The sequence below is a fragment of the Paenibacillus roseus genome, assembly GCF_016424485.1.
GTDB classification, from domain to species: Bacteria; Bacillota; Bacilli; order Paenibacillales; family Paenibacillaceae; genus Paenibacillus_D; species Paenibacillus_D roseus.
The window spans coordinates 115343-228618 of sequence record NZ_JAELUP010000117.1 but is presented as its reverse complement, the minus strand read 5'-3'; the positions used below and the strand labels follow the sequence as shown (position 1 = coordinate 228618).

Sequence of the window (113276 nt, the reverse complement as noted above, 5' to 3'; positions counted from 1 at the left end):
TGGGGAATCGCTGAACAGCAGATAGACATCAGGATATTCACTACCAATATTAGGAGGATTTTGGATATGGGAGCGTTGAAAATCGGCCTGCAGCTGTATACCGTGCGCGACAGTGCAGAGAAGGATTTTGAAGGAACTTTAAGAGCCGTAGCAGCAATGAACTATGAAGGTGTCGAATTCGCCGGATATGGCGGGAAGAGCGCAGAAGAATTGAAAGCGCTGTTAACGGAGCTTGGTCTGACTGCAATCGGAAGTCATATCAGCCTGGAGCAGCTTGAAAATAATCTGGAAGGCGAAATTGAATATTTGAAAACGATCGGCGCCCGCTATGGCGTTCTGCCTTACTTGCAGGAGAATGACCGGGGAAGCGATGAGAAGTGGCTTGCGTTGATTGAGAAGCTGGAGCGATTCGGCGAGGCGTTCCGCAAAGAAGGTCTGATTTTCGGGTACCACAATCATGATTTTGAATTCACAGAAAAACTGGACGGCAATTATGTATTCGATACGATTTATGAGAAAGTATCGCCAGAACGTCTTCAGGTGGAGATGGATATTGGCTGGGTTCAATATTCAGGACTTGATCCGCTGGCGTATATTGCCAAGTATAAAGGCAGACTTCCGCTTCTCCATCTGAAGGATTACCGCAAAGGTGAGCCTGGAGAGCAGATAGATACCGTTGAATTGGGACAAGGGGATCTGGATCTCCCAAGCATTATTGCGTCTGCCGAGGAAGCGGATGTGGAATGGATTATTGTGGAGCAGGACCGTTGTGCCAACCCTCCGCTGGAGGCTGTCAAGACAAGCAGGGAATGGCTGAGCGAAAACTATAAATCATAAAGAGGAGCTAAATGGTATGAGCAAAATCAGAGTTGCGGTAATTGGATGCGGGGCAATCGCGCAAAGACGTCATATCCCGGAGTATAAAGACAATGAGCATGTAGAACTGGTGGCGTTTTGCGACCCGAACGTCGCCCGTGCCGAGCAGTGTGCAGCGCCGTTTGGCGCCAAAGTTTACGCGGATTACAAGGTGTTGCTCGACGAAATCAAGCCGGATGCAGTAAGTGTCTGTACGCCGAATGCGACCCATGCCTCCATCTCCATCGATGCGGCCAAGGCCGGGGCGCATGTGCTTGTAGAAAAGCCGATGGCATCTACCGACGAGGAAGCTGCACAAATGATCGAGGTTGCAAAGGAGAACGGCGTCTACCTGATGGTTGGACATAATCAGCGTTTTATGCCTCCCCATGTCAAAGCGAAGGAATTGCTGAAGACAGGCAGGCTCGGGCGCGTGTTGTCTTTCCGCACCTCCTTTGGACATCCGGGGCCTGAGGGCTGGAGTGTAGACGGGCGTTCGAGCTGGTTTTTCCGCAAGGAAGAAGCAACTATGGGAGCTATGGGCGACCTGGGTGTTCACAAGGCCGACCTGATCCGCTGGCTGCTTGACGATGAAGTAGCTGTTGTCGGCGGCCTGATTGCAACCATCGACAAGGAAACGGATGTGGACGACAATGCGGTTTGCATTCTGCAAATGAAGAGCGGGGCAATCGGATCGCTCGTCGCCAGCTGGACGTACTACAAGGGCGAGGATAACAGCACGGTGCTATGGTGCGAGAACGGCGTCCTGAAAATCGGGACCGACCCGGTCGATCAGGTCATCGTGGAGCTGCGTAACGGCTCGGTTGAGCGCCATCAGGTAGGGGCCATCGCCACGAATGAAAAGCAGACGACAAGCGGTGTCATCAACGCTTTCGTGGACAGCATTGTAACGAAAACTCCCCCGTCCGTTTCCGGCGAAGAAGGCCGCCGCTCTTTGGAAGTGATTCTCGCTGCTTTTGAATCCAGAGCAACCGGGAAATTGATTTCGCTGTAAGCCGAACATCAACGTCTTTGCCGTCCTTTGGCGGCAGAAGCTCGTTTCACGGTGAAATATAATTCAATACAAACAGAGTGCAAATGGGGCTGTCCCAAAAGTTAATTTGTGATTTTTTTAGCCCCGCTTAGAACCGAATTTCATCGATAAAAAGGACCTCAAATTCCACTTTGCAGTGGAATTTGAGGTCCTTTTCGCTTGAAAATTGGGATGTTCCCTGCCGTGCGTACACTTTTGGGACAGCCCCGATTTTACCACTTGGAGCCGCCGGATGAATTTTTGCCGCCGCCCCATGAGCTTCCCCCTGAGGAGTTTCCGCCTTTGCCGCCCCATGAACTTCCGCCGGAAGAACCTCCTGATCCACCCGATCCGCCGGAGCCCCAAGAGCCTCCGCCCCCTGAACGTGCCCTTCTTCGTTGTTCAGCCGCCATTCTTTCCATTGCAATAGCAGTCTGATAATCGCTTTCCATGCCTTGAATGATTGCTCTGACTGCCGCGATTCGCTCCATCGCTTCTTTGTAGCTGCCCTCATTGTACAAGTGCTCGCTTGCTGTTCGCAGCTCTGTATATCGCTTGTTGTAATGCGACAAGTTGATGCGGTTGCCTGAGCGGCGACTGACGGCTTCATATTTGGCGTGGGCGTCGGCAAAGCTGTCTTCTGTCTGTGCCTTCCAATAGGCGGCCTGGTTTACTGCTTCGACAAAGCCCTCCACTTTTTGGCTTTGCTGCTGGACGGCTTGCTCCAGTTTGTCCAGGTTGATTTTGCCGGCTGCTGACATTCGCTGGCACTGATCATACAAATTATGAATGTCTCCGCTGATTGTTGTCCATTCAGGATGATAAGGGATATTTTCCTGTCGGATTCGTGCTTCGCTGCGCTGGAATTGCTCCCAAGCGGAGGCACTCATTCTTTTGGCCGAATCCGTTCTCGCATCCAGTTCGGACAGTGTTGAGACGCATCGGGCCGTCAATTCGTCTGCATTGCGCACATCGGTGAGCAGTTGCTCCAGCCTCTCATGGGCCGCATCATATTGCTGCTCATCGTCTTCACAAAGTCTTGCTGCCGAGGTTACGCGCTGTGGAATCTCCTTCACGATTACGATCATGCGTTGGTATTGCTCTTCCAACTCCTGCCAATGATTAACGCTATATTTAAGCTTGGCCGCGCTGAACAGCTCCAAAATATGATACATGTCCTGTTCATAGGCTTTCTGCTTGGACTGGATGTATCCGATATTTTCTTTTGTCAGACGTTTGAGTTCACCTTGTCTCACTGTTATTTCCAGTGCCTTGTTCAGCAGAGTTTGGCGCTGTTCCCCTAAAAGGGCAGTCTTCTGGATCTCGCCCTCTCTGAGGTGGATCATTAATTCTTCATTTAGTTGTCCAGCCTGATCAATCAGTTTGTCGGGACGGAGCCGTGACAGAGCAAGATGAACGCCGTGTTCATGCGCCAAAGCGTCCAACTTCTGTCTCAAGGCCGCGGCTTCCTCCGGGAACTTCCGGTATCCTTCCTCATAGGGACGAATGTTGCGGATATCTTCCAGCAGCTTGCCGGAGTCGCTTTTGGAGTCCGCTACTTCCTCACAAGCGGCAATCGGGTCGAATACTCTCAGCTTGTCAAGTTCGTTGCGCTCAGCTTCAAGCTCCTTGAGCGACTTGCGCAGCGCCCCCAGCTCAAAGCCTGTGTCAGAAACAGCCTGATCGAGACGGCTGCGACATTCCTCAAGCAGCTCCGTTAGTCTCCCAATCCGCTGCTTGATGGTGCTGTCCGCTTCCTGAAGCCGCCCGATTTCCTGACGGGATTGATCGATCCGTGCTTCAATATCATCCACAGCTTGTTTGAGCTGCTGCTCGGCTGTCCGCAACTCCTTAACTTTATAAAGAGCAATTTGCTTGCCGGCTGCTTCCTTGTTCAGTTGATCGAGCCGGACCAACTGCTCGCCTAACTGCCGCTCGGCTGCAGCAGCAAGTTTCTCGCTCTCTCCCTGTAAAAACCCGATGAACGGCTTAAGCTCGTCGCTCTCCCGGGGAATCCGCGCCATCAGCCGTTCAGCCCGGGCAAGCTGGTCTGCAAGGCGGCGCCTTGCATTCCTTCCGCGCATCAACGCCTGAGCCGCAATGATGGCGCCGATGATGGCAACAGAAGCCGCTCCGGCTATTGCGATCGTTGTGGCCGACGGGCCGCTTGCAGCGGTTCCGCTCTGGCTGCCCGAAACCTTCAGCTTGCGCACAGCTTCCATGGTCGACAAGACGCCGCGCGCAAAGTCGCCTTCCTTGGCAGAAGGGATGAAATGCCGATTCAGAAATTCGGTAATCGGTGCTTCCTGTTGGCCGTTGCGATCATAATCGGCAGGTAAAGCCGCCAATGCCTGGTCCAAAGTCTGGTTGAGGTAATTCATCTCCACCGATCGCTCCTCCTTGGCAATCAGCAGCAGCACATCGTTTGAAGACAGCTTCCAGTCCCTGTAGACCTGTGTCGCATATTCATTGGGCTCATTGCCCTCAAGGCTGTCCAGGGTAAGAATATAAAAGGCATAGGGGCCTTTGTCCGCCTGCTGGCCAAGCTTCTCAACTGCGTTGGCAGGAAACATGCCCGCCAAGTCTGCAACACGCCCGGATTTCCCCGGCACTGCCGCGGCGGCAAGCTGAGGCCATGTTAAAATAAACAGCATCAGCATAATGACAATCTTTTTCAATGATGAAGCCTCCTCCTGCTAAGCGCATGATCAATAAGCCAAACTTCTTACTAGATACGTTTACGTCTAACATACCTGCTGCGTTCCCAAAAATCAATGCGGGATACACCGCAATTTGCAGGAAATAAATAAGGCGTTCACGAACTTTACGTAATACATTATGAAGAAATGGGGAGGATGACATGGACAAAATAGCTGTTATATCGGATGTTCACGGCAATATGCCTGCTTTGGAAGCAGTAGCGAAGGATCTGGAGCAACGCGGAATCCGGGAAGTTATTTGCCTCGGTGATCTGGTAGGCAAGGGGCCTGACTCGGATAAATCCGTGGATCGTATCCGTTTGCTTTGCCAAACAGTCATCCGCGGCAACTGGGATGACTTTATACCGAATCCAACCGATAATGATACGCTCGAATGGCATAGGCGCAAATTGGGGGTAGAGCGAATGGATTATTTGAAGTCGTTGCCCTTCTCCGTGGAATTTCACATGAGTGGAAGGCTGATTCGGCTGTTTCACGCCTCTCCCCGCAGTGTCTATGAACGCATCCAGCCGTGGGACAGTATGGAGGCCCGCTTGTCGCTATTTGATTCGTCACCGCTGACTAGCAGCGGACATCCGGCTGATGTAGCGGGATACGGAGATATTCATAATGCTTATCTGCAGCATGTTGGCGGCAAAACGCTGTTCAATACTGGAAGTGTGGGCAATCCGCTTGAGATCCCGCAGGCTTCGTACGCCATTCTGGAAGGGATGCATGGGTCGGATTCGCCTGCTCCGTTCAACATTCAGCTTATCCGTGTCCCTTATGATAACGAGAGGGCTGTGCAGGATGCCGTGGACGCGAATATGCCGGACTTGGACAACTATATCCGGGAAATTCGCACAGCCAGGTATCGTGGTTTGAAGGATTGATATCCCGAGTAGAAAAATGCAATGATTCTTAACTACTTGTTAACTTTGTGTTAATAAAATTTACATTAATTTAAACTTGCCATGATAAATGTGGATGTAAAGTTCCGCGATTCATAGTATAATTAAGGAAACATCTCTAATATCCTGACTGAATCTTACACCAACCTCACAAATCCGACATCAAGATCCAAAGTCTGCTTTTACATTTCAGGCGGGCTTTGGATCTACACCTCACCACATGCTTTTCCTACTTTACAATTGTTTGATTTTTATTCTGCTCCCGGGGGGTGCCGCCTGGATGATAGATGCGCCGTTGGCCGGATTGTCTATCACGGATTTATATCTTTTTAATGAAGGAAGATTGTACCACAGCTATCATGCGTTCGGGGCGCATATCATGGAATCAGGAGGCAAAAAAGGGGTGCGTTTCGCTGTATGGGCGCCGCAAGCCAGTTCAGTTTCTGTTGTCGGCAGCTTTAACGGGTGGAATGGACGGTCTCATCTGATGGAACCGATCGGCACTACGGGCGTATGGTGGACCTTTGTTGCGGATATCGGCGAGGGTGAGTTGTATAAATACGAGATTGAGACCGCTTCTGGAACTCGTCTGCTCAAGGCGGACCCGTTCGCGTTCTATGCCGAGCGCAGACCGGGAACGGCCTCCATTACAGCCTCCCTCAAGCATCATCAGTGGCAGGATGAAGCCTGGATGCAAGCCAGACAGCAGTATTCGAGCTATAACCAGCCGCTGCTTATCTATGAGGTTCATCCCGGCTCCTGGAGAATCAAGGGGACAGAAGACTTTTATACGTATGATGAGCTGGCAGTCGAACTGGTGGCTTATGCGCAGCATATGGGCTATACCCATATCGAGCTCATGCCGCTTACGGAGCATCCTCTAGACGCTTCATGGGGATATCAGGCTACTGGATATTTTGCGGCGACGAGCCGTTACGGCGAGCCTGCAGGGCTGATGCGGCTGGTGGACCGATGCCATCAGGCCGGATTGGGTGTCATTCTGGATTGGGTGCCGGGGCACTTCTGCAAGGACGCTCACGGCCTGAGAGACTTTGATGGCACTCCGCTGTATGAGGGAGCGGACTGGAGACGGGCCGAGAAGCCGCTTTGGGGAACGCTGGCATTCGACTTTGGCAAGTCGGAAGTGCAAAGCTTCCTGATTTCCAGCGCCATCTTCTGGATGGAGGTGTTTCATCTGGATGGTCTGCGCGTCGATGCGGTAGCGAGCATGATCGACCTTCACTTTGACAAGCCGGAATCGATGCGCACCTTTAACGAACATGGCGGGAAGGATAATATGGCGGCGCTGCAATTTCTAAAAAAGCTCAATGAAGCGGTTTTTCATTATTACCCGACCGCTCTAATGATTGCCGAGGACTCCTCCTCCTGGCCAGCTGTGACTGGACCCTCTTATCTCGGAGGGTTGGGCTTTAATTTCAAATGGAATATGGGCTGGATGAACGATATGCTGCGCTACATGGCGCTGGACCCGGCGGAACGTTGCCATCATCACCAGTTGATTACCTTTTCTTTGATGTACGCCTTCAATGAAAATTTTGTGCTGCCGCTTTCTCATGATGAGGTTGTCCACGGGAAGCGCTCGCTGCTGAACAAAATGTCCGGCGGCTATGAGGAAAGATTTGCCCAGCTCCGGCTGTTTTTCGGTTATTGGATGACGCATCCCGGCAAGAAACTGCTGTTTATGGGCAGCGAATGGGGGCAGTATGACGAATGGAAGGATCGGGAGCAACTGGACTGGATGCTGCTTGATTATGAGTTGCACCGCAGCTTGCATTTGTACTCGCAAGCCTTGAATCGTTTCTACGCCAGTGAGCCTGCATTATGGGAGCTGGACTGCAAGCCGGAGGGCTTTGAGTGGATTGATGCCCATAATGCCGAGCAGGCCGTCATTGCTTTTATCAGGCGGGCTGGAGGGAGCGGACGGTTTGTTGTCGTCTTGTGCAACTTTTCTGAGCGCGCCGTTGAACCATACCGTGTCGGCGTACCTCAAGGGGGGATATACCGAATTATTTTTCGCAGCGATGAGAGCGATCTTGGCCCGCCGTCAGACGGAGGCTATTGCTGCAAGGCTGTTAAATCAGGCTGTCATGGCCGCGAATTTAGCGTCACCCTGCAACTTCCCCCGTTCAGTTTTCTCGTACTGAAGCCTGAGGCGGGGAGCTTACCTCAATAAGGAGTGGTATCGATGGTGCGGAAAGAGATGATCGCAATGCTGCTGGCCGGCGGCGAAGGTAAGAGACTGGGCGTGCTGACCAAGGATTTGGCGAAGCCGGCTGTTCATTTTGGCGGGAAATACCGGATTATTGATTTTACATTAAGCAATTGCGCTCATTCAGGCATTGATACCGTTGGGGTGCTGACCCAGTACCAGCCGCTTGTGCTGAACCAGTATCTGGGCATCGGAAGTCCATGGGGACTGGACCGCAGAGACGGGGGAATGGCGGTGCTGCCGCCATATGTCAAATCCAGAGGCGGAACCTGGTACAAGGGAACGGCGAATGCGATTTATCAGAATATGGGTTTTATTGATCGATATGACCCGGAGTATGTGCTGATCATTTCTGGCGATCATATTTATAAGATGGATTATGAACTGATGCTTCGGCAGCATAAAGCTCAGGGAGCAGATGTGACGATTGCGGTCTTCGAGGTGCCGTGGAAAGATGCAAGCCGGTTTGGCATCATGAATGTGGATGACCAGGACAGGATCATACAGTTTGAGGAAAAGCCCGACGTTCCATCGAGCAATCTAGCTTCTATGGGGGTGTATATCTTCTCTTGGCCGGTGCTTCAACAATATTTGATCCGCGATGAGGCGAGCAAGCGGTCAAGCAATGACTTCGGCAAAGATATCATCCCTGCCATGCTCGCGGACGACATGAAGCTCTATGCTTACGCATTCAACGGATACTGGAAGGATGTCGGGACAATCGAAAGTCTGTGGGAGGCCAATATGGACCTGCTGGAAGAGCACCCGCAGCTTGATTTGTATAACCGGGACTGGCGAATCTATTCGGTCAATCCGAACCGGCCTGCCCATTACGTATCCCCTGACGCAAAAGTTACGGCCTCCCTTGTCTCCGAGGGATGTTTTATCGAAGGTGTCGTCAACAGATCGGTCCTGTTCTACGGCGTGGAGGTCGCTCCGGAAACGATAATTAGCGAATCGGTAATTATGCCCGGAGCGAAAATCGGCAGAGGTGCGAAAATTTTTCGTGCAATTGTAGGAGAAGGAGCACAGATCGGGGACTGTGTAACCATCGGTTCCCCGGACGGAGGCGAGATTACGGTCGTCGCAAGCGATGAATATGTTTCGTCCAATCAAACGCTGATGGGGGTGGAGTAGATGAAGCATGGCCAAATTCTCGGCGTGATCAATCTGATTCATGAGCCGGATGAGCTAGAGGCGCTAACAGCAAGCAGATGTCCGGCTACGGTACCATTTGGTGCCCGCTACCGCCTGATCGATTTCACATTGTCAAGCATGGTGAACTCCGGCATCTCCAAAGTTGCGGTTTTTGCCCATACCAAATACCGTTCCTTAATGGATCACCTAGGTTCAGGAAGGCATTGGGACCTGCACCATCGTCAAAACGGCTTGTTCGTTCTGCCGCCGATTGCCGACGATATGAGCGATTTACGCAAAGGCGATTTGTACCAGTTTTTTCAACATCGGGATTACTTCATGCGTTCACAAGCTGAGTTTGTCGTTATCACTCGCAGTCATATCATCTGCAATATCGATTTCGACCGCGTAGTTAGAGCGCATATTGCAAGCGGGGCCGACATTACAGCGATATGCAACAGAGCGGAGGAAGGGCTGCCGGGCAAGGCGCGCAAGGTCAAAATGGATGAAGACGGCCGTATTGTCGCCATGCAGGACCATTATGGCAGATTAAAAAGTGATCTGATCTGCATGGAAATGTACGTGATGCGGAAGGAACTGCTGCTCGAACTGGTGGAGACGTCGCTGGCCGAAGGCCAGGACCATCTAGTCCGCCACGGGATAATGTCCAGGCTGGATAAATGGAATGTACGAGGTTACCTGTATGAAGGGTATTTGGGCGTGATCAACACAGTCGCCAGTTATTATGCCAACAGCATGAATCTGCTTAATCCCGCGGTATGGCGGGAATTGTTCTTCACTCCGGGTCCGGTCTACACAAAGGTCAAGGATGAGCCGCCTGCTGCCTACATGGAAGGAGCCAAGAGCGTCAACTCGCTGATTGCCAACGGCTGTGTAATTGAAGGGACGGTAATTAACAGCATCATATTCCGGGGAGTCCATGTCAACAAAGGGGCTGTCATTCGCAACAGCATCATTATGCAGAACGGGGAAATCGGCATTGGCAGCATGGTCGATCACGTCATTCTGGATAAGGAAGTGCATATTGAGGCGGGCCGGGATATTCGCGGTGTCTATGACTCTCCGTTCATCGCGGTCAAGCGGAAGGTGATCTGAGCGGGGATGAACATATTATTCGTCGTATCCGAAGCGGTCCCCCTTGTAAAAAGCGGCGGCTTGGGGGAATACGCGGGTTCTTTACCCAAAACGCTGGCGAGTCTGGGGGTGGATGTGAGAGTCATGCTGCCTGCGCATGAAGAAATTGCAGGCGGCTACCGCTGCAAATTTCGGGAAGCCGTCGCCGGAACACTTAAGATGGGGGGCGAACTGCAGCATTGGCGTCTGCTGGAAGCTGATGTGCAAGGGATTCATTATTATCTGCTGGAGAATGCGCATTATTTTGGCAGGAGAGGACTGTACGGTTATGACGACGAGACAGAGCGGTATGTTTTCTATTGTCTGGCTGCGGCGCTGGCCATTCGGGAGCTTGCTTTTCAACCGGATATCATCCACTGCCATGATTGGCAGACGGCGTTGCTCCCTGCGCTGCTGGAACGCGACGCACAGGTCGGAAACTACGCGCACATCCCTTCCATATTGACGATTCATAATATGCATTACCAAGGCAAGGCAGAGAAAGCTCAATTCAGACGATGGCTGGGGCTGCGACCGGGGGAGGAGAAGGGCCTTTTTCTTCCCTTGCAGGAGAATCAGGCTGGCAGCGACAAGGAATGGGTGAGTTGCCTGGAGCTTGGTCTTACAACTGCCAGCCGGGTGACGACGGTTAGTCCATCCTATGCCGACGAGATTGCGGAGGAGCCTTTGGGAGCCGGCTTGTCCCATATTGTGCGCCAGCGTTGGGGCGGGGTGCGCGGCATCTGCAACGGTATTGATACGGTATCCTATGATCCGACGGGAGACCCGGCAGTTCCATACCCTTATGCATCCTGGCGAGGCAAGAGACTGAATAAGGCCGCTCTGCAACGAAGGCTGGGGTTGCGGGAAGACGCTGGCGCGCCTTTGTTTGCTATAGTTTCCCGTTTAGTGTGGCAGAAAGGGCTTGATCTGGTCATTTCACTGCTTGAGCAGTTGGTTGCCCGAGGGATTCAACTTGCAGTGATCGGCGCGGGGGAAGCCTATTATGAGTCCGTCTTGCACAGTGCGGCGACGCAATATCCCGGTTCTCTGTCTGTACATACGACATTTGAGGACAGCTTGGCCCGGCAATTCTATGCGGGCGCGGATTTTCTCTTGATGCCTTCCCTCTATGAGCCTTGCGGCATCAGTCAACGGATTGCCCTGCAATATCGTACGATTCCAATCGTACGGCTTATCGGAGGGCTCAAGGATACAATTGTGCCTTTCGATCCTCTCACCGGGCAGGGCAGCGGCTTTGCTTTTGAAGAATACCACCCGGAAGAGCTTCTGGCCGCGGTTGATCGGGCGCTTCAAACCTATCATGATCGCAACCGGTGGGACGCTCTGCATACTTCCATCGCTGCTTTGGACCTGAGCTGGCAGAGCTCCGCCTCGGCGTACCTTAGTACCTATCTCGAAACGGTTATTTCCAGCCATACAAGTTGAATGAAAGTAACGGAAGTTGTGTAGCCGGAGTGTGAAAGGATTCTGGAGAAGCGTTCGCTTTTGTTCCCGGAACAACAGTGATCGGAAAAACCTTTCACACGGAGGCCCTGTTCGACCCACACCATTACCGCCTGGAGGTTGATCTTGACCCAACTGTCAGGCGGTTGCAAAGAAAGGGGAAACCACAATCATGGCCCGTCATCTTGTAGTCGGTAACGGAAAACTGCTCGTTAATCTGGATCATAACAGCTATATCCGGGATATTTATTTCCCTTATGTCGGACAGTTGAATCATGTTGGAGGACAGCGCTGCCGGCTGGGCATCTGGGCAGAGGGGAGCTTCTCCTGGCTGGATGAACCGCAGTGGGAGTTCAAGCTGAATTATATTGCGGATTCGCTGGTGACCAATGTAACGGCTGTTCATCGCCAACTGGAACTGGAGCTGCAAATCAACGAAGGCATTCACCAGCGGGAATATATTTTCATCAAGCGGGTTGTTGTCCGCAATTTGGCTGGGCATGATCGTGAAATTCGGCTGTTTTTCCATCAGGATTTGATGATTGATGGTACCGAGGTTGGGGATACGGCTGCTTTTTATCCGCAGAACCATACTATGTTTCACTATAAGCGCTCCTCCTACTTTATGTTCAACGGCTGCTCTGATGAGGGGGGAATTTATCAGTATTCTACCGGAATCAAGAGATTCGGCACTGCCGAGGGAACATGGCGGGACGCGGAGGATGGCGTGCTGATGGGCAACGCGATTGCCCAAGGCTCGGTAGACAGCGTCATCAGCCTCCGGGCTATAGCCGGCGCCGGCAGCGAGCAGACTTTCTATTACTGGATGTCGATCGGCAGCAATCTGTCTGAGGTTAAAGAACGGGATCAATATGTGCAAGAGAGCAACCCGGAGAAGCTGCTCAGCCGTATCGTCATTTACTGGAATCACTGGCTGAAGCGAGCCGGGACCGATTTTGGCGATCTTCCGCAGGAAGTTGTGCGGGCCTATAAACAAAGCCTGCTGCTTGTGCGTACGCAAATTGATGAGCGGGGAGCGATTCTGGCTGCCAATGATACGGATATTCTCCAATACAACCGGGATCACTACAGCTATATGTGGCCGCGCGACGGTGCTCTCATAGCTGATGCCATGTCCATGGCAGGCTATCAGAGTGTGATTGCCCCATTTTTTCATTTTTGCGCCGATGCGTTGTCGCCTGAGGGTTACTTGTATCACAAGTACAATCCAGACGGAACGGTAGGTTCAAGCTGGCATCCCTATATCGTCAACGGGGGCGAGCGCATCCCGCTGCAGGAGGATGAGACGGCGCTTGTTCTGTACGCGCTGTGGAAGGACTACATTCGCCATCAAGTCATCGAGCTGCCCCAATCGCTGCACAGCAATCTGGTCCGCAAGGCGGCCCAGTTCCTTGAGGAGTACATGGAGCCGTCACTGGGGTTGCCCAAGCCGAGCTATGATTTGTGGGAGGAACGGTATGGAATCTGGACGTATACGGTGGCTTCCGTATATGGCGGTCTGATGGCTGCTTCCTTCTTTACCGATTTGTTCGGGGACTATGAGCGAAGCGACCGTTATCGAAGCACTGCCGAGAGCGTAAAAGAAGCTATGCTGACACATCTGTGGGACGAGGAGGCGGGACGATTTGCCCGAGGTTTGATCTGGGAGGATGGAAAGTGGACAAAGGACCTGACGTTGGAGAGCAGCCTGTTCGGCATATGGGAATTCGGTGTGTTGCCAGTCAAGGATAGCAGGATTGTCCGCACAATGGAGGCCATTAAGCAGGGGTTGGCTGTTCGCACCGATGTCGGCGGGTTTGCCAGGTATACCAATGATTATTACTTCCAACAATCGGGAGATATTGAGCGGGTCCCTGGAAATCCATGGATTATATGCACATTATGGGTGGCGGCCTTCGAGATTGATTCTGCCGAATCACTGAAGCAACTGGAGGCGCCGCGAAGTACCCTGCAATGGGTGTTGAAGCATGCGCTTCCCAGTGGAGTGCTGCCTGAGCAGTTGAGTCCGCATGACGGATCTCCCTTGTCTGTTGCTCCACTTACCTGGTCGCACGCTACTTATGTACAATGTGTCTGCAAGTATAACCAGAAATACAAGGAGCTTGCCGGTCATCCGTCATAACCGTTTCTCTGTGTTTTTGTAATAGAAAATTCCAGAAAAGGCTGCCACCATCATTGGTGACAGCCTTTTGGTTTGAAAGCCTTTCTTAGTAGAAGCCGCAGCCTTTCAAGATGATGACCAGCAGGATGAAGAGTACGAGGATTGCGCCTGTACTAGTCCACACTCCGCCGACACCAGGGCCGTATCCTACTCCGCCTACTCCGCCTACTCCGCCAACATTATATCCCATTGTAATACCTCCTGATTGGTAGTTGTGATGCTACGATCACATACCCAATATATGTAGAGGGGAGCAGAATGTTATGGACAGCTGTACCCCAATTCAGAAAAGTGGCTATCTTGGAAAAGTATTCACACCGGGTTGAACGGGTCTTAGGCGGGTAAACGGGCTTGCCCCTGCGAATTGCCGGATATGCTTGATGCGGGACTCGGCAGCCACCCGGCAGCCGTTGCCGATTTGGAGCAGCGAGGAGGCGCCTACGCCAAGAGTAGAGATGCAATCTACAGTAATGTATGGGTTATGATTTACGGTATAGCTTTCCACCTGTGAATCATCTGTCTGACTGTGGAAGAAAGGATAGTCGCATAGATCAGGCAGTTTCCGTGAAAAGATCGGATAAGCTTCAAAGTACACCCTGTCTTTTTTGGCATGGTCTGTCTCCCGCTGAACCGCCAGAGCTCGCAGCACAGGCGTATAATCCGAGTGATCCCCGAACTGGACGATGCCGGACAGGGAGACGTTAGTTACGTCTACTTTGCGTACATAAGAAGATCGGGCTCCTATAGTGTTCACCTGCTTATCCTTCCTCTCCCGTGGTTTCTCCTTCTGCTGTGCTTGCTCCATCAGGAGGAGAGAGCGGGACAAGCGGTCCTACAACAACGGATTCCGGGGGCGTATCGAACATAGAGTAAAGGGTTATGCACTCAGTGTCCCCAATCTGGAGCAGAGAGGAACTGGATACGCCAAGAAGTTTGATGCTGCCTACTGAAAGGCAATGATTCACAATATGAACTTTCATTCGGTAAACCTCCTTAATCTGTTGCCTCGAATGGTTGAACGCCGGAATGTTCTGTGACGATGGTGCCGCCTGTCGGCAACGTACTGGTCTCGGCGCCAGGCGCAGCAGCCGATGAAGGGGGCGATGGCAGTCTGGCAATATACTGCCGGATAGCCATATCCACATCCCGGATCGTTTTTTGCGCAATGCTGCCTGCCTGTTGATCCACTGGCGAAGCCGCCTCCTGTTTGGTTGCCGAATTCATATAAAATTGAATGCGCGGAGCCAACTGTTTCCGCATATCTTCAATGATCAGACTGCGGTGATAAGGGTCAAGAGTGACTCCACTTGCTGCAGCCGCCTGATTAATGACATTCGGTGCTGTATGGTCCAGATAATCACTGACTTGCCGGTAAACTTCCTGATATAGGGGAGATGGCGCAAAGGGATTGGAAGGCAATGCCTCCGGGTTGCTGGAGGCATTGCCTTCTTCCTCTCCCTCGGGAGACACGCCGAGACCCTGAGCGCCGGGAACACTAAGCTGATCGATGCTTTGCTGTAGGCTGCCGCCGCCGGGAGGAGCCATCCCGATATTTAAAGTTCCGTCGAGTCGCTGCACCTTCAATTGGTCAAAATGATATTCCAGGCGCTCAATGTTGTAGGTCGGTTTGTCGGCAGTCTGCTTGATCTGGTTCTGCAACGATTGATATTGCTGCTGAAGCTGTGTGACCTGCTGCTGTAACTGCTGCAGCTGCTTCTGTGTATCCTGAGCCCAATTATACCAGCTCTGCCAGGCAGAAGATTGGGGCTGATTCATAAATCCTCACCTCACATTAGGTTGGATTTGGGAGCGGGACGAAAGAAATCGGCGACTCGGCCCCAAGCTCCGGGGCCGGCTCTGTGTAGCCACCAGTATTATAGAGTTGAGACAAGGCGCGAATTGACCCTGAACTGCCCACTTGCAGGATCGAAGAGTTGGAGACATTATCGACTCTCAACTGGTGAATGGTAATATGCTGATACACAGTAAAGGTCATACTGCGCTCACTCCGCCCTCAACCGTGTTGGTGGTGGAGTCCTGGACATCAGGGTCTATTGTATTTGTGGCGCTGACGGCGTTGTTGGCATTGGCCAGACTACCGGTAAGGAATGACCCCGATCCGGCATAGGTTTTGGAGATGCTGGACGGAGTTAACTGCACAGCGTCGCCAAATTGGACAATACCGCTCGAACCTACGCTGACAACATTGACGAAGCCGACAATGGCTGGCATTTAAACCTCTCCTTTGCAATTCAAACTTTGCTGCTGGCAGCCTGTGGTGACTGACTTATTTCCCGCCGGTACGGCTGCCTATGCGATATTGTATGCGGCATCCGCCTAGAGGTTCCAATGAACATCCCTACGGGAGTGTCGGGACTATAGATAGGCGCATAGACTATGAGAAGGCAGCTATGATGCTGGAAAGGGGGATGAGAGATGGCAGACCGGTCAAACCAGGACGATGGCGCCTTTGATTGGGGCCAGATGGAAAAATGGATGGAAGGTTCCGGCTTGCCTAATGCAATGGATCTCATCCGTGAGCCAAAGCTTATCCAAAACTATGTAAATGATATGATCAGCAATGCGGTCCCTGCCTTTGCTCCGTCCTTTTTGCAAAAAAAATCTCAAATTAAAAGTGCCACAAAAAACAGGCCAAAGGGTAAACCGGCAAGCCCTCTTATTAAAAGTCCAAGGACCAAGAGTTTTGAGACTCATCATTTCGTAATTGTAAAATTTGATTTCGTACAGGAAATCAATCCGGAAGAGCTGAGGCTGTTCATTCGTCCGGATAAAGTGAAACTCGAATTTCCGGACGGTCGCCGTGAGGAAATTGTTCTCCCTTCCATTGTTCTTCCTGACAGTTACCGAGCTTTATATAAAGATGGGATTTTACAAGTTAAAATACGTAAACGGTCTTTAAACCGCAGATATAGGGAAGCTTATATCCGTTGGACCTGATGCAGGGTAAGGATAGAGTACAAACATTATTTTTGCGGGGACTGGCAACCGGCGACATATTCCCTTATAATTGCAGATAGTAATCTTACATAAGGGAGTGTTGTCCCGTGTCTCTGGTTGATATCAGCGGCGTCAGCCTGTCCTTGTTTTTAACAGGGGTTGTGTTTATTTTACTTGTGTTCGGGCTGTTAAGCTTTGGTATTCTACGTATGTTTCAATTGCGCTTCAAGGCCGGGTGGTTTTCATTTGCCGGCGCCGTGTTGAGCGGAGTCGCTTTTGCAATTGTACTGAATACCTGGTTTGTGTGAACGTGAAAGACGGTGCGACCTGTTAGCGGGACGCACCGTCTTTTTACAAAATCTGTTATGAAATAGATTATGATGCTTGCAAGCCGATTGAAAACGGTGCGAAAGCGGAGTAAAGTGGTTTATAATAAGCGTAGTCTGACAAACTGGCCAAGTCTAGTATGCGAAGGCTGCGGATTTGAACAAAAAAAGGAGTTTGGCCCATGCAGTTGGTATGGTTTATGATCAATATTTTTTTTGTAGGCTCTTTGATCGTCATGCTGTTTGTCCAGCGTTCCTTCACAGATGCGCGACAGCAGGGAGGCGCGCCCGAACGCATACAGCGGCTAAACATGCTGCGAAAGACCATGTTTGCGTTAACCATTTTGTTATTCGTTGCGATGTCCGCCAGCTTTTTGGCAAATATGAGATTGAACGGGTGATCGGATATGCGCAGATTAATCCAGCTTCCTATACATGCCTATCGCAAGTATGTATCGCCTCTTAAGCCTCCGTCCTGCCGTTTCTACCCGAGTTGCTCGGCATATGCGCTTGAAGCGCTTGAAAAGCATGGATCGCTCAAAGGCACCTGGCTGGCCACCCGCAGAATCTGCAAATGCCATCCGTTTCATCCCGGGGGATTTGATCCGGTGCCGGAGCCAGGAGGCGGGGAGCGGGCTTGACATCGAGGGGGATAATCCGGTATATTTTGACTATTATCACATAACTGCATATTCGTCCAATGAACGGATGAGTACAAAATTACGACGCATTTCAGAGAGCCGGGGCAGCTGGGAACCGGTATGCGGACATTTTGGAAGATGGTCCCGGAGGACCCGGGTTTGAGCCGTATGATTGATGCGGTGAGGGCTTGGCGCGTGGTCGGCGATAGTGACTTTGCCGTGTTGCAGCGGCATCAAGAGCCTTTGCTCTGCCATAAAGCGGGCGGCAGGAAGGAATTTGGGTGGTACCGCGTGAGCTACAAGCTTTCGTCCCATGGGGACGGGGGCTTTTTTTATTTGCAGGTGTTAGCATGCAGGGAAATGAAAAGATTCAGGAGGGATCAGACATGTCAGAGAAAGAGAAGACGTTTTATATCACGACGCCGATTTATTATCCGAGCGACAAGTTGCATATTGGACACGCCTATACAACGGTAGCCGGGGATGCTATGGCCCGCTACAAGCGTTTGCGCGGTTATCATGTATGGTACTTGACGGGTACGGACGAGCACGGTCAAAAGATCGAGCGCAAGGCTCAGGAAAAAAATCAGACTCCGCAGCAGTTCGTTGACCAGATTGTCGTAGGTATTCAGGAGCTGTGGAAGAAGCTTGATATCTCCAATGACGACTTCATTCGCACGACTGAGCCGCGCCATAAGCTGGGCGTTGAAAAAATCTTCAAGCGGCTGCTGGATCAAGGCGATATTTACAAAGGAGAATATGAAGGCTGGTATTGCACGCCTTGTGAATCATTCTTCCTTGAGCGGCAACTGGTGGACGGTCACTGCCCGGATTGCGGGCGGCAGGTAGAATTAGTCAAGGAAGAGAGCTATTTCTTCAGAATGAGCAAATATGCGGACCGTCTTATTGCCCATTATGAGGAAAATGCCGATTTCATACAGCCGGAGTCCCGGAAGAATGAAATGATCAACAATTTCATTAAGCCAGGCCTGGAGGATTTGGCGGTGTCCCGTACGACATTCGACTGGGGAGTTAAGGTGCCTGGAGATCCGAAGCATGTCGTCTATGTATGGATCGATGCGCTGTCCAACTACATTACGGCGCTTGGTTACGGTTCTGACGATGAATCCCAATACCAAACCTTCTGGCCAGCGGATGTTCACCTGGTCGGAAAAGAAATCGTGCGTTTCCATACCATCTACTGGCCAATCATGCTGATGGCGCTTGATCTGCCATTGCCGAAAAAAGTATTTGCTCATGGCTGGCTGTTGATGAAGGACGGCAAAATGTCCAAGTCCAAGGGCAATGTAGTAGATCCAGTATTTCTGATTGACCGTTACGGACTTGACTCGCTTCGCTATTACCTGCTGCGCGAGGTGCCGTTTGGCGCTGACGGTACTTTCACGCCGGAAAACTTTGTTGAGCGGATCAATTTCGATCTCGCCAATGACCTTGGAAATCTGCTGAATCGTACCGTTGCCATGATTGACAAGTATTTCGACGGTGTCATTCCGGTCTATGCCGGGCAGGTAACGCCGTTTGATGAGGCTCTGGAAAATCTGGCAGAGGCGACGGTTCAGGCTGTTGAGGACACAATGGAGAAAATGGAATTCTCCGTTGCGCTCAGTTCGATCTGGCAGCTCGTCAGCCGCACCAATAAATATATTGATGAGACCCAGCCATGGGTGCTTGCCAAGTCTGAGGACAAGCAAAGGGAACTGGCGTCCGCCATGTATCATCTGGCAGAATCATTGCGTATTGTCGCTATCCTGCTTCAACCGTTCCTGACCAATGCTCCGCATGCGATCTGGACGCAGCTTGGCATCCAACAGGGCGACTTGACCAGCTGGGATAGCACCAAAAACTTCGGGCAGCTCCTGGAAGGAACACGAGTAGTCAAAGGCGATCCGATCTTCCCGCGCCTTGAGGTAGCCGACGAGGTAACCTTTATCGCTGCCTCGATGGCGGCAACCGCTCCGGTTGCAACTCCATCGGGAGAAGCGGCGCCTGCCGAAGGAGAACAGACGATTGCGGAGGTAGAGCGTCTGCCGGAGATCGGCATCGATGAGTTCGCCAAGGTGGAACTGAGAGTTGCGCAAGTCTTGTCCGCCGAGCCAGTGAAGAAGGCGGATAAGTTGCTCAAGTTGCAACTCGATCTGGGCTTTGAGCAACGTCAAGTTGTTTCGGGTATCGCCAAGCATTACAAGCCGGAAGAACTCGTTGGACGCAAGCTGATCTGTGTGACGAATCTTAAGCCGGTCAAGCTGCGTGGCGAACTATCCCAGGGCATGATTCTTGCTGCCTCCCATGGCGACCAGTTGACACTCGCTTCTGTTCCCGACCATATGCCGAACGGCGCTATTGTTAAATAAGGCCAGTTTCCAAAGGCGAAAGCTGCCTCTTTACAATTGTTCTTGAGCCACGAATTCCAACCGTTCTTTGATAAAAATGGAAGTGTCAGCTCCCATCTAATCAAGGAACGGTTTCTTTTATTCAAAAACGGCTCCAAATTGCTTAAAATCCCCATCGAACATGCCAGTAGCTGCATAACGGTCTGGTTGAATAGATGCGCTTCATTTCGGGCAATAAAGCCGCATCCCGTTTGACACAGCCGCTGCTTGCCTATATAATTTTCACGTAATAGTTACGATTATGTTTGCAATAGATAGGAGCATTACAATGACACGAAGCTTTGGAAAATTTAAACGAATACTTGAAAAACGTCATTTTACGATTATCATAACCGTGTTTTTCCTGCTGCTTCTTTCTGCATGTGAAAATACCGCTTCTCGGGCTGCGGAGGACGGCAAAGCGGCGAATGGCAGAATCAGCGTTGTGACAAGTTTTTATCCGATATATTATTTGGCCGGAGAAATTGGCGGCGAGCATGCCAACGTGATTAATCTCATTCCTGCCGGCGTTGAGCCTCATGATTGGAGCCCGAAGAGCAGGGAATTGAATGAAGCGTCGAAAGCCAGCCTGTTTTTGTACAATGGCGCCGGGTTGGAAGGCTGGGTTGACGGTTTTCTGAAAGGACTTGGCAAGGATAAGAGTGTAAAGGCCGTACAGGTCAGTACGGGTATCTCACTGATTGAAGCAGACGGCAGCGAACATGAGCACGTTGATGATCAAGCAGAGGCGGGAGAGCATCTTGATCATGATGCTCCAACGGTTGACCCGCATACATGGGTAAGTCCCAAATCAGCGCTGGTGATGGCAGACAATATTAAAAATGCGCTTATTGAGGCTGCTCCGTCTTATACAACCGACTATGAGGCAAACTATGAACGGCTGAAAAAGAAGCTTGTCGAGCTGGATAACAAATTTCAAACAGAGCTTGGAAAAACGTCCCTTAAGGACATTGTCGTGTCCCATCAGGCCTTCGGGTATTTGGTTCGGGACTATAGCTTAAATCAAGTTGCTATTATGGGCTTGTCTCCAGATGCCGAGCCGCGGGCCCAGGATCTGCTGCGGATATCCAAATTCGTGAAGGATAATGGAGTACGCTATATTTTCTTTGAAGAACTGGTCACCAGCACGCTTGCAGATACACTGGCCAGAGAAGCGAACGTTGAGACACTTGTGCTGAACCCGATTGAAGGGCTGACACCGAAGCAAGAGCAGGCGGGGGAAAATTTTATTACCCTGATGGAGGCGAATTTGCAAAACCTTGTGAAGGCTTTGCAATAGGTATGGAATTTCTACTGCTCAGACGAAAATAGACTAATTACATGAAACAAAGAAAGGAGAGAACACTGTGACCGTTTTGCTGCAAGGTGGATCCTGCCACAGGGATATTATAACAATCGAAGATGTATCTTTCTCCTATGAGCAGAAGCAGGTTATCAGCGGCTTGAATGTTTCCGTCAAAGAAAGAGATTTCGTCGGGCTGATCGGATCGAATGGTGCGGGGAAGACAACACTGTTAAAAATGATTGTCGGTCTCTTGAAGCCTGATCAAGGGAAAATTTCACTGTTCGGGGAACCGGTATCCCGCTTTAAGCACTGGGAGCGTATCGGCTATGTTCCGCAAAAAAACGCCTTTAACCCGCTGTTTCCGGCTACTGTGCGCGAGGTCGTGTTGTCCGGGCTCTATGGACGCAGCAAGCTTTTCTCCAGGGTCACCAAAGCGGAAGCAAGCAAGGCGGAAGACGCCATGCTTGCCATGAGCATTGAGGACTTGGCTGATAAGCGGATCGGTCAGCTGTCGGGCGGTCAGCAGCAGCGCGTATTTTTGGCTAAAGCGCTCATCAATAATCCGGCGCTGCTGATTTTGGATGAACCTACGGTAGGCATTGATGCAGAGACGCAGGAAAACTTTTTTCATATGATCCGGCATATGCATCAGCGTCATAACATTACGTTCTTGATGGTATCGCATGACATGGAGTGGGTTCGCTCCTACCTCGGGCAGGAGCCAATCCAAATGAATGGCAAGCTCCGGTTTTATGTGAAACATTCTCATGAGCTGGAAAATTGCGTGGAGAATGATTTGACGCATTCCTTGAAAGATTTGCGCAAGTCGATGGATCGCCGCGCTTCATTTGTATTCTGATTGGCTGTAATTAGGAAAGGAAGGGTACCGGGCTTGGAAATTATCGCAAGTGAATTTTTTCAAAGAGCGCTGCTTGGCGGATTCTTGATTGGCATTACGGCTCCGGTTATGGGGCTGTTTCTTGTATTGCGCAGACTCTCCATGATCGGAGATACGTTGGCTCATGTCTCCATTGCAGGGGTAGCGCTTGGTTTTCTGATTAATGTATTTCCGATTGGCGTCGGCTTGTTGTTTGCCATCGCGGCTTCCTTTGCCATAGAGAAGCTCCGCAAGGCCTACAAATCCTACGCGGAGCTGTCGATAGCTATTATTATGTCAGGCGGTGTGGCGCTGGCTTCTCTGTTTTTCACCATGGGGCGCGGCTTTAACGTTAACGTGTCCAGCTATCTGTTCGGCAGCATTTATACACTAGGCAACGAGGACTTGCTTGTGATTGGCATAGTGACTATTATTGTACTGGCAGCAGTGAAAATTCATTTTAAAGAACTGTTTTTGCTTACATTTGATGAGGATGCAGCTGCTGTAAACGGTTTGCCTGTGAAGTATTTTAATATTATGATTAGTATATTGACCGCGCTTGTCATCAGCGCCTCCATCAAAATTGTCGGAGCGCTGCTTGTTTCTGCGCTTCTGACTATTCCTGCCGCCTGCAGTCTGATTATAGCCCGCAGCTTCAAACAAACGATCATTACAGTTGTACTCATTGCAGAGCTTGCTGTCATGGCCGGATTAATGATTGCCGGTGTATGGAATTTGGCGCCGGGCGGAACAATTGTGATGCTCTTGATTTTCATGCTGATCCTGCTTCTGCTTGCCAAACGCGGCTTCAAAATATGACTTGGAGGCTTGATCTATGGACATTAACATTTGGCTGGCTTTCGCCGGGGGTGTCGCTTCCTTTGTCTCCCCATGCTGCCTGCCGCTATACCCATCTTATTTGTCATACATAACAGGAATTTCGGTCAAGGACTTGAAGGCGGACCATCCCGCTTCGGAAGTACGTATCCGCACGATGACACATACCTTCTTTTTTATGCTGGGATTTTCATTCGTGTTCTTTTCTTTAGGCTACGGAACGAATCTGTTTGCTGACTTCTTTCGGGATTACCAGGAATTGATCCGTCAGATTTCAGCGATTTTGATTGTGATGCTCGGCTTGTTTTTACTTGGAATTTTCAAACCGCATTTGTTGATGAAGGAACGCAAATTTAATTTTAAAATGAAAAAATCCGGCTATGCGGCTTCCTTTGTCTTCGGCGTTGGTTTCTCGGCAGGGTGGTCCCCGTGTATAGGTCCAATACTGGCTGCTATTCTGCTGCTTGGCACTTCCAATCCTGGAACATGGTTTCAATTAACTGCTGCGTATTCGCTAGGTTTTGCGATTCCGTTCTTCATTTTGGCATTTTTTATCGGCTCCACCAGATGGATGCTGAAATATTCCAATATGATTATGAAAATTGGCGGCGCCCTCATGATTGTAATGGGAATTTTGCTGTTTACAGATCAAATGACCAAAATTACAATCTGGCTCAACCAGTTCGCCCCAGCGAATTTGGGTTAATTGGATTTCAAGTAAAATAGTCAATCGTCGCACTGGGAAAATGCTCAAAGATGCGCTCCGACAAAAACAGACGGAGCGCATCCGCTTTTTCATCGGGATAGACATATTTGCCTTGTCCCCAGCGGCCCCATTTGTATTTCCGCTTCTCAATATCCATCTCAAGCTTGGTACGGGGGTAACGCCTTTCAATAATATTTTTGGCTGTTTTAGTGAATCGATGTTGAATAAGCTCAAATGTTAATTGCTGTGAAGCTTCAGGAGGCAAGGTTTTAGCCAGTGATTCAATCAGTTCGCCATATCCCTGTTCCCAATCGTCATGCCATATGATAGGGGCAATAATAAAGCCAAGCGGGTATCCTGCACGGGCAACCTTGGCAGCGGCCTCGATCCTTTCTTCGAATCGGGATGTGCCCGGCTCAAAGTGCTTGATCACGTATTTGCTGTTGACGCTGAAGCGAATTCGGGTATGTCCATTGTGTTGAAGCCCCAGCAGGGAATCGACATGATGGAATTTGGTTACAAACCTCAGGCGGCCGTACTCCTGGTCAGCCATAAACGTGATCAGCTCCGCCAGACTGCCGGTAATTGGTTCAAGTCCTACGGGATCGGATGTACAAGCAGCTTCGAAACGTGTAATCTCAGGCTTGCGTTCGTCAATATAGCCTTGAGCAGCTTCCATAATTTCTTTGGTATTGACGTAAACGCGAATATAGGGCTTCGCCCCCAGCGTTGTTTGCAGATAACAATAATGGCAATGTCCCATACAGCCAGTCGCGATCGGAATCGCATATTCTGCTGAAGGCTTGGATGTGTCAAACTTAAGGGTTTTACGCACACCAACCACCAGTGTTCGTTTGGCAATTTTGTATTGCTCCAGTTCGCTGTCCCCAGGGAGGTTGGTAATCCGGTTATGCGAAGTTGTCATCCGCAGCGGGATGCCTTGCTCTTGCACCCATTTGTAAATGCGCTGGCCTTTCTCATAATCAAGTGCGCCCGGTTCAAAATAGACGAGTTCGGGCACAAAGGAGGGACGTGAAGGCAGCTTGCGTTTGACAAGGGAATGCGAGGTAATAGTTTCCATAATGATGCCTCCTTGAACAAAATAAGCAAGCATCAATTAGTGTGTCCAAAAAAACGGTCTGTATAAAACTTTGGCAATCCGACTTCCGTTTCTATAATTCAACATAGTTAAGAACAAGGCAAGTTGCAGTAAAGGTACAAGTCAGTGTATGATAGCTAAGAAGAATTTGCCTATAGCAGGAAGAATGAAGCAGGTTAGGGGGAGCTTTCATTGCCTACGCCGAGCATGGAAGATTATTTGGAGAGAATTTACAAACTTATTGACGAGAAAGGGTACGCCCGTGTCTCAGATATCGCCGAAGGCTTGGAGGTACATCCCTCATCCGTGACGAAAATGATTCAGAAGCTGGACAAGGATAATTATCTCATTTACGAAAAATATCGCGGTCTTATGCTTACCAATAAAGGGAAGAAAATGGGTAAACGGCTCGTTGACCGCCATCACCTGCTCGAACAATTTCTAACTATTATTGGCGTTCAGGATGAGAATATTTATCAAGACGTAGAAGGAATTGAGCACCATTTGAGCTGGGATTCGATTACTTGTATCGAGACGCTTGTCGAGTATTTCCGCAGGGATGAGAATCGGCTTAAGGAGCTGGCCCAGGTTCGCTCCGAGCTTGAAAGTGAATAAGAGTGATTGCAAATTCAATATCGTGCAGCACGAATCTCAAAAGACAGCACTTCCGTAGGTAGGAATGGCTGTTTTTTGCATTTCTTCGCAAAATTCCTGACCGTCAAAGGACAGCAGAACTATTTTAAACCTGGCTGTTATGGGGCATCTGCGGCAATCCTTAACGTGCTTAATAACAAAAATGCTGCATATAGTGAGGAATATACCGGAAACCCGAATGGGAGGGAATTCCTCATGAAAATCAATGCTGTGTTTGAAGGTGGCGGAATGAAGGGGATTTCGCTGGTGGGTGCGGTCTATGTCATGCAGCAGCGGGGATTCGACTTCCATCACGTTGCCGGGACCTCTTCCGGCGGGATTGTAGCCTCACTGCTGGCGGCTGGCTATACGGCAGAACAGATGAAACCCATCATTCAATCTACCTCGTTTGCTTCATTAATGAAGCGCTCGGCTATTTTTAACGTTAAATTCATTGGATCGGCAGTACGGCTTCTGCTGCGCAAGGGGTTATACTCGGGAGATGCGCTGGAAGAGTGGATTTGGAATCTGCTTCGCAGCAGGGGAGTGTATACTTTTGCAGACTTGCCTCCCAATAAGCTGAAATTGATTGCTTCAGATATTACCAACGGCAAGTTACTGGTACTTCCTGACGATATTGCTTATTACGGGATACAACCTTCCAGATTGGAGGTTGCCAAAGCGGTCAGGATGAGCGCCAGCATCCCTTATTTTTTCGATCCTGTTACGATTAAAGACAAGGAGTTCAACAGCCGAATCAAGGGATTGCGGCTGCATCGCAGAAGCGCGTACATCGTTGATGGAGGACTGCTGAGTAATTTCCCGCTGTGGTTGTTTGATGAGAAGAATGAACCGCACAAGGCTGCGAGGCTTCCGGTTGTCGGATTTCAGATGGTTGGAAAAAACGACACCGAGCCGCGGACAATCCGCGGCCCGGTGTCTATGTTCCAGGCTATGATGGAGACGATGATGCTGGCGCACGACCAGCGATATATTGAGAAGGATGATTGGGAACGGACGATCAAAATTCCGACGCTTGGCATCCGGACGACGCAATTTCATTTATCGCCGGATATGAGCGAGAAGTTGTTTGCATCCGGTGTTGCCGCCGCTGAGAAGTTTTTAAAAACTTCTCGCTAAATTAAACCGGTTAATGATATTTAGGCATATCATCTTGATCTTGGTCATCCTTGCCGCCCTCAATAACCCGGAAAGGAATGGTTTTGCGGGAAGATTTGGACTTGGATTTGGCGGAATGCTGCGATGTTCGGGATTTGACGGCTGTCTTTTTTGTGTTGTATCTGCTCGGATTTTTGCGATAGACTCCCACGTAATACAGCAGGAAGATCAGGCCCAGCACAAGGACCGGAATTAAATAGTTTTGCACATTCGCGGCGATACCGATGACGGCCAGAGCGATAATCACAATTAAAGCAGGACTCATCTTTCTTCTCACAGCAAATTTCCTCCTTTAGCTTGCCGAGCGTTTGCTCACTACTTGAGCGGCAATCTGGCTGTCAAGCTCCCTCATCCTGTTGAAGGAAGCGATAGACACTTCCACTTGCTCATCCGTCGGTTCTTTCGTAGTCAGCTTTTGCAGCCATAGACCCGGATAGCCGAGTACTCGAAGTACAGGCGTATCTCTGAGCAAATTTGTGAAGCGCAGCGCTTCATAGGATGCTCCGAGTACAACCGGCAGAAGCAGAATACGGATGTATACCCGCTCCCATAAGCTGTCCCATTGAAAGAACGAATAGATGATAACGCCGATAATGACGGACAGCACGATAAAGCTGCTGCCGCATCTGTAGTGCAGCGTGTTGAATTTCTGCACATTTTTAACTGTAAGCTCAAGCCCCGACTCGTACGCGCTAATGACTTTGTGCTCTGCGCCATGATACTGGAACAGCCGTTTGATGATCGGGGTCATCGATATCACATACAGGTAGATCAGCAAAAACAAGATTTTAATAATTCCTTCGATCAGATTATGCAGAACTACATTGTCAAATGCATTCTGAAAGAGGAACTCCTCAACGATTGCCGGTGTCAGCGTAAATACAAGCTTGCCGAATATAAACGAGATAATCCCGGCGATTGCCACTCCGAAAATCATCGAGAGGCTCAGTCCCGATTTTTCCTTTTCTTTGGGCTGTTTTGCTTTTTCGGGATTATTTTTCGCTTCTTCTTCCGTCTCGTCTTCCGCATAGGCTTCAAACGAAAAATTCAAATGCTGCGAGCCTTTGGCGCTTGATTCTATGATTCCAACCACGCCTCTGAGCAGCGGAATTTTCTTCAGCTTCTGCACCCACGGTTTGGTTGTTCTGGGCACCTCATAGTAGACAATTTCATTGTTCTTGCGTCGTACTGCGGTTACATTGACATGTTGCCCGGCAAACATGACGCCTTCAATTACGGCTTGTCCCCCGTAAATATTATTATTCTGCGACAAGGGTGCCTCACCTTCCTTATATTTTTGCGTTTGCCGCTATAAACGGCTTTCCTACTATTGTACTTGATTCTCCGGCGCATTGCTAGGTTACCTCTATCTTGCCCTCTGGATACGGGCAGGTAAGCATAGGACTGCAAACGGAATCGCATAATAATAACATCTGTAAATAATTCTGGAGGGGTTGACAGCTTTGGCAAAATCAAATGATTCCTTGTACCATGGCCATCAGACAAACCGCTGGCTTTACGGCCTGAATACCGGTTTTTTTGCAGGCCTGATTTGGGGCCTTTTTCATTGGCTGCTTTATGCGCTTAATTTTACAAAGGTGCTTCCAGGTTTTTTGCTCGATTCGTTTATGCGGCGAAGTTTTTTGTTGTCTTACTGGGGGATTGCAGTCGGAATCGGAACCTTTATCATATTTTCCATCCTTGCTACCTATCTATATATGCTCACGCTTGGGCAATACCGCGGCCCATGGCCGGGGCTCTTTTATGGCTTGTTCTGGTGGGCGGTTATTTTTCTAGGCATTGGTCCATTTTGGGGAATGGTTCTGCCTTTTAACAAGCTTGGCTGGGATTCCATAACAACAGAGTTTTGCCTTTTTTTAATCTGGGGCCTTTTTATCGGCTATACGATTGCTTTTGAATTCCATGATGAAGCCTCTCGGGAGCCAGCGAACGCAGGGTAAGGAGACACTTCTCAAATGTCTTTGCTTTGTGGTAAAATGTCTAGTGACTTTGCATGCTTTTGAGAAGGTTGTCTGAATGAAAGAGGGAGTTCACTATGGCGAAAATCATTGTCATCAATGGTCCGAATCTCAATATGCTTGGCACTCGGGAACCTCAGGTGTATGGCTCGGTAACGCTTCAGGATATTGAGCAATCCTTGAGGAAGTCCGCAGAGAATTGGGACGTGGAGCTGGATTTTTTCCAATCCAATCATGAGGGCGCACTGATCGACCGGATTCATGCAGCCTTCAATCAGGCGGATGGGATTCTGATTAATCCCGGTGCATATACGCATTACAGCTACGCGCTGCGCGATGCGCTAAGCGCGGTCGATCTTCCGGTCGTGGAGGTTCATCTGTCGAATATACATAAGCGGGAAGCATTCCGTCATGTCTCTGTTATCGCGCCAATTGCAATCGGACAAATTGCCGGATTTGGCTATGCAGGCTACGAACTGGGGCTCCGCGCCCTGCTCAATCATATTCGTAACTGAGTAATAACAACGTTTAAGGAGATGGTAGGGATGGAGCAACGCATTCTAAAGCTGCGGGAACATATGGAACGGAGCGGCCTTGAGGCTTTATTGATCAGTCATCCTGTCAATCGTCGTTATGTCAGCGGATTTACCGGTTCTTCCGGTTATCTGCTTGTTACCGGCAACCAAAGCTGGCTGCTTACGGATTTTCGCTACATGTCGCAGGCTCCGCAGCAGGCGCCAGCCTTTACAGTAGTGGAGCATGCTCCACGGTTTATTGACACAGTCAAGGAACTTCTGGAGGGCGATGGCATTTCCAAGGTGGGTTTTGAACAGCATCAGGTCGTGTTTGCCGATTATAAAGAGTGGTCCGACTCGCTGGGTTGGATTGAGCTTGTTCCGGTTGCTTCCATTGTTGAGCAGCTTCGTATCATTAAAGATGATTCCGAGATTGCCGTTATGCAGGAGGCAGCCAAGCTGGCCGACGACACGTTCAGCCACATTCTAGGCCTATTGAAGCCTGGCATCAAAGAATCCGATGTTGCGCTGGAGATGGAAGTATTCATGCGGAGCAGAGGAGCAACTTCTTCCTCCTTTGATACGATAGTAGCCTCAGGTGAGCGTTCTGCCCTCCCTCATGGCGTAGCAAGCGACCGGATTGTTCAGCAAAATGAGCTGGTCAAGCTGGATTTCGGCGCTTATTACCATGGCTATTGTTCTGATCTGACGCGTACCGTATTTGTCGGGAATGAACCGATAGCCAAGCACAAGGAAATTTACGACATTGTGCTTGAAGCCCAGCTTCATGCGCTTGAGCATATCAAGCCGGGAATGACCGGGCGAGAGGCTGATGCCTTGACGAGAGATATCATTACAAGGTATGGTTATGGAGACTATTTCGGACATGGAACGGGGCATGGACTGGGAATGGAGATTCATGAATCTCCACGGCTGTCCAAGCTTAGTGACGCTGTTTTAACACCCGGCATGACGGTGACGGTTGAGCCCGGCATTTATCTCCCTGGTTTTGGGGGAGTACGTATCGAGGACGATATTGTCATAACGGATAACGGGATTAAAATATTAACGGCTTCCCCCAAGCATTTTATGGTGCTGGCATAATAGCGGAAGACAAGTAAATGGAGGGCTTACCCAGTGATTTCAGTTAACGATTTTAAGACAGGCTTGACCGTCGAGGTAGACGGAGATATCTTCACCGTATTGGATTTCCAGCACGTTAAGCCAGGTAAAGGCGCTGCGTTCGTACGTTCCAAGCTGAAAAACCTGCGCAATGGCAATACGGTTGAGAGAACTTTCCGTGCAGGCGAGACGATCGGCCGCGCCATCATTGAAAATCGTGAGGTACAATATCTGTACAACTCCGGTAATGAATACACATTCATGGATAATGAAACTTATGACCAGTTCAATCTGGAAAAAAAACAGCTTGAATGGGAAATTAACTTCCTGAAAGAAAACATGAATGTTAACATTGCCAGCTACCAAGGCGAAATCATCGGTATTACAATGCCAAACAGCGTTGAACTGAAAGTTGTAGAAACTGAGCCGGGTATTAAAGGAAACACGGCTACAGGAGCTACTAAAAACGCTAAAGTGGAAACAGGCCTGAACGTTCAGGTTCCGTTGTTCATCAATGAAGACGATGTGCTTTTGATTGATACTCGCGAAGGTAAATACATCTCCCGCGCATAGCAGGGAATAGATTTTGGCCAGCCAGATTTCCATCTGATTTGGCCGAGGACGGACACCGTCCCTAATGAAATGACTTCAATTGTAGGTTAGACATGTTCTAACCATGAAGTTTCAGTTCATTAGGGCGGTGTTTTTTATTTTTTTGAGGGGCTAAAGTCAAGCGCTGATTTCCATTTTGAGTTATAATTAGGAGAAGAAGATTGTCAAAGGAGAAGCGAATGAAAAGCAGCAAAAACGCCGTTCACCAGCCCCATGACAAAGGATATAAGTATCTCCTGTCCAGCAAGGATATATTTTTGGAGCTTCTCCGTTCTTTTATCAAGCGGGGGTGGGTAGACCAGATTGACGAAGCGGGTATAATAAAAGTAGATAAATCATTTATTCTGCCAGACTTCAGTGGCAAGGAATCAGATTTGGTATACCGTGTAAAAATTAAAGATAAAGAAGTTATATTTTATATTCTGATTGAGTTACAATCCACTGTTGATTCTTTGATGCCGTGGCGTCTGCTTCAATATCAGGTTGAAATTTGGAGGCAGGTCATTAAAGACACAAGAAAGAATGTTAGAGAGCGAAATGATTTTCGATTGCCGGTAATTGTGCCTATTGTTTTGTATAACGGCGCCGATCCCTGGACTGCTTCATTGGAGTTTCGGGGGGTGCTTGCTGAAGAAGGATTGTTTGAAGATGAACAGTTATTGAACTTTTCCTATTTTCTATTGGATATTAAGCGGTATACTTCAGAGGATTTGGAAAAGTTGTCTAATCTGGTTGGTTCCGTATTTTTGATTGAGCAGCATTCTGATCTCCAAGTTGGTGAATTAATCGAATTGTTTCAAAGATTGGCCCCTGCAATAGACCGAACGCCTCCTGAGCAAAGAGAGCAGTTTGCAGTATGGTTTGAGCATATCATGATGCGGCTTGTCAAAGCTGGCGTACAGGAAGAAAAAATAAAACAATTAGTGTCCCAAATTCAAAAGGAAGGGATGGTTACCATGATTTCTAACCTGGAACGTAATTTAGAGTGGATTCAGGAACAAAGTATTGAAAAAGGCATTAAGCAGGGAATTGAGAAAGGAATCGAGCAAGGAATTGAGCAAGGAATTGAGCAAGGAATTGAGCAAGGAATCGAGCAAGGAATTGAGCAAGGAATCATAAAGGGAAAAGATCAGGCCATGCAGCAAGTTGCAACTAATATGATGAAGGAAGGGCTGGACATAGCCCTGATAACGAAAGTCACAGGCCTTTCCGCGCATCATCTTGAAGCTTTAAGGAAGCAACTTAAGTAGAATCTGCTCCAGAAATCAAAGGATACTCCTTGAATACACATCAACCGATGACTTCCTGCCCAAGGAAGTCATCTTTTTAATGCCTGCCAAAGCCAGTTATGATATAATGTATCATTGTATGTTAAAGTAAAGGTTAGGAGTGAACTGCGTTGTCGTTAATAGTGATGAAATTCGGGGGAAGCTCCGTTGGCACGCCGGAGAGGATGCAGCGGGTTGCAAAGCGAATTATTGAAAGACAACAAGAAGGACATCGGATTGTCGTTGTTGTTTCCGCAATGGGAGACACTACGGATGATTTGATCGATCAATCCAAGCTGCTTAATCCGAACCCGCCGGCACGCGAAATGGATATGCTTCTGACGACCGGAGAACAGATTTCTATTGCCTTGTTATCGATGACCATTCATCAGCTTGGGGGAAAGGCGACTTCCTATACGGGCTGGCAGGCCGGTTTTATTACAGATGACAATCATGGCAAGGCGCGCATTCAGGATATCCGGCCGGAACGTATTTTCAAAGCGCTGGCTCAAGACCAAATTGTTGTTGTTGCGGGCTTCCAGGCCATGTCAGCCGATGGAGAAATTACAACGCTTGGGCGCGGCGGCTCCGATACAACAGCCGTAGCTCTTGCAGCTGCGATCAAGGCTGACTTGTGTGAAATTTATACCGATGTGGATGGCATCTATTCGACGGATCCTCGCGTCGTTAAATGCGCACGCAAAATCAATGAAATTTCTTATGATGAGATGCTTGAACTTGCTCATTTGGGCGCGGCGGTTCTTCACCCGAGAGCGGTGGAGTATGCCAAGCATAATAATGTGTGCCTGGTTGTTCGTTCAAGCTTTACGTATAATGAAGGTACGTTCGTGAAGGAGGAAGCGGTAATGGAGCAGGGCGTAGTTGTACGCGGCATCGCATTTGACAAAAACGTGGCACGAATCAGCATTCTGGGAGTAGAGGATGTGCCGGGCGTTCTGGCGAATGTGTTCGGTGCATTGGCTCAAAACGGTATTGATGTGGATATTATTGTACAGAGCGGTGTTTCCGTCGGCAAGGCGGATTTCTCCTTTACAGTGTCAGCAAGCGATAAGGACAAAGCGATTCAGGTCATTGAAAGCGTCCGTGATGCTGTGCCATACCGCGAAACCAGCTCTGAGGACGGACTGGTCAAAATATCGATCGTTGGCGCGGGCATGGTGAGCAACCCTGGAGTAGCTGCAACTATGTTCCAGGCTATCTCCGAATTGGGTGTCAGCATCAAGATGGTAAGTACTTCAGAAATCAAAGTATCCTGTGTCATTGCGGCTGAACCGCTTCAAGACGTTGTAAGAGCGCTGCATACCGCTTATGGCCTGGATACGGAAGAACAAGTATTTGTTGGCGGACCGCAGGACCGCCGGGAATAGGTTGAATATCAAGACAAGAAATTCATATATTCTATATAGTTAAGGCAACCACAAGCTGGCAGGGATTAAATCCTTGCCGGTTTTTTTGTTTATTCAGGGATGGCAAGCTGCCCTGCCTAAGTGGTATGCCTAAAAGCAGACAAGCCTGCATAGGATGGAATTAGAGATGCACGGATAGGAGGGAAAACAGGTGCTGAATAAAATTGTGCTCAGCATGGCAACGCTGCGCTTGGTTTCAGGCAGTCTGGAGATTATCGCCGCTATTATTATGCTGAGGTTGAACCAAATTGACAAGGCACTGGTCGTCAATTCATCGCTTGCTTTGGTAGGTCCCATTATACTGATCTCCACGACGACAATCGGTTTGGTAGGGCTCTCTGACAAGCTGTCACTGGACAAGTTCATATGGGTACTGGCAGGCATCACTTGCCTGATGGTAGGCATATTGAAGAAATAAGGCCCCCCAAAAGCCTGTCATATTCTATGAGGAAATTTCATAGAATTGAGATAAGCAAGGACAAACATCCGGGAGGGGCTAATGATGATGACTCGCATAATTCATCTGCTGCCACAGGAGCTGCAGCAGGTGCTTGCAAGGCTGCCCGAGCAGGTGCGGCAGGGGCTTGAGGAGATTCGTATTCGGGAAGCGCGGCCGCTGGAAGTCAGCTTCGGCGGGGTTTTTCGCTTTGTGGCGCCTGACGGGACATTGGAAAGCTTGCCTGATTCAGCCTATAAGCCAGATCATGCAGCCTGCCGCAAACTTCTGGAACGGATTACGAACCATTCCTTGTATGCGATGGAGGAGGAACTCAAGAGAGGATATATAACCGTAGCAGGGGGACACCGGATAGGTTTGACAGGGAGGACGGTACTGGAGAATGGATCAGTCAAAGCGATTCGGGATATAGGCGGTTTTAATATTCGGGTTGCCAGAGAGATACAAGGCTCCGCCAATACATTACTGCCGGGGTTGCTTGACTGGCAGCGCCTGACGCTGCTTCCTTCTCTGATTATCGGGGCGCCGCAGAGCGGGAAGACAACAGTCATTCGAGAAATTGCCCGCTGTGTCAGCTATGGCGATTGGCGGCATCCGGCGGCATCAAGCTGGCCGGGGCGCAAGGTAGGGATTGTGGACGAACGATCCGAGATTGCCGCCAGTGTCAGAGGCATACCTTCCTTTGACATTGGCCCGCGGACAGATGTGATGGACGCCTGTCCGAAGGCGGAAGGGATGATGATGCTGCTGCGTTCTATGTCCCCGGAAATACTTATCGTAGATGAAATTGGGAGGCAGGAAGATGCGGACGCTATCCGGGAAGCCGCTCATGCAGGCGTGGCAGTTATCGCAACGGCCCATGCCTATGATCTGGCAGATGCCAGAGGTCGTCCGGTGCTTCGTACATTGCTTGATGAAGGTGTGTTTGGGGCAGTGGCGGCTATACGGCGAACGCCATCCGGGGCGGTTGCCCATACGATTACGATGCAGAGGGCGCCTGCTCCCGCTGCACGGGAGCCGACAGCAGCGGGGCAGCAAGCAAGCATGCCAATCGCCCGAGGGCAACCGCAATGATCAAGATTATCGGGGCGCTGCTGGTGCTGTTTGCCGGGACAATGATTGGCTTCTACCAGGCGGGACAGTTTGCGGCTAGACCGCGTCAGATTCGACAGCTGGCCCATGGGCTGCAAAGACTCGAAACCGAAATCAGCTACGGGTTTACACCTTTGCCCGAGGCGCTGGTGCGTTCTGCGGGAGCTTCGGCAGAGCCGATTGCAGGCTTGCTGCACAGGGCCGCCGGACAGCTTGGGGAGCGGCCGGATGATCCGTTTCGCGAGAGCTGGGAACTTGCTGTCACTGAGCATTGGCCCTATACGGCCATGCGTGACAATGAGAGAAACATCTTGATCCGCCTCGGCTCTGTGCTTGGGATCAGTGACCGGGAGGACCAAATAAAGCATTTGCGACTGGCGCTGCTGCAACTCAAATCGGAGGAAGATGCGGCGCGGGAAGACCAGGCGAAGTACGAAAAAATGAGCAAAAGTCTGGGTCTGCTCTCTGCTGCGCTGATCGTCATTCTGATGATGTAATGGGGTGCCGGATTATATGAACATGGATATCAGCGCGATTTTTCAAATTGCAGGGATCGGAATCATTATTGCAATGATTCATACGGTGCTCAAGCAGATGGGCAAAGAGGATATGGCGCATTGGGTTACACTAATCGGCTTTGTAGTCGTGCTGTTTATGGTGGTGCGGCTGCTCAACGACTTGTTCCAGGAGATTAAGACGATTTTTCTGTTTCAGTAGACGGTATGAAGGTCGGGCCGTGAAATGCACTGGGGTGAGCCAGCATGGAAATCATTCAAATTGTCGGCATAGGTCTAATCGCAACCATACTTACTCTTGTCATCCGCGAGCAGAAGCCGATATTCGCTTTTGTGCTGGCTGCCTTTACCGGGATTTATCTGTTTTTGTTCCTGATCGGCAAGATTGATGCGGTTATGAAGGTACTGGAGAACCTTGCCAATCGTTCGGGAATTCCGAGCGTGTATATGTCCACGATTTTAAAAATCATTGGCATCGCTTATATCGCAGAGTTTGGAGCTCAGATTGTCCGTGATGCCGGTCAGGACAGCATTGCCTCGAAAATTGAATTTGCGGGGAAGGTTCTCATTTTGGTAATGGCTGTACCGATCATCAGCATAATTGTCGAAACGGTTCTTAATCTTCTCCCGGCGGGAGGTTAGACGAATGAACCGCTACGTGATATGGAGAATGGCTGCACTGCTGCTGCTTCTCCTTGCACTGTCGGGGAGCTGTGCCGCTGTTGTATCCGCCAAGGAAAGTCCAGAAAGCGCGATTGAGCAATCTGCCGACAGGCTTGTGCAAGAGCAATTGCGCATGATTGAGACCGGTTCGGTCGAGACATACTGGACGGAGCTGATGAATGAGTACGGGGGGTATTTTCCAGGAGGAAAGCTGCCGGGGTTTGCCGATATGTTGAAGTCAGGCGGCAGCGGGCTGCAGTTGATGGGCATCCTGACAGGGCTGATCCGATACATTTTGCACGAGGTGTTCTATAACGGCAGGTTGCTAGTCACGATTGTGATGCTAACCGTATTCAGTATGATTCTGGAAACACTGCAAAATGCGTTTGAACGCAAGGTGGTAAGCAAGGTCGCCTACGCTATTTCGTATATGGTTCTTATCATATTGGCCGTCAACAGCTTCTATGTCGCGATCGGTTACGCCAAAGATGCGATCGGCGGAATGATCCAGTTCATGATGGCTATGATTCCGCTGCTTTTGACTCTATTGGCTTCTATGGGCAGCATCGTCACCGTATCGGTCATGCATCCGCTGATCATCTTCATGATCAATACTGTAGGCGCTCTGATTTACTCCGTCGTCTTTCCGCTCCTGTTTTTCTCGGCGGTTCTGCACATCGCCAGCGCCATCAGCGATCGGTTCAAAGTGACGCAACTGGCCGACCTGATCCGCAAATGTGCGGTTGGATTGCTGGGCGTATTGCTTACGATTTTTCTGGGCGTTATCTCCGTACAGGGAGCGACGGGAGGAGTCACGGACGGCGTGACGATGAAGACGGCGAAGTTTATAACGGGCAATTTCGTTCCGGTAGTCGGACGGGCATTCTCAGATGCGGCCGATACCGTCATGTCCGCTTCGCTGCTTGTGAAAAATGCAGTAGGAATCGCCGGCGTCGTCATTCTGATTTTCCTTTGTGTCTTCCCTGCGGTGAAAATTCTGGCGCTGGCCTTGATTTATAACGTCTGTGCCGCCGTGCTGCAGCCGCTTGGAGAAAGTCCGATTATCACCTGTCTGGAGACGATTGGAAAAACAATGGTGTACGTATTTGCCGCACTCGCAGCCGTAGGGCTCATGTTCTTCCTGGCAGTGACAATTATATTAACTGCCGGGAATGCCGCCATTATGGTGCGCTAGGCCAGGACTGGGGAGGTGCAATTGCTCTGGAATGGCTATCGGATTGGCTCAGACAAATTATCGCCGTCATTCTGCTTGCAGGGATTATCGATCTCCTTCTTCCGAGCTCGGCCTATCAGCGCTACGTCAGACTGGTCATCGGCTTGCTGATTCTCCTGACGCTGCTAACCCCGGTATTGCGGCTGCTTCAGGGAGATTTCGAGGCGCGTCTTGCCGACTCCCTGCACGGCTGGGGCGTTGCCAAGCATTCGGCCGCACCAGGCATAGCGGGGTTGGAACAGATCAAGGAGCAGGCGAAAGAACTGCAAAAAGAGAGGCTGGCCCAAGCAGAACGTCTTGCTGGCAGAAGCCTGGGTTCGGCTATGCAGGCAGAACTGGAGCGAAGGACAGGGCTGACTCTGGCTGAAGTAACAGTAAAGCTCGAAGTGCAAGGCAAAGTCGGGGGAGACAAGCGAATTGCCAAGGTGGAGGTGCGATTGGCCGCGTCAGAACATGAAGAAGCAGCAGAGGGAGAGAACGATATAGCTGAATTGGAACCGGTCAAACCCGTAACGGTCCAGGTTAGCATTGCGGACATTATCCCCTCGGAAGTGAACCCGCAGCAGGACAGCACAGCTGATGAGAGCGAAGAGGCGGCAGCGACAGAGCAAAGCAGCCGACTTTCGCCGGATGACGGTCGGTTTAAGCAAATTGCGTTCATTTTGTCCGAGAGTTTTCAGGTGGAAACAAGGGTAATCTCCGTATACGCTCCGGCCGTCGACTGATCGAAAAACAGCGAAGTTTAAGCTAAAGCTTCAAAGGAGGGAATGAGTCATTGGCTAAATGGCTGGGCTTGATTGAATCTGCGCTCGGGCAAGGCCCATCGGGACCTAAAAGAGTCCGTACAGTACGCTGGCTGTTGATCATCGGCGCAGCAGGAATTGGACTGATGATCATGAATTCCTTCCTGTCCTTGAGACAGGTAGAGCCAACAGCTCAGTCTCATGACGAGCCCCCTGCAGTCCAGGAAACATTGCTTGGGCACAGGGATGATTCGGACTCTGTCTTTGAAGCTTTAGAGCGCCCGCTGGAGAACCGGCTGAAGGAAATACTGGAGAAAATTGTAGGGGTGGGCACGGTCGATGTACTCATTACAATCGACTCCACGGAGGAGTCGGTCATCGAAAAAAATGAAAAGCAATCCCAGCAGTTGACGGAAGAGACGGATAAAAATGGCGGCAAGCGCCATGTGACCTCCACGACGAAGGATGGTCAGGTTGTTCTTTACGAAGTGTCGGGAGAACAGACGCCCCTCGTCACTAAAAAAATCAAGCCTCATATCCGGGGAATTCTGATTGTGGCCAGAGGGGCTGAGAACCAGAGCGTGCGGCAATTGATTATGGACGCAGTCAAAAAAGGCTACAGCGTGCCTGCGCACCGCATATCTGTTGTTCCGAGCAAGCAGCCTTAAAATCATGTAAAACAAGTCCCGAGCGGACTAAACGAAGAGAGGATGAATTATTCCATGAATACGAAAAGACAAACGGTGTGGCTCGTTTCAATGTTAAGCCTGATGGTCATTTTATCCGCGTATTATCTCTTCACGGAAGACAGCAGCGCCTCCAAAACAACAACAGCCAACGGTAACGGAATAACAGCGGAGGCAACTGGTGAAGGGAACGGTGCGAACACGGAGAAAATTGTGGTTAACGATGTGGAGTACGGCGATGGCAGCGTATTGTCCGAAGCGGATAAGCAAATTATCGACAAATTTGAGGAAGAGAGCAAAGCAGCCTCTTCGAGCGATTATTTTACCCAGCAGCAATTCAAGCGAGAAGAAACAGTACAACAGGAATATGACCGCTTGATGGGACTTATCAACGATACCCAGACAGAAGAGGTAAAAAGTGTCATGACGCAAGTGGAACAATTGGAGCAGCATGAGGAGAAAATTAATGATCTGGAAGCCAGTCTGCGCGATGAGTTCAAAAATGTGGTTGTTGCCCAGGAAAAGGACAGCTATAAAGTAGTAGTGGAAGGCGACAAGCTGGAAAGAAGCCAGGCTGACAGCATTATTCAGCTTGTAATAAATACGCTTGAGGTGTCGGCGGACCGGGTCTCCGTACAGCTCTATCATTAAGCTCCTCCATCGCCTGCCAGCAGCCGGAGCATTGGCCGCTGGCAGGTGTTTTTTCGCTTTAAGGCTATCCGCAACCTGTATTTTGCAAGGATATTGTAAAATAGCGTTAGGCTAAACTTTTCGATTATGATATAATATGAATGTTATCCAAACCGAGAATGGGACAAGGTTTACCAATGCTAAGGAGTGAATATTATCCATGTTCAAATTGAGCGAGATTAAAGAGCTGATTAAACTTGTTGATCAGACCTCTGTACAAGAGCTCGAAATTGAAAATGAAGGGGCTCGTCTGCTTATCCGCAAACCGGGCAAGACTGAAGTGGTGAATGTACAGACAGCCTCGATTCCTCATACATATTCGCCTGTTGCTGTTACTCAGGCGCCACCAACAACGGAAGTGTCAGCGCATGTGCAATCTGCTGCCGAACCTGACGCCGCCCCGTCAAGAGCCGGTCTGCATCAGATCGTATCCCCAATGGTAGGCACTTTCTACCGCGCTTCTTCCCCGGACGCAGCGCCTTTCGTGAATACCGGAGATCGTGTCAGCGAGAAGACCGTTGTATGTATCCTTGAAGCAATGAAATTGATGAACGAGCTCGAGGCTGATGTGCGCGGCGAAATTGTCGAGGTTCTGGTCGAGAATGGACAGCTTGTTGAGTTCGGACAACCATTGTTCCTCGTCAGACCGGAATAAGGGCTTCGCGAAAGGGGTTCGGAGTGTGAAATTTCAGAAAATATTGATTGCCAACCGCGGAGAGATTGCGGTTCGTATTATTCGTGCGTGCAGTGAACTGGGCATTCAGACCGTGGCGGTGTATTCCGAGGCAGATCGTGATTCCCTGCATGTCAAGCTGGCCGATGAAGCCTATTGCATCGGTCCAATCCTGTCCAAGGACAGCTATTTGAATTTGACCAATATTATGAGTGTGGCTACGCTTACCGGGTGTGACGCTATTCATCCGGGTTATGGTTTCCTCGCGGAAAATGCCGATTTTGCAGAGATTTGCGAATCCTGCAATATTACATTCATCGGTCCATCCCCGTCTGCAATCAGCAGGATGGGAGACAAAGCCGTTGCGAAATTGACGATGAAACATGCGAACGTGCCAGTTATTCCAGGCTCTGACGGTCTGATTGAGGATCTGGATGATGCGGTTGTCATCGCGCGTGAGATTGGCTATCCTGTCATTATTAAGGCAACTGCCGGCGGCGGCGGCAAGGGCATCCGGATCGCCGAGGACGAGGCCTCTCTAATTCAGCAAATTACAACCGCGCAGCAGGAAGCTCAAAAGGCTTTCGGCAATGCAGGTGTTTACTTAGAAAAATTCCTCACGGGCATGAAGCACGTGGAAATTCAAATAATGGCCGACAAGCACGGGAATGCCGTTCATTTATTTGAGCGTGACTGTTCTGTGCAGCGCCGCCGCCAGAAGCTGGTAGAAGAAGCGCCTTGTCCGATTCTGACGCAGCAGCAGCGGGAGAAGATGGGAGAGGCAGCAGTCAGAGCAGCTTTGGCAGTCGAGTATGCCGGTGCGGGAACACTCGAGTTTCTGCTTGGGCCAGACGGCCAGTTCTATTTCATGGAGATGAACACCCGGATTCAGGTGGAGCACCCGGTTACCGAGATGATTACAGGCGTTGACCTGATCAAGGAAATGATTTCGGTTGCAGAAGGCAATCCGCTGTCCTTCCGACAGGACGATTTGCAGATTAACGGCTGGTCCATTGAATGCCGGATCAATGCGGAGGACCCGGATCGCAACTTTATGCCTTCCCCGGGACTTATCAATTTCTACCTTGCTCCTGGAGGATTGGGGGTTCGTGTGGATAGCGCGGCCTATCCGGGCTATACGATTTCTCCGCATTATGATTCGATGATTGCGAAGCTGATCGTGTGGGGGGCAACGAGGGAAGAAGCTATTGCAAAAATGAAACGCGCCCTGTCTGAGTTTGCCATTGACGGCATCAAAACGACAATTCCATTTCATATGAAACTGCTTAACCACCACCGGTTCTTGAATGGGAATTTTGACATTAAATTCCTGGAAGAACATGATGTGAATGATCCTGAATCCTAGACTGAATGCGCCAAATCTGACAATTGTCCAAGTTTGTCATAAATCACGGCAAATGTTATAGTATAGAAATAAGATTGCGGATAAGCATTCAGTCAGGCAGCGCGGATAATTTCGCAACTTTACGGAGGTGAAAGTTTAATATGAGCACGATTGCAGCGGATTATGAAAAAACGGACATGGGGACGATTCAGATCGCTCCTGAGGTAATCGAGGTCATCGCAGGCCTGGCTACGATCGAGGTGCAGGGAGTTGCCGGGATGAGCGGAGGCTTGGCTGGCGGTATCGCTGAGTTGCTCGGCCGCAAGAACCTCTCCAAAGGAGTAAAGGTTGAGGTCGGCCAGCGGGAAGCGGCTGTTGATGTATCGATTATTGTTGAGTATGGCAACCGCATACCGGAAGTTGCGGCTGAGATTCAGCGCAATGTAAAGCGTTCTATCGAGATGATGACTGGGTTGCACGTGGTAGAAGTGAATGTACACATTCATGATGTTCACTTTAAATCCAGTGAAAAAACGGGTGAAGATGAAGAATTGCAGTCCAATCGCGTGAAGTAAATTGGCAGTAGCCCAATAGATGCTCCCCCTTTTGCGGGCTTTGCGTTCGCGCCCCGAAGGGGGGCTTTTTACCGATTGACAGGAAATTGCGTTTGGAGACCGGGAAAGGAGACCTAACAGTGGTTAAAATTGTGGACAGGCTTCTGTTATTCTGTTTTAGTCTTGTTATCGGCATCATATCTGTTACAGTGCTAGGGGTTGGAGCCGGCTGGATTCCCGAAAAAATTACGGATCGGTGGATCGAGGGTGTGTACAGTGAAACCTGGCTGCAAATTACAGTCATTGTTGTTTCGGTGATCGTATTCCTGATAAGCTTCCGGTTTTTCTATGTTTCAATTCGACGGGGAAATGCCGCAAGCCCTTCTATCGACCAGCGCACGGACTTTGGCGATATCCGAATTTCTGTGGAAACGGTGGAGAATCTCGCATTGAAGGCAGCCGGCAAGCAGCGGGGAGTACGCGAACTGAAGTCACGTATCCGCATTCAGGACTCCGGTCTTGAAATCGTCATCCGGACTGTGGTGGACGGCGAAACTTCTATTCCGGTTCTGACCGAGGAGATTCAGCGTGCAGTCAAGGAGCATGTAGAGGAGATTACAGGCATTCCAGTCGCTTCCGTGACGGTCTTTGTAGCGAACATTATCCAGACCCAAACTTTCAAGAGTCGAGTGGAATAGAGGTGAATTGAACCGATGTGGAGGGAGCTTTGGACCACGTACGGCGGTCGTGTAACAGGTGTCGTCACCGCTCTTTTTTTAGGTTTTATTTATCTGTTTTCCGGATTTTGGGATATGCTGTTTTTTGCCTTGCTGCTGTGGATCGGTTATTTTTTTGGCAAGCAGCGGGATATTTCCGCTCCCCCGTTTATCCCGTGGCAGCAAATCCTCGCCTGGCTCCAAAGCCGTTGGCGCATTTTTAAATAACCCTGTGATTTCCTCCGTTCGCCGGACATCGGCAGGCCGCTGTTCGGGGCAGGGAGGAAATCATAGGTTTTTTTCTGAACGAACTAACGGATTATCGCCGTATGGTTGTTCTGGGTTTTTCGCACGGACGGAAGCTGCTCAGATCAGGAACAGCAAGGCTTAAGGGCGAAATAGAATATCGATTGACTAGGAGGATTCATGAAACGTAGACTGGCACGAGAAATTGCAATACAGAGCCTTTACCAAATGGAAATGAATGAGGTATCTGCTGAAGAGGCGGTTAATATGCTGCTTGAGGAAGCCAAGGAGGACAATGAAATTGATGCCGCCGAGGATGATATTAAAGGAATCGAGTCCTTCGTCAGAAAATTGACCCTTGGGGTAGCTGAGCATCGTCAAGCGATTGACGATATGCTTCAGCAATATTTGACCGGTTGGCAGGTGGACCGCTTGTCACGGGTCGACCGTCAAGTCCTCAGATTAGCTTGCTATGAGTTGGTGTATACAAGTGATGTGCCGCCTAAAGCGATTATTAACGAGGCAATTGAGTTGGCCAAGCATTTTGGAACAGAGGAATCCGGCAAGTTCGTCAATGGCGTGCTCGGACGGCTGCTTAAAGCTTTAAATGAACTTAACAATAAGGTTTAGACACGGATAGGAGAGGGTTCTCGATGACAGCACAGCGTATAGACGGCAAGCATATTTCAGAGGTAATTCGTCAAGAGGTAAGCGAACAGACAAGAAAGCTTAAAGAGAAGGGGATCGTTCCCGGGCTGGCGGTTGTTCTGGTCGGTGAAGACCCGGCATCTAAGGTATACGTAGGCAGCAAGGAAAAGGCGTGTCAGCAGATGGGCTTCTATTCCGAGGTGCATCGTTTGCCGGAGAATACGACGGAAGAGCAATTGCTGGACTTGATCGACCGTTTGAACAAGCAGGGCAGCATTCATGGCATTCTTGTTCAGCTGCCGCTGCCGGCTCATATCCAGGAGAAGGCTGTTATTGATGCGATCAGTGTGGACAAAGATGTTGACGGTTTCCACCCTGTAAGCACGGGTAATCTGGTAATTGGCGATGATAGTCTTCTGCCATGCACGCCTGCCGGTTGCATTGAATTAATTAAGAGAACGGGAACTGAAATTTCCGGCAAGCATGCCGTTGTTATCGGCCGCAGCAATATTGTAGGCAAGCCGGTGGCCATGCTGCTTCTCAGAGAGAATGCCACAGTGACCATCTGCCACTCCAGAACAGCCAATATGAAGGAGTTGACCAAGCAGGCGGATATTCTCGTTGTCGCAATTGGCAAAGCGAATGCGATCGACAGCAGCTATGTAAAACCGGGCGCAGTTGTTATTGATGTAGGCATTAACAGGCTGGATACCGGCAAGCTTGCAGGGGACGTCCATTTTGACAGCGTTCAGGAAATTGCCGGACACATTACCCCGGTTCCGGGCGGCGTTGGGCCGATGACGATTACGATGTTGATGCAAAATACGCTGATTGCCGCCAAACGGATCAACGGAATCAAGGAGTGATGGAGATGGCGGACGGACCGCGCATTTTTTCCATCAAGGAAATCAATCGCTATATTAAGATGAAGCTGGAGTCGGACCAGGTGTTGTCGGATATTTGGCTTCGCGGAGAAATTTCGAACTTTACCCATCATTCAAGCGGACATATGTATTTTACGCTCAAGGACGCCTCAAGCCGTCTGAAATGCGTGATGTTCGCTTCTCATAACCAGCGCCTTCCCTTCATTCCCAAAGAGGGGATGAAGGTGATGGCAAGAGGAAGTCTGTCCGTCTATGAGCGTGACGGAAACTATCAATTTTATGCACACGCCATGCAGCCCGACGGGATCGGCAGCCTCTATCTTGCATTCGAGCAGCTAAAGCAGAAGCTGGATGCGGAAGGCTTGTTCGCACCCGAGCGCAAAAAGCCGATTCCGCTTTATCCGAAAGCGGTCGGCGTTGTCACATCCCCCACGGGAGCTGCTGTGAGGGATATTTTAATTACACTCGAAAGACGCTTCCCTTCCGTCCCCGTTCTGGTCGTGCCGGTGCTCGTACAAGGGACTCAGGCCGCCCCATCCATTGTGCGTGCCATAAAGCTTATGAATCGTTTGATGGAAGTTGACGTATTAATTGTGGGCAGAGGCGGCGGATCATTGGAGGAACTGTGGGCTTTCAATGAGGAATCGGTAGCCAGAAGCATAGCGGAGTCGAACATTCCGGTTATCTCTGCCGTAGGGCATGAGACGGATTATACGATAGCAGATTTTGTGGCCGATTTGAGAGCGGCTACACCAACTGCGGCTGCAGAGCTTGCCGTGCAGCACAGCAATGAGCTGAGACAGCAAATCGGCCGCTTGGAGCAGCGGCTTGCCCAGGCGTTAAAAGGGCGGGTTAAAGAGAGACGGCATCAGTTGGAGCGGATCAAGCGCTCGCCGTTGTTCCAACAGCCAAGGCGCTTCCTGATGGAGCCTGCTGAGCGCGCTGACAGGCTGGATGAACGGCTAATGACACAGATAACGCGCTTCAAGGAGCGCAGGGAACAGCGTTTTGCAGCCTTGCGCACGCGTCTGGGAGCCGTTCACCCGGGGGAGCAGCTTAAGTACGCTGCGTCTCGCAGACTTGCGGGCGAGCAGCGTCTTGTGCAGGTGATGAACGGAAATATGCGCGCAAGGACTCTGGAGCTAAGCAGCAGGATTCGGTCTTTGGACGCACTTAGCCCACTGAAGGTCATGTCCCGCGGCTATAGTCTGTTATACACCGAAAACGAGCAGCAGCTTGTCAAATCGGCAGAGGATGTCGGGGTGGGCGATCGGGTTCATGTAAAACTTGCTGACGGGAGATTGGAATGTCAGGTTTTAAATAAGGAGAGGTGAGCGGTAATGGAAACGACAGATCAGGTACTGAGCTTTGAACAGGCGATGGCGAAGCTCGAAGAAATCGTATCCCGCCTTGAACATGGCGATGTCCCGCTGGAGACCGCTATCGAGTTGTTCCAGGAGGGAATGAGGCTCTCACAGTTGTGCGGAAGCAAGCTGGATCAGGTAGAGCGCAAAATTGAGCTGCTGATTGAGACCGAGCAGGGGCTGCAGAGAAATAATTTTAATCCTGTGAATGAGGATAAAGGAGAGTAAGGATGGCGGAAGCCCGGTCTGATTTTCAACAATACTTAAAAGAACAGGCCCAGCACGTGGAAGAAATGCTGCGCCACATTATACCTGAGGAATGGGATTTCCCCGCCAAGCTGCGCGAAGCGGTTCATTATTCCCTGGAGGCCGGCGGCAAGAGAATTCGTCCGGTTATGGTGCTTGCTGCCGCAGAGTCGATTGCCGATGATCAGGGTGCAGTAGATGCGGCTTATCCGGTTGCAGCTGCTATCGAACTGATTCATACGTATTCATTGGTTCATGATGATTTGCCGGCTATGGATGATGATGATTACCGCAGGGGCAAGCCGACCAACCACAAAGTATACGGCGAAGCTGTTGCGATACTGGCGGGAGACGCCATGCTGACACACGCTTTCTATTGCGTATCTCTTGCTGCAAAGCAAAAGCGGGTCAGTGCGGAAACAGCGCTTGCAATCGTTGAGGAATTGTCCATTTTAGCCGGCGCAGCCGGAATGGTGGGTGGTCAAGCAGCTGATGTCCTGGGAGAGCAGGGAATCACATCGCTGACCGAACTGAACTATATTCATTTGCATAAAACAAGCGATCTGATTGTATTTTCGTTAAAAGCAGGCGGTCGCATTGCCGGTGCACAGCCTTACCAACTGGAGGCATTGGCCGGATTCGGCCAACGAATCGGCCTTGCCTTTCAAATTCAGGATGATATTCTTGACCTGATTGGCGACGAGCAGAAGCTTGGGAAGAAGACAAACAGTGACGTAAACCAAAATAAAGTGACGTACCCTTATTTAATCGGACTGGAAGAAAGCAAGGCGGAAGTCGCCAGGCTTACGAATGAAGCGAAGGCGCTCTTGCTGTCTGCCAATCTTGCCAACCCAAAGCGGTTGCTGGAGCTTGCCGATTATCTGGTCAAACGTGATCGCTAAGGGATGAGAGAAACAAGATTTCTTGGGATTCTTTGAGTGGCGTGCTATAATGAAAAAAACGTTTTGACGTTATTGGACAACTGTGTTTTCAGTCCAAGAAAGTGAGGAAAACACGTGCTGATTGAAAAGATTAACGACCCGAAGGATTTAAAGCAGCTTCATCTGGAACAGTTGCCGCAGCTTGCCGAGGAGATCAGAACGTTTCTGATTGAAAAGCTGTCGATGACTGGAGGACATCTCGCCCCTAATCTCGGGGTGGTGGAGCTGACGCTAATTCTCCATTATCTATATGACAGCCCTAACGACAAAATTATATTTGACGTTGGACACCAGTCTTACGTTCATAAAATATTGACCGGTCGCATGGACCGGTTCGATACGTTGCGCACATTTAAAGGGCTGTGCGGTTTTGTCAAGCGTTCCGAAAGCGAGCATGACGTTTGGGAAGCTGGCCATAGCAGCACCTCGCTGTCAGCTGCAATGGGAATGGCTCTTGCCCGCGATTTCAAAGGCGAGAATAATAAAGTCATTGCGGTTATTGGGGATGGCGCTTTGACAGGCGGCATGGCATTGGAAGCCCTCAACCATATGGGTCATGAGAAGCGCGATCTGATTGTGGTGCTCAATGACAATGAGATGTCCATCGCTCCCAATGTCGGCGCACTTCACAACTATCTGGGAAAAATCCGTTCCGACAAGCATTATCAAAAAGCCAAAGACGAATTTCAGCAGTTTCTGAATAAAATTCCGGCTATCGGCGGCAAACTGGCGAAAACCGCGGAGCGGCTAAAAGATAGCCTCAAATATATGGTTGTTTCCGGCATGTTGTTTGAAGAGCTTGGCCTGACCTATCTGGGGCCAGTAGATGGCCATGATATTGAGAAGCTGGAAGGAATATTCCAGCAAGCAAATAATGTAAGCGGGCCAGTGCTGGTTCACGTGCTGACTACAAAAGGGAAAGGCTATCAGCCGGCTGAAGCGGACTCTCATAAGTGGCACGGCATCACGCCTTACAAGATTGAATCCGGGCAACTGCTGAAAGCAGTCGGACCGCCGATGTACACGGAAATTTTCAGTCAGGCTCTGATTGAGCTGGCTGAGCAGGATGAGCGGATTGTTGCTGTAACGCCTGCTATGCCAGGCGGCTCCGGTCTTGTGAAGTTTGGCCAATTGTTCCCGGGGCGGATGATCGATGTGGGGATTGCCGAGCAGCATGCGGCGACAATGTCGGCTGCACTGGCAATGGAAGGGTTAAAGCCGGTTTTTGCCGTTTACTCAACCTTCCTGCAGCGCGCTTATGATCAGGTTGTGCACGACATTTGCCGCCAGAATCTGAATGTGATCTTTGCGATTGACCGTGCGGGATTTGTTGGTGCGGATGGTGAGACCCATCACGGCGTGTACGATATCGCGTTCCTCAGACATGTGCCGAATTTGGTGCTCATGATGCCGAAAGACGAGAATGAGCTTCGCAATATGATGAAGACAGCGGTGGACTATAATGAAGGTCCGATTGCTGTTCGCTATCCGCGGGTAAACGGCCGGGGAGTAGAGCTTGATCCACAAATGAGCACCATTCCGATCGGTTCGTGGGAGAAGCTGCGTGAGGGTGAATCTGCCGTAATTATTACCCAAGGCCCAATGATTCAGGTTGCTGAGGAAGCAGCCGACCTGTTGAAACGGGATGGCTTGTCTGTACAAATCGTGAATGCCCGCTTTATTAAGCCGATGGACGAAGAGATGCTGCTCAAACTCGCTGCTGAAAATCCGCATATCATTGTGCTGGAGGAAGGTTCGATCATGGGCGGTTTGGGCAGTGCGGTGCTGGAGTTTTATGCCCAGCGGGGCATTGACGGACTTTCCATTCGCCTGATTGGCATTCCGGATATTTTTGTAGAGCATGGCTCAATTAAGGAGCAGAGACAAGAAATCGGGCTTACTCCGGAGCATGTGGCTTCCCAGGTTTTCAGCCTTGTTTCCGGTCGCTTGCAAAATGTTAAGAGACAAAGAGGATAAAAACAATCATGAGTGCAGCAACTAAAGAACGGATCGATGTACTCCTTGTGGAACAGGGTTATTATGAGAGCAGAGAAAAGGCCAAGGCTGCAATCATGGCCGGGCTTGTCATAGCTGACGGGGAGAGAATAGAAAAAAGCGGCACCAAAATTTCAAGAACGGCCAGCATTACTGTCAAGGGCGCTCCTCACCCTTATGTAAGCCGCGGCGGCTTGAAGCTGGAAAAGGCTATTTCATATTTTGGTCTGAATATGGAGGGGCTTGTCATGCTGGATATCGGCGCATCGACCGGAGGCTTTACCGATTGCGCGCTTCAGCACGGCGCTTCTTATGTCTATGCAATTGATGTTGGCTACAATCAGCTTGACTGGTCGATACGTCAGGATTCTCGCGTGCATGTAATGGAAAGAACCAATTTCCGATACACGAAGCCAGAGGATTTGATCGGGCCAGCGCCGGATTTTGCGACGATCGACGTCTCTTTTATTTCTCTGCGTATAATTTTGCCGGCTTTGGCAGAATTGTTAAGAGAGGGGGCTGGAGTTGTGGCATTGATTAAGCCGCAATTTGAGGCTGGCCGGGAGAAAGTAGGCAAATCCGGAGTTGTGCGGGAGGCAGCCGTGCATCGGGAAGTGCTGACGCAAGTGCTTCAGCATGCGGTCGAGCTTGGCTTCAGTGTGGAGGACCTTACCTATTCCCCTATAACGGGGGGCGAGGGCAATATTGAATTTTTGGCTTATCTGAAATGGGTTCCAGGAGGAGATCGAATAATGCTGGAGTCTCAACGAATTGATGAGATCGTTGCCCAGGCAAGGAGTAGTTTTGGTTAAATCTATCAAAGTATGAATGAAGAGAGTGGCGAACAGCAGGATTCCGAATGAAGCGCAGATGGAAGGCCAGCGTGCGAAAGGATTTTGGACTTTTTCTATTTTGAGCCTGTATAAAGAGTGAGCTTTCAGTTGCAGATTTACAGCGGCTGAAAAGTTCGCTCTTTTTTTCATTTTAATATAGCCAATTGAAAAACTTTTTGGTAAACTGTTCTTAGTAAGGCAAACAAACGTTCGCTTCTTATAAAGGAACTCCTTTCCCTATTGAATCCCTCGCCATCTGAACAGGAATAATGAAGCCTCCTGCCGAATTAATGGGTATGACCTGTAATATAGGACAGGAGGGATAGGTGCAATTGGGTAAATACGGAGACCTATTTATCATGATTGTTGCCGGTATTCTGTTGCTGGTTTGGATATACCGTGGCTTTTACCGCTGGCTTCACAGTCCTATCGTGAGACAACGTCCTTTGCTGCTGCACCGCGGCCAGGAACTTGACGGAGATGATGAGTGCGTCAAGCTTCTGGAGGATGAAGGATATGCGGTACAGTCTGGGAAGCATCGTGTTCCTGTTACAATAGACATTGACGGCGAACCGATGAAGAGCAGAGTATACATTGATTACATCGCAGAGAAGGACGGGAGAACCTATGTGGTCAAGACGGCCAGAGAACGTATGCCGGTCGAATGGACAGGTTCTGCAGTCAGAGACAGATTTTTAGTCTTTGCACTGCTTGTCCCATATTGCGAGGGTATATTATTTGTAGATACGAAAGCCAGGTCTATCCGTACAATTTCATTTACTATTGCTGAAGAGGCATAATGGGACAACATAGGAGGTTTTATGAAAGGAATTCGTCATATCAAGATTAGAGAAATTATTGCGAATGACATAGTGGAAACGCAAGAGGACCTGGTTGAAGCGCTGCGTCAAGCCGGACTTCAGGTTACACAGGCAACGGTATCCCGTGATATCCGGGAGCTGCAACTGATTAAGGTGCAGACGGAGGATGGCCGATATCGGTATGCGTTGCCGACAGAACAGCGCTACAATCCGATTCACAAGTTGCGGCGCGCGCTGCTCGATCATTATGTGCATATTGATTTTACAGATAATCTGGTTGTTATGAAATGTCTGCCAGGCACGGCCAATACGATTTGTGCCCTTCTTGATAACATGGAATGGAATGAAGTAATGGGTACGATTTGCGGCGACGACACAATATTAATTATTTGCCGCACCAAACAGAACAGTGAGGAAATTGTAACAAGATTAACGTCATTGCTTAATTAATGAGGAGGTAAATCGAATATGCTTCGAGAGCTGTCTATTCGCAATTTGGCTGTCATTGAATCCACCGTAATTCACTTTAATAAAGGCTTTCATGTTTTGACGGGGGAGACTGGAGCAGGGAAATCGATTTTAATCGATGCTTTGGGTTTGGTCATTGGCGCGCGCGGAGCGGCTGATATGATACGTCATGGTTGTGACCGGGCTGAAATTGAAGCCATATTTGATTTGCCGCCTAGCCATCCGGTGTGGGGAAAGTTGTCCCAATACGGCATTAATGGCAACAATGAAGAACTGCTTGTCATCAGGCGGGAATTGTCCATTCAAGGCAAGAGCGTCAGCCGTATTAATGGGCAGATGGTCAATTTGACCATTCTTCGGGAAGTCGGCGAGCATCTTGTCAACCTGCATGGCCAGCATGAGCATCAATCATTGCTTAAGCCTGAGCAGCATCTTCAATGGCTGGATATATACGCAGGCACCCCATTAATGGAAAAGAAGTCGCAGTATCGTCAGATATTCCGCCGTTACCAGCAGGTGCGTGTGAAACTCAGAGATCTGGAAGAAAACGCAAGGCAAAATATCCAAATGCTTGATTTATATAAATTTCAAATCGAGGAAATTCAGTCAGCCAACCTTAAGTCTGGTGAAGATGAATCACTGGTTGAGGAAAAACGCAAACTAACTCATGCAGAGCGCAGAATGGATTATGCATCCGAAGCATATTCCTTGCTATATAACGGCGGCGGCCTTGATTCCATCAGCAGAGCTATTCACAAGCTGGAGGAAATTCAAGCCTACGATCCCGCTGAGCTTGACCCTTTGCTTGAACAGCTTCGTTCTGCCTTTTACCAGGCGGAGGATGCCGTATTCCAGCTTCGCAATTACCGTGATCAGATTGATTCCAACCCAGATCAATTGGAGCAGATTGAAGAACGGCTTAATTTGATTCATACATTAAAACGTAAATATGGCGAGACCATTCCGGATATTATCCACTACCACCAAAAAATTATGCATGAAGTGGACAAGCTCGAAAATCGTGATGAACATCTCGGGCGACTGCGTGAGGAGGAGATGACCCTTCAACATAAAGCTGTGGAATTAGCGATTTTACTGTCTGATCTTCGCCGTCACGCTGCAGGCCGACTGTCCGAGGCTGTTGAAGCCGAATTGCGGCAGCTTCATATGGAACGGACAATATTCCGAATTGAGCTGAATCAGCATCGCGAAGGCGAGCAAGCATTTCGATTGTCCCCGCAAGGAATAGATGATGCAGTCTTTATGATTTCGCCAAACCCTGGGGAACCGTTAAAGCCACTCAACAAGATTGCGTCCGGAGGCGAGATGTCGCGAATTATGCTGGCTCTCAAAGCGATATTTGCCCAGCTTGATCAGGTTCCTGTACTTATATTCGATGAAGTGGATACCGGCGTTAGCGGGAGAGCGGCTCAAGCAATCGCTGAGAAGATGTCTGATCTATCACGGCAATGCCAGGTGTTCTCCATTACGCATCTGCCTCAGGTTGCTTGTATGGCGGATCATCATTATGAAATTAAAAAGCAGGTGGCTAATGAAAGAACGGCTACATCAGTTACACCGCTTCAACAAAGCAGCCGAATTGAAGAGCTTGCCAGAATGTTAGGCGGTGTGGAAGTAACGGAAAAAACAAGACATCATGCTCAGGAAATGCTTGACTTGGCGGATCGTCAGAAAGGGGCGTAATTCAAACCATACAGGGAATGTTTTATAAGTCATAAAAGGTAGGGGACACGGTTACCTTATAGGTACGCCATTGGCGATAACCGTCAGATGATGGACCTAGGGAGCGTGAAAAGCATTGAATAATCGTAAACGATGGTTCGGTCTTATTCTCACACTCATCGTGTGCATGATCGGTGTATCCTCCCCTTTTCAGCATTTTGCTGCAATCCCAAGTGAACTTCGGTTGTTTTCCGGACAGCAGAAGCATTTGAATTACGACATGCCGGTGCATGCCAAATTATCTTTTAACCCTGAGGTAATGCGCGTGAACGGTTCATTAAGCAATACCGTTGATGTAGATTTAAACAAGCCGATTTCACTTCAACCGCTGCAAAGCGGACAAACCAAGATGACGATGAAGCTGTTTGGATCTATTCCTTTCAAAACGGTGAAGGTTCATGTTGTTCCTGATCTGAAGGTTATTCCGGGAGGACAGACGATTGGGGTCAAAGTTAAATCTGCAGGTATTATGGTTGTTGGCCATCATCAGGTCCTCACAGCCAAAGATTCCAAAGAATCACCAGGTGAATCAGCCGAAGTCAAGCTAGGTGATCTGATTGTTCGTATCGACGGCACACATATTAATGAAGTAGCCAAAGTGGCATCCATCGTTGAACAGGCAGGTACCGCAGGGAAGCCACTGCAGTTAACAATTAAACGCAACGGTCAAATTGTAGAAAAGAAAATCACTCCTGCCTTCGATGTAGAAGATCAGGCTTGGAGACTGGGGCTTTATATTCGCGACTCTGCTGCGGGCGTAGGAACATTAACGTTTTACGCACCTGAGCAGGGGGTATATGGCGCTCTAGGGCATGTAATTACAGATATGGATACTCAGATGGCAATCGAGGTTGAGGATGGGCAAGTGCTTCAATCAAGTGTGACTTCAATTAACAAGAGCCAGCACGGCGAGCCGGGAGAGAAAAGAGCTCACTTCTTAAAGGAAGGCAAAATCCTAGGCAATGTCGTGAAAAATACGGCTTTTGGAATTTTTGGAAAAATGAAAAGCACTCCCACGCATGGATACGACAGCAAAATGCTGCCAGTTGCTTTTGCTGAAGAAGTAAAGGAAGGTCCGGCAGAAATTCTGACTGTTATTGGCGGGCAAAAAGTCGAGAAATTCAAAATTGACATTGTTCATGTCACCAGACAATCTTCTCCGGCAACCAAAGGCATGGTTATTAAAATTACCGATAAACGTCTTATCGAGAATACTGGCGGCATTGTTCAAGGAATGTCGGGAAGCCCGATCATTCAAAATGGCAAACTTGTCGGGGCTGTGACTCATGTTTTCGTAAATGATCCTACATCCGGTTATGGCTGCTTTATTGAATGGATGCTCCAAGATGCCGGTGTGCTAATGAAAAGGACCAGTCCAAATCTTAAGGCGAGCTAACGCCTTAAGATTTTTTTGTCGAATCATTACGAGAAATGAAGGTTGATGTAACAAAATCTTAATTATAAAGGAATTTCGAAAAAAAATAAAGAAAAATAATTTTCGACAGAAGGATTTTATAAGTCGATGTCGAAAATGTTTAATACAGACAAACAATTACATAGTAGAAGGAGATTCAAAATCAAGGGAGGACCAGAACATTGCAAAAAGTTGAAGTTTTATTAGCAGATGACAACCGAGAGTTTACGAACCTTTTATCCGAGTACATTTCTGAGCAACATGATATGGAAGTAATCGGGGTTGCTTACAACGGTGAAGAAGTTCTTCGTCACCTTGAAGAATCCCGCAAGGCCCCGGATGTATTGATTCTTGACATTATCATGCCTCACCTCGATGGTCTTGGCGTATTGGAGCGTTTGCGGGAAATGAATTTGTCCCCTATGCCCAAAATTATTATGCTGACTGCTTTCGGTCAGGAAAACATCACACAAAAAGCAGTGCAGCTTGGTGCTTCCTATTACATTTTAAAACCGTTTGATATGGAGATTTTGGCCAATCGTATTCGCCAACTGGTTGGAAACTCTGTCGTAACATCTTCATCTTCCTACACGGGCTCAGCAGTAAGCATAAAATCCAATGTAGTGCCACTCGGCAAAGGTAAAAACCTGGACGCAAACATTACAAGCATTATCCATGAGATTGGAGTTCCGGCGCATATTAAAGGCTATCAGTATTTACGCGAGGCGATTACAATGGTGTATAACAACATCGAAATTTTGGGTGCGATTACAAAAACACTCTATCCTGCCATCGCCGAAAAATTCAAAACAACGCCTTCTCGGGTTGAGCGTGCCATCCGTCATGCGATCGAGGTCGCGTGGACGCGCGGCAACATCGACAGCATTTCGCATTTGTTTGGTTACACAATCAATATCAGCAAGTCAAAGCCGACCAACAGTGAATTCATTGCGATGGTTGCGGATAAGTTGCGGATTGAGCACAAGGTGTCGTGAGACCGCTAGGGGCTTGATATCTCGGTGCATTTCCGGTAACTGAAACGGTGAAATACCGGCCAAAGCAATGTCACCGTTCCAACGAATAATTTCACGTTAACTACGGTAAACTAAAGGTAAATCGAATCGTATTTTTCCGGTAGTTTATCGGCGCATCGCGCACTGCTCTATATTAACGTAAAATGGTAATTTACGCAATACAAAGCCCCGTACACTACCGTCACGATCCGGATTAAACCGGTTATCTAACGGTAGTGTACGGGGCTTTATTTTTGTTTTTACCGCAAGCTGCTGATTTTCCACCCTCCGCTTTTTGTAAGGTTAACTCTCATCTTCTTCTGCGTTGCTTTACCTTCGTATCTAATGATTTCTCCCGTAGCTAGGTTTCCTTTAATTTCGACAGCATCTGGAGCGTTAATTGCAACGCCATTTTCCGTGGTTTTAAAAAATTTACGGAAACGTTCCAAATCGGAGTCACTATACATACTACTCGCATCCGACGTTAAAAACTGCCTCGCTTGTTTGAATTCATTACTGTTTACGTGTGCCATGAAACTCCCTATGGCTAGAGCCGGATTATCAGCGCCGCCCCCGCAACCTGAAATTATCGCGGTGGATAGAAGTACAAAAATAAGTTTGCGAATCAAACCGTAAATCGCCCCTTCTACGTTTTTCTCTATTTTACCACTTTTCGCCAGCCGCGGCTACACGTAAGTACGAGTTAACCCCTCGTTTAACCCGTCCAGCAGCGTCATTTTACGCATCCAACCCGTTTCCCTACGCTAACCCCTCCCGAAGCTTTCTGCCGCTAATTTCCCGTCAATTCCAAATAAATTTACGGAAAAGTGTGCGAACGTGAAAATTATCTTGTGTATTACAGTATAGCCGCAAAAACACGCGGTGACAGAGCGCAGCCACGCTAGGTACCTTAAACGCCGAAAAGCCCCGTTATTCACGGAGCAATCGGATGCACTCTACAACTAGCCGTAGGAGTGCGAGTATATCGGCGAACTTGACCTTTGCCAGGCGTCGTTTCATCCGGTATCCTCGTCTTTCCGTTCCACCTGAGTGCAGCGGAACCTAGCGCCAAGTGCTTCTAAATTTTACCACACGGAAGGGGCGTAATCAAATGTCATGACCGCGCCGCAATCGGATTCATCCCGTATTTTCCTCCGTTTCTACACCGATGCCGTCCGATCTGGCCTTATCGCCGACCTCGGAGCCGACCGACTACAAACGTTGCTGGTTATCGCCTCGTACATGGACCATACCGGTCGCTGCTACCCGACACAGTGGGCGATAGCGGAAGGGCTGGCCGTGGCGCGGGAAACGGCAAATAGACGGGTCAAAGCGCTGCTTTCGTACAGATGGCGGGGCGAGCCGTTGGTGACCGCGGAGAAGCAGAAGCGGACGGATGAGCAGCAGTGGGCAAACGTAGTGTATACGGTGAGGACTGACGCTGTGGTATCGATATTTTGATACGGCAAATAACCGTGTGACGCGGATATCACACGGCAAACGTCACACGGCAAACGTCACACTAACTAGAACCATAATAACAAGAGCCATTATAACGAGAACCATTAAATAATACCGAGATTGAAACATTAGCTCAGTAAGGAAAATCGCCTTACTTCGCGACTATTATAAACAAAACCATTTACAAACCTTTAAATGAATCGTAGGTAAAGTACCTTGCTTACGGATTTACACGAAATTAAACTCGGAGGTGGTTACGGAGAACTTACGAAGTTAGCTTACGGCTTTGGCACGGAGGGAAATGGCGTTCCCTCGGCCTTGTCCGTCCCTCGCGATACCTGCTCACCACTTAAAGGAGATTCGCAAGGCCAGCACGATAAGGGAGTGTACTAGCACAGGACTGAGCGTCAACGTTATGGATATTTCGTCCCGTGTGGCACGCAGCGCTATGGTCATGCTACCGCCTCCTTTCGGAAGGGCAAAATTTTGCCGTGGGCAAGCCCGTCCACGAAACCGGGAAGTTTCCGCTAATCCATGCAACCTACTAGGAGTTGTCTAAATTTTACCACGAATTACCTAAATCGTAAAGGAGCGTGTTAACTATGTCAGAGAACGCCATTCTTGGTATTGTTGCTCTCGGTTGTTCTACTTTGATTTATCTTGCGGCATTCGTCGCTATTATTTTGATAAAGGAGGATAAAACACTCGATGACAACGACGGAAATCACGACGTTTGATTACGGACAACTCGACGGAAAGACGGCGGATTTCCTGCGCGGCAAAGAACGGAACATGCGCGAGATTGTCGGAAAGGCGTATACGGAGTTGGGGCGTGAACTAAAGGAGGCGCAGGAGGCTCTTGCGGGTAGTCGGTACGATGGAGTGTTTGTTAGGTGGTGCGAATCGATAGGTTATGTTATGAAACAGGTTTACCGGCTTATCCAGCGATATACCGTTTTGACAAATTGTCAAAGCGAGGGTCAGCGTCAATTAATCGAGGACCTCCCTGTATCGTTAGCATACACAATAGCGGCTCCTTCCGCTGAAGACTCCGAACCTAAACGTGAGGCTAAATCGGCCGTTCTCTCCGGTGACATCACGACATTGCGGGAGTACCGCGAACTCCTGGCGAAACTAGATGCGGAACAGATTGCTCGGAAAAAGGCCGAAGCCGATTACGAAGTATTACGGGGTATAATCGAAGCCGTGGCGGAATCCGAACGAGAAGTTAAATTCGAGTTAGAGGCGCTCCGTGCCCGTCCTTCTCCAGATGACGGCGTTTACCGCATCGACACAAGTACGGAGGTCGACGGGTCGGCAACGTTATTCTCAACGGACGTGAGGGATTTCGTAAAGAGATACGCATTCCTTCGCCACTACGAGATAGAGTTCCGTACGATCAATCAGGAGTCGGCCGCGGAATATTACAGCGCACTAGAAGGGCTTCGTAGTTTTGTAAACGAAATTCAGCGGGTACTTTCGTTCTCGCAGACAAAAGACGGAATCATAATCGATATGTAGAGGAGCGGACAAAATGAACGTAAATATTAAGGTAACGCCGGGCGGTCGTCTCGCGCTCGTAATGGATAACAACGAAATGACGCAGCGGGCGGCATTGACTTTTACGCAGATGTTGCTAAGAGCGAATATCACGGGAGTTTTCAACGTACCTAATTCGTTCCCAGGACTGTCCGGAGAAAAGCCGGAAACCACCCGCAAGAAGCAGGCGGAGCAAAAGGTACAGTATACTCTAAACAAATCGACACAAGAGCAACAACATACGAAATGGGAGCGGCAGAGGGCGGATGCAAAAGGCTACTTGGAAGCGTTGATGGACGAATGGGGTTTCGATATGACGAATAAAGCGGACTACGTTAAAGCATGGCGGAGGGCATACCGTTTCCTGCACGTTGACACGCAGTATCGACCCGAGGCCGCCGCCGATATGCCTTATGGAAAAGTCAAGTCGCCGACGAAGCTCAACCGGATTTTAATGGACGGTATGGGAGATAAGCTTATACTTTCGTTGAAATCTCGCGTGAAAGGAGTTACGCAATGAAATCGATCCCTATTACGAAGTCCTACGCCTTGTCCGCGGACGACCATAACTTCGTGTTACAACGGAAGCATACCGTAGACCCAACGAAGGCTCCCGGATACAAGCCTGATCCCGCAAAATCACCGCCAATTAGCCGCGAGGAATGGCGGGACATAGGTTGGTACCCGCTGACGCGTAGCGGCCTTATTTCAGCGGTTGAAATCGCTTTGTTACGGGAGGTTAACGGGTCGACTGAGGCCACAACGTTAGCGGCGTTGTTATCGGAGTATACGGCCGAGACGGTGCGGCTGCGGGAGATTATTGTGAATACGGTAGGACCGTTGTTTCCGGAGGTGCAATAGTGAATACGGCAGATATTTACGAAAAATGGGAACGGTTGAATCCGCAGGAGCGAGACGCGTGGGTCGCGACAGAGGTTATGGGGTGGCGTAAGGTATCGCGGCCAGGCGGGGGCGGCGGTTATGTCGGATGGCAAGATGAAACAGGAAGGGTTGTTGCGATTGAAAACGACTGCACAATGCATACGGGCCCTTCGGATTGGTTTCGGCCCTCGAGGAATATCAAATCAGCGTGGATCATTGTAGAGAAAAGTCGTGAATGGGGCGGTATTGAGATGGGGTGTTTCTCGTCATGGAATACCGTGAACACGTATGACCGAGCTTCACGTCCTGTACAAGTAACGAATGATTCCGCTGCTGAGGCGATATGTCTCGCGGCAATCATCGCTAGGTGTTCGGATATATGCGTTGAATAATAAGGGAGGTTATTTAACTATGCTAGAAACTAAACGTAATTTCGCAGCGGATCGTGCAATCATCGAGGCGGCGACGGAAGGGCCTTGGACGGCAGACGGGTGTTACGTAGAAATTCCTGATGATTCTTACGTAGGTGGGCGCGGCCCTTTAGCGTACGGAGGTGTCGAAGGTGGCCCTGAAAATGCAACGTTCATTGCCGCCGCCCGTACCGGATGGCCAGCCGCTTTGGACCGGATTGCGGAGCTAGAGGCGGAGTTGTCCGAGGTAAGTGCGGAGCTTGCTACGGAAATATCCGACTATGATCGGTTACAGGGAATTCTTGTTGATATAGTCGATAAATTACAAATACTTGCGAAGAAGGTGAACGCGAATGGTAGCGAAAAAGTCGAAAGCACCACGTAAGCCCACAAAGACCCGTAGCCCCCGTATCACAGCCGAACAGCGCCGCGATTGGCGGAATCTGCCGACAGAACAGTGGAATACGATTACGGTTACGGAATATTTTCGTAGTATGAACGAGGACTATTACGGACTACCCGCCGCTGAGTATCTACCTATGCGTAACTGGTCGGCCGAGTCCGGCATGATTAAGCGGGCGCTGACGGAACATGGTCCCGAAGTCCTCCGGCGAGCATTTGACGAGTGTTTCCGCACGCACAAGACGACGCGAGGGTATCCGTATTTACCGGCCGGGTTCGCGGTCGGCTACTTAATTAATCGGATAATTCCGAAGATTAAGGCGGAGATGGCGGCGGAGCGGAAGGAGTCAGAAGTCACACCGGAGCGGGACTATGCGGTGGTGAATACGTGGTTTTAGGACGACCAATTGCGAAATATGTCCGAGTAAACTGCGGTTGTTACGACGGGGACGGAGAACACTTCGTTGACTTGTTCGATCCGCATTGGGACGGACCCCGCTCCGGCATATACCATTGTGAATCGTGTAAACGGGTATTACTTGTAAAAGGAGAAGATGGTCGTATGTATTACGTAGGAGAGGCGGTCCATTCGTGAAGCTGACAATGATGAAAGCGATCCAAACCGTAGCTTATTACGGAGGAAGTATCGTAAGTAACAAGGGTACTCGGTTCCTGGCGGCCGACATCGAACCTATTACGAAGCTCGGCCGATACGCCGTGAGCTGCCGGAATATAGCGGTGACAGAAGCAGAGATTAAAGGCGAGTGGACACATGAGATTACGTAAAGGGAGAGAAAGGAAAATGACACCACATTATTGCAATAAATGCGGGAAGTTATTCATGGCGGTACCTATTACGCTTTATTGCAAGTCATGTCATAAAAGCATAACTAAAAAGGAGATAGGCAAATGATTAAATTGACCGAAGCAAGCGGAGATGACGGCAAATTCAAAACAGCGATATGGGTACCGCTGGATGTTTTGATACGTGATCACATCGACGGGATGGCGCTCATAAAAGTGAAAAACATTCCCGGCAACATCATCGTACAAGAATCCCCGAAAGAAGTAGCCAAGAAGATATTGGAGTGTAAGCTGGCTATGGTCAAATATAGTACAGGATATGCTCAAGCGTTGCAGCATCATGGGGACCCTCAATGGATATTTGAAAATGCTGAACTAAAAATTAGTGATCTGGCAGGTCTGGAGGAACCCCAATGAACGAATGTAAAAACTGCTTTGTAGATTTTACCGATGCGTACTTTGATGACATTTGCGACGAGTGCGCGGTGGTAGAGGGGTATGATATTAATACAGGGGAGGAACTCACGTGAAATTAGCGATTGATTACGTAGGCCGTCCGAACAATCTACTATTAGATTTAGCGGAAATCGCGAGGGAAAACGGTAATGAACGGTTGAGACGAATTTGGTTACGAAGTTATTTGCGGAGAAGTGACGAAAGGAAACGGAGGGTTGCCGTGTGAGAACGGATGAAATTGTAGACAAATGGCGATCGATGACACTGCGGGAACGTGACGTGTGGGTCGCGGAGGTCATATTCGGGTATAAAACGTTCGGCCAGTTTTATACTCCAGAGGGAGTACGTGTACTTATTCCGTGCTACACAACGTTGTACTGTCGTGATGTTCTGAAAGTTATGCCGGGCGAATTGTACATTTATCGTTGCGGAGACGATTCGGTGTACGTAGCTTCTTTTGGTCAGTCGGCGGAGGAGTATTGTCTGGAATGTGGGGAGAACTCATTCGACGTACACTACCAAGGTGAATCAAATACGTTGGAGGACGCGATATGTTTGGCGGCCATGATCGCGAAATTAAGGACGGTGATAGATTGAGTCTTGCTGAAAAATGCGTACTGGCCCGACTCTGTACTCTGCGAGACGGCCCGAAATGTTCCGCACTCTGCGGGTCGTACATCGCCTTACACGGTCACAATGGAGAGGGTGGCCGGATCGGGAATAGCAATCTTCCAGTGGCATACCGGCTGATTACGTTAGACAATAGCCCGGCACGCACGGAGCAATCCGAGATATACGGCAGCCTGGCGGTATACGTGCGGACTTTCGCGCGGCAATTCGGTGACGCAGCGGAGCCAATCAAGTCGCTATACCTATACAGCCGTGCGCCAGGAACCGGTAAAACAACGACGGCTGCCGCATTACTCTCCGAGTGGATCACAGCCCATTACGTAGGCTCTCTCCGCCGAGGTAAGCAGCCGCTCGACCGGCCCGCGTACTTTCTCGACGTCAACGCTTGGCAGACGGATTACAACGAGTTTAACCGACCGCGAGTACCGGAGCATATCGCGGAGCCAGCCGCCGCCCGTTACTATGCCGCGAGACAGAAAGCTATCGCTACTCCATTCGCCGTATTGGACGATATCGGCGTGCGGGAGCCTACGGAGGGGTTTCGGGCCGACCTGCATTCCGTAATCAATGCGAGGGTGACGGCGGGGCTTCCGACGGTGTATACGAGCAATGTTCCGCTGGATGAACTGCACACCGTTTTCGGCGAGCGGCGGCTTGCGGATCGGATACGTGACCTCTGCATGGAGTTTACGTTTAAGGGCGAAAGTAAGCGGGGGATGCGAAAAACATAAACGTGAGAAAACGGGAGTATTCGGGAGATTTACGGAGTTCGAAATTTCTTCCACAGATTCGGCGTATGTACTTGACAAGCGAAATATATGGACTTTGCGGAAATAATAATACTATATGGAAATAATGTAAAGATTCGACATACTCCGACAATCAATCATGTGCATTAACTGTGCCAGCAGAAAAAGTGAAAATCACCGAATTTGCGGTTTGAAGGATTTGGCATAGCTAAAGTAAACTACGGAGGTGAAGGAAACAATGTCCAGTTACGGGCAGCAGTTTTTGAGTAAGGTTATCGACTCCGGCGACCTTTCCGCGTTCACCCGCTTCGGAATCACGCGGGAATATTTCGTAACCGCAGCAGAAAAAAGCGCGGTCGATTACGTTTTTAGCTACGCAGATACAAACGGAGGCCGCACGCCATCGTACGCTACCTTCGCAGCCGAAAATCCGGACGTAATGTATATTCCGGACGTGACCGATGAGTTTACGTTTTTGGCCCGCGAGATAAAAGATTCGTACGGTAAGCGGCAGTTTGCGGAACTGGTTAATAAAGAGGTCGCGGGGATGTACGAGACGATGCGGTCGGACGAATTGATTTCGGCGTTGCAAGAACGGCTCGAAGCGATTAAAATAGGAACAAGTGTTCGAGAATCAATCGGAAAGACACTGGCCGAACTGAAAGACGAATTCCGCGCCGAGTACGATAAACGGAAGTCCGGGAAATCGTTCCGGCTGTGGAAAACGCCATTCCGGGCGCTGAACGAGCAAATCGGTGGCCTGTATTCAGGAGATGTATACGGGATCATGGCGGAGTCGGGCCGAGGTAAGACGTATCTGTCCGAGGTGATAGTCGACGAGTTGCTTCGACAAGGTGCGAAGGTCCTCGTAAAGTCATACGAGGTTAAGGGGTATCCGTGGCTATCCCGGCTTATCTCGATCATTACGGCGAGAGAGGGCGCGCTGACTTCGGAAGAGTTGGCGGTTAAAATTGGGCTTCCGAACAAGGCCGTACTATCCGGCAAGCTTGACGGTGATATTGAGGCGTACTTTTTCGATATCCTGGCCGCTTTGGATACGTACTATCCCGGCAAACTCTACTTACAAGCGAAATCGGACGCCGGACTTACACGGACGCTTGACGACTTGGACCGTGAGTTACAAGCGGAGGATGTCGATGCCGTCGTAATCGATGCGTTTTATAATCTCGACGACGTGTACGGCCGCAACGCAAATAAGACGGCAGGCGGGGCCGCGGAACAGGCGGCAAGGCGGCTTGAGCGGATAATTGGCGAGCGGGATGTCGTCGGGATATATACGATTCAGGCTCGTACAGAAAAGAGCGATGAATCTGACGAAGGCGAACGAGAATTAAGGCTTCCGGGAAGGGAACGGATTAAAACGACAGGGGCGCTGCTGGATATAACCACGAACCTGTTCGCGTTCGACTCCGTAAATGGGAACGGGAAGCTCGGCGTAGAAAAAGGACGTAATGGCGGCGAGGGGTTTACGATCGATCTCATTGCGCTGATGGATTACGGGGTTTTGCGGGAATTACCAGATGCGGAGGAGGCTGCGGGGCAGTTCGTTGGGAATTTTTGATACTTACTATTGATTATCGCTAATTTGTGGTGTATTATTATGGTGCAACATAAAACACCGCAAGGATGTGTGGATTAATGGGTAACTCAGAACTGGATAAACTGTTAGACGAATTGACCGGGAAAGTGGAGTTAGAGCACGATCCCCTAGGTAAGCCGGTAAGATTTTCACTTACTCTCCCCAAACACTTAACAGCTAGAATTGACATATTGGGCGATAAATTGGGAATGTCCAGACAGGCGTATATTCAAAAAATAATAGAAGCAGCAACACTGGACATGGAAGAGCGAATGAGCCTTGTTACGACAAAGCAGTTATCATTTATTGGAGAGGATGTCGTGCAGTATACCAGGGAATATCAAAATGAGATTTTACTGAAATTAGGATTCAAGCCACAAGAACATAAGGAGTGATCGCCATTGAACGTAGACGTCCGCGATATCCGCGCCGAACTCGAAGCCTACGAATGGACTCGCGCAACCTGGACTTCCTCGTATCTTCTCGCCTGCTCCCCGTTTCGCCGCGACGAAGACCCGTCCTTTTACGTATATTTTGAGGGTACGGCGACCGCACGGGCCGGATATTGGGGCGATAGAGGTACGGGTGAAACCGGAGCATTTACGGAGCTTATCGCAAGGCTCAACGGGATAGGCTACGACGAGGCCGCCGAGTATCTCCGGTTAAAGTATGGTGAGAATGAGTCGGGATATGATTTACCGGCACTGCGGATACCGAAGTTATCAACCGAAGCAGCCGTATTCAAACCGCTGGACATTGCAATACTGGACCCGTTCAAATTCCGTTCGCCATACCTTGGCCGCCGGGCGATATCCGAAGCCGTACAACGGCTGTGCCGGATTGGTTACGATACCTCCCGTAAAGCAGTTACCATACCGATATTTAGCGGTGATGGAACATTAGCTAACGTGAAATACAGGAGGGTCGATACGAAGCTATTTTGGTATGAGAGAGGCGGCCGCCCGATCCGGGAGTTACTCTTTGGACTGGACGTAATTTATCGGCAGCAATGTAGGCGCGCCGTGATTGTCGAGGCCGAGATTGACGCTATGACCATAATGACGGCGGGCGTACCAGCGATAGCTACGATGGGGTCCGCGTTTAACCGGTACAAAGCCGATTTAATCCGTCGGAGTTCTATCGAGGAGTTAATTGTACTCCGTGATAATGATGCGGCTGGCCGAAAGTGGCAGCGGGCTATTATCGCGGAATTACGAAGTAACGTAAAAGTATCGGTGGCGACCGTAAATAGCCGTTATAAAGACGTAAATCAAGCCGCGACCGAGAGCAGCGTCGATCAGGTCGCCAGCTACGTAATCCGACGCCGTACATTAAGAGAGATAAAAATAATGTTAGGGGCGTAATCGACATGGATTACTTATTATTTACGGGAGCTTCGGTTTTTGAGTACGTGGCGGTATTTGCTTTTATGTTCGCGCTTTTCCGATTTCGGATTACGGGGCGGCTCGTGGTCACCGTATTGACCGTATCGCTCATGATGAGTCAAGTGTCGTACTTTACGAGATCTATTCCTCAAATAGGCGAGATGTCAGCATTTATCCAACTTGCGCTTTACGTCGTCGTGTTATGGGTACTGTTTCAGGTACCGTTCTTCTATTCTATCGTGATGAATTTCGCCGGGTTCGCGATAGTGGTCGTTGTGCAGGGAGTCGTACTGCTCGCATTCCATTTTTTAAGTGCAGTACCGGCCGACGTCGTAAAGGACTCAGTGCTGCTCGGGTCGGGCGTACAGGTGTTGTCGTCGCTTATCGAGATTGCTGTCGCTTATGCAATCGTACAATTGGGCGGAGGATTCAATTTTGTGCCGACCTCCCGCCGTACATATACGAGATTTAACCGATCTAACGTGACGATCCTCGTTATTATTTTAACTACGGTGATGCTGGCCGCCACGCTTGCGTACCTTTTCGCCAACGAATTTGATTCTTACGTACTCTCTGCGTGTGCCGTCTTTGTCGTAACTATCCCGGCATACCTTTACGTGGCGCTGAGAAAGGAGTACGAGGATGCTGTATAAATATGCGGACGGACTCCGGCAGCGGATCGAGGATAGCGGCGTAACTGCCCCGTCAACGGCGGTGACATACTACGCGCTGCAAATCATCGTGAATACGGTGACTATCGCAGGCTGCGCGTTGTTAATCGGATTTATAACGGGAGAGTTCTGGCGGGCTGCGCTGGCTATCGTATCGTTCGGCGTAATCCGATACCTTTCCGGAGGATACCACTTAAAGGCGGGGTATCTATGCATTATCGTATCTACGTTGCTCCTATCGATACTTCCGCATTTATCGTTTCCTATCGTAGTGATTAAAATTATGACGATTATTTCCGTAATCTCTTTCGCCCTTTTTGCTCCGTCCAACTATGACAAATACGCTAGGATGCCAAAACGGTATTATCCGCTGCTAAAAATCGTATCTACCGGACTTGTGGCGTCTAATTTCGTAATCTTATCGGATGTCCTGGCGATGACATATATAATTCAGGCGGTATTACTACCGCTAGGAAAAGAGAGGCGAAAAACATGAAGAAGAAGTTTTATAAAGTAGTTGCCGCAGCTTTAATCGGAGTATCATCGTTGTTTGTATTGATGGGATCGTATGTATTTATTCACAAACCGGAGATTCCGGAAGAGTTGAGAGGCTCGGAACAGGAGGGCTAATGCCGAAAATTACAGTTGTAAAGAAGATAAGCCGGACGGAGTTTGAATTGGTAGAGATCGATGAGGTTGACGATGTGTTATACGTCTGTGTTCGGGAGGGTTTGTTACATTTTCAGACACACGACGGACTATTTAAGCAGATATCCACGCTTGAGGAGCAACAGCGGTACACCGAGAAACTCGGGTACGTGAAGGTCGAGCGGGGGTACCTCGTAAATATGACGCAGGCTGAGTCGTATGATCCGAAGCAGCACACAATTGACTTCGGGGAGGGCGTGCCGAAGGTTGCGGTATCTAAGCCTTTCCGGGCGAATGTCCCCGAAAACATACATTTACGAAAATGTCAAGTATCATTTAATGTATTAAATGGTTTGCGGTAAATATCGGAAAATACAAGACTGATTAGGGAAATTGTGGTTTAATAGTAATAGATAATTATACCACTTTTTATGGTAAGTAGTCTGCACGATTCCATTCCGGTGAAACTATCTTGACAAACATTATAAAATGTGATTTTACAATCTAGACGCAGAGTGGTAAGATCAGAAACTATACAAACGTATAGTATTGATCGGCCGAGCGCTTATCCATCGGCCCACTCAACAAGTTCGCGAGGGTGTACGTTAAAGGCGTCAGCTAGCGGAATAGCGATATCTAACGGAATTCGTTTACGTCGGTCGTTGACGTAGTGTGAAACCGCTTGTTCGCTAATACCGGCTTTATCGGCAAGCTGGCGCTGCGTCCACTTTCGGCTTTCGAGTAGTTCGGGAATAAGGCTGCGGACGATTACTTTCCCATCGTTGCGCCTCCGGAAAACAAAGGTTCAAAATTATTTTAGCATAAATTTCCGCGAAAGTGTGCGAAGTTAGATTTTATCTTGTGTATTATAGTATACCTTGAAAATTTAATAAGAGGTGATGAGGATTGGTGAGTAAATTCGATGGTGCTTATGTACGTTACAAACACGTACTAATAGCCATAAGCAGGAGATTCAGTTCATCTACTAAAGTGCCTTTTGAAGATTATTTCAGCGCACTCACTGAATGCTTATGGAGATGTGTGGAGGAGTTTATAGACAAACCTATCGCAACTTTTGAGACATATCTTACAACATCATTAAAGAGAGAGGCAATAAATTTATCTAAAAGTAGGTACGCACGTTTCTACGCAATAGTAAACTTCGAGCAATATAGTAGCAATAAAGACGATGAAGATGCGCCAACATCTGAAATCGCTGACGAGGTTATCATTGAAAACGAGGTAATTAAAAAGAAAGAAGCCGACCAGCGCCAACTGATCGACTTCCTTGTAACAAAAGACCCTTCCCAGGTCGACCCTGAAACGATAGATATCATTTCAAGGTTTTCGCAGTATCCGTCCATCACGGCGCTCGCCAAAGCGCTAGGACTTCACCACGAGGTTGTTAAACGTAAGCTCCGCAGATTAGCACGCAATTACGACGCGAATCGTTTTGGTGACTATCGCGATTATCTTATCGTTTAACTTCGAAACACCGGCGGTCAGTTACCCGGCCGCCAACCGTTCCACTACTTATTATACACGGATATTACATTTAATAGCAATCCGCCGTATAAACCGTGAGACGCTAACGTTTAGGCATTACGTTAGAAAAGCTCACGAAAGCTTGCGATACTACCATTATACAGCTTATGTATGTGTTATTGCATTGGTAATCATTGTATTACGTTTCCTATTATAATGTGTTTTCACCTAGCTTGTCAACGAATTTACCACGGGAGGCATGTTTAATTATGCAAAAAATTGCGGAAAAGACGTTGAAATCCGATAAATGGCGTCAAATCATCGATACATGTACGGTTATCCACGAATCAGATTACGGAAATGACGATAAATTACGGATTTCTCTGAAAGTTGGTACGAACCTAGCTTCGGCACTTTATCGGCGCGGTTCGCTGAAAGGGGTGCGGCTTGGATGATTCTATCAATCGTTGATCCGGCGGCCGGAACGCATTTTACCGGGAAGATTTTTGTAACTCCACATGCTTGCGACCGCGCCGTTGAGTATTTCGGGATTGAGCGCAAACATGCTCCGCTGCACGTTATGGACTTGGTTCGTAAGTCAGCGCTAATTGACCCACATGTTGTTGGCGAGGGTTCATCCGAACCTGCGAGATTATTCGCATATGATCGCTTTGCTTTCGTAGTGAATTTACGTGAGGACGCGGTGATTACAATATACCCTCGCCAGTACGCCTCGGAACAGCTTCGTAAAGAAGTCGGGCGAGTTTTGAAAAAGGTGCTGACGGCTTCGCAACGTGAAGAGAAACAGATACTTCGGAAATTGGCGTTGAAGCAGGCGGAGTTGAACGTAGCGAAAGCGGAGGCCGAACTGAGGCTACTGAAAACGAATCTGACGAAAGTTAAGCGTAAATTGTCCGCAGAAATTGCGGAAATAGTAGTTGAACTTACGCGGATCGAAGATGAACGTCTCAGCGCCTTGCGACGTAAAACAACACTGGCAAAAGATATATGTGCTTACGTTTAACCAAGCCGACATCACCCGTCGGCAGCCGTATCTTACCGGGAACACTCCGTTAGGGTCCGGCTGCGGGCGGAGGATCAAGCGAACCTTACCCGAAATAAAAACGTAAAGGATGCGTGATTGGATGAGTCAATTTACGAAACAGGGAGCGGCAGCCGTAACTTCCGCAACAGCCGAGAAGGATACCGGCAGCAGCGCACATGTACCGTTCCCGTCTGGAACCACTTTAAAGGTACGGATTTTATCACAAGAAGATTCGGCCGAGTATTATGCGCACGGGATTTTCGGTAAGGTGAACACATTTGTTCCGAAGGTTCCGCCCGAGCGTAATACGAAAGGGTACGTAACGGCAAATGGCTCGGTATGGGATCGAGCGGCCGATCTACTGTACTCCGACGCCAAAGCCGCGAAGGATTCCGGCGACGAAGCGGGCGCGGAGAAAATCCGTAATCAGGCGTATCTTCTCAAATCCAAACCGCGTTATCTCGTGGGCTTCGGAAATCTCGAAAATGGCGAGATTGGGTTCGTGGACTTGACGCTGAAGCAAGCGAAGGGTGTTTTCGCGGCTATCGCTAAGTACGCGAAGAAGCTCGATAAGCTGGCGTTTGAATTGTCCAAATCTGGCAGCAGTACGGACACGGCCGTATCACTCTCGCCGATCCTGGATATGGACGAAGACTTGACGGAGAAAGAGCGAGCCAACTTCGAGAAATTGAGTGGTAGTTCGTTTGACTTCGCGGCCTTTGACGGATTCCTGTTCGAGGCGGACGAGGCGGAGCAGACGAAAAACCTCGTCATTGCCGGATTCGATATCGGGCGGCTTGGTTTGAGTATCGGAGCCAACACGGCCGCCGAGCCGGAAGCCCCGCCAATTGATGAATCTGCCGATGTGCCGGACACCAAGCTATTTTAACCGTGATTAGGCGGTTAATCTCCGCCTTACTTACGGAATTTTACGTAAAGGAGATGATGGGTACGGCACATGTTACGGAGATAACTGCAAAGTACGTTGAAGCAGTCGCGAAAGTGGCGTTAATGGCCGCAGGATGGACGGTGCATACGGCGGAAACTAACGAGGTGTACGATATCCTGGCGACCGATCCGCTTACCGGCGATGCGAAAAAGGTACAGGTTAAGACGATCAGGCAGCGACAAGACCGTGGCGACGACCTCGTAGTATACGCGAAAAAAGGTAACGGAACCATCTACGACCGATCCGAGGCCGATTACATCATTGGCGTATGGGCGGCGGATGGCGAAATTCCCCGCGTGTTTATGTTCGAAAACCGGCTGCTCGGCGAGTATTGGGCGTCAGAGGCCCGCGCCGCCGACCGTTGGGTGGAATTGCCTATCGCGCTGGATCGTTCGGTATTTGCGAAGGCCGCGGATGCTTCGTGATCCTGCGGAAGTTCCTGCTATGTCTTCGTGCGAATATTGTTGCGGCGAGATTTACGTAGGCGACGAGGTGTGGCGTATCGATGACGGAGGTTACGTAAGTGGCCTCGTACATGTCGGCAGGTGTGCGAGAGAGTACGCTTATGAGCGTGTTTACGACAGCGCCGGAGTTATTAACGAGGACTTAACTATAACTTAACCGAAAAGGGAGCGATTTGTATATGGCGAAACTTAACGTAACAATTCCGGCTAATGAGATTGTAATTGAGGGCGAGACTTATCGTAGGGTTGACCGCAATGCAGCATTGGGTGACGTTGTTAAAATTACGGACGAGGAAGCGCGTGAGGTGGGCGTTCTTACGTTTGATGCTTTCTACCGTGTTGAACGCGTAGACCGCGCTGATGATCCGCATGTGCTCGATAATGACGGAGATGATTACGACTTGTGCGGATGGGATTACGAAGTCTACGAAAAGGTAACGGAGCCAGAGCCTACCGTACCTCGCCGTTTGACTACCGGGGATTATGGGAAAGTCGTAAGCAATGGAGTCGGCCATAACTACAAAATTGGCAGCGTAGTTAAGATCGTATCGGCCCAAGATGATTACGTAGGCGAAAAAGCTGACGGGACGCGGGGTAATTATTTAAACGAAAGAAACGTAGTACCTGCGACGGAGGTTGAATTCCTTGCGCAGAGGGTGTCGGTACTACGTTTAAAAATCGGAGATTATGCGAAGGTGGTTAACGTAAGCGGTATTGGCGGAAACCCTCCGCGATCTGACGTAAATATCGGTGATATCGTGGAGATTACCGGGGGTGACTTCTTTCCGGTCCAGTTTCAGGGGAACGTTATTGGAGGGGACAAAGGATTATGGTTCATGGCGGAACGTTTGGTCCCTGCAACCGAAGCGGAAGTGGCCGAAGCTAAACGGAAGATTGCGCAAGCCTCCGATCCACGGAGCCAATTCGTAAAGGGCGATAAGGTGCGGTTGGTTAGCGGTGGGGGCCGCCTTCCTCTCAACGGATATAAAGACGGGGAGGTTTACGAGGTAATCGATCCAGGTACTTCTACTAACGGAGGAAAGTACGTACGAATTATCGGCGGAAGTGTGAATTCGGGGTACGCACTCCCTTCCGAAATCGTGAAGCTCTCCGCAGAGGAAATCGAATCACTCGACCGAATTCCCGTCGGTAGTTACGTTAAGGTCCTTGTTGACACCGAGGACTTACCGGAAGGGGCTATCGGCAAAGTTGAAAGGGACGATAGAGACGACCGCCCTTATCGCGTAGAGCTTCTCGACGGGAGAGACTGGGACTATTACCGTAAGGATCAACTCGAAGTCCTTACGCAAGCAGACGCGGAAAAGGCCGAAGCACAAGCCGCCGAAGCCGCGAAATGGTACGCAATCGGGCGGAAGGTTAACGAATACAAGATCGGAGATATCGTAAGGTTTGTACGAGATGGATTTGGTAACGGTTTGCGGGATCACATTAATATTATTACCGAAATTGATAAAGTTAACGAGTCATCGTTACCATACCACCTCGTAAAACCAGCGTTTGTGACGAATCCAAACAACACTTGGGCGGCCGCCACAGTAATAGAGTTGGTAACACCGGTCGAATCCCGTTTTGACCGCTCCGAGCCGAAGGGAGGTGTCGCGTAATCGAAATTAAGCTGACGGTAAATATACGTAGTCCTGGGTCGGATACGGCGGAAAAGGCGGACACCGCCGTAAAGGACGCAGTAGGGCGGCGGCTGGCTGCGGAACCAGAGTCGATGGATTCCGCTTCCAAGCGGATTCTGGCGATGAAGAATTCGGATTCGGACACGGAAAAGCTCCGTGCGGTCTATAAGGCGATGACGGAGGGACTTATAGGCAGAGTCCCCTCCCTCGCCACCAAACGGTTCAGCAAGGCAGAGGCGCTCCGGCTGTGGACAGATTTGTCCGAGCGGAATCGGGCCGAGACGTTGAGGAAGATGGTCGAAGAGACCCCGGATAACTACGAGCTGATTACGGGGACCGGCCGTTTCCAAGCGCTGCTTTCGCAATTGGCTGCGGAAGAAATCATTGCGGTGGATACGGAGACAACCGGCGTAGACGTATACACGGATAACATCGTAGGTATTTCGTTGACATTACCCAAGGCGGACATACACGTTTACATTCCGGTGGATCACGTAGGCATAGAGCAGATGTCGCGGGAGTACGTTTTACGCGAACTGGCTCCGATCCTTAGCCGCGAAGACATCGGCAAGGTACTGCACAACGCCATTTTCGATATCGCGATGTTCCGGCGGCACGGGTACGATCTTCGGGGAGTCGTTTGGGACACGATGACGGCGATGCACGTATTAAACGAAAACGAACCGTCATTCCGTCTTAAGGATTTGGCTCCGAAATACCTGCGGGTAGCCTCGGATACGTTCGATTCCTTATTCGGTAAAAACGCGCAGTTTCGAGAGGTTCCAATTGACATTGCGCTTGTTTACGCAGCAAAAGATACGGACTTGACCTGGCGTATGTATAAGTTCCAACGGTTCCACCTCGAAAAAATGCCGAGTGTGCTGGAATATTACCAGACCGTCGAGGTTCCGTTGCTCCCCGTAATCGTAGATTTGGAGGCAAACGGGTATATTCTCGACTTGGATTTCGCAAAGGAGTACGGGGAGGAACTCGGAAAGCAGGCCGCCTTGCTTCGCGACAAGCTTATCGAAATACTGACGCCGTATCACGAAGGTCCCGACGTGATCAATCTAAACTCCGGGCCACAGATGAAAACCGCACTTTCCAAGGCTATCGGCAAGGACCTTCCGAACATGGACGCCAAGAAAACGCTGAAACCACTCGCGGGCCAACACGAAGTTATCGCGAAACTGCTTGAGTATCGGAAGATTACGAAGCTATCCGGAACTTATATCGACGCATTGCCGGATAAACAGAACCCTACGACGGGCCGTTGGCATTCCCGGTTCAATCCGATGGGAACCGTTACGGGGCGGTTTAGTTCCGGCGAGGATAAGGATAACGCCAACTCTTCACAATTTAACGTGCAGAACCAGCCGCCCGAAGCCCGCCGCATGTTCGTGGCTCCTCTGGGAAAAGTCCTGGTCAGCGCCGACTTTAAAGCGCAGGAGATTAGGTGCGTTGCGTATCTGAGCGGGGAGCCAGCGTTGGTGGACGCTTTCAATAACAATATCGATCCTTACGCAAATATGGCGAGTAAGTATTATAAGCAGCCATATTCCGAAGTCAATAAAAATCCGGACGGTAGCGATACGAAAGAGCGTAAGGCGATGAAGGTCGGGTGGCTTTCGATGTTATACGGTACCTCGAAATATACACTGGCGGAACAGTTGAAAACGACGCCAGACGAAGCCGCCCGTTTTATGTCCGAACTGTTCGAGTCGATGCCAGTATTACACGTATGGATTAAAGCAAACGAGGCGTTCGCGGAAAAACACGGTTTCGTATGGATGGATAAACAGCAGCGGAAACGGCGGCTACCAGACGCCACGATAAAGGCGAAATGGGGCGACAGGGATTCGTTCCGCCAGAAAAACCGCGCCATGCGGCAGGCCACGAACGCCCGCGTACAAGGGTCATCGTCCATACAGACGAAAGTTACGATGATTAAGGCGGACGCTTGCTGTAAAACGCGCGAGGGCTGGCGTATGTGGGGAACCGTTCACGATGAGCTGATTTTCGAGATTCCGGAGGATTTTACGCGGGACGACATCGAGCAGATTCGGAAGCTTATGACGGAGTCGTATCGGTGGGGTGACGTGGCTAATGGTACGGATATCGAGGTTATGCGGCGATGGGGCGAGGGCGTTACGGTGGACGATTGGTTCACGAATAAAGAAAACGTATAGGGAGGCTGCCGAATGACGGAAAGACTCCGCACGACTAAATCCGACGTGTTCGAACAGCTTCGCGCCGACGTCGCAGATTACGTAAGAGCAGGCGGCCGGGATGCGTTTAGCTTTTCGCTTACGTATCACCCGCGGTACGGTGACGTGCCTGGCTGCGAGATTCAGCGGTTGATTGACGAAGAAACTAAAAAATAAAGGAGCGGATTGAATGATAAAAGTCAGTGTAGATGAAATCGAAAATTTAGCGTTTGGAGATAGCGCTTTGTCACGTGACGGTGTCCGTTTAACGGTTATCAAGTGCGGTAATTGGGAAGTAGATGGCAAATACGAACACTGCGAAGTTATTTTTACGGACGGTGACCGAAATTACCGCAGTTACGCAAGCCGTTCCGGATCGTACTTCTCCGATTATTCGTACACAAGCGAATGGGACGACGGGGATGCCGATGTTGAAGAAGTCCGTAAGGTATCGAAAACTATCGAAGTCTGGGAGGCGGTATAAATCTCGATATTCACACGTATTGGAGCCGCTTCCGTCACTACCCGTTCCCTGACCGAAGAAATTGCCGCTAACTTCCGCACGCACCTCGACGAATGGTTCGGACGGCCAGAAACGTATGACGACGTATTGGACGCGCAAATTCACCGCTGGTATTCCGATGTACTTACGGATAAGTCCCGTAAAGTATGGCCGCCCAGGAACTTGCCCTATTTCTCGCCATCGTCCGCGAATAGCTGTCCGCGGGAACTATACGAAAAGCTCCGTAAGTCTAAGCGGGATGTCCGCGTTACGCCTCCGCATCAGGGCCGGTGGACTTCGATAGGTACGGCGATTGGCGACGTGATTCAACGGGAACTCCTTTTCGCAGAGAAGCACTTACCAGGTTCCCGATTCCGATTCGAACGTAACGAGCGGTCCGAGCCGATGTTCGAGGACTTCGCGAAGGTTAACCGAACAATCGAGCATAACGGGCAGACGTTTGCGCTGTTCGGGACGTGCGACGGGATCATGCGATATGTTGCGGAGTCGGGCGAAATTATCCGGATCGGCCTCGAAGTCAAATCGAAACAGACGACGGCCGCCACCACGTCCGAATTTAGCCAGCGGAACGGCCCGAAGGAGGATCACGTAAAGCAGACCATTTGCTACTCGGTCATGTATAGCGCAGCCGACGAGCCGATCGATTATTACGTAATCCTCTACGTTAACGCATCGAAGAAATCGTGGGAGATGACGGCCGAGGAATACCGTAAGAATCCTGATATTGCCGTACATTGCATCGAGATTACGGACGAAATGAGGACGGAAGTTCTCGACCGGTTCGCTGGTATCGTTAAGGCAGCCGCCCAGGCCGAAACGCCCCCGCTGGACATTATGAAATGGACATTTAACGGATTCAAGGTCGCGTGTGCAGCCGGGTTGTCTGCGTCCGAGCTTGCAGATATTGAGCGGCAGGTTGCGGCGGTGCAGCGGTCAAATCTAAAAGACTTCGTAAAGCGGCAATATGCGGACGCATTGGCGGATATTAAGAGATTACGTGGGGAGGTGGTTTGATTGGCGGTAAATACAAAAATAAAAGCGGTCGTCTGTTCCGTTTGTGGGAAAGACTTATCGCATAAATCGTCTCGCTGGTGCTGCCAAAAGAAGCCCGTCGAGGTCGAGCGCGAGAAGCAACGTATTACAGGCATGTTCAAAGTAGTGGACTGGTTTTCGAGCCGATCCAGCGCATGCCTTGTAATTGAACGTGAAGAGGGCGGGCGGTTTTATCTCTATATGTCTGATGTATTTAAGTATCTAAACGGACATCAACTGGGCAGCCTGACGCTGGAGGAGACGAAGAAAGGATCGGCATACGGGTGGCGTGTAGAGGCGAAAGGGGCGCGTAATTCTGACGAAAAAGACGGAGAGGATGACGCCGAATGAACGAAAAACTAGCGGGAGAGGCGATAGTGATCGGAGATAAAGTTGGAGCGGAGTACATGTGTTTTCTTGGTGGCGAGAGCGGGAGGGATTCACATTGCGCATGGTTTTCGAAAATTGAGGTGAACGGCAAGAAAGTTTTTATACGCGACGTATCGGAGCCTAGAGGTATAAAGCAGGCGGATTCTCGATACTTGGCGGTTAAGATGGCGAAGGAGTTTCGGGATCTGATGAAAGGGAAGGAGGTCAACGGTTGAAGACGCTTTTCTTAACCGTTCTTGGGGCGTTAATAGGACTTGTTCTCTGCGGAATCACCTTCCTGGCCTCCGTATTACTTATCGTAATTGTTTCTGATGTCAGAGACGGAAGCGCCGGTTGGATGCATTACACTACGTTAATTTTAGGCGCATCTATGTTTGTACTCAGCAGCATTCGTTATACATTAAAGGAGGCGGAGTATTACGGCACAGACGAAAAGGTCCCGAAGTAAGTCCGATAAAAGCCCCGAGATTTATTTCGGGTTTGACATATCGTTGTCCTCGCCAGGCTTTGCGGCATTACTCGTAAAAGACCGCGTGGCCACGTTACTAAAAACGGATTCTACGCCAACCGAATCGACTCAACAAGACGGTCTCCGCTACTCACTTGTCGAATCTAGCACGGTCATATTCGCCAGCCAATTTAAGAGGCCGCACGCCATTATCCGCGAGGATTACTTACGCCCGGCGAATAAACGGCAGGGGCAAGCGATTTATGGCGCGTGGGCAGCCGTAGATACCGGATTGCAGCGGTGCGGACTCCAAGTTACGGCCGAGATTAACGCCACGACCGTTAAACGCATTGTAGGTGGACACGGAAAGGCGGAAAAGTCCGAGGTTGCGGACGGCGTACGGAGATTATTACGGCTGCCTGCGGATCACACGTTCACCAATTACGACGAGTCCGACGCGGCCGCTATAGTGCTTGCGTGGCTTATCGAGCAGGGACGGATTGACGGATGAATGCCGGTTGGGATAAACGGTATCTAGCTAATCTTCGGCGGGAATTGGCCCACGTTGACTACGCAATTCGTATTCGTACGGAGGATACTGCGAAATTGACGGAGATACGCGCGAATTTGATTGCGGAGATTAAACGAAAAGAGACGGAGTGATAAAAGATGGCGAAAATTACGGAAACGGTGACCCGCTCGTTCACGCTGGAACTGTCGGAAATAGAGGTACGGACGTTAGCGGCGGCTTTAATAGTCACATCCGGTATGGATCGAGATAAGTCGAGTTCATTCGAGGGTGAAAAACTAAATTTTCGTGAGGTATCGGAATTATTGGCTATGTTACATGACGTTATTGGTACGCAACCCCTCGACTGATATGATTGTCGCCTATTATTCGATAACCGGAAACGTCCGGAGGTTCGTCCGTAAGCTTGGATTGCCTCCGGGCCGGACGGTGGACATAGCGGAAGATGGAGTGAGTGAGACGTTAGCCGAACCGTTTATCCTCGTAACGCCGACGACAGGCTTCGGGCAGGTTCCGGGGCCGGTTGCGAAGTTTGCGAAGATTAACCATAAATGGTTCCGAGGAGTCGCTGCGAGCGGTAATCGGAATTGGGGCGCAAGTTACGGGAAGGCTGGCGACGTGTTGACGGAGAGATACGACGTTCCGCTGCTGCTTAGGTTTGAGCTGTCGGGGACGGATGAAGATGTGCGAAATTTTAACGAAGGGGTGGCGTGGATATCAAATCTCACATCGAATTGAACAACGAAATTAAACAGCGGGGCGAGGACGGATTTTACCGGCTCGACCGTGACCAGGCGGCCTTAGATGTGTTCTTGACGGAGGTCGAAACCAATACGAAGAAATTTGACGGATCAGTCGAGCGGTTAGAGTGGCTTATCGACAACGGTTATTATTACGATGTCATTGAGCAATACGGCGATGCGGAAGCGACCGAAATCGTTCACGTATGTTACTCGTACAATTTCCGCTTCGCCTCGTACATGGCTGCATCCAAGTTTTACAAGGACTACGCGCTGAAAACGGACGATAAAACGGAATACCTCGAAGATTACGAGCAACACGTCGCGATTGTAGCGTTATATCTCGGGCAGGGCGATTACAGCCTGGCGGAACGGCTCGCCCGTGGCATGATGGAGCAGCGTATTCAGCCCGCGACGCCTACGTTTATGAATGCGGGTCGGGCACGGCGTGGCGAACTGGTATCGTGTTTCCTACTGGAGATGGACGATTCGCTGAATTCGATTAATTACGTAGAAGCTACCGCTAAACAGCTATCGAAACAGGGCGGGGGCGTCAGCGTGAATCTATCAAAGCTCCGTGCGAGGGGCGAGGCGATCAAAGGTGTACACGGATGTGCAAAAGGAGTCATTCCCGTTGCAAAATCGTTGGAACACGGGTTTTCGTATTGTGATCAATTAGGAACACGGCCAGGCGCAGGGGCTGCGTATCTCAACGTATTCCACTACGACTTACCCGACTTCCTGGATACGAAAAAAATCAACGCGTCGGAAGATGTGCGATTGTCCACGTTATCTATCGGCATTATCCTTCCGTCACTGTTCTTCAAATTAGCGAAGGCGGACGAGGACTTGTACATGTTCGGATCGCACTCAGTCTACCGTAAATACGGAGTAGTCCTGGATGACGAGGAAATGACTCGTGATTTCTACGATAAACTGGTCGCCGATCCTGACGTATACAAACGGTCGATGAAGGCGCGTGACGTGCTGGAATTGATAGCTATTACGCAGCTCCAGTCGGGCTACCCGTATCTCATGTTCCGCGACAACGCCAACGAGCAGCACGCATTAAAGGCGCTTGGCACCGTTAAAATGTCTAATCTCTGCGTGGAAATCAGCCAACTGCAGGAGACGTCGACCATCGCTGATTACGGCAAAGAGGACGTTATTCGGCGGGACATTTCGTGTAACCTCGGATCGCTGAATATTGTGAACGTAATGGAGTCTGGAAAGCTTTGGCATTCTGTACACGAAGGTATGCGAGCTTTAACGGCCGTTTCCGATATGTCCTCGATTAACAACGCGCCGGGTGTACGTAAAGCGAACGAAGAACTACATTCCGTTGGGCTTGGCGTAATGAACCTACACGGGTTCTTCGCGAAAAACGGAATTCAGTACGAGTCGGAGGAGGCGCGGGATTTCTGTCGGGTATTCTTCGCGGCCATGAATTTTCACTCAATCGAAGCTTCCACACTGATTGCAAAAGAGCGTGGTCAGACGTTTACCGGTTTTGATAAATCGGAATACGCGAGCGGGGACTATTTCACTCAGTACGTGAGGGAGGACATTACGCCTCAAACGGAGGCTGTTCGTAAACTTTTCGGGTCTATTGCGCTACCAGGTGCGGCAGATTGGCGAGAACTTGCGAAGCATGTGGCTGAGTACGGACTTTATCACGCGTACCGGCTCGCGATCGCGCCAACGCAGTCCATTTCGTACATCCAGAACGCCACAAGCTCCGTAATGCCAATCGTTGAACATATCGAGCGGCGCACATACGGTAATGCGGAAACATTCTATCCAATGCCGTTTCTGTCTCCGCAAACACAGTGGTTTTACAAATCTGCGTACAATATCGATCAATACGCGCTTATCGATCTGGTGGCAGAAATTCAGCGGCATTGCGATCAGGGCATATCTACGATTCTTTACGTCAACAGCGATATCAGTACGCGGGAGTTGGCGAGGTTGTACATTTATGCGCATGAACGTGGGCTGAAAACGATTTACTACGTCCGTAATAAGCTGCTGCGGCCGGAAGAATGCACGAGCTGTACGATATAGCGAAAAGGGAGCGGATTACTTGCAAGCAACGAATTGGAATAAACAGGAAGATTACGTAAACATGTTTTGGAAGCAGAACGTTCAGCAATTTTGGACGGAGGAAGAATTCCCCGTATCGAAAGACATTGCGTCATGGCGCACGCTCCCTTCTTCCGAACAATCCACGTATAAGCACGTATTGGCCGGACTAACCGGCTTGGATACGCTGCAAGGAACGGAAGGTATGCCGTTACTCGCGACACATATTACGGAGGGCCGGAAGCAGGCAGTACTTACGTTTATGGCGATGATGGAGAATATTCATACGAAATCCTATTCGCATATATTTACGACGCTTATCCCGTCCGCTGAGACTGAATCACTGCTCTCAGAATGGGTTCCGTCACAACCACATCTCGCGTACAAGGCGGAAATAATCAGTCGTCATTATCAAGCGCTGCTCCAGCCCGCGCCCGAGAAACTTGACGTTTACATGGCGTGCGTGGCGTCGGTATTTCTCGAATCGTTCCTGTTCTATTCCGGATTTTACTATCCGCTGTACCTCGCGGGGCAGGGCCGCATGACCACGTCCGGCGAAATCATCCGTAAAATCCTACTGGACGAATCGATACACGGCGTGTTCGTCGGAATGTTGGCACAGGAACTCTACGAGGGGTTGTCGGATTTAGACATGGCAGAGGCGGCCGAGCGGTCCGAGACGTTACTTGACGAGCTTTATCGTAACGAGTTAGAGTATACGGCGGAAATTTACGGACCGCTCGGCGAAGACGTAGTAGCCGACGTAATCCGATACGTGGAGTACAACGGTAATAAAGCGTTAAGCAACCTTGGACTCGAACCGGCATTTGCGCCTGAACCGTTTAGCGCGATCGTACTAAACGGGCTGGATACGGGGACGAAACATCACGATTTCTTTTCGCAAAAAGGCGATGGTTACGTAATGGCCCTGAACGTCGAGCCGATCCGCGACGAGGATTTTGTATTTGAACGGTGAGATTACGGAGTTAATAGCGCGCCGTCGCCGTCAACTCTACGTAAATAGTGTCCTTTATTATCGACACTGTACATCAATAATTTCAGACGCAACATTCGACCGGTGGGCATACGAGTTAGCGGAGTTGCAGCGTAAACACCCGGCGGAATCGGAAGCGGCTATCTTTGCTTCGGAGTTTTCGGGGTGGGACGGCACGACCGGATTTGATCTACCATGGAATAGAGATATCGAAAATAGAGCGGCGTACCTTGTAAAAATTGCCGGTAAGTGTGCGGAGGACTTCCACTGATACGGTTAAATAAATAGATTCGAGGCGTACGTGTCATACGCACATATAACAGTTAAGGAGATGATGAGGTGAACGGAGTTACCGTGCTGAATACGATGGGCGGTGGAGTTTCCCCCGTGCTTGTGTTTCTTATGGTTATGTGGTTTTTAGCGCTCTGTTTCTTTTTCGGCTGTGGAATTTCTGCACTCAAAGATGAGGAAATATTTCTAGCAATTATAAGTGGGCTGATTTGTGTGACACTGATTGTCGGATTACTTGTAGTGTGGACGGACCGTTTCGAGCCTATCCGTTATGAAGTCACCGTCAACCCCGGTCACGTTATTGATGCAGTACGATGGGAAATCGTAGAGCAGCGCGGGGAGATTTACGTAATTCAAGCGAGGGAGGAGTCGAAGTGAACAAGGTACTCAAACACATCTCGACGTACAACCCACGGGACCTTGACCATATGACGCTGACTCTCCGCGTTATTGAAGACGGCGGCGTTACGGTCATACTCGGCGTCGACCCATCTAATGGAAGAATATACGTAATCGACGTAAAAGGAGTGCTTATATGAACGTAAAAATCCACCGATTATCCGAAAACGCCCGTACCCCCACGTACGGCAGCGAAGTCGCAGCGGCTTTCGATCTCTATGCGGCAGCCGACGTAATTGTAGCGCCGGGTGAGACGGCAAAAATTCCGCTCGGGTTTGCGGTCGAGATTCCGGACGGGTACGAAATGCAAATTCGACCACGCTCGGGAATTACGCTAAAAACGAAGCTTCGTGTCGCCAATGCACCAGGTACGATCGACGCGGACTATCGTGGAGAAGTTGCGGTAATCTTCGACAATATTGCTCCGGAATCCGAGTTTGACGATGCTTATCCGTGTAGGCTTGACGGTTGGGTTGACTCGGCGTATAAGGGAGAATCCTGCGCTTACCACACGTACAATATCTACGTAGGTGATCGTATCGCACAAGCCGTTATCCTCCCGGTTCCACGGGTCAGTTTCGAAGAGGTATCAGCGGCCTCGGAGTTGTCGGATACAACACGGGGCGACGGCGGATTTGGGAGCAGCGGCGTATGAAATGTACCTGCTGCGGAAAGCCCTGCGGATTCTTCCTCGTAGAGTGGCGTAAACTTCCGTTCTGTACCTCGGAGTGCCGAGCGGTGTATAAACGGGAATATTCCGTAAGTATGAATTGGAGGTGAGCGCGAATGATGGGACCGGGTAGACCTGCGACCGAATGCGGAAACAATGAACTAGTTTTAGAATTCGAATGGGCGTGTCGCGCTGGGGATTACGAATTTGCTAACGAATATAAAGCGGAGTTGTTACTGAGACTCTCAGGTAAAGAAGGTACAACTGTGTCAACTCCTTTTACGCAGCGAATAATTGAAGAAAACGGCGACGCCTACGCTGTTGCCGAATGTATGATACCCGATGAATTACTCAACAAGGTAGAGGTATTGGCCGAAGCGTGGGCGCACGCGAGAAAGGCGATGCTTCAAGTCGCCTGGGCAATGAATGGAACAAAAAAGGAGGGCGAATGTGAATGGTTCAAGTAGGCGATTGGGTACGTATTGTTGGCGCAATGAGTGATTCGAAGTATTTATACGGATACGAGAACGGCGAAGAATACGAGGTTAAATCCGTAATAGGAGTTGTGGAGCCTTGTATTTGGCCGGATGGGACTACTGATTCCGCAATACCTCTCTCTATGCACGAATACGAAATCATCTCGAAGGAGGACGAAACTTTGAAATCCCTAACGGAACAGCTTACGGAGGCACGCGAAAAAGTAATCAAACTGGAGGCGCAAATTAAGGCGGATGCTATCGGTAAGATTGCAATTACTACGGCCGGAGGTTATTACGAAGATATCGATGAGGGTGTGTTTGTTCGGATAACTCAATGGATGGATGAGGAAGGAGTAGGTTATCCGGTCGAGGCTGAACTGCTTGACGGCAGCGACTACGACACATTCAGACCGGACGAAATCCGCTTTATCGACGAGGACGAAGCTCGCCGTATCCTCTCCGAAAAGAACGAACAGATTATCGCGCAGGCTTTCGGTGATCGTCCCTAACGTTTTGTTACCCGTCCTATTTACGTTAATGTTAGCGGCTACTTACGCTACGGATAACGTAATGGTACCGGATGTATCTAACGATTGGCGCACGTTTGAGGCTACGGCTTATACCGCCAATTGTCGAGGATGCACCGGAATTACGAAATCGGGGATCGACGTAAGAAAATCCCCGGAATATAACGGACGCATAGTAATAGCCGTTGATCCGCGCGTGATTCCGCTAGGTGCAGCGGTCGAGATACGATTAGCGGACGGGACGATTATTGAGGGGACGGCGCAAGATACCGGCGGGGCGATTAAAGGACGGAAGATCGATATATTGCACGATAGCCGCTCGACCGCCATTGAGTTCGGGCGGCAGACGGTTGATTTACGGATAGTCAACAAAAACAAATCGGAGGGTGATGTGGGTGAGTAACGGTAAACAGTTTACGTGGGTAGCGGACGATAAGTTGACGGGATGGGAACGGGCTTATACGGAGGTTGAACGAAAGGCCGCGAAAGGCGAGTTAATAAAGGTGGTATCATCAGGAACAAGTACCTACGATGTAGGAAACGTTCTGAAAATAACGGAAGTAGACGAACTACTGCCTTACCAAACAAGAAGGGCGGGGGAAGCTCGTTGTGGGTGGTTGTACGATCATGAATACGTAGTCCTCGACCCAACCAGCATAGTCCGTGAAATCGGCGGCATCACGGAGTATCGTTTGGTCAGTCGGATGGGACATAGGGGTGAGTCTATTGTGTTTGAGGATGGTACCTCTAACCTTACCTGCGGTAAGCCGTATTTAATTGTATCTGACAGACATTACGGTGGGGAATTTAAAGATGAGGACGGCTATTCTCGTTGGCAATACGTTGGTAATAAACCGAAATCCTACGTACTCGAACGAACAGTCGTTGCTCGCACCGAATGTACCGATCATCTTGACGCACTTGCCGCTGCTGGACGGAACATTGCGGAACTTCAACGGAGGGTATCCGATTTGGAGGCGGAGGTAGTGAAGCAGGCCGAAAGTCTCCAGGACGCGGCGATTTCGAAACAGTCGAACATCAAACAACTGGTCGCAGAACTTTCGCAGTCAATCAATATTGCTAAAGGTAAATCTCGGGAATTGACGAGGGGTGATGTCGTAAAGCGCGCGCAGGCGGACGTAGCAGACTTACGTAAATTTGTACGAGCCAAGCCTCCAGTAATCCTATACGGCTTTCGGAAGGTATTCTACCCCTACACAGACGGTAAGGAGGGTTACGTCCCAATAGACCGAGTTAAATACGTAGTCAATCGAGATAAACGGACGGTGGTAGCATTAATTACAGGAACATCAGATACTCGCGCGTGGGCGAAAGGCATCGCAAAAGCCGCGCCGGGCGACGTATTCAACGAGCATATCGGAAAGGCGATCGCTCTCCACCGCGCGTTGGGACTCCCGGTTCCTTCCGAGTACCTTAACGCGCCGGAGCCGGAGGGGTTTCGAGTGGACGATGTCGTTACAAATAGAGACGGCGTTTACGCGGATGTCCGCTTTACCTCTACTTTATTACACAGACTACCTGGCTACGATGGAGTAACGATTAAGGGCGTTTACTGCGGTGACGCGTGGAGACACTCGTACAGTCACGGTTGGGTCGGAGAGAATCAAATACGTGTAGTCGATGATTCCGCCCGTTATTCGGCTGTAGGAAACGAGGTGTCCGCGTAAGTGGAACGGACCTATTACGTTATCTTAGTCGACGGTGCGGTCCGCTTGAAAGACGGAAGCACTCTACGGAAATATAAGACGCGGGAGCGGGCCGAGAAAGAGGCGCAGCAGCTAGTAAGGTATCCGTATTACTGTGATCGTACGGTACAAACGGCAGAGGTTTCGTTTATTAACATAATGGATATTCCGCGGCCCGAGTCCGTTGATATTCCGCGAATTCCACCGTATTCAGGAGGAGGAGGAGGTATATAAATGTCCGATAATCAGCATTTAGTTTACGTAATCTATTACGACGGTGCACCGATCGATCACGCATTCGGTTCCCGGGCCGCTTACTTGAAGGAGGGAACAGCCCGCGCACAAATTAAACGATTGGCGAAGAACGCGGCATATCGTACACACTACTACCGTAGGGTGACGAAAGAGGAGATTGAAGCGGAGATATCGCGATTTACAGTAGTACCTTACGGGAGGGTAACGGAATGAGCCTGCTGATTTTACCGAATATCGCACTAACAGGCCAACTCCGCGCAGGTAAAGACGAGGTTGCGCGGATTCTCACGGAAAAATACGGTTACACGCGCTTCGCATTCGGCGACACGCTGAAAAACGATTTCCACCACCGCTATCCCGAAATTCCCCGCGAACCTAAGCCGAGGATCGGCTACCAGAATCACGGGCAGCTTATGCGGGAATTGGTCGATGAGGATATATGGGTGTCTAGTTGTTTTGAGTTGATCGACGTTGTTCAGGCGGAGAGTATGTACGTAGACGACTCATTTCGCGCTGTAATAACCGACCTCCGCCAGCCGAACGAATACGCCCGTTGCCGAGCCGAAGAATTCGTAATCATCCGAGTAACGTCGGCAGAAGACATCCGTATTCAGAGAGCCACTGCTTCGTCCGATACGTTTAAACTTACGGATTTGACGCACGAAACGGAGCAGCATACGGACGGCTTCGAGGTTGATTACGAAGTGATTAACGACGGATCGCTGGCGGATTTACGCCGGAAAGTTGACGAGATTATGGCGAAGTTGACTTCGGCCTAGTCCGCGGCGGCTGGTGCTGCTGGTCCGGCGCTTCGTATCCCTCTAACTGGTATGTACGCCATCCGTTTTCGTCGCCTACGTAAATATACCGGGCGGCCTTATCGTGACGAATGTCGTTATCTCGGAGAAATTTACGGGCCATCGCATATCCGCGAGCAACGTCGAACTTGTACGGCACGACGTCGATAAGACGGACGACCTCGGATTTAACGATCCCGATCCGTTTGTTTACTTTATCGTATCCGACGTAGAGAGGTACGTGTCCTTTTTCGGGAAACCCGAGTTCAACACGGAGGCCCGCCGAAAGACACAGCCGCCCGTTACGGTCTACGGTTATGTACGGACCAGAACCGTGTGTAGATACGTTACTATGCGCAATTATCGTCATTATGGATCACCTCACGAAGGTTTTAACGTAATTATACGATTTTTGTTACGAGAGATCAAATTAAATTACGGAAAGGTGGTAATTTATACGAAAAATTACGACGCAACACCCCAACGTGAGATTAACGGTTTCACTATCGCGGAGGTTTTCGCTGGTGGCGGCCTAATGGCGGTCGGACTAAAAGCCGCCGGATACTCGCTTGTTTGGGCGAACGATTTTGATAAACGCGCGTGCCAAGCTTACGCGGTCAATATCGGCGAACACATCATACATGGAGATATTACGCAGATTGATCCGGATAATATTCCGGACACGGACATTATTGCGGGAGGCCCGCCATGCCAAGATTATTCCGTAGCGGGAACGGGTGATGGCGAAGAGGGTGAGCGTGGCAGACTCGTTTGGACGTATCTTAACGTAATTGAGCGGAAGAAACCGAAAGCTTTTATTTTTGAAAACGTAAAAGGCATCGTAAGCAAACGTCATAGGCAAACGTTTGACGCGTTGATCGAACGGTTTGAATCGCTCGGGTATACGGTATCTTGGCAGGTAGTTAACGCTTGGGATTACGGAGTGGCCCAGAAACGGGAGCGCGTATTTATCGTCGGGATTCGGAAGGATATCGGAATTACGTTTGAGTTTCCGGAGCCAGACGCGGAAGGATATCGGACGCAGACGCTGCGGGATGCTATCGGGGATTTACCGGAACCACACGGAATCGAGCTATCGGAACGGGCACATGCGTACCTTGAACGCGATCCCCGACGCCTACAGAAACACCGTCCGCCGACGTATAACGAGGCGGTGCCGACGTATAACGAGGCGGTGCCGACGTATAACGAGGCGGTGCCGACGCTGCCCGCAGTTCTTCACAAAGGAGTACCTTACGGACTGTTTTATCCACCGAACCATAAAGAATATCATATTACCGAAGCTCAATTCTCACATGCTAAGAAGCATTTGTTAGGTTATAATCCGTCGTTAGACACACCAGCCCGAGTGATACGAGCGAAAGCGGAGAACTTTGCTGACTTCCCAAACACAAGACCTCGCCGCTTCACCGTCCGTGAGTGCCTCCGTATCCAATCCGTACCAGACTCTTACGTATTCCCTGACTCAATTTCGTTATCCGCGCAATATCGTATCGTCGGAAACGGCGTTGCATCGCGCGTCGCTTACTTACTGGGAATATCGCTCGCGCAGCAGTTGCGTAAAGCGCTCGAAAATAAATCGGAGAAGGAGGCGGTACTTGTTGGGTAAAGCATCGCGGGCCAGATGGGACGGAAATGTCCGGTCAATGGCGATAGTTGCGAAACATGATTCGGAGATTACGGAAGAGGATCGTCAGTTTCTACGGGATAACTACACGTCAACTGGTGGATTGCTTCCGAATGCTTACGCAGGCGGCGCGTTTTATACTCCGACACACGTCGCGAAGTTTATCGTACAGGCGCTGGAAGGGCTGTCGGGTGGTTTTGCGGAAGGCCAACGTTGGTTAGAGCCTTCGTGCGGCTCGGGCGTATTCCTGGAGCATATTCCGAATTCGGCTGAAATCACAGGACTTGAAATTGATCCGACATCTGCCCGTGTATCGTCGCTGCTCTATCCGTATATAAACGTTGTGGAAGGCGATGCATTAACGCATGACCGACGTGATTACTACGATTTTATTATCGGAAATCCACCATACGGCGTCTCTATCGATGTGGCGGCCGACGATGTCCCGGACGAGTACGTGAGCCTGTCGAAAAAGAAAGCCGGTCGACTCGGCGGGAAATCGGAATGCGCGTTTATCGAGTTGGCGATAAAGGCTGCGAAGCCCGGCGGGTACATTGCGTTCGTGCTTCCGATGGGCTTAAATTACGCCTCATACGCGGAGAAAGTCCGGCATCTCCTTTACCGCAGATGTTGGCACGTAGCGACCGTACATTTACCGGGTGAGACGTTCGCCTTAACGGGTACAACGATCGCTACACAGATTCTTATCATGCGGAAGGCTACGCCGAATGCTCGAATGATTCCGGCAGTTACAAAGCGTTGGGGATCGAATTTTAAACGGGGCGGATACGAGGATATGACGGATTTTGCCGCGGAATTTCTCGAAGGACAACCGCCAGCCTACTTCGCCACGATTACGGACATTGGCTACGATAAGCACGGCAAGCTGACGGATAAGTGGGGCGATGGCCACACGCAGCTTGACGAATTGCTCGCGGATTTCACAGACGATAATCTGACACGGGAAAACTTGTATCCGCACATTCCTTCGTGGCACTCGGTTACAAGCGTTAGCTCGTTCATGTTTTCGCACGGTAACGGGAGATGCGACGGCGCACGTGACGGAGAGTTGACGTATGTTGGCGGTCCGTATCGCTGGAACGAGTTGACGATGGGCGCAGGCGAGGAAATTACGTGGGGCGGCCGCGAGTGGTCGACGATGGATTTCGAGTGGCAAGACGCAGTTGTAACGAAATATTACGAAGAACTGGACCGAATAGGCAACGGTTTAACTGACGAATTGAAGGAGGTATAAACGTGAGCAAACCCGTAAAATTATCGAAATTCCCCGTGACCAGTCCGAGCGGTGCGGAGTATAGAGTTACGATTAAATACGACTCCGTAATCATAGGCGACTATAAGGGCAATGAGGTATGGCGAGTATACATCTACGAAAAACGAAATACATGGGGTCCTTTCCGATTCAAATGCACAGGTCGTTATCAAGCAGATTATTCAGATTACTCGGATTTAGTGGAATTAGCGTCGTACGCTGTTCTTGAGTACGAGGAGGATGTCGAAACCGAGAAGCGGGAAAACATCAAGAAAGCGGAACTTTCCCGTAAGCAGGCCGAAGCCATCGGAGCATTTCGAAATTGGGACGGCAAGATTACGAAAACGACGGAGGAGGCGGTTTAGATGTGGAAATACGGCTGTGGTTGTTGCGGAGGAAACTACGATGTTCCTTCGCATTGGATGCCGCTACCGGAAAAACCAGCGGAGGTGTCCGAATGACTCCCGAACTTGCCGAATTACATCGTCGTATTACGGACAAAATCGCACAACTAAATAAACGAATATCCTTCCGTGAGCGCCCGACGTACTTTGACGAATCTGAACGTATCAGCCGATTCCACGCGGAAGCTTACGTATATGAGAACGTATTAAAAATGATAGCGGAGGTGTCCGAATAATGGTCGATTTAACCGAACAATCCCGTAAATACACGGTAAAATACGCACTCAACGCGGCGGCTGGCGTTAAGAGCCTGCTCCGTGATCGGCACAAAATCGGACTCCGGCGCTTCACTGGTGATACGGCCGCGTCCGATATCCTTATCGATTTGGCGTCCGCAATCAACACGGCTGGCTTAACGGAGCGGCAGACGGAGGCCGTCGCATTAGTATATGGCCCGTGGGACTTGACGCAGGCAGACGCGGCCACCGTTATGGGCGTCGGGCAGGATAGCGTAAGTGATTTCCTAAACGGAGCTGCCCGCCGGATTGCCGCCGTATATGAGCGGTGGGAATACGGGGAGATCGAGGTAATTGCGGAAGAGGGGGACGGGGAAATTGACGAAGCCCGCGTTTAGAGGCCGAAAAGATCACACGGCCGAATTTGAGCGAGCCGTGACGGATATTATCGATAATTTCATCGTAGATAGAGGCGAGAGGGTGCGTGCGGTCGCTGCGTTGATTGACGAATACGTGGCGGAGGTTGGCGTTCGTCCGAAACCGCAGCAACTCGAACGGTTAACGGACTACTTAATGTACGAGGACCTCGAAGGGGACCGCCGCACGAATAAGACAACGGACGAATATCCGGTATTGTCGGAGCGGCAGCTTGCTCGGCGGCAGGACTACGAATACTCGATTGATCTCGCCAATGATTACGATACGGACGGGCGAAACCGTACTAAACCTGCCCGCCGTCATCGGATCGCGCGAGAGGAACGGTTCGTGGACAAATTGTCCCGGCAGAAAAACCGCGCCCGTAACGAGCAGTATCGCCGGGATACGTCGCCTGGTCCAGTAACTCCGTATGCTACGGAACCGTTTGTACAGGCGGGAGGCCAAGCGGATAGGTGGCGGGAATCACTGAGTGTCATTCATTAATACTAATTCGAGAATATCGGTAATATCTACGCCCAACGTCACGCAGATAATCGCCAGGTTATCAAGCGGCATTCGTTGGGTTTTATTTTCGCACATTTCGTAAATAGACGGGTGACGTATCCCTGTCCGGCGTGCCAACTCGCGTTGAGACATATTTCGGGCGGAAAGAATCTCCGCTAGTTTGATTCGTATGCGTGGCGGTGTTTTGTCGTTCAACATAATCGACCTCCTGCGGAAAGTATATCACGAAAAAATTAAAACGAACATGTTGACACGTTTAACGTAACATGATAAATTAATGCCATACCGTTACGCTAAACGTAACAATAAATCGTCGGCGGGCTTACGCGGGGAGGTGATGGGGATGGAAAGATACGAAGTATTCAGTCGAGCAAGGTCGGAGGGTAAATTTGAAGAGTTATACAAAGCCGAAAACCGTGCGAAATTACTCCTTCTGTTAGATAATACGTTGTTATACGCAACAATTCTTAATCTTGAAACCCGTGAGGAGACGCGTATATTTGTCGAGTAGATAACACAGGCCCTTCGGGGCCTTCCCGGGATAGCGCGACAGCCCCAAGGAGGCGGCGCGAGAGGAGAAACGAAAATGCATTCTGATTATTACTTCTCAAGTTCTACGGTTTGTTGCGACCCTTGCTCAGTCTGTTTTACTCCTAATTCCTGTGACTGGGGAGAGTTGTACTGCTCCAACGCGTGTCGGGCGAAAGATTTATCTCTATTCGACCGAGCGAAGTTCCTTTCCGAATTGCGCCTGAAGGGCGTGAAAAAGGAACGAGAAAATTTAGAACAAGAAGCCCGCCTGCTAGAGTTTCTAACGAGTCACAAGCCTAAATACGTCCCGATCGCAGATTCCGTATGTTTCCAGTGGATTCAGCGGCAGTCATACGGGAAGCACAGTTACTTCCTCGGACGTTGGCAAAAGGATAAGTATTTTTGTTTCGGTCGAGTTGTTTATGACGACAACTCCAACTGGGCTGAGGCCCTGCTAGAGTTGGAGAAAGAAATGAACAGCGGGAATGTCGATGTCCCGTTCGAGATTATTGACCACGAAGGAAACGCGGTGCGGTGGGAGGATTTCTTGTATCACGCATTGGTGTCCTGCGGCAACTATGATCCACAAGCGGATGTAGAGAGGCTCTCCCCTTGTTTGTTCGGACAAATGCACCGTTACAGTTATGCCGGAGGCATTAATCCATAGTTGTTTAATTTTGCGAGACGCTAGGGCGCATAACTCCGGTTGTGCCCCCAATGGGTACCGCAAATGGTATACTAAAAAGCCCGTAAAGACGGGCACAGAGGAGCAATTATAATGAATAAACAATCTTTGATTTCCGTACTTACGCAAGCTCGCGAGGTTATTATTTCGAGTGGGGAGTCATCGTTTTACGAGTTAAAGCCGCGCGATAAAAAGGTAGTGTTCGACCTCGTTATCAACGGTATTGGCGCTAGACAGTTTTCCACGGACGGAGATTCCGATGGCTGCTTCGCATCCGCAGACGTGGGCGCTTTAATATCGGACGATACATTTGTAGATGACGAGATTGTATTTTTCAGCCGATCGGAGTATACGCTTCTTGACAATATTCGCGATTCGTTGACAAGTTTTTATGTAGGTGATAATCAGTCGTCCGACACCGTCAAAGCGATTGACAAGTTGGTCACCCGGTTATCCGCCGAGGCAATATTCGTAAATTTGACGCCGCACGTATTCACCCTGTACGCGGCGGACAAGAAGGATGTACTCCTGTCTGTTCAAGCAGAGCCTGAGATGGCGCGCGTGTCTCAAACTTACGTTGATGTGCCGGACATTAACGGATTCCCGGTTGTACGTAGTGAGTACGGTACCGTGACCGGAATTCCCGATCCGCAGCCGCACACATACTATATTGTATCGCTGCTTGTTGCGCAGGCACTCGCGGCAACAGGCATTAAACGTACAGATATTTTAGTACCGGACACGGGCGCGGGTGCTGTACGTAACGAGTCGGGCGGTATTGTCGGCACGACACGGTTTATGGTAGTCTAGTACATATATGGAGGGAGGTACTGAATATGGATGAGAAAAAGTTGCTATTCATTATTGGAGAGCTTTATAACGCGATTGCTGATTTAACAGAGGGGTCTAATTTTTCTGCACAGTCTAGGCTTGAGGCTGTAGGCCCGGACCTGCAAAAATTAATAAGCGACAGTCACCCATCTCCAACAGAGACACCTTAATTTATCGTAAACAAAACGCCTTCTCATACGCGAGAGGGTGTTGTTTCTTTATCGAACAACCCGCTCGAATACGCCGCAACCCGTTTAATCACCTCGTTCCGCGCATGATCCCGCGCGATTCCAAATTCTCCTTTATATCCACGGCAATCGTACGTAAATTGCACCACGCCGTCTACCTTATCGCCCTCCCGTAAATAAATACTAGCCCGCCGTAGCTCCCGTTTAGTCTTCGTTAAATCGTCGACCAAGCGCTTTGATATAACGTCAGTCACCGCTAGGTACAAGCTACGTAATGTATACGTAGAGTTGACGATCTGACTCCGATTGGTTTCGATTATATACCGGGCAATTGGTAGTATCGCGCAATCATGCAACATCGACATTTCCGCGCGTGTAGGCGGTTCCGATTCGACCCGGTTCCGTAAAGCAAGGTATTGCTCCCGGTGTTCCGGTAAAATTATACGCATGGATTCCCAACGGCCATTTCCGGTCAACTTCTTAGACAAACGGATCACTCCCGGTAAAAGTTTCGTTGTGATTAGTATATACGAACTAGTGTTCCGTAGTCAAATCATATACACAAAATGTTCGTATCTGTTCCCGTATACAAGTTTGTTTATGTATGGTATATTTATATCAGAGCAAGGGACACCCAAAAAAGGAGAGATTAACATGAAATACCTAGATATTGCAAAAGAAACATTGGCAGAGCGTTATGTTCTCGGAGTTCGCGGACTGAGAAGTGACGAGTCCTACGAAGTGGGCGACTCTCTCCGTGATTCCTTCGAATGGGATATGGAGAACGATTGCTCTACATACTTCACCACTGGCGAGACAGCGGGCGGGATTTGCTGCATCGGCGTAGACACAGATGTTGAAACGCCAGAAGAATTGGCCGCTAACATCGAAGCTGCCGTTAAGCAAGCAAATATCTATGGAGACAACGGCTGTGATACAGTGATCGTGGCTGGTCGCAGCGTCAACACAGATTATCAAACTGATGATGGCGAGATTCGCATTCGTAATGCTTGGGTCGAGGCAATCATCGCATAAAAGGCCGCGGCTGCGCAAAGGCAGCGGGCAAAGGAGAAATAACCATGGAAGTAAGAATTAAGGAAACGGGAGTAGTTGAAAATCTGAGTTACACCGATATCAAAACTGGCGTAAACTTCATCAAGGATTTGATAGGCAATCATGATGGATTTGGAACGGAGGACCACCAATTTTTATACGACTCAGAAACCGACAGTTACACCGCCAGCCAAGACACGTTTGAGTGGTGGAAAAAGGTCGCGGGCGACAACGAAGAGTTGGACGAGCGTATTGCAGCGCTATCGGAAATCCACGGTTCAGAGGTTGTGTCCGATGCCCTGCAAGCAGCGGGTAGTTATGACCTCGAAGACCATGCAGCGGCGCTGAATAGAGTTCTTGACGAGACATTTGATGAATAGATTCAACCTAATAGGCGATCGCTACGGTCGCCTTATCGTCTTGCAAGAGTTGGAGCGAAGGGGGAACGCTAGGTATTTCCTTTGCAAATGCGATTGCGGAAGAGAACACCTGGTTCAGATGGGTTCGTTACGAAACGGGTCTACACGATCCTGTGGGTGCTTGCGTAATGAACGTGCTAAAGAGTTGCACGCTTACGATTTTACTAACAAGAGATTTGGTAGACTCATCGCCATTGAGGTCGTAGACCGGGCGAAAGACAAGAAAATAAATATATGGAGGTGTATGTGTGATTGTGGTAATGAAACAACCACAAGGTCGGATTATCTTAATAGTGGAGAAACTAGGTCTTGCGGTTGTTTAAAAAGGAGCAAGACCACCAAAACCTAAGTAAAAAAACGCAAGATAAATATATCGAGGGGGTTAGGGTGCCTAGTCTTCAACAAAAAATTAGGAAGGATAACTACAGCGGGCACAAAGGAGTCACGCGGGATAGCCGGGTACAAAAATGGCATGCCTATATCGGTTTAAAAGGCAAATCTATGCACTTGGGGTATTTTGTAGACAAGCGAGATGCTATCACAACCCGTATTGCGGCGGAGGAAAAGTTTCACAAGCCGTACATAGAGAAATTTGTGGAAAATACGGAGGAAACGGAAAAAGAAGGTACAGAGAAATTGAATACAAAACTTGAAGACACCGAACTTCCCATTCACGTAAATAAAGCGGAGCTCTCGAAGCACGCGTTATACAAGGGTGAAATCAGCCAGCAGGACCTATCTGTTCTGCTCAATGTCACACGCGGGGCCATCAACGGTCGTTTAAAGCGTGGAACACTTCCTCCATTTGACGGACACTACGAAAATGGACGCGGCTGGTGGCTCTATGAAACAGTAAAGGCACTTCTGCCAGTCGGTGATTTAAATCGCAACAAGTAGGCTACCGATATAATGTTCCAAGGTAAAAGATACCGGGAGATTTTCTAGATTGGTATAATTCGCGAGAGCAGCCTGATTAAGGACTGCTCTTTTTGTTACGCGTAGTCGTAATTCCAGCTAATTCAAGCGCCCGTATCCATGATCCAAAACGGTGTGCGTATAAAGAAGAACTAGGCCGTATCAGTTTGGATAAATGTTTACTTCCCGTGGATTCATACTGTTCACGTAGTAACTTTAACATTTCCTCATCAGTTAGCTTTGGTTGTCTATGTCTCTCTTTCTTGGGCGAGGGCAGCCCTGCCAGCCGACACATATCTAGCCAGCCTAGACGCAATTGAGCGTACATAGACATCGCGACACGACGCCGTGTGTTAAACATTATACGTGACATTGGTTCTCCGCCCAAGTCCATCTCTATATACGCGGCGCGAAGTGTCTCAATAACTTTTTCCTCAGTCCACTTAACAACGCTTGCGTTTTCCCTACTGACCTCGCGCCGCAGACACCCACACGATCTAGTTAATCCTGATCTTAGGGCACTCATTGATACTTGCTTTTCATTTCCGCAATCGCATCTGCACAGAAAGTGACGCATGGAAGTTGCACGACCAGTAATTTGAACGACTTGCGCATCTATTTCCTCGATTACGGTCAACCTTACATACTTATCCCCGATAATGTCGAGCCTCTTCCCCACACTGCCACTCCTTTAATTCTTGTAGATCACGCAGCCGTCCGCAAGTGTAATAATGACGGTAGCCGCTTGAATGGGCGTTTTTGATCCGTTTAACCTCCACGTATAATATTCGACAGGTTATCGGAAAATCCTTCGATAGTACCCATACTTTTCCGAATTATTTGGCTACAGGTTATATACCCCGATCGTCTAGGTCGGGTCTTTTTGTGGTCTGGGAATAGCGCGGCCACGCGAAAAGTGGTACTCCGAAACCACCTGTCCCGGTTTCTTTTCTTTCGGAAATTTACTACGCGGGGGTAGAGTATGAAGATTAATATGAGTATGAATGTCGCAGAGGTTAGATTTGATTGGGATAGCTTTAGTACGGTAAAGAGCATGTTGAAGGGGAAGCCTGGTGTATACGTGATTCACAAGAATGAAGACACCGTGCTGTATATAGGCATGTCGAAGGATTTGTCCAGCCGTCTCGCACAGCATGTACTTAATAAAGGCGGTAAGGACTTGCAGGGCGCAGTGTATTGCGAGGTCTATTTAACAGAAAGCAGCGCAATGGCGGATATCTTGGAAACTTACTTGATAAACAAGCTGAAGCCGGAGTTAAACTTCGGCAAGGCAGTATATAAAGAGTTTGTTCAAGACTCGGAAACCTCTCTCTATGAAATAGAGTCGAGAGCAGTTGATATGACTCAAGAGTTAGAGGATTTATGTTTTGATCTATATTCGAATCACGCGGACTATAAAGGTGAACAAGAGCCGAGTTTAGGCGAGGAGCTATACCTAATTCGTAGTATCCGGGAAAAGGAACGCGAATTACGAAGACTCCGATCACTAGCCGGAAGGTATCGTAGAAGAAGTGGAACCTTATCTGAAGATATAGCAGCTACACGGGCATCTCAATCGGACTATGCATACAAGCACCTCCCGCGTATACGAGAATACTTCGGAAACGTCGATATGTACGAAGAGGCGGTGACCGCTTAGTGGCTAACCTGCGTAATCAAACCACCGAATACATCGCCTTCTCCGGAACAGGTACGGCATACGATCCGGAAACAGGCGAGCCGCTTGTGTATGCGCCAGCCTCTACGCACAAGGTCGTAAACATAGCGCAGGCCGATTCGCACAAAGAGCGCGAAGGGTTCAAAGGCCGTCAGCACGATTTTACCTTCGCAGACATGTCCGAAATTGGAACGGTAGCCGCCGCACTTACAACGGCACAATGCGGATATCTGCTCGTTCTTCAATGCCACGTAGATTACGAGAGCGGCCGTCTAATCGGAAAGGGCAGCGTATCTCTTACAACTACGCAAATGCTCGATATTCTTCAGCTCAAACGGAAACGCCAGACATTCTACGATTTCCTGGACGCGTGCTTGGCGGCCGGAATCATCACGAAAGATGGCGTAGACTACTATATCAATCCGCTCTACCATTTTCGTGGCGTATCGCAGAATAGGGCGGTCATTCGCTCATACACGGCAAAGGTTAAGCAGGTGTATCGGGAAGTTAACGCGACCGATCTCGGCTTAATGTACCGGATGCTGCCGTATGTTCACTACGGGACTAACGCTCTGTGTGTGAACCCGTCCGAAGCTAACCCGCGGAAGATACGGTGGCTCAACGGTAAGGAACTGGCGGCTATCGTAGGTATTCATGAAAAGTCACTCAGCCGGTCATTACCTCGCATGAAGTTCGGCGGCGAATACATCTTGGCACGCTTGAAGTTCGGAGCAGAGTCCGATCCTGTCCGTTACTTCTTCAATCCTAACGTTTTCTACCGGAAAACTACGCAGCCGGACGACACACTATTGGCGATGTTCTCCGTAAAAAGGTAACCTCATTCGTACAAATCGGCAAAAAAGGTAACCTGAGTCGTACAATGAAAAACCGAGTAAACGGGAGATAATCGTAGATAATATACAATAAACGGCTATTTTCGGGGATTTTCGTTTTTAATTATATCTTTATCTTCTGACGGAGATGGGCGCACACAAACGTAGAGTCAACGTAATCAGACGGTAGGAATCGGATTAATAGGCGGGAAAAGCACCCGCCTGCATCGGGAAGGAAAACCGCCTTCCCTCGCACTTATCTTTTACCTACGTATATTTTAATCTTGTAAGAAATGATTCGTAAGTAAAATAGTCCGGACAGCAGCACGGTTTTTGGCTGCTGGACGAAGGGTTTTATCCTTTATGCTCCCAGTCAGTGTAATCACTGTACGTGAGCATTACGTTACCTACAATGGAGGTATTACCGATGTATACGATCCTATTCGTACACATTACGCTGGTTCTCGTTGCTATTCTTCACTACATTCCTACCGGATGCCTAAACGTAGTGAGACACGGTCGATCGCAGGTATTGGCGAACCTATTGCTTTTAGCCGTATTGCCTACGTTGTATATTGCGCTGTATTGGTTGCTATTACGAGACTAATGGAGGTGCTTTCGAATGCTAACGGTCCTTTACGTATGCCTAGCGATCCATTCCGCATTAGTTGTATCAGCGTTTATCTACGTAGGTCCTGCGCCATTTAAGCCACAAACCGAGGGTATTGCGGACAGTCTCCGTAATATAGCGATAGTTATTGTGGCTCCGGTATTGTGCATGTTCATCGTGTGGCTATTACGGGGGTATCGCGGAGGGTGGATTTGAACGTATCCTTCAACGGTAGATGTCCGTGTTTAACCGGCTCTAATGAAGCGGGAGGATTACGAGGCTTATCCGTAGGTTATCGTGAGGTTACGGAGGTATGGGGCTGCATGGCGGTGCTTATCGTATATGCTCCGTACATCTGCAACGCGCGCCTACCGGACGTGGCCTCCGAAACTCACGGGGTCATACTGCGATTTCCTGCATCAACGCTTTACCGTACGAAGTTTTATGCATATTACCGTTAATTACCAATTGTATACGGAGTGCATAAATAAGCGGCTCCGATGGGAAATGATTATACGCGATTCGCACGAAAGCCACGTCCCATAAGCGATGTATAAACGGTGAATAAACGGCTGAATTAGCGTAGATTAACCGAACGTGAGACCGCAAGCTGTGCGCGGGATTTCGAGTATTGAGGTACGTAGAGATATGTATCAAAGTCGGCTTTTGTACATATGTCCGTGCATATCGATGCATAAACGGTAGTGCATAACGGTCTTGTCGAAAATGTATAATCCGTCATCCGGTCGATGCGTCAACGCTTTACTACGGTAAAGTAACGGTGCCCCCCAAGGGAGGGGTCGCGTGGGGCTGCGTCTGGTGATTACAACTTACGTACAAAATTTTAAACTCGGGAGGTACTCGTATGATGCACGTCAAGTCCGACATGTCCGTCTATTCCACGAAACAACTTACGGTAGAGCTTGCCCGACGCGAAGGAGTACGTTGAAGTTGCGGTTAAGGTATCCGGTCCCGCAATCGTATTGATTAACGTTGATTTAAACCGCACAGACACGGCAATTTACGCGTCCTGCTCGTTTGAGAGGGTAATCGTCCACCCATCGGTAATGACGGTAAAATCACGGTAAATAGAAAGGAGGACGTAATATGTCCGCAGCAAAACGAAAACAACTCGAATCCCGGCTTGACGGTCGGCAGAAGATCGCCGCGCTCGCCGTAGTAGAACGGGATTTCGCGCCGGAAGATGTGCGGAAAGGTTTCGAGGAAATCGCGGCCGAGGTCGGGGTCAGTCGCAACACTTTATACGAATGGCGCACGCAGAATAAGGCGTTTATCGATTACGCGAACTCGCTGGCCGACGATTTTTTAACAGGCAAACGGTCGCTGGTGTACCGGAAGCTGATGGAGCTTATAGATAGCTCGCAGCCGTCTGTTAAGGCGATTGACTTGTTTATGAAGCGGGAGGGCTTAATTACGGCGCAGGTCGCGGTGGAAACGAAGGACGCGGGGGCTGCTCGGTCAAACGAAGAGTTGGCGGCCGAAATCGCGGAGATTGACGAGCTTTTACTTGAAGGTAAATAAACGGAAAGGAGTTGCGTAGCTATGGGCGAAATAGCGAAATGTTCAAACTGCGGGGAGAGTACGCCTGTTCCGTACTCTCCTAATTGGAAAATGTATTGCAGTAAGGAAGCGTGTAAGGAAGCAGCAATGAGCGCCGCGCTCGCCGGAATAACTCCCTCGAAGCGAAAGCGACTATCGAAGTCTAATGGCGTGGATTGACGGACAATGGCTCAACAGAGAAGCGCGGACCGACCGTATCAGTCTCTTACGGGAGAGAGGGCGGAAGCTTCACGCGTTGATTAAAGCCGGTAAAGCAACGGAATACCACGTAGAAACGTATCAAGCGACGGTGGCCGAACTCAGGCGACTCGTTCGGATACATCGGGCAGAAGTCGATATGCTCTACTTTTTCTACGAATACTTCTCGGAGGCGAGGAATCCCGGAAATCCGGACAATCTCGTACCCACTACGGCCGTCGATATGGACGATGCGCCGGAATTCCACGTGAAATTATCGAAGATTCTGGACGCGGTGTCCAACCGTAACAGAACGGCCCGTATCGCATGGGCGGCGTCGCGGGGACACGCTAAATCGGCGTATCTCAGCAATGCCTTTCCGGTGCATGAGATCGTATACCGGAAACGGAAAATGATTCTGATTATCTCCGAAACGAATAACGGGTCGAAGAAATTTATCAAATGGGTAGCCGGTCAGCTCAAGTACAATCAAAAGTTACGGGAAGACTTCGGCGGTGTGCTTGCGGAAAAGAAGTCAATGAACGAGAAGGATTCGGAAGAGGCTTTTCTTACGTCGACTGGTACCAAAATGGAAGCGACATCCCTCGGAATGCAGATTCGGGGTTTCCGGAACGGGTCGCAGCGACCGGATATGATCATACTCGACGACTTGGAATCGCGGGATTCGAACAATACGCCGGAGTTGCGGCAAAAGGCGAAAGACTGGCTTAACGCGGACTTGATGCCTGCTTACGATCCGACGCAGACGGCCATTATCTTCATGGGAACGCTGGTCCACCACGATTCGTTGCTAAATTACGTGTTGAAACAGCGTGTGGACTTTATCAAAAACGAATTCCCGGCCATTATTTCGCAGCCTGAACGGACAGATTTATGGTCGGAATTCGAACGTATATACAAGGAGTACGAGCCGACTGACGAAGAGTTGGCGGAATTTGAGGAGTCCGAAGAGGAACGGAAATCACCGAACGTTGAGGCCGCAATGCGGTATTACAACGAGAATAAGCCGGAAATGGATCGCGGTGCGGAGGTCCTCTGGCCTGGCCGGTTTCCTATCGCGCATTTGATCCTCGAAAAGTTGAACTACGGAACAAAAGCGTTTAACACGGAGTTTATGAATAACCCGATTGACGAGGAAAGCCAGGTGTTTAAGCCGGACCAATTTCGGTATTACGATACGCTGCCGGACTTTAGTCACCGAGATTATTACGTATCTACCGGTATTGACTTCGCGATGGGAAAGCAGCGCGGCGACTACTCTGCCATTGTTACGCTGGCTCAACATAGAGTAACGAAACGAATATACGTCATTGACGCGTGGGGGGAGCGAGTGCACCCCGACGTTTTTTTGCGTGTCATTGTCGAAAAGGTTATCCGCTACCAGCCGGACGTGATTGCGGCGGAGGCGCAAATGGCGCAGGAATTCTTCGTCCACAAGCTCAAGCAGGCGTTAACGGCCGCGGGGTATCCGGCTCGGAATCGCGTTAAGGAAATTCATCAACGGACGCGGAAAGCGCTTCGTATCGAGGCTATGCTGCCCGATATCGAGAACGGAACGATCATATTTAACCGGGCGCACGCGTTGCTGCTCGAACATTTTGAACGGTACGGAAGTCGCTGGTACGACGATTTGCCGGACGCTATGGAGATGGCGTATTCGGCGTTTAAGAAAGGCAAACGGCAGGTGCGAAATAAACCGGCGGTATTTTATCGATAAAGGAGGCCGCAAGTTGACGAAACTATTTAAGCCGGGGAATCAATACCCGCCACCGGACGATATCGAACGTATCGCGAAGTACAAGCGAGGCCGCGCGATATACGACGGGCGGTTATTCGATGTGTACGAGAGGGCTTCGGAACTGTTAAAGGATACGCCAGCCGCGCCGCAGCTCGCCAAGCTGTATATAGCCGTAAATCTAGTGGACGTACTCGTCGGAAAACCGGCGGACCTCATGGTCGGCGATCCACCAACGTTTGAATCCGGTAACCCTGACGACTCGGCGGAACAGGCGGCTCTTAATCGCATCGTCGAGGAGAACGACATTGTACAGCTTATCCACGAAACGGTAACGGGCGGCGGTATTCGCGGCGATTCGTGGATCAAGACATATTACGCGGATCGGAACGACTACTCGGCGTTGAAGGAAGCGGGGCTAGCCGTGCCGGAACCGAAGAATGAGCCGATTATCGAAGCGGTAGACGCTTGCTACGTGTTCCCGGAATTGGCCCGAGGCAGCCGGAAGAAATTCGCGGCAATCAATATTGCTTACGTAGAATGGGTCGACGAGAAAGAGGCGGTAATTTCTTCGCTGCTCACCGGTCAAAAAGAGAAGGAAACACCGTACCTCGTAGTGGAGCGTCATTTGCCGGGCTATATCCTCTACGAACGCTATAAGCTTACGGTAGAAGGTGTCAACAGTCAGTACGGTGTGGAAGTCCCAACTTTTACGATTGGGGAACCGGTCGTGACGGGTCGTGACGAAGATATTGTTTCCACAGGTGTTAATCGACCGTTAGTATTCCACGCGCCATACAAAACGGTGGACGACAATTGGCGCGGGATTGGCGGAATTGAAAAGCTTGAATCCGTATTGGCAGCGATTAACGACCGGCTCGTACAAATCGATTACATCCTGTGGAAGCATTCGGACCCGATCGCTTACGGGCCGGACGATATCGGCGAGGAAGACGGCACGAACGCGGTTCGGTGGGGCGGCAAATACATCCCCGTAAGCAAGGATGACGGCACTCCAGGGTACATGACGTGGAATTCGCAGCTTGAGGGCGCATTTAAGGAACTCGACATATTGTTGTCTCTCGTATTTATCCAGTCGGAGACTCCGCAATGGTTATTCGGAACGGTAATGGCGGGGTCCGATAAAGGCGGAACAGGTACATCGCATACGGACGGCTCGGCCATCAAGTCCCGTTTTATGCCGATACTCTCCAAAGTTAAACGTATCAGGACGCATTTTGATAAGGCGCTCCGAGACGCGTTGTGGACGGCGATGGAGCTGGAGAATTACGCAAATGAGGGCGTAGAGGGATTTGCGAAGTACGATCCAGTGTATCCGAAGATTAATTGGCGAGACGGAATCCCTCGTAATGAGAAAGAGGAAGCGGAGATTTACTCGTTGCGAACCGGAGGCAAGCCGACCGCCGACGTTAAAGGCTCGATCAAGGTACTTGACGGAGTTGACGACTTGCAGGCGGAGGAAACAATGCGGCGGATTCGCGAGGACGAGAAAGCGGCCGGATTTACGGAAAGCTCGGTATTTAACGAGGTACTCGCGTAATGGCTGGCCGTGAACCAGGTAAACTCCCGATTAAAAACGCCGTCCTGGTAGCTGCTTACCGTAAAGCCATCCGGCGGATTAACGGAGAATTGGCGTCGCTGGCGTTGTCCGATTTCAGCCGGGCTATTACACTGGCTGCGTTAAAGGAGATATCTGAAACCCTTGCGGAACTCAATGCGAGATCGGCGGAGTGGGTTGAGGAAAACGTAAAGGAAACGGTTCGACTCGGAATTGTCGAAGCAATTATCGCGACCGGAGCCGCTAAAAATGCGACAGAGGCCGCTAAGATCGTTTCGTTTAATCGAGCGAACCGTGCGTTAATCGAGGCGGTGATTACGGACACTCGTAAGGATTTACAGAATATCGGACGCAATATTGAGGTACAGACGGGGGTTGCAATACGGCGAGCTTCGGCAACAGTTATGCGTGAAAATATGGCGGCCGGAATCAACGGGCGTAAGACGATTAATCGCGAAACAATGGTTGAAGTACGTAAGATTATAGGGGAAGCTACGGATAAAATCGCTATTTCAGCGGGCGGCCGCCGATGGAAGCCGGAAACGTACGTCGATATGGTTACGCGGACCAAAATGGCGGAGGCACATCGGGAATCGACCGCGAATGAAGCGGTACAACGTGGAGTATTTTACGGAGTTATCTCGCGGCCTGGCGCAACAGACGCCTGCTCGCGGTGGGAAGGACGTATCGTAAAGCTTACGGCGGAGGCTCCGGGGGATTATCCGTATATCGGCGAACTTCCACGCCGGGAGATATTTCATCCCAACTGCCGACACGTAATTAGCCCGATACGAAATCCGGAAAGCTTGTAGTAATAGCCGAAAGGCTGACCGAACGCATACGTCAATAAACTGCGCGGATACGATAGCCGACGGGCTTTAAACGGTTGGAGGCACACGAATGATTAACGATGATACACAACGTAACCATATGTTTACACTCGACTTGCAGACGTTTTCCGATTCCGAGGGCGACCCTGAACCAGAACCGAAGCCACTTACGATGACACAGGCGGAGTTTGACGCGAAGATCGCCGACCGAATCACACGCGAACGTAAGAAATTTTCTGACTACGACGAACTGAAATCGAAGCTGTCCGAATTTGAGAATGCGGAAGCCGAGCGACAGAGGGCGGCTATGACGGAACAGGAACGTGTTCAGGCGGAACTCGCGGCAGCGAAGAAAGCAGCGGAGGAAGCCGAAGGGAAATCGGCCGCAACGTTGAAAGCTGCTAATGACCGCGTAATCAAGGCGGATTTTAAGCTCGCGGCGGCTTCGGCAAACATCCGACAAGACGCGTTGGATGATGCGTTTTTGTTGGCGGATAAGGCGGGAATTACAGTTGATGACGATGGCAACGTAAAAGGCATAAAAGAGGCGTTGGACGCGTTAGTGGCGGCGAAACCGTACCTTATCGAAGTTACCACGCCGAACAAGCCGAGATCAATCGGTGACCCGAATAATCCGGCGGAAGAACAGCGGAAAACGCTGGAGGTACAGTTGGAGGACGCTGAGAAACGGAAGGATTTCGGGAAAGTCGTGGAGTTATCGAACAAAATCTTAAACTTGAAGTAAAGAGGCCCCGATCAATCGGCGGTCTTTTTATTTTATACACATAAACAGTCCAAGGGGGAAATGACGAATGTCTCAATTTACATTTACGTATGACTTTAAAGATCAGGTGCGCCAACTCGAAGCGGGTATCTCGCTGATTATTAACGATGCACCTACGCTGTTAGGCATGGTCGGTATCGGTGGCGAACCACTTTTTCAAACGAAGTACGAGTGGATGTCCGACAACCTTAACTCTAACCGCGCAAACGTAGCGGCAGCGGTAAGTGCGTCCGCCACTACATTTAACGTCGCACCCGGCGATGGCGAGAAGTTCCGCGTTAACTCTATTATCGTAGCTGGCGAAGAGTACATGCAGGTGACCGCGGTTAATATCGATGCAATTACGGTAGTTCGCGGATTTGACGGAACCACCCCGGCTGCCCTCGCGTCTGGTGACGGAATTCGTATTGTTTCTCGTCCGCAATTGCAGGGCGCGTTGCCTGGCGTTGACGAGGCACACGACCGCTACACCGATTACAACTTTACGCAGATTATCGAACGTTACGCGGCCGTGTCCGGTACGCAAATGGCTGTCCGCACACACAACGTAACTAACGAGCTAAACTACCAAGTGGAACTCCGTTTGAAGGAATTGGCGCGTGAGCTTAACGACTGGCTGATCTTCGGACGCCGTATTCAAGGTCAAAAGAGTGTTCCGTCCACATCCGGCGGGCTACTGTACTTCGCGGAGAAAAACGCGTCTGCTAAAAAGAATCTGTCAGGCGCGGAAGTGTCGGCCAAAGCGATTAATGACCTGATGGAACAAGTTTACCTTCGCGGTGGTAACGTAAATACGATTTTGACGAACACTGCGGGCGCTCGTCAAATTTCGAAGTTGGCGAAGGATACCATCCGCACCGTACGTACGGACGAGACGACGGGGCACCGTATCTCTACGTTCGTATCCGACATCACAGGCGGCAATGAAGCAACTATCATCGTTGACCCGAACTTCCCGGTTAACAAAATTGCGCTGTTCGACCGTAGTATTCTTAAATTGTCGCCAATGCAAGGACGTAGCCTATACGATGTTGACGCATCTATTCCTGGCGCGGACTTCGTAGCTCGTCAGATTCGCGGCGAGTACGGTATTACCGTCAAGAATGCGAAGGAAAAAATCGCGATCCTCGAAAATATTAGCACATCGGTATCTTAACCGGTATTCTAAGAGGGCTTCGCGGCCCTCTTTTAACGTAAACTAAACGGAGGTGTGACGAATTTGTCGATATCAGGACATGATGCAGAGCGATTAAATCTGATCAGTCCGGCGGCTAACGACATCAAACTAGGAGACATCGTAAAGAAATTACAAGAAGATGGCGGAGGCGGACCGGCTGTTGACGAAGAAGCACGGGAAATGGCGGAAGCAGCGAAGTTTAAGGATTATGCGCGTAAGGAGACAGCACCGCAAGGGTACGTAGACGAAGCGCCGGTTTTTAAGAAATACGGTAACCGTCCGGTGTTTAGTCGGAATGACGCTCCGTGGCTCGTAAGTAATAACTACGCGCTTTATTGGCCTAGCGTAATCCACATGAAAGCAGTTTATCCGCAAGCTCTGGACGAATTTTACATGTATTACTCGTCAGACCACGCGTCCGGAAAAGGTGGTATTGGTTTAGCAACGGCCCCGCATCCTCTCGGTCCTTGGACGGATAAAGGACGAGTTTATTACGATGATGTGGACGGTGAGCAGACGGAGACCCCATCCGTGGTTTTTAACGAGGTAACAGGCAAATTTCACATGTACTACCACAATAACTATTACGCTACAAGTAGCCCCACTTACCGGGCGCAGGCGACGTGTCTCGCTACTTCGGACGATGGGCTTACTTGGACGCGGTATGCCGGTAATCCGATCATCATGACCAATGAGTCGGAGTTCACAGGGGATGGACATTGCGGATATGCCCGTGTTTACCGTCAAGGGCGTATGTGGGTAGCGCATCACCTGCTAGGTGGGGGAGGCACGTACAAACTCGGCGTGTCCTATTCCGAGGATGGGTTCCGCTGGCAGATTGATCCGAGGCCGATCGTAGGTTTTACGGACATACTCGAAGATAAGTCCGGATCAAGAATCGAATTTCACCACACGTTCCCGTTTTCGTTTAAATCTAAACCTTGGATCGTATGCACCGTAAGTCCATTCGAATCAGGCTTTAATACGGCGAAAAAGAACATCGTGATCGCGAAATTTGAGAATGCGCGGAATATTCATTCGGTTTATCCCGGAATTAGCGAAGGGGGTACCGGCGCGTGGGACGCAGGGGCGCTGAAACAACCGCAAGTTATCGAATATCAAGGGAAACTATACCTTTTCTACGCGGCAAATGGTACGGATAATCAGGGCGCAGTAGGCGTTGCAGTTGCGGAGGTGGTGTAATGATCAGGGACGCCTGGGGCGAGGAAATACCGTTTGGTAAGACGGCGAAACGCGTCGAGGAAAACTTTATGCTTGCGACAACGTTACCTAGTTGGGTATCTGTAACGGGAACGGGTACACCTACGCATACTATATCTCCGCTCGAATCTAGTTATGGCTATCTCGAAGTCAAGACGAGCGCAGCAGCAGACGATACGGCGATCTTGAATATCTTCCCGAACGGTATAAGCTTTTCGCCAAACATTCGTGAGATTCGGTTAGAGTTTGAATCGCTGTTTTTCTCGAATGGCACGCCGAACATTAACGTTTTTCTCGAAATGACCAACTCTGGGAAGACGAAAGGGTTTGCGGTATCGTCCACACCAACCGAAGGTGACGACACCCGGATCAAAACGTTTACATCCTCGGGAGCCAAAACTGATTCCGTACTTAAGCAGCATCCGCTTCTCAATTTAGGCGAATGGAAGCGGAGGAAGAACCTTGAACTACGGCTTCGCTCGGACGGGACCGTAATTTTACTCGAATGCGGAAACGTGTTTTACGAAAAAAGGTTCTCCGCCTCGGAGATGGACATCGGAGGATCGTTTATATTACGGCCCCGTATCTCTATACGTAATATTCCCGGCTCGACTACGCGACATTTTCGCGTATCGAAAGTCGCCCTAACGGTAATTCACAACTAAATCACGGAGGTGTAACGATTGGTAACGTACCAAGGACCGTCTAACTATGAAGTTGATATCGGAGGTAAGACGGTAAGGTTTAACTGGTTTGGCGAGTATAGCACGGAAGATGGGATAGAGACTACGGTACTTGACGAACTCGCTCCGAAATGGATTACGCGGGTTAGTGAGACTGAGAACGATACTCCCGAAGATATTCCGGAGGTATCGGAAGAAAAATCGATTGAAATTGAACCGGGGGAAGCGGAGTCGAAGCCAGAAGCGAAACTACCAAGTCGCCGTAAATCCTCCGGTAAATAAGGAGGAATATGCCTATGGCGGTTAATATTACGGACGCAGACTTGTATATTACGAAATGGTGCGTTGATAACGAAGACTGGTCGGACAGTGACGAGGCGAGAAAACATCGGATATTAAACGTCGCGTCACGTCACTTGACGACCAGATACTCGAAACTTACGATACCAGACAACGCAGTGTACGAGTTCAGCAACGAACTATCCATCGCGTTTAACGATTCAAACCGGCTCCAGCAGCAGGGCGTCGCGGCGTTTTCGTTGACTGGAGTCGCATCCATGACGTTCAAGGATTGGGCAAAATCGGGACTTGACGCGTGGATATCCGATACGGTCCTCGATTTGATTTCGGCGGAAAACGGCGGAATATCGCTGTCGCGGCGGGCAATCCGCTGGACCGTATTATAGGAGGTGACGGACAATGCCGATGGGAATTTCGCTGCGTCAGCAAGTAACCGTCTATCCTCCGGACTCGGATGACCCGAACAATCCGACTCCCGACTCCGATCCATTTAAGTTGAGATGTCGGTTTCAGGAGGGTACCGAAGTCGTTTCGGACCAACACGGCCGGGAAGTCGTGTCTTCCGCGCAGATTTTTCTCGACAAATTCGCCAATGTGTCGGCGGCCTCCGAATACGAATACGTAGACGAGACGGGAGCAGCACGCAGGTACACGACGGTTACTACGGCGCGGAAACGGTGGCTTAACGGTAAAACGATACTAACGGTGGTGTACGTCAAATGAGTGATGGATTAACGTTTGATACGAAGGGATTTACGGCAGGAGTTGCGTTGATGCAGCAGCGGGCAGTTTCAGCGGCCAAAGACGGAATGCATGACTCCATGGACGATTTATTACGCCGGTCACGCGAACTGGCACCGCTGAATAAAGGTCCGCTACGGATGACGGCATGGTCAGAAGTTACCGAGAAGGACGGCGTGGTAGAAGGTGCGGTTTATTATAGCGTGGTAGAAAAAGAGGGAAATGGCCGTTTTAACTACGCGCTCCGGACGCACGAAATGAGCGAGTATAAGAACCCAACCACGCCCGGAACTCAGCCGAAGTACCTCGAGCGGCCGTATAAAGAAAACGTCGAGCGGTACCGTGACGATATCGCCGCCGCCATCCGGAAGGAGTTGTTGTAACGCGTGTTTACGATTGCGGAGTTAAAATCAAACGTGGAGGCCACCGTACCGTACACGTACTATATCAACGAGTTTCCGGCAACTGGCGCAGACAATTCGGCATATGTACGGATCACAGGCGGATTTGCTCCTTCGCAATGGACGCCGCAGCTTCGGCCCTCGTTTCAAGTCGTGGTCCGTGCGAAGACTACAGCGCAGGCGGAGACAGTAGCTTTGGCAATTTGGAACGCGTACCATCAGCGGCGTGCGTTTAATATCGGGAGTCAGCGTATCGTAGCGACGTTTGCGGATCAGCCAATTCCGCTGTATCTCGGTGTAGACGACAATAAGCGGGCATTATACAGCGTCAATTTTACGGCGAGGTTTCTTAACGGCGTTTCGCGGCCATAATACGCGATCAATATAAATAAACGTAGCGAGACGGTCAGCCTTCGGGTTGGCCGTTTTTGCTGCGGACATATACGAGGGGGAAACGATAAATGGCAGTAGATGCGGAGAAAATCAAGCTCGGCCCGTGCAGAGTAACGTTTGATTTCGAGGGTACTAAACCAATCGTGTTTGAGCAGACGCAGGGCGGAGTTGTATTAACTTACGAGGAGACCACACGAGACATCAACGTTGACCAGTTGGGTTCTTCGGCAGCGGACGTAATTATCACGGGGCGTACAGCCTCCGTGGCGGTTCCGATTATCGAACATGACCTCGAAAAGCTGGCCGCGATTATTCCCGGCGCGAAACTCGTAATTGATGGTACGGACCCAACTAAAAAGCGCGTTGACGTGAATGCGCTCGTTGTTCAGCGGCTGTTTCCGTTTGCGAAAAAAGTTAAGTTAGAACCGCTGGACGAGAAAGCGACCGTAGAAGATACGGTTATTCTGCATAAGGCGGCCCCACAAACCAATCTAAATTATACGTACAACTACGATAACGAACTCGTAACAAATACGACATTTCGGGCATTCCCGGATAGCGACGGACTGTTGATTTCCTTCGGCGATCCGTCTGCAAAAGAATAATACGTACTCGGGCGGCTCTTAACGGGGCCGCTCTTTTATATCCGAAAGGAGATGAACACGAAAATGAACGTGATTTCACGATTATTTAATAAATCGGACATTGAATCGGTAGTCATCGGAGACAAGACAGTACCGATCCCGAAGCTGACTATCGCTAAATGGCGGCAGTTATTTGACGTAGTAGAGGCGCTCCCTCAAATAGCGGTTACAGTGCTTACTACGCGTGGTTCCGAGCAGTTTACGACAACCGTAATGGCCGCCCTTCAACTGGCCGCTGACGAAGCAATCCGTATTGTATCAGTCTTATCGGGGCTTGATGCGGAGTATATCGAGCAGCACGCGACACTTAACGATGTTCTCGAATTCATCCGTTTGACGGCGGAAAAGAACGATTTGGAGTTGACGCTAAAAAACGTCAAAGCCGCTCTCGGCCGGTTCAAAACGGGTCCGGTTCAGGGCGGCATGGGCGGCAATTAACGTTGGACGAATGGCTAATAGGCGCGGCGGTCCGGCTTGGCGTAAGTCAGATCGTCCTTGATACGGAGTTTTACATGATCGATCTGCCGGATTTACTCCGATACAAAGCGGCAGAGACAGCGGAACAGCGGCTGATGGCGTTACAAATTGCAACGATGAGCCAGTGCGTAGATAAGGACGCGTACGGGCGTTTTGTCGATCAATTACGGGCGGATTTGATACACGATGACGGAGCGGAGCCTGCCGAACAAGCAGACCGACTTGACCGGAACGCACTCGAAAAGCTACGTGGCAAGATCGGAAATCGGACGAGAGGGGGTGCGTAATAGGTGTCAGCTACGGAAATAGGCGCGATTAAGGCACGGCTCGAATTGGACGCGGCGAACTTTAGGGCGGGCATGGATCGTGCGAAACAAGACCTAACCGGCGTAGCGGAAAACGCGAAGCAGACGACGGCCGCGTTTAAGAAGATGTCGGAAACTCGGGATAACATCGATAAACTGGCGGCTACTCTCGATAATGTCAACGCCCGGGCCGATATTCAGCGGCGGAAGCTGGTGGATTTGCAACGGCAGTACAAGGAAACGTTTGACGACGGAGCCAAGGCGAAAATTAACGATAAAATTGTTAGCACGGAGGCAGCGCTGCTTTCGCTGACTAAACAGTCCGACGTAACAGCTTCGAAAATTCACGAGTTGGAGGACAGCTTTAACTCGGCCGGTGACGGATTGGATAAGTTTGACGGTAAAGCTACGTCTACAGTTACGAAACTCGGTGTAGCTTTCGCGGCTCTAACGGCTGCATATGCGGCTGTAATTACGAAGTCAGTCGAAGCGGCGGCCACTTTCGAACAGTCGATGGCGAAAGTCAAAGCGGTGTCCGGCGCGACGGCTTCGGAGTTTAAACGGCTGCAAGACCAGGCGCTTGAACTCGGGGCTACGACGGTGTTTACGGCGGGGCAGGCGGCTGATGCTCAGGGGTATCTCGCGGTTGCCGGTTTTAAAACAAACGAAATCATCGAGGCAATGCCTGGCGTACTCAACTTGGCGGCGGCGGCTCAGATGGACCTCGGACGGACGGCGGATATCGCTTCGAATATTCTTACGGGGTTTCAGCTTAAAGCGGAGGAAACCGGCCGCGTAACAGATGTGTTGGCGAAGGCATTTACGTCGAGCAATACGAGTATGGAGCAGTTGGGCTACGCCATGAAATATGCGGCACCAATCGCAGCGTCGACCGGGGTAACTATCGAACAGACAGCGGCAGCAATCGGGCGGCTTTCCGATGCCGGTATTCAGGGCGAAATGGCCGGTACGCAGCTCCGCGCGATCATCCTACGCTTGATTAAGCCGGTAGGCGAGGCGAAGGATGTAATGGATCAGCTCGGAATCAAAACGAAGGACGCGGCCGGGAACATATTGCCATTTACGGACATCATTCGGCAGCTTGAGGTAGCACTCGGAGGACTAACGCAGTCGGCACAAACGGAGGCGGCGGCCCTTATCGCAGGAACCGAAGCCACT

143 protein-coding genes and 1 pseudogene (1 of these 144 cut by a window edge) are annotated in these 113276 nt (G+C 49.8%); 129 read left to right on the top strand and 15 right to left on the bottom strand.

Annotation, left to right across the window (positions count from 1 at the left end; genetic code table 11):
- Positions 1 to 66 precede the first annotated feature (66 nt).
- Entirely contained in the window at positions 67 to 837 is a 771-nt protein-coding gene (locus JFN88_RS23995; protein ID WP_199021876.1) for a sugar phosphate isomerase/epimerase family protein, read from the top strand.
- A gap of 16 nt (positions 838 to 853) precedes the next feature.
- On the top strand, positions 854 to 1870 hold the full coding sequence (locus JFN88_RS23990; protein ID WP_199021875.1) for a Gfo/Idh/MocA family protein: 1017 nt from the start codon (positions 854 to 856) through the stop codon (positions 1868 to 1870).
- Between the two features lie 251 nt (positions 1871 to 2121).
- On the opposite strand, the gene JFN88_RS23985 is transcribed toward JFN88_RS23990, so the two are convergent.
- Positions 2122 to 4566 (bottom strand): septation ring formation regulator EzrA, encoded by a 2445-nt coding sequence (locus tag JFN88_RS23985; protein ID WP_199021874.1) that lies wholly within the window; start codon positions 4564 to 4566, stop codon positions 2122 to 2124.
- A 182-nt stretch (positions 4567 to 4748) separates the two neighbouring features.
- Here JFN88_RS23985 and JFN88_RS23980 point away from each other — a divergent pair, with 182 nt between their 5' ends.
- The 6 genes from JFN88_RS23980 (at position 4749) to JFN88_RS23955 (ending at position 13609) form a co-directional block, all read left to right on the top strand.
- Positions 4749 to 5480 (top strand): metallophosphoesterase family protein, encoded by a 732-nt coding sequence (locus JFN88_RS23980; RefSeq protein ID WP_199021873.1) that lies wholly within the window; start codon positions 4749 to 4751, stop codon positions 5478 to 5480.
- Between the two features lie 298 nt (positions 5481 to 5778).
- A complete protein-coding gene (gene glgB / locus JFN88_RS23975; protein WP_199021872.1) occupies positions 5779 to 7692 on the top strand; it encodes a 1,4-alpha-glucan branching protein GlgB in 1914 nt (637 codons plus the stop codon).
- A gap of 12 nt (positions 7693 to 7704) precedes the next feature.
- Complete coding sequence (locus JFN88_RS23970; protein WP_199021871.1) at positions 7705 to 8865, top strand: glucose-1-phosphate adenylyltransferase; 1161 nt, start codon at positions 7705 to 7707, stop codon at positions 8863 to 8865.
- Positions 8866 to 9981 (top strand): glucose-1-phosphate adenylyltransferase subunit GlgD, encoded by a 1116-nt coding sequence (gene glgD / locus JFN88_RS23965; RefSeq protein ID WP_199021870.1) that lies wholly within the window; start codon positions 8866 to 8868, stop codon positions 9979 to 9981.
- Positions 9982 to 9987: 6 nt separating this feature from the next.
- Positions 9988 to 11448 (top strand): glycogen synthase, encoded by a 1461-nt coding sequence (locus tag JFN88_RS23960; protein ID WP_199021869.1) that lies wholly within the window; start codon positions 9988 to 9990, stop codon positions 11446 to 11448.
- A 190-nt stretch (positions 11449 to 11638) separates the two neighbouring features.
- The gene (locus tag JFN88_RS23955) at positions 11639 to 13609 is read left to right on the top strand and encodes a glycoside hydrolase family 15 protein (RefSeq protein WP_199021868.1); all 1971 of its coding nucleotides are present in this window, start codon (positions 11639 to 11641) and stop codon (positions 13607 to 13609) included.
- A gap of 85 nt (positions 13610 to 13694) precedes the next feature.
- Here JFN88_RS23955 and JFN88_RS23950 read toward each other — a convergent pair whose 3' ends face one another.
- The 6 genes and pseudogenes from JFN88_RS23950 to JFN88_RS23925 all read right to left on the bottom strand — a co-directional run bounded on the left by JFN88_RS23950 (position 13695) and on the right by JFN88_RS23925 (position 15880).
- Complete coding sequence (locus JFN88_RS23950; protein ID WP_199021867.1) at positions 13695 to 13838, bottom strand: hypothetical protein; 144 nt, start codon at positions 13836 to 13838, stop codon at positions 13695 to 13697.
- A 105-nt stretch (positions 13839 to 13943) separates the two neighbouring features.
- Positions 13944 to 14402, bottom strand: a complete 459-nt coding sequence (locus JFN88_RS23945; protein WP_199021866.1) for a spore germination protein GerPE — start codon at positions 14400 to 14402, stop codon at positions 13944 to 13946.
- A gap of 4 nt (positions 14403 to 14406) precedes the next feature.
- Entirely contained in the window at positions 14407 to 14628 is a 222-nt protein-coding gene (locus tag JFN88_RS23940) for a spore germination protein GerPD (RefSeq protein WP_199021865.1), read from the bottom strand.
- 184 nt (positions 14629 to 14812) lie between these two features.
- A pseudogene (gene gerPC, locus JFN88_RS23935) lies at positions 14813 to 15424 on the bottom strand (spore germination protein GerPC); the annotation flags it as partial.
- Between the two features lie 16 nt (positions 15425 to 15440).
- Positions 15441 to 15644 (bottom strand): spore germination protein GerPB, encoded by a 204-nt coding sequence (locus JFN88_RS23930; RefSeq protein WP_199021863.1) that lies wholly within the window; start codon positions 15642 to 15644, stop codon positions 15441 to 15443.
- Positions 15641 to 15880, bottom strand: a complete 240-nt coding sequence (locus JFN88_RS23925; protein ID WP_199021862.1) for a spore germination protein — start codon at positions 15878 to 15880, stop codon at positions 15641 to 15643. Before JFN88_RS23925 ends, JFN88_RS23930 begins: the two co-directional genes overlap by 4 nt.
- Before the next feature lie 252 nt (positions 15881 to 16132).
- On the opposite strand from JFN88_RS23925, the gene JFN88_RS23920 reads away from it, so the two are divergent.
- The 9 genes from JFN88_RS23920 (at position 16133) to JFN88_RS23880 (ending at position 23689) form a co-directional block, all read left to right on the top strand.
- Positions 16133 to 16606 carry an Hsp20/alpha crystallin family protein gene (locus JFN88_RS23920; protein ID WP_199021861.1) on the top strand — a complete coding sequence of 158 codons (474 nt, stop codon included), beginning with the start codon at positions 16133 to 16135 and terminating at the stop codon, positions 16604 to 16606.
- A gap of 107 nt (positions 16607 to 16713) precedes the next feature.
- Complete coding sequence (locus tag JFN88_RS23915; RefSeq protein ID WP_199021860.1) at positions 16714 to 16914, top strand: hypothetical protein; 201 nt, start codon at positions 16714 to 16716, stop codon at positions 16912 to 16914.
- Between the two features lie 200 nt (positions 16915 to 17114).
- Positions 17115 to 17333 (top strand): hypothetical protein, encoded by a 219-nt coding sequence (locus JFN88_RS23910; protein WP_199021859.1) that lies wholly within the window; start codon positions 17115 to 17117, stop codon positions 17331 to 17333.
- Positions 17334 to 17339: 6 nt separating this feature from the next.
- Entirely contained in the window at positions 17340 to 17573 is a 234-nt protein-coding gene (gene yidD, locus JFN88_RS23905; RefSeq protein ID WP_199021858.1) for a membrane protein insertion efficiency factor YidD, read from the top strand.
- A 386-nt stretch (positions 17574 to 17959) separates the two neighbouring features.
- Entirely contained in the window at positions 17960 to 19945 is a 1986-nt protein-coding gene (gene metG / locus JFN88_RS23900) for a methionine--tRNA ligase (RefSeq protein ID WP_199021857.1), read from the top strand.
- A gap of 307 nt (positions 19946 to 20252) precedes the next feature.
- Positions 20253 to 21263, top strand: a complete 1011-nt coding sequence (locus JFN88_RS23895) for a metal ABC transporter solute-binding protein, Zn/Mn family (protein WP_199021856.1) — start codon at positions 20253 to 20255, stop codon at positions 21261 to 21263.
- A gap of 154 nt (positions 21264 to 21417) precedes the next feature.
- The gene (locus JFN88_RS23890; RefSeq protein ID WP_379168637.1) at positions 21418 to 22128 is read left to right on the top strand and encodes a metal ABC transporter ATP-binding protein; all 711 of its coding nucleotides are present in this window, start codon (positions 21418 to 21420) and stop codon (positions 22126 to 22128) included.
- A 33-nt stretch (positions 22129 to 22161) separates the two neighbouring features.
- Positions 22162 to 22965 (top strand): metal ABC transporter permease, encoded by an 804-nt coding sequence (locus JFN88_RS23885; RefSeq protein ID WP_199021855.1) that lies wholly within the window; start codon positions 22162 to 22164, stop codon positions 22963 to 22965.
- 16 nt (positions 22966 to 22981) lie between these two features.
- Positions 22982 to 23689, top strand: coding sequence for a cytochrome c biogenesis CcdA family protein (locus JFN88_RS23880; protein WP_199021854.1), 708 nt, complete (start codon positions 22982 to 22984; stop codon positions 23687 to 23689).
- Positions 23690 to 23696: 7 nt separating this feature from the next.
- Here the strand turns inward: JFN88_RS23880 and splB are convergent, their stop codons facing one another.
- Positions 23697 to 24770 (bottom strand): spore photoproduct lyase, encoded by a 1074-nt coding sequence (splB, locus tag JFN88_RS23875; RefSeq protein WP_199021853.1) that lies wholly within the window; start codon positions 24768 to 24770, stop codon positions 23697 to 23699.
- A 210-nt stretch (positions 24771 to 24980) separates the two neighbouring features.
- Here splB and mntR point away from each other — a divergent pair, with 210 nt between their 5' ends.
- Together mntR and JFN88_RS23865 are read left to right on the top strand one after the other, a co-directional pair.
- Positions 24981 to 25403, top strand: coding sequence for a transcriptional regulator MntR (gene mntR, locus JFN88_RS23870; RefSeq protein WP_199021852.1), 423 nt, complete (start codon positions 24981 to 24983; stop codon positions 25401 to 25403).
- A 234-nt stretch (positions 25404 to 25637) separates the two neighbouring features.
- Positions 25638 to 26561 (top strand): patatin-like phospholipase family protein, encoded by a 924-nt coding sequence (locus JFN88_RS23865; protein ID WP_199021851.1) that lies wholly within the window; start codon positions 25638 to 25640, stop codon positions 26559 to 26561.
- A 10-nt stretch (positions 26562 to 26571) separates the two neighbouring features.
- On the opposite strand, the gene JFN88_RS23860 is transcribed toward JFN88_RS23865, so the two are convergent.
- Together JFN88_RS23860 and JFN88_RS23855 are read right to left on the bottom strand one after the other, a co-directional pair.
- On the bottom strand, positions 26572 to 26877 hold the full coding sequence (locus JFN88_RS23860; protein ID WP_199021850.1) for a hypothetical protein: 306 nt from the start codon (positions 26875 to 26877) through the stop codon (positions 26572 to 26574).
- A 15-nt stretch (positions 26878 to 26892) separates the two neighbouring features.
- Positions 26893 to 27873, bottom strand: a complete 981-nt coding sequence (locus tag JFN88_RS23855; RefSeq protein ID WP_233168373.1) for a DUF1385 domain-containing protein — start codon at positions 27871 to 27873, stop codon at positions 26893 to 26895.
- 190 nt (positions 27874 to 28063) lie between these two features.
- On the opposite strand from JFN88_RS23855, the gene JFN88_RS23850 reads away from it, so the two are divergent.
- From JFN88_RS23850 to spo0A, 32 genes are all read left to right on the top strand, one after another.
- Positions 28064 to 28561 (top strand): YqhR family membrane protein, encoded by a 498-nt coding sequence (locus JFN88_RS23850; RefSeq protein WP_233168371.1) that lies wholly within the window; start codon positions 28064 to 28066, stop codon positions 28559 to 28561.
- A 95-nt stretch (positions 28562 to 28656) separates the two neighbouring features.
- Positions 28657 to 29094, top strand: coding sequence for a type II 3-dehydroquinate dehydratase (aroQ, locus tag JFN88_RS23845; protein WP_199021848.1), 438 nt, complete (start codon positions 28657 to 28659; stop codon positions 29092 to 29094).
- A gap of 30 nt (positions 29095 to 29124) precedes the next feature.
- On the top strand, positions 29125 to 30198 hold the full coding sequence (locus JFN88_RS23840; protein ID WP_199021847.1) for a M24 family metallopeptidase: 1074 nt from the start codon (positions 29125 to 29127) through the stop codon (positions 30196 to 30198).
- A gap of 33 nt (positions 30199 to 30231) precedes the next feature.
- Positions 30232 to 30789 carry an elongation factor P gene (gene efp / locus JFN88_RS23835; protein WP_199021846.1) on the top strand — a complete coding sequence of 186 codons (558 nt, stop codon included), beginning with the start codon at positions 30232 to 30234 and terminating at the stop codon, positions 30787 to 30789.
- 218 nt (positions 30790 to 31007) lie between these two features.
- Entirely contained in the window at positions 31008 to 32078 is a 1071-nt protein-coding gene (locus tag JFN88_RS23830; protein ID WP_199021845.1) for an Rpn family recombination-promoting nuclease/putative transposase, read from the top strand.
- 149 nt (positions 32079 to 32227) lie between these two features.
- Complete coding sequence (locus JFN88_RS23825; RefSeq protein WP_199021844.1) at positions 32228 to 33484, top strand: aspartate kinase; 1257 nt, start codon at positions 32228 to 32230, stop codon at positions 33482 to 33484.
- A 190-nt stretch (positions 33485 to 33674) separates the two neighbouring features.
- Entirely contained in the window at positions 33675 to 33941 is a 267-nt protein-coding gene (locus tag JFN88_RS23820; RefSeq protein WP_199021843.1) for a YqhV family protein, read from the top strand.
- A gap of 84 nt (positions 33942 to 34025) precedes the next feature.
- Positions 34026 to 35054 carry a stage III sporulation protein AA gene (spoIIIAA, locus tag JFN88_RS23815; RefSeq protein ID WP_199021842.1) on the top strand — a complete coding sequence of 343 codons (1029 nt, stop codon included), beginning with the start codon at positions 34026 to 34028 and terminating at the stop codon, positions 35052 to 35054.
- A complete protein-coding gene (gene spoIIIAB / locus JFN88_RS23810) occupies positions 35051 to 35569 on the top strand; it encodes a stage III sporulation protein SpoIIIAB (protein ID WP_199021841.1) in 519 nt (172 codons plus the stop codon). Before spoIIIAA ends, spoIIIAB begins: the two co-directional genes overlap by 4 nt.
- A 16-nt stretch (positions 35570 to 35585) precedes the next feature.
- Positions 35586 to 35789, top strand: a complete 204-nt coding sequence (gene spoIIIAC / locus JFN88_RS23805; protein ID WP_199021840.1) for a stage III sporulation protein AC — start codon at positions 35586 to 35588, stop codon at positions 35787 to 35789.
- 44 nt (positions 35790 to 35833) lie between these two features.
- Positions 35834 to 36229 (top strand): stage III sporulation protein AD, encoded by a 396-nt coding sequence (gene spoIIIAD / locus JFN88_RS23800; RefSeq protein WP_199021839.1) that lies wholly within the window; start codon positions 35834 to 35836, stop codon positions 36227 to 36229.
- A 4-nt stretch (positions 36230 to 36233) separates the two neighbouring features.
- Positions 36234 to 37445: a stage III sporulation protein AE gene (gene spoIIIAE, locus JFN88_RS23795; RefSeq protein ID WP_199021838.1), complete on the top strand. Its 1212-nt coding sequence runs from the start codon at positions 36234 to 36236 to the stop codon at positions 37443 to 37445.
- Complete coding sequence (spoIIIAF, locus tag JFN88_RS23790) at positions 37355 to 38209, top strand: stage III sporulation protein AF (RefSeq protein WP_199021937.1); 855 nt, start codon at positions 37355 to 37357, stop codon at positions 38207 to 38209. The genes spoIIIAE and spoIIIAF overlap by 91 nt, the downstream gene beginning before the upstream one ends.
- Before the next feature lie 50 nt (positions 38210 to 38259).
- Entirely contained in the window at positions 38260 to 38895 is a 636-nt protein-coding gene (gene spoIIIAG / locus JFN88_RS23785; protein ID WP_199021837.1) for a stage III sporulation protein AG, read from the top strand.
- Positions 38896 to 38949: 54 nt separating this feature from the next.
- Positions 38950 to 39564, top strand: coding sequence for a SpoIIIAH-like family protein (locus tag JFN88_RS23780; protein WP_199021836.1), 615 nt, complete (start codon positions 38950 to 38952; stop codon positions 39562 to 39564).
- A 199-nt stretch (positions 39565 to 39763) separates the two neighbouring features.
- Complete coding sequence (accB, locus tag JFN88_RS23775) at positions 39764 to 40258, top strand: acetyl-CoA carboxylase biotin carboxyl carrier protein (protein ID WP_199021835.1); 495 nt, start codon at positions 39764 to 39766, stop codon at positions 40256 to 40258.
- A gap of 25 nt (positions 40259 to 40283) precedes the next feature.
- Positions 40284 to 41642, top strand: a complete 1359-nt coding sequence (gene accC / locus JFN88_RS23770; protein WP_199021834.1) for an acetyl-CoA carboxylase biotin carboxylase subunit — start codon at positions 40284 to 40286, stop codon at positions 41640 to 41642.
- A gap of 140 nt (positions 41643 to 41782) precedes the next feature.
- Positions 41783 to 42196, top strand: a complete 414-nt coding sequence (locus JFN88_RS23765; RefSeq protein WP_199021833.1) for an Asp23/Gls24 family envelope stress response protein — start codon at positions 41783 to 41785, stop codon at positions 42194 to 42196.
- Between the two features lie 119 nt (positions 42197 to 42315).
- Complete coding sequence (gene amaP, locus JFN88_RS23760; protein WP_199021832.1) at positions 42316 to 42873, top strand: alkaline shock response membrane anchor protein AmaP; 558 nt, start codon at positions 42316 to 42318, stop codon at positions 42871 to 42873.
- A 15-nt stretch (positions 42874 to 42888) separates the two neighbouring features.
- Complete coding sequence (locus JFN88_RS23755) at positions 42889 to 43119, top strand: DUF2273 domain-containing protein (RefSeq protein WP_199021831.1); 231 nt, start codon at positions 42889 to 42891, stop codon at positions 43117 to 43119.
- 198 nt (positions 43120 to 43317) lie between these two features.
- On the top strand, positions 43318 to 43767 hold the full coding sequence (gene nusB / locus JFN88_RS23750; RefSeq protein ID WP_199021830.1) for a transcription antitermination factor NusB: 450 nt from the start codon (positions 43318 to 43320) through the stop codon (positions 43765 to 43767).
- A 23-nt stretch (positions 43768 to 43790) separates the two neighbouring features.
- Positions 43791 to 44651, top strand: a complete 861-nt coding sequence (folD, locus tag JFN88_RS23745) for a bifunctional methylenetetrahydrofolate dehydrogenase/methenyltetrahydrofolate cyclohydrolase FolD (protein WP_199021829.1) — start codon at positions 43791 to 43793, stop codon at positions 44649 to 44651.
- Between the two features lie 5 nt (positions 44652 to 44656).
- Positions 44657 to 46003, top strand: a complete 1347-nt coding sequence (xseA, locus tag JFN88_RS23740) for an exodeoxyribonuclease VII large subunit (protein ID WP_199021828.1) — start codon at positions 44657 to 44659, stop codon at positions 46001 to 46003.
- A 6-nt stretch (positions 46004 to 46009) separates the two neighbouring features.
- On the top strand, positions 46010 to 46261 hold the full coding sequence (xseB, locus tag JFN88_RS23735; protein ID WP_199021827.1) for an exodeoxyribonuclease VII small subunit: 252 nt from the start codon (positions 46010 to 46012) through the stop codon (positions 46259 to 46261).
- 2 nt (positions 46262 to 46263) lie between these two features.
- Positions 46264 to 47181 carry a polyprenyl synthetase family protein gene (locus tag JFN88_RS23730; protein WP_199021826.1) on the top strand — a complete coding sequence of 306 codons (918 nt, stop codon included), beginning with the start codon at positions 46264 to 46266 and terminating at the stop codon, positions 47179 to 47181.
- Between the two features lie 114 nt (positions 47182 to 47295).
- The gene (dxs, locus tag JFN88_RS23725; protein ID WP_199021825.1) at positions 47296 to 49197 is read left to right on the top strand and encodes a 1-deoxy-D-xylulose-5-phosphate synthase; all 1902 of its coding nucleotides are present in this window, start codon (positions 47296 to 47298) and stop codon (positions 49195 to 49197) included.
- A gap of 8 nt (positions 49198 to 49205) precedes the next feature.
- On the top strand, positions 49206 to 50027 hold the full coding sequence (locus JFN88_RS23720; protein ID WP_199021824.1) for a TlyA family RNA methyltransferase: 822 nt from the start codon (positions 49206 to 49208) through the stop codon (positions 50025 to 50027).
- A 347-nt stretch (positions 50028 to 50374) separates the two neighbouring features.
- Complete coding sequence (locus JFN88_RS23715; RefSeq protein WP_332908546.1) at positions 50375 to 50848, top strand: hypothetical protein; 474 nt, start codon at positions 50375 to 50377, stop codon at positions 50846 to 50848.
- Positions 50849 to 50869: 21 nt separating this feature from the next.
- Positions 50870 to 51319: a transcriptional regulator AhrC/ArgR gene (gene ahrC, locus JFN88_RS23710; protein ID WP_199021823.1), complete on the top strand. Its 450-nt coding sequence runs from the start codon at positions 50870 to 50872 to the stop codon at positions 51317 to 51319.
- Between the two features lie 18 nt (positions 51320 to 51337).
- Positions 51338 to 53041 carry a DNA repair protein RecN gene (recN, locus tag JFN88_RS23705; RefSeq protein ID WP_199021822.1) on the top strand — a complete coding sequence of 568 codons (1704 nt, stop codon included), beginning with the start codon at positions 51338 to 51340 and terminating at the stop codon, positions 53039 to 53041.
- Positions 53042 to 53156: 115 nt separating this feature from the next.
- Positions 53157 to 54476, top strand: a complete 1320-nt coding sequence (gene spoIVB / locus JFN88_RS23700) for a SpoIVB peptidase (RefSeq protein WP_199021821.1) — start codon at positions 53157 to 53159, stop codon at positions 54474 to 54476.
- Between the two features lie 200 nt (positions 54477 to 54676).
- The gene (gene spo0A / locus JFN88_RS23695) at positions 54677 to 55489 is read left to right on the top strand and encodes a sporulation transcription factor Spo0A (RefSeq protein ID WP_199021820.1); all 813 of its coding nucleotides are present in this window, start codon (positions 54677 to 54679) and stop codon (positions 55487 to 55489) included.
- A gap of 278 nt (positions 55490 to 55767) precedes the next feature.
- Here the strand turns inward: spo0A and JFN88_RS23690 are convergent, their stop codons facing one another.
- On the bottom strand, positions 55768 to 56136 hold the full coding sequence (locus JFN88_RS23690; protein WP_199021819.1) for a hypothetical protein: 369 nt from the start codon (positions 56134 to 56136) through the stop codon (positions 55768 to 55770).
- Between the two features lie 487 nt (positions 56137 to 56623).
- Here JFN88_RS23690 and JFN88_RS23685 point away from each other — a divergent pair, with 487 nt between their 5' ends.
- From JFN88_RS23685 to JFN88_RS23600, 19 genes are all read left to right on the top strand, one after another.
- Positions 56624 to 56968 carry a helix-turn-helix domain-containing protein gene (locus tag JFN88_RS23685; protein WP_199021818.1) on the top strand — a complete coding sequence of 115 codons (345 nt, stop codon included), beginning with the start codon at positions 56624 to 56626 and terminating at the stop codon, positions 56966 to 56968.
- Positions 56969 to 57570: 602 nt separating this feature from the next.
- Entirely contained in the window at positions 57571 to 57705 is a 135-nt protein-coding gene (locus JFN88_RS24905; protein ID WP_269846595.1) for a hypothetical protein, read from the top strand.
- The gene (locus tag JFN88_RS23680) at positions 57677 to 58489 is read left to right on the top strand and encodes a hypothetical protein (RefSeq protein ID WP_199021817.1); all 813 of its coding nucleotides are present in this window, start codon (positions 57677 to 57679) and stop codon (positions 58487 to 58489) included. Before JFN88_RS24905 ends, JFN88_RS23680 begins: the two co-directional genes overlap by 29 nt.
- 13 nt (positions 58490 to 58502) lie before the next feature.
- Positions 58503 to 59027 (top strand): hypothetical protein, encoded by a 525-nt coding sequence (locus JFN88_RS23675; RefSeq protein WP_199021816.1) that lies wholly within the window; start codon positions 58503 to 58505, stop codon positions 59025 to 59027.
- Positions 59024 to 59368 carry a hypothetical protein gene (locus tag JFN88_RS23670; protein WP_199021815.1) on the top strand — a complete coding sequence of 115 codons (345 nt, stop codon included), beginning with the start codon at positions 59024 to 59026 and terminating at the stop codon, positions 59366 to 59368. The genes JFN88_RS23675 and JFN88_RS23670 overlap by 4 nt, the downstream gene beginning before the upstream one ends.
- A complete protein-coding gene (locus tag JFN88_RS23665) occupies positions 59368 to 59781 on the top strand; it encodes a BC1872 family protein (protein ID WP_199021814.1) in 414 nt (137 codons plus the stop codon). Before JFN88_RS23670 ends, JFN88_RS23665 begins: the two co-directional genes overlap by 1 nt.
- A gap of 19 nt (positions 59782 to 59800) precedes the next feature.
- On the top strand, positions 59801 to 60184 hold the full coding sequence (locus JFN88_RS23660) for a hypothetical protein (protein WP_199021813.1): 384 nt from the start codon (positions 59801 to 59803) through the stop codon (positions 60182 to 60184).
- 154 nt (positions 60185 to 60338) lie between these two features.
- Positions 60339 to 60599 carry a hypothetical protein gene (locus JFN88_RS23655; RefSeq protein ID WP_199021812.1) on the top strand — a complete coding sequence of 87 codons (261 nt, stop codon included), beginning with the start codon at positions 60339 to 60341 and terminating at the stop codon, positions 60597 to 60599.
- Between the two features lie 193 nt (positions 60600 to 60792).
- Positions 60793 to 60987 (top strand): hypothetical protein, encoded by a 195-nt coding sequence (locus tag JFN88_RS23650; RefSeq protein ID WP_199021811.1) that lies wholly within the window; start codon positions 60793 to 60795, stop codon positions 60985 to 60987.
- A 123-nt stretch (positions 60988 to 61110) separates the two neighbouring features.
- Positions 61111 to 61422, top strand: a complete 312-nt coding sequence (locus JFN88_RS23645) for a hypothetical protein (RefSeq protein WP_199021810.1) — start codon at positions 61111 to 61113, stop codon at positions 61420 to 61422.
- Positions 61423 to 61683: 261 nt separating this feature from the next.
- Complete coding sequence (locus tag JFN88_RS23640; RefSeq protein WP_199021809.1) at positions 61684 to 62058, top strand: hypothetical protein; 375 nt, start codon at positions 61684 to 61686, stop codon at positions 62056 to 62058.
- On the top strand, positions 62013 to 62822 hold the full coding sequence (locus JFN88_RS23635; RefSeq protein WP_199021808.1) for an ATP-binding protein: 810 nt from the start codon (positions 62013 to 62015) through the stop codon (positions 62820 to 62822). The genes JFN88_RS23640 and JFN88_RS23635 overlap by 46 nt, the downstream gene beginning before the upstream one ends.
- A 256-nt stretch (positions 62823 to 63078) precedes the next feature.
- A complete protein-coding gene (locus JFN88_RS23630; protein WP_199021807.1) occupies positions 63079 to 64422 on the top strand; it encodes a DnaB-like helicase C-terminal domain-containing protein in 1344 nt (447 codons plus the stop codon).
- Between the two features lie 77 nt (positions 64423 to 64499).
- Positions 64500 to 64835 (top strand): type II toxin-antitoxin system HicB family antitoxin, encoded by a 336-nt coding sequence (locus tag JFN88_RS23625; RefSeq protein ID WP_199021806.1) that lies wholly within the window; start codon positions 64500 to 64502, stop codon positions 64833 to 64835.
- Positions 64836 to 64841: 6 nt separating this feature from the next.
- On the top strand, positions 64842 to 65804 hold the full coding sequence (locus tag JFN88_RS23620; protein ID WP_199021805.1) for a toprim domain-containing protein: 963 nt from the start codon (positions 64842 to 64844) through the stop codon (positions 65802 to 65804).
- A gap of 5 nt (positions 65805 to 65809) precedes the next feature.
- On the top strand, positions 65810 to 66478 hold the full coding sequence (locus tag JFN88_RS23615; RefSeq protein WP_199021804.1) for a hypothetical protein: 669 nt from the start codon (positions 65810 to 65812) through the stop codon (positions 66476 to 66478).
- Complete coding sequence (locus JFN88_RS23610) at positions 66468 to 66992, top strand: accessory gene regulator B family protein (RefSeq protein WP_199021803.1); 525 nt, start codon at positions 66468 to 66470, stop codon at positions 66990 to 66992. Before JFN88_RS23615 ends, JFN88_RS23610 begins: the two co-directional genes overlap by 11 nt.
- Positions 66989 to 67126, top strand: a complete 138-nt coding sequence (locus tag JFN88_RS23605; protein ID WP_199021802.1) for a cyclic lactone autoinducer peptide — start codon at positions 66989 to 66991, stop codon at positions 67124 to 67126. The genes JFN88_RS23610 and JFN88_RS23605 overlap by 4 nt, the downstream gene beginning before the upstream one ends.
- Positions 67126 to 67506 carry a LytTR family transcriptional regulator DNA-binding domain-containing protein gene (locus tag JFN88_RS23600; protein WP_199021801.1) on the top strand — a complete coding sequence of 127 codons (381 nt, stop codon included), beginning with the start codon at positions 67126 to 67128 and terminating at the stop codon, positions 67504 to 67506. Before JFN88_RS23605 ends, JFN88_RS23600 begins: the two co-directional genes overlap by 1 nt.
- Positions 67507 to 67709: 203 nt before the next feature.
- Here the strand turns inward: JFN88_RS23600 and JFN88_RS24735 are convergent, their stop codons facing one another.
- Positions 67710 to 67898 (bottom strand): helix-turn-helix domain-containing protein, encoded by a 189-nt coding sequence (locus tag JFN88_RS24735; RefSeq protein WP_332908549.1) that lies wholly within the window; start codon positions 67896 to 67898, stop codon positions 67710 to 67712.
- Positions 67899 to 68053: 155 nt separating this feature from the next.
- Between JFN88_RS24735 and JFN88_RS23590 the strand changes: the two genes are divergently transcribed.
- The 34 genes from JFN88_RS23590 to JFN88_RS23425 all read left to right on the top strand — a co-directional run bounded on the left by JFN88_RS23590 (position 68054) and on the right by JFN88_RS23425 (position 91284).
- Positions 68054 to 68629, top strand: coding sequence for a sigma factor (locus JFN88_RS23590; protein ID WP_199021800.1), 576 nt, complete (start codon positions 68054 to 68056; stop codon positions 68627 to 68629).
- Between the two features lie 269 nt (positions 68630 to 68898).
- Complete coding sequence (locus JFN88_RS23585) at positions 68899 to 69084, top strand: hypothetical protein (RefSeq protein ID WP_199021799.1); 186 nt, start codon at positions 68899 to 68901, stop codon at positions 69082 to 69084.
- Positions 69081 to 69653 carry a hypothetical protein gene (locus JFN88_RS23580; protein ID WP_199021798.1) on the top strand — a complete coding sequence of 191 codons (573 nt, stop codon included), beginning with the start codon at positions 69081 to 69083 and terminating at the stop codon, positions 69651 to 69653. Before JFN88_RS23585 ends, JFN88_RS23580 begins: the two co-directional genes overlap by 4 nt.
- 121 nt (positions 69654 to 69774) lie before the next feature.
- On the top strand, positions 69775 to 70563 hold the full coding sequence (locus JFN88_RS23575) for a hypothetical protein (RefSeq protein ID WP_199021797.1): 789 nt from the start codon (positions 69775 to 69777) through the stop codon (positions 70561 to 70563).
- A gap of 56 nt (positions 70564 to 70619) precedes the next feature.
- Positions 70620 to 71048: a hypothetical protein gene (locus JFN88_RS23570; protein WP_332908545.1), complete on the top strand. Its 429-nt coding sequence runs from the start codon at positions 70620 to 70622 to the stop codon at positions 71046 to 71048.
- A 218-nt stretch (positions 71049 to 71266) separates the two neighbouring features.
- Positions 71267 to 72712, top strand: a complete 1446-nt coding sequence (locus JFN88_RS23565; RefSeq protein WP_199021796.1) for a hypothetical protein — start codon at positions 71267 to 71269, stop codon at positions 72710 to 72712.
- A 143-nt stretch (positions 72713 to 72855) separates the two neighbouring features.
- Entirely contained in the window at positions 72856 to 74922 is a 2067-nt protein-coding gene (locus JFN88_RS23560; RefSeq protein WP_233168360.1) for a DNA polymerase, read from the top strand.
- 12 nt (positions 74923 to 74934) lie between these two features.
- On the top strand, positions 74935 to 75117 hold the full coding sequence (locus JFN88_RS23555; protein WP_199021794.1) for a hypothetical protein: 183 nt from the start codon (positions 74935 to 74937) through the stop codon (positions 75115 to 75117).
- A 13-nt stretch (positions 75118 to 75130) separates the two neighbouring features.
- The gene (locus JFN88_RS23550) at positions 75131 to 75424 is read left to right on the top strand and encodes a hypothetical protein (RefSeq protein WP_500048327.1); all 294 of its coding nucleotides are present in this window, start codon (positions 75131 to 75133) and stop codon (positions 75422 to 75424) included.
- Positions 75425 to 75763: 339 nt separating this feature from the next.
- Positions 75764 to 76477 (top strand): hypothetical protein, encoded by a 714-nt coding sequence (locus JFN88_RS23545; protein WP_199021792.1) that lies wholly within the window; start codon positions 75764 to 75766, stop codon positions 76475 to 76477.
- Positions 76478 to 76846: a hypothetical protein gene (locus tag JFN88_RS23540; RefSeq protein WP_199021791.1), complete on the top strand. Its 369-nt coding sequence runs from the start codon at positions 76478 to 76480 to the stop codon at positions 76844 to 76846. It abuts the gene before it with no gap.
- Complete coding sequence (locus tag JFN88_RS23535) at positions 76843 to 77100, top strand: hypothetical protein (protein WP_199021790.1); 258 nt, start codon at positions 76843 to 76845, stop codon at positions 77098 to 77100. Before JFN88_RS23540 ends, JFN88_RS23535 begins: the two co-directional genes overlap by 4 nt.
- Positions 77097 to 77333, top strand: coding sequence for a hypothetical protein (locus tag JFN88_RS23530; protein WP_199021789.1), 237 nt, complete (start codon positions 77097 to 77099; stop codon positions 77331 to 77333). The genes JFN88_RS23535 and JFN88_RS23530 overlap by 4 nt, the downstream gene beginning before the upstream one ends.
- Positions 77334 to 77418: 85 nt before the next feature.
- On the top strand, positions 77419 to 77844 hold the full coding sequence (locus JFN88_RS25045) for a crossover junction endodeoxyribonuclease RuvC (protein WP_199021788.1): 426 nt from the start codon (positions 77419 to 77421) through the stop codon (positions 77842 to 77844).
- Positions 77845 to 78002: 158 nt separating this feature from the next.
- Positions 78003 to 78212, top strand: a complete 210-nt coding sequence (locus JFN88_RS23520; RefSeq protein ID WP_199021787.1) for a hypothetical protein — start codon at positions 78003 to 78005, stop codon at positions 78210 to 78212.
- A gap of 1 nt (position 78213) precedes the next feature.
- Positions 78214 to 78600, top strand: coding sequence for a class Ib ribonucleoside-diphosphate reductase assembly flavoprotein NrdI (gene nrdI, locus JFN88_RS23515; RefSeq protein ID WP_199021933.1), 387 nt, complete (start codon positions 78214 to 78216; stop codon positions 78598 to 78600).
- On the top strand, positions 78573 to 80666 hold the full coding sequence (nrdE, locus tag JFN88_RS23510) for a class 1b ribonucleoside-diphosphate reductase subunit alpha (RefSeq protein WP_332908543.1): 2094 nt from the start codon (positions 78573 to 78575) through the stop codon (positions 80664 to 80666). The genes nrdI and nrdE overlap by 28 nt, the downstream gene beginning before the upstream one ends.
- A 19-nt stretch (positions 80667 to 80685) precedes the next feature.
- Positions 80686 to 81660: a class 1b ribonucleoside-diphosphate reductase subunit beta gene (gene nrdF, locus JFN88_RS23505; protein WP_199021786.1), complete on the top strand. Its 975-nt coding sequence runs from the start codon at positions 80686 to 80688 to the stop codon at positions 81658 to 81660.
- Between the two features lie 357 nt (positions 81661 to 82017).
- Positions 82018 to 82347, top strand: a complete 330-nt coding sequence (locus tag JFN88_RS23500; protein WP_199021785.1) for a hypothetical protein — start codon at positions 82018 to 82020, stop codon at positions 82345 to 82347.
- Positions 82344 to 82508 carry a hypothetical protein gene (locus tag JFN88_RS23495; RefSeq protein WP_199021784.1) on the top strand — a complete coding sequence of 55 codons (165 nt, stop codon included), beginning with the start codon at positions 82344 to 82346 and terminating at the stop codon, positions 82506 to 82508. The genes JFN88_RS23500 and JFN88_RS23495 overlap by 4 nt, the downstream gene beginning before the upstream one ends.
- Positions 82505 to 83023: a dUTP diphosphatase gene (locus tag JFN88_RS23490; RefSeq protein ID WP_199021783.1), complete on the top strand. Its 519-nt coding sequence runs from the start codon at positions 82505 to 82507 to the stop codon at positions 83021 to 83023. Before JFN88_RS23495 ends, JFN88_RS23490 begins: the two co-directional genes overlap by 4 nt.
- Before the next feature lie 131 nt (positions 83024 to 83154).
- A complete protein-coding gene (locus tag JFN88_RS23485) occupies positions 83155 to 83505 on the top strand; it encodes a hypothetical protein (RefSeq protein ID WP_199021782.1) in 351 nt (116 codons plus the stop codon).
- Entirely contained in the window at positions 83493 to 84026 is a 534-nt protein-coding gene (locus JFN88_RS23480; protein ID WP_199021781.1) for a hypothetical protein, read from the top strand. Before JFN88_RS23485 ends, JFN88_RS23480 begins: the two co-directional genes overlap by 13 nt.
- Positions 84027 to 84087: 61 nt before the next feature.
- The gene (locus JFN88_RS23475) at positions 84088 to 84447 is read left to right on the top strand and encodes a 3D domain-containing protein (protein ID WP_233168358.1); all 360 of its coding nucleotides are present in this window, start codon (positions 84088 to 84090) and stop codon (positions 84445 to 84447) included.
- A 410-nt stretch (positions 84448 to 84857) separates the two neighbouring features.
- A complete protein-coding gene (locus JFN88_RS23470; RefSeq protein ID WP_199021780.1) occupies positions 84858 to 85031 on the top strand; it encodes a hypothetical protein in 174 nt (57 codons plus the stop codon).
- 299 nt (positions 85032 to 85330) lie between these two features.
- Positions 85331 to 85732 carry a hypothetical protein gene (locus JFN88_RS23465; protein ID WP_199021779.1) on the top strand — a complete coding sequence of 134 codons (402 nt, stop codon included), beginning with the start codon at positions 85331 to 85333 and terminating at the stop codon, positions 85730 to 85732.
- 252 nt (positions 85733 to 85984) lie between these two features.
- The gene (locus JFN88_RS23460) at positions 85985 to 86218 is read left to right on the top strand and encodes a hypothetical protein (RefSeq protein ID WP_199021778.1); all 234 of its coding nucleotides are present in this window, start codon (positions 85985 to 85987) and stop codon (positions 86216 to 86218) included.
- The gene (locus JFN88_RS23455) at positions 86215 to 86784 is read left to right on the top strand and encodes a nucleoside/nucleotide kinase family protein (protein WP_199021777.1); all 570 of its coding nucleotides are present in this window, start codon (positions 86215 to 86217) and stop codon (positions 86782 to 86784) included. Before JFN88_RS23460 ends, JFN88_RS23455 begins: the two co-directional genes overlap by 4 nt.
- Before the next feature lie 103 nt (positions 86785 to 86887).
- On the top strand, positions 86888 to 88432 hold the full coding sequence (locus tag JFN88_RS23450; RefSeq protein WP_199021776.1) for a DNA cytosine methyltransferase: 1545 nt from the start codon (positions 86888 to 86890) through the stop codon (positions 88430 to 88432).
- Positions 88425 to 89705, top strand: coding sequence for an HsdM family class I SAM-dependent methyltransferase (locus JFN88_RS23445; RefSeq protein WP_199021775.1), 1281 nt, complete (start codon positions 88425 to 88427; stop codon positions 89703 to 89705). The genes JFN88_RS23450 and JFN88_RS23445 overlap by 8 nt, the downstream gene beginning before the upstream one ends.
- A 2-nt stretch (positions 89706 to 89707) precedes the next feature.
- Positions 89708 to 90088 (top strand): hypothetical protein, encoded by a 381-nt coding sequence (locus JFN88_RS23440; protein ID WP_199021774.1) that lies wholly within the window; start codon positions 89708 to 89710, stop codon positions 90086 to 90088.
- Between the two features lie 92 nt (positions 90089 to 90180).
- Positions 90181 to 90363 (top strand): hypothetical protein, encoded by a 183-nt coding sequence (locus tag JFN88_RS23435; protein ID WP_199021773.1) that lies wholly within the window; start codon positions 90181 to 90183, stop codon positions 90361 to 90363.
- Positions 90363 to 90761, top strand: coding sequence for an RNA polymerase subunit sigma (locus JFN88_RS23430; RefSeq protein WP_199021772.1), 399 nt, complete (start codon positions 90363 to 90365; stop codon positions 90759 to 90761). Before JFN88_RS23435 ends, JFN88_RS23430 begins: the two co-directional genes overlap by 1 nt.
- Complete coding sequence (locus tag JFN88_RS23425; protein ID WP_199021771.1) at positions 90742 to 91284, top strand: hypothetical protein; 543 nt, start codon at positions 90742 to 90744, stop codon at positions 91282 to 91284. The genes JFN88_RS23430 and JFN88_RS23425 overlap by 20 nt, the downstream gene beginning before the upstream one ends.
- On the opposite strand, the gene JFN88_RS23420 is transcribed toward JFN88_RS23425, so the two are convergent.
- Positions 91264 to 91503 carry a helix-turn-helix domain-containing protein gene (locus JFN88_RS23420; protein ID WP_199021770.1) on the bottom strand — a complete coding sequence of 80 codons (240 nt, stop codon included), beginning with the start codon at positions 91501 to 91503 and terminating at the stop codon, positions 91264 to 91266. The genes JFN88_RS23425 and JFN88_RS23420 overlap by 21 nt on opposite strands.
- Before the next feature lie 562 nt (positions 91504 to 92065).
- On the opposite strand from JFN88_RS23420, the gene JFN88_RS23415 reads away from it, so the two are divergent.
- The 3 genes from JFN88_RS23415 to JFN88_RS23405 all read left to right on the top strand — a co-directional run bounded on the left by JFN88_RS23415 (position 92066) and on the right by JFN88_RS23405 (position 93522).
- Entirely contained in the window at positions 92066 to 92503 is a 438-nt protein-coding gene (locus tag JFN88_RS23415) for a hypothetical protein (RefSeq protein WP_199021769.1), read from the top strand.
- A 111-nt stretch (positions 92504 to 92614) separates the two neighbouring features.
- Positions 92615 to 93331: a hypothetical protein gene (locus JFN88_RS23410; protein ID WP_199021768.1), complete on the top strand. Its 717-nt coding sequence runs from the start codon at positions 92615 to 92617 to the stop codon at positions 93329 to 93331.
- A 26-nt stretch (positions 93332 to 93357) separates the two neighbouring features.
- Positions 93358 to 93522, top strand: coding sequence for a hypothetical protein (locus tag JFN88_RS23405; RefSeq protein WP_199021767.1), 165 nt, complete (start codon positions 93358 to 93360; stop codon positions 93520 to 93522).
- A 23-nt stretch (positions 93523 to 93545) separates the two neighbouring features.
- On the opposite strand, the gene JFN88_RS26355 is transcribed toward JFN88_RS23405, so the two are convergent.
- A complete protein-coding gene (locus JFN88_RS26355; protein WP_500048326.1) occupies positions 93546 to 93989 on the bottom strand; it encodes a YhjD family protein in 444 nt (147 codons plus the stop codon).
- Between the two features lie 205 nt (positions 93990 to 94194).
- Here JFN88_RS26355 and JFN88_RS23400 point away from each other — a divergent pair, with 205 nt between their 5' ends.
- The 3 genes from JFN88_RS23400 to JFN88_RS23390 all read left to right on the top strand — a co-directional run bounded on the left by JFN88_RS23400 (position 94195) and on the right by JFN88_RS23390 (position 95909).
- Positions 94195 to 94575, top strand: coding sequence for a hypothetical protein (locus JFN88_RS23400; RefSeq protein ID WP_199021766.1), 381 nt, complete (start codon positions 94195 to 94197; stop codon positions 94573 to 94575).
- A gap of 44 nt (positions 94576 to 94619) precedes the next feature.
- Positions 94620 to 94973 carry a hypothetical protein gene (locus tag JFN88_RS23395; protein WP_199021765.1) on the top strand — a complete coding sequence of 118 codons (354 nt, stop codon included), beginning with the start codon at positions 94620 to 94622 and terminating at the stop codon, positions 94971 to 94973.
- A 348-nt stretch (positions 94974 to 95321) separates the two neighbouring features.
- Complete coding sequence (locus tag JFN88_RS23390; RefSeq protein WP_199021764.1) at positions 95322 to 95909, top strand: hypothetical protein; 588 nt, start codon at positions 95322 to 95324, stop codon at positions 95907 to 95909.
- A 76-nt stretch (positions 95910 to 95985) separates the two neighbouring features.
- Here JFN88_RS23390 and JFN88_RS25535 read toward each other — a convergent pair whose 3' ends face one another.
- A complete protein-coding gene (locus tag JFN88_RS25535; RefSeq protein WP_369123021.1) occupies positions 95986 to 96150 on the bottom strand; it encodes a homing endonuclease associated repeat-containing protein in 165 nt (54 codons plus the stop codon).
- A 759-nt stretch (positions 96151 to 96909) separates the two neighbouring features.
- Here JFN88_RS25535 and JFN88_RS23385 point away from each other — a divergent pair.
- The 19 genes from JFN88_RS23385 to JFN88_RS23295 all read left to right on the top strand — a co-directional run.
- Positions 96910 to 97587 (top strand): GIY-YIG nuclease family protein, encoded by a 678-nt coding sequence (locus tag JFN88_RS23385; RefSeq protein ID WP_199021763.1) that lies wholly within the window; start codon positions 96910 to 96912, stop codon positions 97585 to 97587.
- Positions 97587 to 98441 carry a hypothetical protein gene (locus JFN88_RS23380; RefSeq protein ID WP_332908542.1) on the top strand — a complete coding sequence of 285 codons (855 nt, stop codon included), beginning with the start codon at positions 97587 to 97589 and terminating at the stop codon, positions 98439 to 98441. The genes JFN88_RS23385 and JFN88_RS23380 overlap by 1 nt, the downstream gene beginning before the upstream one ends.
- Positions 98442 to 100155: 1714 nt before the next feature.
- Positions 100156 to 100590: a phBC6A51 family helix-turn-helix protein gene (locus JFN88_RS23375; protein WP_199021762.1), complete on the top strand. Its 435-nt coding sequence runs from the start codon at positions 100156 to 100158 to the stop codon at positions 100588 to 100590.
- Positions 100591 to 100864: 274 nt separating this feature from the next.
- On the top strand, positions 100865 to 102544 hold the full coding sequence (gene terL, locus JFN88_RS23370) for a phage terminase large subunit (RefSeq protein WP_233168356.1): 1680 nt from the start codon (positions 100865 to 100867) through the stop codon (positions 102542 to 102544).
- A gap of 13 nt (positions 102545 to 102557) precedes the next feature.
- Positions 102558 to 104123 carry a phage portal protein gene (locus tag JFN88_RS23365; RefSeq protein ID WP_199021760.1) on the top strand — a complete coding sequence of 522 codons (1566 nt, stop codon included), beginning with the start codon at positions 102558 to 102560 and terminating at the stop codon, positions 104121 to 104123.
- Positions 104123 to 104953 (top strand): phage minor capsid protein, encoded by an 831-nt coding sequence (locus JFN88_RS23360; protein WP_199021759.1) that lies wholly within the window; start codon positions 104123 to 104125, stop codon positions 104951 to 104953. Before JFN88_RS23365 ends, JFN88_RS23360 begins: the two co-directional genes overlap by 1 nt.
- Before the next feature lie 88 nt (positions 104954 to 105041).
- The gene (locus JFN88_RS23355) at positions 105042 to 105716 is read left to right on the top strand and encodes a phage scaffolding protein (RefSeq protein ID WP_199021758.1); all 675 of its coding nucleotides are present in this window, start codon (positions 105042 to 105044) and stop codon (positions 105714 to 105716) included.
- A gap of 67 nt (positions 105717 to 105783) precedes the next feature.
- Complete coding sequence (locus tag JFN88_RS23350; protein ID WP_199021757.1) at positions 105784 to 106911, top strand: SU10 major capsid protein; 1128 nt, start codon at positions 105784 to 105786, stop codon at positions 106909 to 106911.
- A gap of 63 nt (positions 106912 to 106974) precedes the next feature.
- A complete protein-coding gene (locus JFN88_RS23345) occupies positions 106975 to 108135 on the top strand; it encodes a glycoside hydrolase family protein (protein ID WP_199021756.1) in 1161 nt (386 codons plus the stop codon).
- On the top strand, positions 108135 to 108818 hold the full coding sequence (locus tag JFN88_RS23340) for a hypothetical protein (RefSeq protein ID WP_199021755.1): 684 nt from the start codon (positions 108135 to 108137) through the stop codon (positions 108816 to 108818). Before JFN88_RS23345 ends, JFN88_RS23340 begins: the two co-directional genes overlap by 1 nt.
- An 18-nt stretch (positions 108819 to 108836) precedes the next feature.
- Positions 108837 to 109118: a hypothetical protein gene (locus JFN88_RS23335; protein WP_199021754.1), complete on the top strand. Its 282-nt coding sequence runs from the start codon at positions 108837 to 108839 to the stop codon at positions 109116 to 109118.
- Positions 109119 to 109132: 14 nt separating this feature from the next.
- Positions 109133 to 109522 (top strand): hypothetical protein, encoded by a 390-nt coding sequence (locus tag JFN88_RS23330; protein ID WP_199021753.1) that lies wholly within the window; start codon positions 109133 to 109135, stop codon positions 109520 to 109522.
- Between the two features lie 13 nt (positions 109523 to 109535).
- Positions 109536 to 109859, top strand: coding sequence for a hypothetical protein (locus tag JFN88_RS23325; protein ID WP_199021752.1), 324 nt, complete (start codon positions 109536 to 109538; stop codon positions 109857 to 109859).
- Complete coding sequence (locus JFN88_RS23320; RefSeq protein WP_199021751.1) at positions 109856 to 110260, top strand: hypothetical protein; 405 nt, start codon at positions 109856 to 109858, stop codon at positions 110258 to 110260. The genes JFN88_RS23325 and JFN88_RS23320 overlap by 4 nt, the downstream gene beginning before the upstream one ends.
- 3 nt (positions 110261 to 110263) lie before the next feature.
- Positions 110264 to 110650 carry a minor capsid protein gene (locus JFN88_RS23315; RefSeq protein WP_199021750.1) on the top strand — a complete coding sequence of 129 codons (387 nt, stop codon included), beginning with the start codon at positions 110264 to 110266 and terminating at the stop codon, positions 110648 to 110650.
- 89 nt (positions 110651 to 110739) lie between these two features.
- Entirely contained in the window at positions 110740 to 111276 is a 537-nt protein-coding gene (locus JFN88_RS23310) for a hypothetical protein (protein ID WP_199021749.1), read from the top strand.
- Between the two features lie 63 nt (positions 111277 to 111339).
- On the top strand, positions 111340 to 111753 hold the full coding sequence (locus JFN88_RS23305; protein WP_199021748.1) for a hypothetical protein: 414 nt from the start codon (positions 111340 to 111342) through the stop codon (positions 111751 to 111753).
- A 2-nt stretch (positions 111754 to 111755) separates the two neighbouring features.
- Positions 111756 to 112079 (top strand): hypothetical protein, encoded by a 324-nt coding sequence (locus tag JFN88_RS23300; protein WP_199021747.1) that lies wholly within the window; start codon positions 111756 to 111758, stop codon positions 112077 to 112079.
- A 3-nt stretch (positions 112080 to 112082) separates the two neighbouring features.
- Positions 112083 to 113276, top strand: partial view of a phage tail tape measure protein gene (locus tag JFN88_RS23295; protein ID WP_199021746.1) — the beginning only. It continues 2976 nt past the right edge of the window; the window shows 1194 of its 4170 coding nt (coding positions 1-1194); the start codon lies at positions 112083 to 112085; its stop codon lies beyond the right edge, outside the window.

Coding starts and splice junctions, on each gene's coding strand:
- yidD (WP_199021858.1), top strand. CDS start 17,340: ATGCGCAGATTAATCCAGCTTCCTATACATGCCTATCGCAAGTATGTA.
- JFN88_RS23475 (WP_233168358.1), top strand. CDS start 84,088: ATGGTACCGGATGTATCTAACGATTGGCGCACGTTTGAGGCTACGGCT.
- JFN88_RS23555 (WP_199021794.1), top strand. CDS start 74,935: ATGACGGAAAGACTCCGCACGACTAAATCCGACGTGTTCGAACAGCTT.
- JFN88_RS23605 (WP_199021802.1), top strand. CDS start 66,989: ATGAAGAAGAAGTTTTATAAAGTAGTTGCCGCAGCTTTAATCGGAGTA.
- JFN88_RS23840 (WP_199021847.1), top strand. CDS start 29,125: ATGGAGCAACGCATTCTAAAGCTGCGGGAACATATGGAACGGAGCGGC.
- JFN88_RS23645 (WP_199021810.1), top strand. CDS start 61,111: ATGATTAAATTGACCGAAGCAAGCGGAGATGACGGCAAATTCAAAACA.
- JFN88_RS23435 (WP_199021773.1), top strand. CDS start 90,181: ATGACTCCCGAACTTGCCGAATTACATCGTCGTATTACGGACAAAATC.
- JFN88_RS23470 (WP_199021780.1), top strand. CDS start 84,858: ATGAGGACGGCTATTCTCGTTGGCAATACGTTGGTAATAAACCGAAAT.
- aroQ (WP_199021848.1), top strand. CDS start 28,657: ATGGCGAAAATCATTGTCATCAATGGTCCGAATCTCAATATGCTTGGC.
- spoIIIAB (WP_199021841.1), top strand. CDS start 35,051: ATGATCAAGATTATCGGGGCGCTGCTGGTGCTGTTTGCCGGGACAATG.
- JFN88_RS23895 (WP_199021856.1), top strand. CDS start 20,253: ATGACACGAAGCTTTGGAAAATTTAAACGAATACTTGAAAAACGTCAT.
- JFN88_RS23830 (WP_199021845.1), top strand. CDS start 31,008: ATGAAAAGCAGCAAAAACGCCGTTCACCAGCCCCATGACAAAGGATAT.
- spoIIIAE (WP_199021838.1), top strand. CDS start 36,234: ATGAACCGCTACGTGATATGGAGAATGGCTGCACTGCTGCTGCTTCTC.
- JFN88_RS23340 (WP_199021755.1), top strand. CDS start 108,135: ATGATCAGGGACGCCTGGGGCGAGGAAATACCGTTTGGTAAGACGGCG.
- JFN88_RS25535 (WP_369123021.1), bottom strand. CDS start 96,150: ATGTTAAAGTTACTACGTGAACAGTATGAATCCACGGGAAGTAAACAT.
- spoIIIAD (WP_199021839.1), top strand. CDS start 35,834: ATGGAAATCATTCAAATTGTCGGCATAGGTCTAATCGCAACCATACTT.
- JFN88_RS23755 (WP_199021831.1), top strand. CDS start 42,889: ATGTGGAGGGAGCTTTGGACCACGTACGGCGGTCGTGTAACAGGTGTC.
- JFN88_RS26355 (WP_500048326.1), bottom strand. CDS start 93,989: ATGCGTATAATTTTACCGGAACACCGGGAGCAATACCTTGCTTTACGG.
- nrdI (WP_199021933.1), top strand. CDS start 78,214: ATGATTGTCGCCTATTATTCGATAACCGGAAACGTCCGGAGGTTCGTC.
- JFN88_RS23485 (WP_199021782.1), top strand. CDS start 83,155: ATGATGGGACCGGGTAGACCTGCGACCGAATGCGGAAACAATGAACTA.
- JFN88_RS23880 (WP_199021854.1), top strand. CDS start 22,982: ATGGACATTAACATTTGGCTGGCTTTCGCCGGGGGTGTCGCTTCCTTT.
- JFN88_RS23925 (WP_199021862.1), bottom strand. CDS start 15,880: ATGCCAGCCATTGTCGGCTTCGTCAATGTTGTCAGCGTAGGTTCGAGC.
- JFN88_RS23780 (WP_199021836.1), top strand. CDS start 38,950: ATGAATACGAAAAGACAAACGGTGTGGCTCGTTTCAATGTTAAGCCTG.
- JFN88_RS23420 (WP_199021770.1), bottom strand. CDS start 91,503: ATGTTGAACGACAAAACACCGCCACGCATACGAATCAAACTAGCGGAG.
- splB (WP_199021853.1), bottom strand. CDS start 24,770: ATGGAAACTATTACCTCGCATTCCCTTGTCAAACGCAAGCTGCCTTCA.
- JFN88_RS23395 (WP_199021765.1), top strand. CDS start 94,620: ATGGAAGTAAGAATTAAGGAAACGGGAGTAGTTGAAAATCTGAGTTAC.
- JFN88_RS23320 (WP_199021751.1), top strand. CDS start 109,856: ATGAGTGATGGATTAACGTTTGATACGAAGGGATTTACGGCAGGAGTT.
- JFN88_RS23575 (WP_199021797.1), top strand. CDS start 69,775: ATGAGTCAATTTACGAAACAGGGAGCGGCAGCCGTAACTTCCGCAACA.
- JFN88_RS23535 (WP_199021790.1), top strand. CDS start 76,843: ATGAACGAAAAACTAGCGGGAGAGGCGATAGTGATCGGAGATAAAGTT.
- JFN88_RS23615 (WP_199021804.1), top strand. CDS start 65,810: ATGGATTACTTATTATTTACGGGAGCTTCGGTTTTTGAGTACGTGGCG.
- recN (WP_199021822.1), top strand. CDS start 51,338: ATGCTTCGAGAGCTGTCTATTCGCAATTTGGCTGTCATTGAATCCACC.
- JFN88_RS23430 (WP_199021772.1), top strand. CDS start 90,363: ATGGTCGATTTAACCGAACAATCCCGTAAATACACGGTAAAATACGCA.
- JFN88_RS24905 (WP_269846595.1), top strand. CDS start 57,571: ATGTCAGAGAACGCCATTCTTGGTATTGTTGCTCTCGGTTGTTCTACT.
- JFN88_RS23405 (WP_199021767.1), top strand. CDS start 93,358: ATGGATGAGAAAAAGTTGCTATTCATTATTGGAGAGCTTTATAACGCG.
- JFN88_RS23560 (WP_233168360.1), top strand. CDS start 72,856: ATGAAGAATTCGGATTCGGACACGGAAAAGCTCCGTGCGGTCTATAAG.
- spoIIIAC (WP_199021840.1), top strand. CDS start 35,586: ATGAACATGGATATCAGCGCGATTTTTCAAATTGCAGGGATCGGAATC.
- JFN88_RS23995 (WP_199021876.1), top strand. CDS start 67: ATGGGAGCGTTGAAAATCGGCCTGCAGCTGTATACCGTGCGCGACAGT.
- JFN88_RS23570 (WP_332908545.1), top strand. CDS start 70,620: ATGGGTACGGCACATGTTACGGAGATAACTGCAAAGTACGTTGAAGCA.
- JFN88_RS23330 (WP_199021753.1), top strand. CDS start 109,133: ATGGCGGTTAATATTACGGACGCAGACTTGTATATTACGAAATGGTGC.
- folD (WP_199021829.1), top strand. CDS start 43,791: ATGACAGCACAGCGTATAGACGGCAAGCATATTTCAGAGGTAATTCGT.
- spoIIIAA (WP_199021842.1), top strand. CDS start 34,026: ATGATGACTCGCATAATTCATCTGCTGCCACAGGAGCTGCAGCAGGTG.
- JFN88_RS23360 (WP_199021759.1), top strand. CDS start 104,123: ATGGCTGGCCGTGAACCAGGTAAACTCCCGATTAAAAACGCCGTCCTG.
- JFN88_RS23990 (WP_199021875.1), top strand. CDS start 854: ATGAGCAAAATCAGAGTTGCGGTAATTGGATGCGGGGCAATCGCGCAA.
- JFN88_RS23520 (WP_199021787.1), top strand. CDS start 78,003: ATGGCGAAAATTACGGAAACGGTGACCCGCTCGTTCACGCTGGAACTG.
- JFN88_RS23660 (WP_199021813.1), top strand. CDS start 59,801: ATGCTAGAAACTAAACGTAATTTCGCAGCGGATCGTGCAATCATCGAG.
- JFN88_RS23675 (WP_199021816.1), top strand. CDS start 58,503: ATGAACGTAAATATTAAGGTAACGCCGGGCGGTCGTCTCGCGCTCGTA.
- JFN88_RS23580 (WP_199021798.1), top strand. CDS start 69,081: ATGATTCTATCAATCGTTGATCCGGCGGCCGGAACGCATTTTACCGGG.
- JFN88_RS23305 (WP_199021748.1), top strand. CDS start 111,340: ATGAACGTGATTTCACGATTATTTAATAAATCGGACATTGAATCGGTA.
- JFN88_RS23600 (WP_199021801.1), top strand. CDS start 67,126: ATGCCGAAAATTACAGTTGTAAAGAAGATAAGCCGGACGGAGTTTGAA.
- xseB (WP_199021827.1), top strand. CDS start 46,010: ATGGAAACGACAGATCAGGTACTGAGCTTTGAACAGGCGATGGCGAAG.
- JFN88_RS23940 (WP_199021865.1), bottom strand. CDS start 14,628: ATGAAAGTTCATATTGTGAATCATTGCCTTTCAGTAGGCAGCATCAAA.
- JFN88_RS23955 (WP_199021868.1), top strand. CDS start 11,639: ATGGCCCGTCATCTTGTAGTCGGTAACGGAAAACTGCTCGTTAATCTG.
- JFN88_RS23350 (WP_199021757.1), top strand. CDS start 105,784: ATGTCTCAATTTACATTTACGTATGACTTTAAAGATCAGGTGCGCCAA.
- JFN88_RS23355 (WP_199021758.1), top strand. CDS start 105,042: ATGATTAACGATGATACACAACGTAACCATATGTTTACACTCGACTTG.
- glgB (WP_199021872.1), top strand. CDS start 5,779: ATGATAGATGCGCCGTTGGCCGGATTGTCTATCACGGATTTATATCTT.
- JFN88_RS23610 (WP_199021803.1), top strand. CDS start 66,468: ATGCTGTATAAATATGCGGACGGACTCCGGCAGCGGATCGAGGATAGC.
- JFN88_RS23720 (WP_199021824.1), top strand. CDS start 49,206: ATGAGTGCAGCAACTAAAGAACGGATCGATGTACTCCTTGTGGAACAG.
- xseA (WP_199021828.1), top strand. CDS start 44,657: ATGGCGGACGGACCGCGCATTTTTTCCATCAAGGAAATCAATCGCTAT.
- nusB (WP_199021830.1), top strand. CDS start 43,318: ATGAAACGTAGACTGGCACGAGAAATTGCAATACAGAGCCTTTACCAA.
- JFN88_RS23310 (WP_199021749.1), top strand. CDS start 110,740: ATGGCAGTAGATGCGGAGAAAATCAAGCTCGGCCCGTGCAGAGTAACG.
- accB (WP_199021835.1), top strand. CDS start 39,764: ATGTTCAAATTGAGCGAGATTAAAGAGCTGATTAAACTTGTTGATCAG.
- JFN88_RS23400 (WP_199021766.1), top strand. CDS start 94,195: ATGAAATACCTAGATATTGCAAAAGAAACATTGGCAGAGCGTTATGTT.
- JFN88_RS23490 (WP_199021783.1), top strand. CDS start 82,505: ATGAACGTAAAAATCCACCGATTATCCGAAAACGCCCGTACCCCCACG.
- JFN88_RS23480 (WP_199021781.1), top strand. CDS start 83,493: ATGGTTCAAGTAGGCGATTGGGTACGTATTGTTGGCGCAATGAGTGAT.
- JFN88_RS23565 (WP_199021796.1), top strand. CDS start 71,267: ATGGCGAAACTTAACGTAACAATTCCGGCTAATGAGATTGTAATTGAG.
- JFN88_RS23730 (WP_199021826.1), top strand. CDS start 46,264: ATGGCGGAAGCCCGGTCTGATTTTCAACAATACTTAAAAGAACAGGCC.
- JFN88_RS23385 (WP_199021763.1), top strand. CDS start 96,910: ATGAAGATTAATATGAGTATGAATGTCGCAGAGGTTAGATTTGATTGG.
- ahrC (WP_199021823.1), top strand. CDS start 50,870: ATGAAAGGAATTCGTCATATCAAGATTAGAGAAATTATTGCGAATGAC.
- JFN88_RS23375 (WP_199021762.1), top strand. CDS start 100,156: ATGTCCGCAGCAAAACGAAAACAACTCGAATCCCGGCTTGACGGTCGG.
- JFN88_RS23460 (WP_199021778.1), top strand. CDS start 85,985: ATGTCCGATAATCAGCATTTAGTTTACGTAATCTATTACGACGGTGCA.
- JFN88_RS23655 (WP_199021812.1), top strand. CDS start 60,339: ATGCGTAACTGGTCGGCCGAGTCCGGCATGATTAAGCGGGCGCTGACG.
- JFN88_RS23980 (WP_199021873.1), top strand. CDS start 4,749: ATGGACAAAATAGCTGTTATATCGGATGTTCACGGCAATATGCCTGCT.
- JFN88_RS23930 (WP_199021863.1), bottom strand. CDS start 15,644: ATGACCTTTACTGTGTATCAGCATATTACCATTCACCAGTTGAGAGTC.
- JFN88_RS23455 (WP_199021777.1), top strand. CDS start 86,215: ATGAGCCTGCTGATTTTACCGAATATCGCACTAACAGGCCAACTCCGC.
- JFN88_RS23960 (WP_199021869.1), top strand. CDS start 9,988: ATGAACATATTATTCGTCGTATCCGAAGCGGTCCCCCTTGTAAAAAGC.
- JFN88_RS23635 (WP_199021808.1), top strand. CDS start 62,013: ATGTTTGGCGGCCATGATCGCGAAATTAAGGACGGTGATAGATTGAGT.
- JFN88_RS23325 (WP_199021752.1), top strand. CDS start 109,536: ATGCCGATGGGAATTTCGCTGCGTCAGCAAGTAACCGTCTATCCTCCG.
- JFN88_RS23685 (WP_199021818.1), top strand. CDS start 56,624: ATGACCGCGCCGCAATCGGATTCATCCCGTATTTTCCTCCGTTTCTAC.
- metG (WP_199021857.1), top strand. CDS start 17,960: ATGTCAGAGAAAGAGAAGACGTTTTATATCACGACGCCGATTTATTAT.
- JFN88_RS23670 (WP_199021815.1), top strand. CDS start 59,024: ATGAAATCGATCCCTATTACGAAGTCCTACGCCTTGTCCGCGGACGAC.
- JFN88_RS23950 (WP_199021867.1), bottom strand. CDS start 13,838: ATGGGATATAATGTTGGCGGAGTAGGCGGAGTAGGCGGAGTAGGATAC.
- JFN88_RS23680 (WP_199021817.1), top strand. CDS start 57,677: ATGACAACGACGGAAATCACGACGTTTGATTACGGACAACTCGACGGA.
- JFN88_RS23910 (WP_199021859.1), top strand. CDS start 17,115: ATGCAGTTGGTATGGTTTATGATCAATATTTTTTTTGTAGGCTCTTTG.
- JFN88_RS23765 (WP_199021833.1), top strand. CDS start 41,783: ATGAGCACGATTGCAGCGGATTATGAAAAAACGGACATGGGGACGATT.
- JFN88_RS23920 (WP_199021861.1), top strand. CDS start 16,133: ATGGAAAAATGGATGGAAGGTTCCGGCTTGCCTAATGCAATGGATCTC.
- JFN88_RS23585 (WP_199021799.1), top strand. CDS start 68,899: ATGCAAAAAATTGCGGAAAAGACGTTGAAATCCGATAAATGGCGTCAA.
- glgD (WP_199021870.1), top strand. CDS start 8,866: ATGAAGCATGGCCAAATTCTCGGCGTGATCAATCTGATTCATGAGCCG.
- JFN88_RS23630 (WP_199021807.1), top strand. CDS start 63,079: ATGTCCAGTTACGGGCAGCAGTTTTTGAGTAAGGTTATCGACTCCGGC.
- JFN88_RS23970 (WP_199021871.1), top strand. CDS start 7,705: ATGGTGCGGAAAGAGATGATCGCAATGCTGCTGGCCGGCGGCGAAGGT.
- JFN88_RS23625 (WP_199021806.1), top strand. CDS start 64,500: ATGGGTAACTCAGAACTGGATAAACTGTTAGACGAATTGACCGGGAAA.
- JFN88_RS23865 (WP_199021851.1), top strand. CDS start 25,638: ATGAAAATCAATGCTGTGTTTGAAGGTGGCGGAATGAAGGGGATTTCG.
- JFN88_RS23410 (WP_199021768.1), top strand. CDS start 92,615: ATGAATAAACAATCTTTGATTTCCGTACTTACGCAAGCTCGCGAGGTT.
- JFN88_RS23550 (WP_500048327.1), top strand. CDS start 75,131: ATGATAAAAGTCAGTGTAGATGAAATCGAAAATTTAGCGTTTGGAGAT.